This is a genomic window from Salipiger sp. PrR002, from assembly GCF_010500775.1.
GTDB lineage: Bacteria > Pseudomonadota > Alphaproteobacteria > Rhodobacterales > Rhodobacteraceae > Salipiger.
The window spans coordinates 110686-222850 of the sequence record NZ_JAAGOU010000006.1; the positions used below are offsets into that span (position 1 = coordinate 110686).

101 protein-coding genes, 1 tRNA gene and 2 pseudogenes (2 of these 104 running past the window's edge) are annotated in these 112165 nt (G+C 65.9%); 35 read left to right on the forward strand and 69 right to left on the reverse strand.

Features of this window, described 5'->3' with window-relative positions:
- Positions 1–49, forward strand: partial view of a cobyric acid synthase gene (locus G0A00_RS08310; RefSeq protein WP_164179665.1) — the end only. Its footprint begins 1397 nt before the window's first position; 49 of the gene's 1446 nt are visible here — the last part of the coding sequence; its start codon lies off the left edge, out of view; its stop codon occupies positions 47–49.
- 63 nt (positions 50–112) lie between these two features.
- On the opposite strand, the gene G0A00_RS08315 is transcribed toward G0A00_RS08310, so the two are convergent.
- The 4 genes from G0A00_RS08315 to G0A00_RS08330 form a co-directional block, all read right to left on the reverse strand.
- Positions 113–898, reverse strand: coding sequence for a xanthine dehydrogenase family protein subunit M (locus G0A00_RS08315; protein ID WP_164179667.1), 786 nt, complete (start codon positions 896–898; stop codon positions 113–115).
- Positions 899–1018: 120 nt separating this feature from the next.
- A complete protein-coding gene (locus tag G0A00_RS08320; protein WP_164179669.1) occupies positions 1019–3379 on the reverse strand; it encodes a xanthine dehydrogenase family protein molybdopterin-binding subunit in 2361 nt (786 codons plus the stop codon).
- 206 nt (positions 3380–3585) lie between these two features.
- The gene (locus G0A00_RS08325) at positions 3586–4071 is read right to left on the reverse strand and encodes a (2Fe-2S)-binding protein (RefSeq protein WP_066099813.1); all 486 of its coding nucleotides are present in this window, start codon (positions 4069–4071) and stop codon (positions 3586–3588) included.
- 58 nt (positions 4072–4129) lie between these two features.
- Positions 4130–4660: a CoxG family protein gene (locus G0A00_RS08330; protein ID WP_164179671.1), complete on the reverse strand. Its 531-nt coding sequence runs from the start codon at positions 4658–4660 to the stop codon at positions 4130–4132.
- A gap of 269 nt (positions 4661–4929) precedes the next feature.
- On the opposite strand from G0A00_RS08330, the gene G0A00_RS08335 reads away from it, so the two are divergent.
- Complete coding sequence (locus G0A00_RS08335) at positions 4930–5982, forward strand: Ldh family oxidoreductase (protein WP_164179672.1); 1053 nt, start codon at positions 4930–4932, stop codon at positions 5980–5982.
- Positions 5983–5996: 14 nt separating this feature from the next.
- Here G0A00_RS08335 and G0A00_RS08340 read toward each other — a convergent pair whose 3' ends face one another.
- On the reverse strand, positions 5997–6419 hold the full coding sequence (locus tag G0A00_RS08340) for a PaaI family thioesterase (protein ID WP_164179674.1): 423 nt from the start codon (positions 6417–6419) through the stop codon (positions 5997–5999).
- A 54-nt stretch (positions 6420–6473) separates the two neighbouring features.
- Between G0A00_RS08340 and G0A00_RS08345 the strand changes: the two genes are divergently transcribed.
- Both G0A00_RS08345 and G0A00_RS08350 read left to right on the forward strand, forming a co-directional pair.
- Positions 6474–7274, forward strand: a complete 801-nt coding sequence (locus G0A00_RS08345) for an enoyl-CoA hydratase (protein ID WP_255455338.1) — start codon at positions 6474–6476, stop codon at positions 7272–7274.
- A gap of 103 nt (positions 7275–7377) precedes the next feature.
- Positions 7378–7782, forward strand: a complete 405-nt coding sequence (locus G0A00_RS08350; RefSeq protein WP_164179678.1) for an excinuclease ABC subunit A — start codon at positions 7378–7380, stop codon at positions 7780–7782.
- A gap of 136 nt (positions 7783–7918) precedes the next feature.
- Here the strand turns inward: G0A00_RS08350 and uvrA are convergent, their stop codons facing one another.
- From uvrA to G0A00_RS08380, 6 genes are all read right to left on the reverse strand, one after another.
- Positions 7919–10807 (reverse strand): excinuclease ABC subunit UvrA, encoded by a 2889-nt coding sequence (gene uvrA / locus G0A00_RS08355; RefSeq protein ID WP_164179680.1) that lies wholly within the window; start codon positions 10805–10807, stop codon positions 7919–7921.
- Positions 10808–10993: 186 nt separating this feature from the next.
- Entirely contained in the window at positions 10994–12085 is a 1092-nt protein-coding gene (locus G0A00_RS08360; protein ID WP_164179683.1) for an ABC transporter ATP-binding protein, read from the reverse strand.
- 47 nt (positions 12086–12132) lie between these two features.
- A complete protein-coding gene (locus G0A00_RS08365) occupies positions 12133–13779 on the reverse strand; it encodes an alpha-amylase family glycosyl hydrolase (protein WP_164179685.1) in 1647 nt (548 codons plus the stop codon).
- A gap of 17 nt (positions 13780–13796) precedes the next feature.
- Entirely contained in the window at positions 13797–14936 is a 1140-nt protein-coding gene (locus G0A00_RS08370; protein WP_164179687.1) for a carbohydrate ABC transporter permease, read from the reverse strand.
- Positions 14937–14950: 14 nt separating this feature from the next.
- Positions 14951–15949, reverse strand: a complete 999-nt coding sequence (locus tag G0A00_RS08375; RefSeq protein ID WP_164179689.1) for a carbohydrate ABC transporter permease — start codon at positions 15947–15949, stop codon at positions 14951–14953.
- Between the two features lie 125 nt (positions 15950–16074).
- A complete protein-coding gene (locus tag G0A00_RS08380; RefSeq protein WP_235952936.1) occupies positions 16075–17451 on the reverse strand; it encodes an ABC transporter substrate-binding protein in 1377 nt (458 codons plus the stop codon).
- A gap of 271 nt (positions 17452–17722) precedes the next feature.
- Here G0A00_RS08380 and G0A00_RS08385 point away from each other — a divergent pair, with 271 nt between their 5' ends.
- From G0A00_RS08385 to G0A00_RS08435, 11 genes and pseudogenes are all read left to right on the forward strand, one after another.
- Positions 17723–18769 (forward strand): LacI family DNA-binding transcriptional regulator, encoded by a 1047-nt coding sequence (locus G0A00_RS08385; protein WP_164179691.1) that lies wholly within the window; start codon positions 17723–17725, stop codon positions 18767–18769.
- Positions 18770–18801: 32 nt separating this feature from the next.
- Positions 18802–20126, forward strand: a pseudogene (locus G0A00_RS08390) (GH1 family beta-glucosidase).
- Positions 20127–20174: 48 nt separating this feature from the next.
- Entirely contained in the window at positions 20175–21146 is a 972-nt protein-coding gene (locus tag G0A00_RS08395) for a glucokinase (protein WP_164179693.1), read from the forward strand.
- 108 nt (positions 21147–21254) lie between these two features.
- Positions 21255–23630 carry a glycogen/starch/alpha-glucan phosphorylase gene (locus tag G0A00_RS08400; protein ID WP_164179695.1) on the forward strand — a complete coding sequence of 792 codons (2376 nt, stop codon included), beginning with the start codon at positions 21255–21257 and terminating at the stop codon, positions 23628–23630.
- Between the two features lie 54 nt (positions 23631–23684).
- The gene (glgB, locus tag G0A00_RS08405; protein ID WP_164179697.1) at positions 23685–25880 is read left to right on the forward strand and encodes a 1,4-alpha-glucan branching protein GlgB; all 2196 of its coding nucleotides are present in this window, start codon (positions 23685–23687) and stop codon (positions 25878–25880) included.
- A gap of 61 nt (positions 25881–25941) precedes the next feature.
- Positions 25942–27204: a glucose-1-phosphate adenylyltransferase gene (glgC, locus tag G0A00_RS08410; protein WP_066099769.1), complete on the forward strand. Its 1263-nt coding sequence runs from the start codon at positions 25942–25944 to the stop codon at positions 27202–27204.
- Positions 27201–28622, forward strand: a complete 1422-nt coding sequence (glgA, locus tag G0A00_RS08415; RefSeq protein ID WP_164179699.1) for a glycogen synthase GlgA — start codon at positions 27201–27203, stop codon at positions 28620–28622. Before glgC ends, glgA begins: the two co-directional genes overlap by 4 nt.
- Complete coding sequence (gene glgX, locus G0A00_RS08420) at positions 28619–30676, forward strand: glycogen debranching protein GlgX (protein ID WP_164179701.1); 2058 nt, start codon at positions 28619–28621, stop codon at positions 30674–30676. Before glgA ends, glgX begins: the two co-directional genes overlap by 4 nt.
- Positions 30673–32541: a 4-alpha-glucanotransferase gene (locus G0A00_RS08425; protein WP_164179703.1), complete on the forward strand. Its 1869-nt coding sequence runs from the start codon at positions 30673–30675 to the stop codon at positions 32539–32541. The genes glgX and G0A00_RS08425 overlap by 4 nt, the downstream gene beginning before the upstream one ends.
- Entirely contained in the window at positions 32538–34175 is a 1638-nt protein-coding gene (locus G0A00_RS08430; protein WP_164179704.1) for an alpha-D-glucose phosphate-specific phosphoglucomutase, read from the forward strand. Before G0A00_RS08425 ends, G0A00_RS08430 begins: the two co-directional genes overlap by 4 nt.
- A 15-nt stretch (positions 34176–34190) precedes the next feature.
- Positions 34191–35081, forward strand: a complete 891-nt coding sequence (locus tag G0A00_RS08435) for a DMT family transporter (protein ID WP_164179707.1) — start codon at positions 34191–34193, stop codon at positions 35079–35081.
- A gap of 27 nt (positions 35082–35108) precedes the next feature.
- Here the strand turns inward: G0A00_RS08435 and G0A00_RS08440 are convergent, their stop codons facing one another.
- The gene (locus tag G0A00_RS08440; protein ID WP_164179709.1) at positions 35109–36296 is read right to left on the reverse strand and encodes a mechanosensitive ion channel family protein; all 1188 of its coding nucleotides are present in this window, start codon (positions 36294–36296) and stop codon (positions 35109–35111) included.
- Between the two features lie 247 nt (positions 36297–36543).
- Here G0A00_RS08440 and eno point away from each other — a divergent pair, with 247 nt between their 5' ends.
- Positions 36544–37821, forward strand: a complete 1278-nt coding sequence (gene eno / locus G0A00_RS08445) for a phosphopyruvate hydratase (RefSeq protein WP_164179711.1) — start codon at positions 36544–36546, stop codon at positions 37819–37821.
- Positions 37822–37993: 172 nt separating this feature from the next.
- Here the strand turns inward: eno and G0A00_RS08450 are convergent, their stop codons facing one another.
- Both G0A00_RS08450 and G0A00_RS08455 read right to left on the reverse strand, forming a co-directional pair.
- On the reverse strand, positions 37994–38416 hold the full coding sequence (locus G0A00_RS08450; protein WP_164179713.1) for a cell division protein ZapA: 423 nt from the start codon (positions 38414–38416) through the stop codon (positions 37994–37996).
- Positions 38416–38979, reverse strand: a complete 564-nt coding sequence (locus G0A00_RS08455; protein ID WP_164179715.1) for a hypothetical protein — start codon at positions 38977–38979, stop codon at positions 38416–38418. Before G0A00_RS08455 ends, G0A00_RS08450 begins: the two co-directional genes overlap by 1 nt.
- A 315-nt stretch (positions 38980–39294) precedes the next feature.
- Here G0A00_RS08455 and tkt point away from each other — a divergent pair, with 315 nt between their 5' ends.
- Complete coding sequence (gene tkt / locus G0A00_RS08460) at positions 39295–41313, forward strand: transketolase (RefSeq protein ID WP_164179717.1); 2019 nt, start codon at positions 39295–39297, stop codon at positions 41311–41313.
- A gap of 109 nt (positions 41314–41422) precedes the next feature.
- Here the strand turns inward: tkt and G0A00_RS08465 are convergent, their stop codons facing one another.
- Together G0A00_RS08465 and G0A00_RS08470 are read right to left on the reverse strand one after the other, a co-directional pair.
- Positions 41423–42043, reverse strand: a complete 621-nt coding sequence (locus tag G0A00_RS08465) for a hypothetical protein (RefSeq protein ID WP_164179720.1) — start codon at positions 42041–42043, stop codon at positions 41423–41425.
- 142 nt (positions 42044–42185) lie between these two features.
- Positions 42186–43154 (reverse strand): DUF808 domain-containing protein, encoded by a 969-nt coding sequence (locus G0A00_RS08470; RefSeq protein WP_164179722.1) that lies wholly within the window; start codon positions 43152–43154, stop codon positions 42186–42188.
- A 231-nt stretch (positions 43155–43385) separates the two neighbouring features.
- Between G0A00_RS08470 and gap the strand changes: the two genes are divergently transcribed.
- Positions 43386–44387, forward strand: coding sequence for a type I glyceraldehyde-3-phosphate dehydrogenase (gene gap, locus G0A00_RS08475; protein ID WP_066099729.1), 1002 nt, complete (start codon positions 43386–43388; stop codon positions 44385–44387).
- 118 nt (positions 44388–44505) lie between these two features.
- On the opposite strand, the gene G0A00_RS08480 is transcribed toward gap, so the two are convergent.
- From G0A00_RS08480 to G0A00_RS08500, 5 genes are all read right to left on the reverse strand, one after another.
- Complete coding sequence (locus tag G0A00_RS08480) at positions 44506–45057, reverse strand: NADPH-dependent FMN reductase (protein WP_164179724.1); 552 nt, start codon at positions 45055–45057, stop codon at positions 44506–44508.
- Between the two features lie 174 nt (positions 45058–45231).
- A complete protein-coding gene (locus G0A00_RS08485; protein ID WP_066099723.1) occupies positions 45232–46440 on the reverse strand; it encodes a beta-ketoacyl synthase in 1209 nt (402 codons plus the stop codon).
- Positions 46437–46697, reverse strand: a complete 261-nt coding sequence (locus G0A00_RS08490) for an acyl carrier protein (protein WP_066099719.1) — start codon at positions 46695–46697, stop codon at positions 46437–46439. The genes G0A00_RS08485 and G0A00_RS08490 overlap by 4 nt, the downstream gene beginning before the upstream one ends.
- Before the next feature lie 49 nt (positions 46698–46746).
- Positions 46747–47859 (reverse strand): UDP-3-O-(3-hydroxymyristoyl)glucosamine N-acyltransferase, encoded by a 1113-nt coding sequence (locus tag G0A00_RS08495; RefSeq protein ID WP_066099716.1) that lies wholly within the window; start codon positions 47857–47859, stop codon positions 46747–46749.
- Between the two features lie 30 nt (positions 47860–47889).
- Positions 47890–49425 (reverse strand): murein L,D-transpeptidase, encoded by a 1536-nt coding sequence (locus tag G0A00_RS08500; protein ID WP_235952937.1) that lies wholly within the window; start codon positions 49423–49425, stop codon positions 47890–47892.
- 438 nt (positions 49426–49863) lie between these two features.
- On the opposite strand from G0A00_RS08500, the gene G0A00_RS08505 reads away from it, so the two are divergent.
- Entirely contained in the window at positions 49864–50433 is a 570-nt protein-coding gene (locus G0A00_RS08505) for a DUF882 domain-containing protein (protein ID WP_164179726.1), read from the forward strand.
- A gap of 149 nt (positions 50434–50582) precedes the next feature.
- On the opposite strand, the gene G0A00_RS08510 is transcribed toward G0A00_RS08505, so the two are convergent.
- The gene (locus tag G0A00_RS08510; RefSeq protein WP_203595317.1) at positions 50583–51110 is read right to left on the reverse strand and encodes a holin family protein; all 528 of its coding nucleotides are present in this window, start codon (positions 51108–51110) and stop codon (positions 50583–50585) included.
- A complete protein-coding gene (locus G0A00_RS08515; RefSeq protein ID WP_164179730.1) occupies positions 51092–51721 on the reverse strand; it encodes a holin-associated N-acetylmuramidase in 630 nt (209 codons plus the stop codon). The genes G0A00_RS08510 and G0A00_RS08515 overlap by 19 nt, the downstream gene beginning before the upstream one ends.
- A 108-nt stretch (positions 51722–51829) precedes the next feature.
- Between G0A00_RS08515 and G0A00_RS08520 the strand changes: the two genes are divergently transcribed.
- Complete coding sequence (locus tag G0A00_RS08520) at positions 51830–52252, forward strand: cupin domain-containing protein (RefSeq protein WP_164179871.1); 423 nt, start codon at positions 51830–51832, stop codon at positions 52250–52252.
- Between the two features lie 87 nt (positions 52253–52339).
- On the opposite strand, the gene G0A00_RS08525 is transcribed toward G0A00_RS08520, so the two are convergent.
- The 4 genes from G0A00_RS08525 to zwf form a co-directional block, all read right to left on the reverse strand.
- Positions 52340–52993 (reverse strand): PRC-barrel domain-containing protein, encoded by a 654-nt coding sequence (locus G0A00_RS08525; RefSeq protein ID WP_164179732.1) that lies wholly within the window; start codon positions 52991–52993, stop codon positions 52340–52342.
- 110 nt (positions 52994–53103) lie between these two features.
- Positions 53104–54684 (reverse strand): glucose-6-phosphate isomerase, encoded by a 1581-nt coding sequence (pgi, locus tag G0A00_RS08530; RefSeq protein ID WP_164179734.1) that lies wholly within the window; start codon positions 54682–54684, stop codon positions 53104–53106.
- Between the two features lie 66 nt (positions 54685–54750).
- Positions 54751–55428, reverse strand: a complete 678-nt coding sequence (gene pgl / locus G0A00_RS08535; RefSeq protein ID WP_164179735.1) for a 6-phosphogluconolactonase — start codon at positions 55426–55428, stop codon at positions 54751–54753.
- On the reverse strand, positions 55425–56882 hold the full coding sequence (gene zwf, locus G0A00_RS08540) for a glucose-6-phosphate dehydrogenase (protein ID WP_164179736.1): 1458 nt from the start codon (positions 56880–56882) through the stop codon (positions 55425–55427). The genes pgl and zwf overlap by 4 nt, the downstream gene beginning before the upstream one ends.
- A gap of 227 nt (positions 56883–57109) precedes the next feature.
- On the opposite strand from zwf, the gene G0A00_RS08545 reads away from it, so the two are divergent.
- The 5 genes from G0A00_RS08545 (at position 57110) to G0A00_RS08565 (ending at position 61942) form a co-directional block, all read left to right on the forward strand.
- Complete coding sequence (locus G0A00_RS08545; protein WP_164179737.1) at positions 57110–58045, forward strand: nucleoside hydrolase; 936 nt, start codon at positions 57110–57112, stop codon at positions 58043–58045.
- Positions 58042–58491, forward strand: coding sequence for a GNAT family N-acetyltransferase (locus tag G0A00_RS08550; RefSeq protein WP_164179738.1), 450 nt, complete (start codon positions 58042–58044; stop codon positions 58489–58491). The genes G0A00_RS08545 and G0A00_RS08550 overlap by 4 nt, the downstream gene beginning before the upstream one ends.
- A gap of 167 nt (positions 58492–58658) precedes the next feature.
- Complete coding sequence (locus G0A00_RS08555; RefSeq protein ID WP_164179739.1) at positions 58659–60077, forward strand: YdiU family protein; 1419 nt, start codon at positions 58659–58661, stop codon at positions 60075–60077.
- A 147-nt stretch (positions 60078–60224) separates the two neighbouring features.
- Entirely contained in the window at positions 60225–60956 is a 732-nt protein-coding gene (locus tag G0A00_RS08560; RefSeq protein WP_164179740.1) for a DUF533 domain-containing protein, read from the forward strand.
- A gap of 17 nt (positions 60957–60973) precedes the next feature.
- Positions 60974–61942: a DMT family transporter gene (locus tag G0A00_RS08565; RefSeq protein ID WP_164179741.1), complete on the forward strand. Its 969-nt coding sequence runs from the start codon at positions 60974–60976 to the stop codon at positions 61940–61942.
- 77 nt (positions 61943–62019) lie between these two features.
- Here the strand turns inward: G0A00_RS08565 and G0A00_RS08570 are convergent, their stop codons facing one another.
- From G0A00_RS08570 to G0A00_RS08600, 7 genes are all read right to left on the reverse strand, one after another.
- Positions 62020–62736: an alanyl-tRNA editing protein gene (locus tag G0A00_RS08570; protein WP_164179743.1), complete on the reverse strand. Its 717-nt coding sequence runs from the start codon at positions 62734–62736 to the stop codon at positions 62020–62022.
- A gap of 9 nt (positions 62737–62745) precedes the next feature.
- The gene (locus tag G0A00_RS08575; protein WP_164179745.1) at positions 62746–65190 is read right to left on the reverse strand and encodes a DUF3772 domain-containing protein; all 2445 of its coding nucleotides are present in this window, start codon (positions 65188–65190) and stop codon (positions 62746–62748) included.
- The gene (locus G0A00_RS08580) at positions 65187–66221 is read right to left on the reverse strand and encodes a cysteine synthase A (protein ID WP_164179747.1); all 1035 of its coding nucleotides are present in this window, start codon (positions 66219–66221) and stop codon (positions 65187–65189) included. Before G0A00_RS08580 ends, G0A00_RS08575 begins: the two co-directional genes overlap by 4 nt.
- Before the next feature lie 59 nt (positions 66222–66280).
- A complete protein-coding gene (locus G0A00_RS08585; RefSeq protein WP_164179749.1) occupies positions 66281–67396 on the reverse strand; it encodes an NUDIX domain-containing protein in 1116 nt (371 codons plus the stop codon).
- A gap of 5 nt (positions 67397–67401) precedes the next feature.
- Positions 67402–67842, reverse strand: a complete 441-nt coding sequence (locus G0A00_RS08590) for a TrgA family protein (RefSeq protein ID WP_164179750.1) — start codon at positions 67840–67842, stop codon at positions 67402–67404.
- 123 nt (positions 67843–67965) lie between these two features.
- Positions 67966–69387, reverse strand: coding sequence for a deoxyribodipyrimidine photo-lyase (locus tag G0A00_RS08595; protein ID WP_164179752.1), 1422 nt, complete (start codon positions 69385–69387; stop codon positions 67966–67968).
- A 194-nt stretch (positions 69388–69581) separates the two neighbouring features.
- Positions 69582–70781, reverse strand: a complete 1200-nt coding sequence (locus tag G0A00_RS08600) for an aminotransferase class V-fold PLP-dependent enzyme (RefSeq protein ID WP_203595318.1) — start codon at positions 70779–70781, stop codon at positions 69582–69584.
- Between the two features lie 277 nt (positions 70782–71058).
- Between G0A00_RS08600 and G0A00_RS08605 the strand changes: the two genes are divergently transcribed.
- Both G0A00_RS08605 and G0A00_RS08610 read left to right on the forward strand, forming a co-directional pair.
- Positions 71059–71316: a YjhX family toxin gene (locus G0A00_RS08605; protein WP_066099669.1), complete on the forward strand. Its 258-nt coding sequence runs from the start codon at positions 71059–71061 to the stop codon at positions 71314–71316.
- A gap of 20 nt (positions 71317–71336) precedes the next feature.
- Positions 71337–71834: a GNAT family N-acetyltransferase gene (locus tag G0A00_RS08610; protein ID WP_164179754.1), complete on the forward strand. Its 498-nt coding sequence runs from the start codon at positions 71337–71339 to the stop codon at positions 71832–71834.
- A 90-nt stretch (positions 71835–71924) separates the two neighbouring features.
- Here G0A00_RS08610 and G0A00_RS08615 read toward each other — a convergent pair whose 3' ends face one another.
- From G0A00_RS08615 to G0A00_RS08625, 3 genes are all read right to left on the reverse strand, one after another.
- The gene (locus G0A00_RS08615; protein WP_066099663.1) at positions 71925–73586 is read right to left on the reverse strand and encodes a BCCT family transporter; all 1662 of its coding nucleotides are present in this window, start codon (positions 73584–73586) and stop codon (positions 71925–71927) included.
- 77 nt (positions 73587–73663) lie between these two features.
- Positions 73664–74077: a universal stress protein gene (locus tag G0A00_RS08620; protein WP_164179756.1), complete on the reverse strand. Its 414-nt coding sequence runs from the start codon at positions 74075–74077 to the stop codon at positions 73664–73666.
- Positions 74078–74389: 312 nt separating this feature from the next.
- Entirely contained in the window at positions 74390–74890 is a 501-nt protein-coding gene (locus tag G0A00_RS08625; RefSeq protein WP_164179758.1) for a DinB family protein, read from the reverse strand.
- A gap of 140 nt (positions 74891–75030) precedes the next feature.
- Between G0A00_RS08625 and G0A00_RS08630 the strand changes: the two genes are divergently transcribed.
- Together G0A00_RS08630 and G0A00_RS08635 are read left to right on the forward strand one after the other, a co-directional pair.
- Positions 75031–75107: transfer RNA gene (locus G0A00_RS08630), tRNA-Ile, on the forward strand.
- Between the two features lie 307 nt (positions 75108–75414).
- Entirely contained in the window at positions 75415–76506 is a 1092-nt protein-coding gene (locus G0A00_RS08635; RefSeq protein ID WP_164179760.1) for a cache domain-containing protein, read from the forward strand.
- 81 nt (positions 76507–76587) lie between these two features.
- Here the strand turns inward: G0A00_RS08635 and G0A00_RS08640 are convergent, their stop codons facing one another.
- The 9 genes from G0A00_RS08640 to G0A00_RS08680 form a co-directional block, all read right to left on the reverse strand.
- The gene (locus G0A00_RS08640; RefSeq protein WP_164179762.1) at positions 76588–77607 is read right to left on the reverse strand and encodes an LLM class flavin-dependent oxidoreductase; all 1020 of its coding nucleotides are present in this window, start codon (positions 77605–77607) and stop codon (positions 76588–76590) included.
- 110 nt (positions 77608–77717) lie between these two features.
- Positions 77718–78485: an SDR family NAD(P)-dependent oxidoreductase gene (locus tag G0A00_RS08645; protein WP_164179764.1), complete on the reverse strand. Its 768-nt coding sequence runs from the start codon at positions 78483–78485 to the stop codon at positions 77718–77720.
- Between the two features lie 81 nt (positions 78486–78566).
- Complete coding sequence (gene cobA, locus G0A00_RS08650) at positions 78567–79313, reverse strand: uroporphyrinogen-III C-methyltransferase (RefSeq protein ID WP_164179766.1); 747 nt, start codon at positions 79311–79313, stop codon at positions 78567–78569.
- A 534-nt stretch (positions 79314–79847) separates the two neighbouring features.
- Positions 79848–80447 carry a superoxide dismutase gene (locus G0A00_RS08655; protein ID WP_066099648.1) on the reverse strand — a complete coding sequence of 200 codons (600 nt, stop codon included), beginning with the start codon at positions 80445–80447 and terminating at the stop codon, positions 79848–79850.
- Positions 80448–80536: 89 nt separating this feature from the next.
- Positions 80537–81100 carry a hypothetical protein gene (locus G0A00_RS08660; RefSeq protein WP_164179768.1) on the reverse strand — a complete coding sequence of 188 codons (564 nt, stop codon included), beginning with the start codon at positions 81098–81100 and terminating at the stop codon, positions 80537–80539.
- A 74-nt stretch (positions 81101–81174) separates the two neighbouring features.
- Positions 81175–81759: a sarcosine oxidase subunit gamma gene (locus G0A00_RS08665; protein ID WP_235952938.1), complete on the reverse strand. Its 585-nt coding sequence runs from the start codon at positions 81757–81759 to the stop codon at positions 81175–81177.
- Positions 81752–84790 (reverse strand): sarcosine oxidase subunit alpha family protein, encoded by a 3039-nt coding sequence (locus G0A00_RS08670; RefSeq protein ID WP_164179770.1) that lies wholly within the window; start codon positions 84788–84790, stop codon positions 81752–81754. Before G0A00_RS08670 ends, G0A00_RS08665 begins: the two co-directional genes overlap by 8 nt.
- Before the next feature lie 67 nt (positions 84791–84857).
- The gene (locus tag G0A00_RS08675; protein ID WP_164179771.1) at positions 84858–85181 is read right to left on the reverse strand and encodes a sarcosine oxidase subunit delta; all 324 of its coding nucleotides are present in this window, start codon (positions 85179–85181) and stop codon (positions 84858–84860) included.
- Positions 85182–85286: 105 nt separating this feature from the next.
- Positions 85287–85628 carry a hypothetical protein gene (locus G0A00_RS08680; RefSeq protein ID WP_164179773.1) on the reverse strand — a complete coding sequence of 114 codons (342 nt, stop codon included), beginning with the start codon at positions 85626–85628 and terminating at the stop codon, positions 85287–85289.
- 263 nt (positions 85629–85891) lie between these two features.
- Between G0A00_RS08680 and G0A00_RS08685 the strand changes: the two genes are divergently transcribed.
- On the forward strand, positions 85892–86308 hold the full coding sequence (locus tag G0A00_RS08685; RefSeq protein WP_164179774.1) for a hypothetical protein: 417 nt from the start codon (positions 85892–85894) through the stop codon (positions 86306–86308).
- Positions 86309–86349: 41 nt separating this feature from the next.
- On the opposite strand, the gene G0A00_RS08690 is transcribed toward G0A00_RS08685, so the two are convergent.
- Complete coding sequence (locus G0A00_RS08690) at positions 86350–87594, reverse strand: sarcosine oxidase subunit beta family protein (protein ID WP_164179776.1); 1245 nt, start codon at positions 87592–87594, stop codon at positions 86350–86352.
- 176 nt (positions 87595–87770) lie between these two features.
- Between G0A00_RS08690 and ccmI the strand changes: the two genes are divergently transcribed.
- The 3 genes from ccmI to G0A00_RS08705 all read left to right on the forward strand — a co-directional run bounded on the left by ccmI (position 87771) and on the right by G0A00_RS08705 (position 89894).
- A complete protein-coding gene (ccmI, locus tag G0A00_RS08695; protein WP_164179778.1) occupies positions 87771–89024 on the forward strand; it encodes a c-type cytochrome biogenesis protein CcmI in 1254 nt (417 codons plus the stop codon).
- A gap of 152 nt (positions 89025–89176) precedes the next feature.
- Complete coding sequence (gene ruvX / locus G0A00_RS08700; RefSeq protein ID WP_164179780.1) at positions 89177–89650, forward strand: Holliday junction resolvase RuvX; 474 nt, start codon at positions 89177–89179, stop codon at positions 89648–89650.
- Between the two features lie 4 nt (positions 89651–89654).
- Complete coding sequence (locus G0A00_RS08705) at positions 89655–89894, forward strand: DUF1289 domain-containing protein (RefSeq protein WP_164179782.1); 240 nt, start codon at positions 89655–89657, stop codon at positions 89892–89894.
- On the opposite strand, the gene dusA is transcribed toward G0A00_RS08705, so the two are convergent.
- The 3 genes from dusA to G0A00_RS08720 form a co-directional block, all read right to left on the reverse strand.
- The gene (dusA, locus tag G0A00_RS08710; protein WP_164179784.1) at positions 89891–90910 is read right to left on the reverse strand and encodes a tRNA dihydrouridine(20/20a) synthase DusA; all 1020 of its coding nucleotides are present in this window, start codon (positions 90908–90910) and stop codon (positions 89891–89893) included. The genes G0A00_RS08705 and dusA overlap by 4 nt on opposite strands.
- A gap of 305 nt (positions 90911–91215) precedes the next feature.
- Complete coding sequence (locus G0A00_RS08715) at positions 91216–91755, reverse strand: hypothetical protein (RefSeq protein ID WP_164179786.1); 540 nt, start codon at positions 91753–91755, stop codon at positions 91216–91218.
- A gap of 300 nt (positions 91756–92055) precedes the next feature.
- Positions 92056–93144 carry a hypothetical protein gene (locus G0A00_RS08720; RefSeq protein WP_164179788.1) on the reverse strand — a complete coding sequence of 363 codons (1089 nt, stop codon included), beginning with the start codon at positions 93142–93144 and terminating at the stop codon, positions 92056–92058.
- Between the two features lie 431 nt (positions 93145–93575).
- Between G0A00_RS08720 and G0A00_RS08725 the strand changes: the two genes are divergently transcribed.
- Together G0A00_RS08725 and G0A00_RS08730 are read left to right on the forward strand one after the other, a co-directional pair.
- Positions 93576–95045: a NarK family nitrate/nitrite MFS transporter gene (locus tag G0A00_RS08725; protein ID WP_203595319.1), complete on the forward strand. Its 1470-nt coding sequence runs from the start codon at positions 93576–93578 to the stop codon at positions 95043–95045.
- A 58-nt stretch (positions 95046–95103) separates the two neighbouring features.
- The gene (locus G0A00_RS08730) at positions 95104–96834 is read left to right on the forward strand and encodes a bifunctional protein-serine/threonine kinase/phosphatase (protein WP_164179792.1); all 1731 of its coding nucleotides are present in this window, start codon (positions 95104–95106) and stop codon (positions 96832–96834) included.
- A gap of 123 nt (positions 96835–96957) precedes the next feature.
- On the opposite strand, the gene G0A00_RS08735 is transcribed toward G0A00_RS08730, so the two are convergent.
- The 19 genes and pseudogenes from G0A00_RS08735 to nifU all read right to left on the reverse strand — a co-directional run.
- Positions 96958–97800 carry an SIR2 family protein gene (locus G0A00_RS08735; RefSeq protein WP_235952939.1) on the reverse strand — a complete coding sequence of 281 codons (843 nt, stop codon included), beginning with the start codon at positions 97798–97800 and terminating at the stop codon, positions 96958–96960.
- A 3-nt stretch (positions 97801–97803) separates the two neighbouring features.
- Positions 97804–98022: a putative nitrogen fixation protein NifT gene (nifT, locus tag G0A00_RS08740; RefSeq protein ID WP_066099617.1), complete on the reverse strand. Its 219-nt coding sequence runs from the start codon at positions 98020–98022 to the stop codon at positions 97804–97806.
- Complete coding sequence (locus G0A00_RS08745; protein ID WP_066099615.1) at positions 98019–98363, reverse strand: nitrogen fixation protein NifZ; 345 nt, start codon at positions 98361–98363, stop codon at positions 98019–98021. The genes nifT and G0A00_RS08745 overlap by 4 nt, the downstream gene beginning before the upstream one ends.
- Complete coding sequence (locus G0A00_RS08750) at positions 98363–99106, reverse strand: 4Fe4S-binding leucine-rich repeat protein (RefSeq protein WP_164179794.1); 744 nt, start codon at positions 99104–99106, stop codon at positions 98363–98365. Before G0A00_RS08750 ends, G0A00_RS08745 begins: the two co-directional genes overlap by 1 nt.
- A gap of 2 nt (positions 99107–99108) precedes the next feature.
- Entirely contained in the window at positions 99109–99303 is a 195-nt protein-coding gene (locus G0A00_RS08755) for a 4Fe-4S binding protein (protein ID WP_066099609.1), read from the reverse strand.
- A gap of 68 nt (positions 99304–99371) precedes the next feature.
- Positions 99372–100850 carry a nitrogenase cofactor biosynthesis protein NifB gene (gene nifB / locus G0A00_RS08760; RefSeq protein WP_164179796.1) on the reverse strand — a complete coding sequence of 493 codons (1479 nt, stop codon included), beginning with the start codon at positions 100848–100850 and terminating at the stop codon, positions 99372–99374.
- Positions 100851–101102: 252 nt separating this feature from the next.
- Positions 101103–102809 carry a nif-specific transcriptional activator NifA gene (gene nifA, locus G0A00_RS08765; protein WP_164179878.1) on the reverse strand — a complete coding sequence of 569 codons (1707 nt, stop codon included), beginning with the start codon at positions 102807–102809 and terminating at the stop codon, positions 101103–101105.
- A gap of 362 nt (positions 102810–103171) precedes the next feature.
- Complete coding sequence (gene rpoN / locus G0A00_RS08770; protein WP_164179798.1) at positions 103172–104458, reverse strand: RNA polymerase factor sigma-54; 1287 nt, start codon at positions 104456–104458, stop codon at positions 103172–103174.
- Between the two features lie 137 nt (positions 104459–104595).
- A complete protein-coding gene (bfr, locus tag G0A00_RS08775; RefSeq protein ID WP_164179801.1) occupies positions 104596–105087 on the reverse strand; it encodes a bacterioferritin in 492 nt (163 codons plus the stop codon).
- Complete coding sequence (locus G0A00_RS08780; protein WP_066099598.1) at positions 105084–105332, reverse strand: hypothetical protein; 249 nt, start codon at positions 105330–105332, stop codon at positions 105084–105086. The genes bfr and G0A00_RS08780 overlap by 4 nt, the downstream gene beginning before the upstream one ends.
- Before the next feature lie 30 nt (positions 105333–105362).
- Positions 105363–106136: an ATP-binding cassette domain-containing protein gene (locus G0A00_RS08785; protein WP_164179803.1), complete on the reverse strand. Its 774-nt coding sequence runs from the start codon at positions 106134–106136 to the stop codon at positions 105363–105365.
- Complete coding sequence (gene modB, locus G0A00_RS08790) at positions 106133–106828, reverse strand: molybdate ABC transporter permease subunit (protein WP_066099593.1); 696 nt, start codon at positions 106826–106828, stop codon at positions 106133–106135. The genes G0A00_RS08785 and modB overlap by 4 nt, the downstream gene beginning before the upstream one ends.
- Positions 106825–107568, reverse strand: a complete 744-nt coding sequence (gene modA / locus G0A00_RS08795; protein WP_164179805.1) for a molybdate ABC transporter substrate-binding protein — start codon at positions 107566–107568, stop codon at positions 106825–106827. Before modA ends, modB begins: the two co-directional genes overlap by 4 nt.
- On the reverse strand, positions 107565–107912 hold the full coding sequence (nifW, locus tag G0A00_RS08800) for a nitrogenase stabilizing/protective protein NifW (RefSeq protein WP_164179807.1): 348 nt from the start codon (positions 107910–107912) through the stop codon (positions 107565–107567). Before nifW ends, modA begins: the two co-directional genes overlap by 4 nt.
- A gap of 45 nt (positions 107913–107957) precedes the next feature.
- Entirely contained in the window at positions 107958–108686 is a 729-nt protein-coding gene (gene cysE / locus G0A00_RS08805; RefSeq protein ID WP_157373881.1) for a serine O-acetyltransferase, read from the reverse strand.
- On the reverse strand, positions 108683–109855 hold the full coding sequence (gene nifV / locus G0A00_RS08810) for a homocitrate synthase (RefSeq protein WP_164179809.1): 1173 nt from the start codon (positions 109853–109855) through the stop codon (positions 108683–108685). The genes cysE and nifV overlap by 4 nt, the downstream gene beginning before the upstream one ends.
- Positions 109856–109865: 10 nt before the next feature.
- Positions 109866–111068 (reverse strand): cysteine desulfurase NifS, encoded by a 1203-nt coding sequence (nifS, locus tag G0A00_RS08815; RefSeq protein WP_164179811.1) that lies wholly within the window; start codon positions 111066–111068, stop codon positions 109866–109868.
- 12 nt (positions 111069–111080) lie between these two features.
- A complete protein-coding gene (locus G0A00_RS26850) occupies positions 111081–111647 on the reverse strand; it encodes a NifU family protein (protein WP_368667678.1) in 567 nt (188 codons plus the stop codon).
- A pseudogene (gene nifU, locus G0A00_RS26355) lies at positions 111630–112165 on the reverse strand (Fe-S cluster assembly protein NifU); its annotated part runs 52 nt beyond the window's last position; the annotation flags it as partial. The gene G0A00_RS26850 and the pseudogene nifU, both read right to left, overlap by 18 nt.

Here is a 112165-nt window from a genome sequence, read left to right on the forward strand (position 1 = left end):
TATGGAGCAGCATCTGGACGTGCCGGGCCTGCTGGCCCTCGCGCGCTAGCCCGCGCAACAGAAAACGCCCCCCGGTCTCCCGGAGGGCGCCAATCCGCAGCCGCGCAAAGGGTTACGCCTGCGCGACGGCCCGTTTGGTCAGCACGCCGATAAGATGCGCGCGGTAGGCCGCCGAGCCATGCAGGTCGGTCATCAGCCCCTCGGCTGGCACCGACAGCCCGTCGAGCGCCGCGGCCGAGAAATCGCCCGACAGCGCTGCTTCGGCCTCGGTCCAGCGGAACACGCCCTCTTCCGACGCGCCGGTCACCGCGACGCGCACGCCGTCCGCGAATTTCGCCACGAAGACCCCCACCAGTGCAAAGCGCGAGGCGGGCTGTTCGAACTTGATGTAGGCGGCCTTTTCCGGGATCGGGAATTTCACCGCGGTGATGATCTCGCCTTCGTCGAGCGCCGTGGTGAACATGCCCTGAAAATACTCATCCGCCGCGATCTCGCGCGCGTTGGTCACGATCGTCGCGCCCGAGGCCAGCGCCGCTGCCGGATAGCAGGCCGCCGGATCGTTGTTGGCAAGGCTGCCGCCCGCGGTGCCACGGTTGCGCACCGCCGGATCGCCGATATTGCCCGCCAGCGCCGCCAGCGCCGAGTAGCTCGAGGCCGCCTCGCGCGCCACGCTGGCGTGGCTGGCACCGCCGCCGACGGTCAGCACGCCGCCCTCGCTGGACACGCCCTTGATCTCTTCGATCCCGGTAAGGCTCACCAGCACCGAAGGCATGGCAAGCCGCTGTTTGAGCGAGGGGATTAGCGTCTGCCCGCCCCCCAGCGCCTGCGCCTCATCCTCGCCAAGCGCGGCCAGCGCGTCATCCAGCGTGCCGGGTTTCACAACGTCGAAGCTGTACATCGTCATCCTCCTGCGAAAAGGGTGCGGGCCCTGCCGCTATCCCTTTCATCTTTCGCCAAATACTCACGTCCCCCGGCGCGAGATGCAAGCACCTGCGCCGGGAAATAGCGCTGAAATCCCCTAGCCCTGCATTGCCTGCCACACACGATGCGGCGAAACGGGCATGTCGATATGCGCCACGTCATGTCCCGCATGGTTGAGCGCATCGAGCACCGCGTTGACCACCGCGGGCGGCGAGCCGATGGCCCCGGCCTCGCCGCAGCCCTTCACCCCAAGCGGGTTGTGGGTGCAGGGCGTGGCGCAGCTGTGGTCGACCATATAGAACGGCACATCCCCGGCGCGCGGCATGGCGTAATCCATGTAGCTGGCCGAGAGCAGCTGGCCGTCGGAATCGTAGACGCAGCTTTCCAGCAGCGCCTGACCGATGCCCTGCGCCAGTCCGCCATGCACCTGCCCCTCGACGATCATCGGGTTCACCACATTGCCGAAATCATCGGCGGCGGCAAAGCGTTCGATGGTGACCTTGCCGGTCTCGGGGTCGACCTCCACCTCGCAGGCATAGGCCCCCGCGGGATAGGTGAAATTGGCCGGATCATAGAAGGCGGTCTCTTCCAGCCCCGGCTCGATCTCGGTGAGCGGGTAGTTGTGCGGCACATAGGCGGCGAGGGTCACATCGCCCCAGGCCACCGATTTGTCGGTGCCCGCAACGGTGAACTGCCCGTCCTTCAGTTCGATGTCGCCCTCCGAAGCCTCCATCAGATGGGCCGCGATCTTCTTGGCCTTGTTGATGATCTTCTCGGTGGCGCAGACCATGGCCGAGCCGCAGACCGCCAAGGAGCGCGAGCCATAGGTGCCCATGCCGAAGGGGATCTTCGAGGTGTCGCCGTGGACGATGTCGATCATGCTCTCGTCGATGCCCAGCATGTCGGCCACCACCTGCGGGAAAGCGGTCTCATGCCCCTGCCCGTGGCTATGCGCGCCGACCATCACCGAAATCGAGCCGGTGGCATTCACCCGCACGGTGGCGGCATCGTAGAGCCCCGCCCGCGCGCCAAGCTGCCCAACAAGGTTCGACGGCGCGATGCCGCAAGCCTCGATGTAGCAATTGACCCCAAGGCCCCGCAGCTTGCCCTTCGCCTCGCTCTCGGCGCGGCGGGCGGCAAAGCCGGGGATGTCGATCATCGCTTCGAGCTTGTCCATGGTCGCCACATAGTCGCCGGTGTCATATTCCACCGCCACCGGGGTCGCATAGGGGAAGCTCTCGATGAAGTTCTGACGGCGCAGCTTGATCGGGTCCACGCCCAGCTCCCGCGCCGCCTTGTCCACCAGCCGCTCAAGCTGGAAGGTCGCCTCGGGGCGGCCCGCGCCGCGGTAGGCGTCGACCGGCACGGTGTTTGTAAAGACCGCCTTGACGTTCACCTGAATTGCCGGGGTCTTGTAGTTGCCCGCCATCAGCGTGCCGTGCAGCCATGTGGGCACCGAGCTGGAGAAGGTCGACAGATACGCCCCCATATTGGCCAGCGTGTCGGTGCGCAGCCCGATGAAGTTATTGTCCGCATCCAGCGCCAGTTCGATCTTGGTCACGTGATCGCGGCCATGGGCATCGGACATGAAGGCCTCGGAGCGGGTCGAGGTCCACTTGACGGGCCGGTTGATCTGCCGCGAGGCGAAGGTGACGAAGGCCTCCTCGGCGTAGTGGAAGATCTTCGTGCCAAAGCCGCCGCCGACATCAGGCGCGACCACGCGCAGCTTGTGCTCGGGAATGCCCAGCACAAAGGCCCCCATCAGCAGGCGGATCACATGCGGGTTCTGCGAGGTGGTGTAGAGCGTGCTTTCGTCATTGGCGCGGTTGTATTCGCCAAGCGCCACGCGCGGCTCCATCGGATTGGCGACCAGCCGGTTGTTGACCAGCTCCAGAGTGGTGACATGAGCGGCCTCCGCAAAGGCCTTGTCCACCGCCTCCTGATCCGAGCCGAACTGCCAGTCATAACACAGGTTGTCCGCCAGATCGTCGTGCACCAGGGCCGCACCGCTCTCCAGCGCCGCCTTCATGTCGACCACCGCCGGAAGATCTTCGATCTCCACCTCGATGGCCTCGGCGGCATCGCGCGCCTGATCGAGCGTGTCGGCGATCACCGCGCAGATCGGATCACCCACATGGCGCACCTTGCCCTGCGCCAGAACCGGATGCGCCGGTTCCTTCATCGGCTCGCCGTGCTTGTCGGTGACCTGCCAACCGCAGGGCAGCCCGCCGATGCCTTCGAAGTCCTTGCCGGTGAAGATGCGCACCACGCCGGGCATCGCCTCGGCGGCGCTGGTGTCGATCGAGGTGATCTTGCCATGCGCCACATCCGAGCGCAGGAAATGGCAGTAGGCCTGCCCATAGGTGTTGATGTCGTCGGTGTACTGACCGGCGCCGGTTAGAAAGCGCACGTCCTCGCGCCGCTTCTGCGCCGCGCCGATTCCATGATCCTTCGGCATGGGGTCTCCTCCCTGATATGCCGGCGGGCCTGCCCGCCTCGAATTCTCCACCCGGCGCGCTTTGCGACCGCCGGTCCTCCCGTCACCGATGGCGGTCTCCCCTCCGCCTCCGGTCCGTCAAAAGCGCCGCTCAGCGCCTTTCATTGTTCTGCAAATACGCACGGCCGAACGCCTCCACACGCCCCGCCGCTCTCATTTGCCCCGCATCACTCCGCCGCGATGCTGCTCACGTCCTGACCGCTGGCGGCCATGATCGCCTTGACGATGTTATGATAGCCGGTGCAGCGGCAGATATTGCCCTCGAGGTAATGCCGGATCTCGGCCTCGGAGGGTTTGGGGTTCTCCTGCAGCAGCGAGGCGGCGGCCATCACCATGCCCGGTGTGCAGAAGCCGCACTGCAGGCCGTGGTGGTCCTGAAACGCCTGCTGGATCACGTTGAGCGAGCCGTCGGCATTGGCCTGCCCTTCGATTGTGCCGACCTCGGCGCCGTCGCATTCGGCGGCGAAGATGGTGCAGCCCTTCACGTTCTCGCCGTTGACGTGGATCGTGCAGGCGCCGCATTGCGAGGTGTCGCAGCCCACATGGGTGCCCGTCAGATGCAGCTCGTCGCGCAGAAACTCGGTCATGAGCATATTGCCCCGGACCTCCTTGCTGACGGATTTGCCGTTCACCGTCATCGTTACCTTGGTCATACGTTCCCTCCCTGGGATGACTGTTCGGTTTTGGCTTGGTGTTACTCTGGCACGGGGATCAGCCCGAGACCATCCGCTTGAACCAGCCTTTTTTCTTACCCTCTTCGGCGGCTTCGCCTTCGGCCTCGGGTGCCGCTTCGGCGTCTGCCGGGCCTTCGACCGCGTCCTGCAGATTGGTGAAGAACTGGTCGGCCATCTTCTTGGCGAAACCGTCGATGATCCGGCTGCCGAGCTGCGCCAGCTTGCCGCCGACCTTGGCGTCCACCGCGTAGGTCAGCTCGGTGCCCTCTTCGACCTCTTTGAAGCTGACATCGGCGCCGCCCTTGGCAAAGCCCGCCGCGCCGCCTTTGCCCTCGCCCGAGAGCGTCAGGCTTTCGGGCTCGTTCATGTTGGACAGGGTGACCGTGCCCTTGAAGGTCGCCTTCACCGGGCCGACCTTTTGCACCACGGTGGCCTGATAGCCCTCTTCGGGCGTGCCGGTCAGTTCGGTGCAGCCCGGCACGCAGGCCTTCAGCACCTCAGGGCTCAGGATCGCCGCCCAGACCACCTCTCGCGGGGCCTTGATCACGCGGGAATCGCTCATCTCCATGGCTCAAATCCTTCTTCGAGTGCGCCCAGCCTATCAGGCCATGATCGGGCGCATATTAGACCAATGGCTTATGCGCCGCACCGCGCGCGGGCAGCAGAGCCTTCAGGGTCAGAGGATTGCGCCGATGGCGGCGCTTCGCAACCCCTCCTGCGCGTGGGGCCTTGGCGTAACCCATGCGGCAGCGCAGAAAATCCGCGCCGCGGGGCCCCGCAGGGCGGTTGCGGGAACCCGCCGTTGACCAAAGGGCAAAGGCGCAGGACAACAGGGCCATGAGCCAGACATTTGACCGCACCGCCCTTTACACCCTCGCCCGCAGCCTGCTGGAACAGGGCGGTCTGCCCGCCGACAAGGCCGCCACCGTGGCCGAGCTTTTGATCCAGACCGATGAGATCGGGGTCACCACCCATGGCATCTCGATGGTGTCCTACTACCTGCCCGAGCTTGCCAAGGACCTGATGACCAAGGAAGGCAGCCATGAGGTGCTGGCCGACAATAAGGTCACGCTGCTTTGGGATGGCAATTACCTGCCGGGCCACTGGGTGATGCGCCACGCGCTCGACACTTGCATGGCGCGCGCTGCCGAGTATGGCATGGCCGCCATGGCGATCCGCCGCAGCCATCACATCGGCTGTCTGTCGGCCCTGACCCGGATCGCCGCCGAGAAGGGCTATGTGTGCTACATCGCCACCTCGGATCCCTCGGGCGAATGGGTGGCGCCCTATGGCGGCTGCGAGCCGCTGCTCACCCCGAATCCATGGGCGGTGGGCTATCCGGGCCGCGATCATCCGGTGCTGATCGACACCTGCGCCTCGATCACCACGCTGTCGAAGGTGCGCGAGCACATCAACTCTGGCACCGAGTTCGCGCATCCGTGGATGCTGGATGGCGCCGGTAGTGCCACCACCGATCCCACGGTGATCAACCAGAGCCCCAAGGGCTCGATCCTGCCGGTGGGCGGGGCGGATCATGGCCACAAGGGCTTCGCCATGGGGCTGATGGTCGAGATGCTGACGCAGGCGCTTGCAGGGCATGGCCGGGTCGAGGCGCCGACGCGCTGGGGCGCGAATGTCTTCCTGCAGGTGATCGACCCCGAGGCCTTCGGCGGGCGCGAGGCTTTTGTGGCGCAGGTCGAGCATCTCAATGAGGCCTGCCGCAACAGCCGCCCGATCGACCCTGCGCGCCCGGTGCGCATCCCCGGCGATCGCGCCGCCAGCGCCGCCGCGCGCGCCCGCACAGAGGGCGTCACCCTGCCCGGCGAAGTCCTCACCCGCATCCGCGCCTGCGCCGCCGAGGCTGGGCTCGCCTTCCCCGAACCGCTCTAAGGCTGCGCGGAGCCCTAGCGGCGCGGCGGAATGGCATAGGTCAGCGAGGCATGGGCGACCGCCTCGCGTGAGCCTTCGCTGTAGAGCAACACATCGGTCACGCTCAGGCTGCGCCCGAGCTTCAGCAGCCGCGCCTCGGCCAGCAGGTCGCAGCCGGAGGCAGGCTTGCGCATGAAGTCGATCGAGCAATGGGTGGTGACGGTCAACGCCTGCCGCCCAATGCGTGCCAGGGTCGCCACATAGGCCGCCACATCCGCCAAAGCGAACATCGACGGGCCGGAGACGGTGCCGCCGGGGCGCAGATGCTGATCGCCGGTGATCAGCCGCATCACCAGCAGGTCCTCATCCATCCGGTCGATGCCGAACATCCCCTCGACCTGCGGAAAAACCTCCGACAGATAGCCCTTCATCTCCGGTATGGTGAACTGCAGCGTCATGCGACCTCCCGCCTCTTTCGCCCCTCATCTCCGCTGGCTAGGCTGCCCGCGAGGATGGAGGAGGACAAGATGGCAATTCTCGAACGTCACGACACTGGGCCGGTGGCGCATCTGCGGCTGAACGCGCCCGAGCGGCTGAACCCGCTGTCGGATGCCATGCTGGCCGCGCTGCAGGAACAGATCGACGTGCTGGGGCAAGACAGGACGATCCGCGCCGTGGTGATCTCGGGCGCGGGCAAGGTGTTCTGCGCCGGGCATGACCTGCGCGAGATGCAGGCCGGGCGGCAGGCCGAGGACAGGGGCGCGGGTTATTTCGCCGATCTCTTCGCCCGCTGCGCCAAGGTGATGACCGGCCTCACCCGCCTGCCCCAGCCGGTGATCGCGCAGGTCCACGGCATCGCCGCTGCCGCCGGATGCCAGCTGGTGGCGAGCTGCGACATGGCGGTGGCGGCAGAGGACGCGCGGTTTGCGGTCAACGGAGTGAACATCGGTCTTTTCTGTTCGACGCCGATGGTGGCGCTGACCCGCAACCTGCCGCGCAAACAGGCCTTCGAGATGCTGACCACGGGCCGCTTTATCCATGCCGACGAGGCGCAGGCCATGGGGCTGATCAACCGCGGGGTCCCCGCCGAAGACCTCGCTGCCGCGACGCTCAATCTGGCACAGACCGTGGCCGAAAAACTGCCGACGGCGGTGAAGATCGGCAAACAGGCGTTCTATGCGCAGGCCGAGCTGCCGCTCGAAGAGGCCTATGCGTTCGCCGGACAAGTGATGGTGGAGAACATGCTCGAACGCGACACCAGCGAAGGCATCTCCGCCTTTCTGGACAAGCGAAAGCCCGATTGGAGCGCCTGAGCCGCTGGCGGAAACCCGCTGATATTTGCATGTGTTACGGAACCGCTGCGGCGGGGGACTGCGTTCTCTGCGTATAACTCCGCACCACGTACAGGAGAGCATGATGTTGCGTACCCTCACTTTCGCGGCCCTGTCGGCCGCCGCTCTGGCCACCCCGATGGCCGCCACCGCCGCGCCCAAGGGCTGCCCGCCGGGCCTTGCCAAGAAGAACGCGGCCTGCATGCCGCCGGGCCAGTACAAAAAGCAGGCGCCGGTGCGTCACGAGCACGACCGCGATCACTACGACCACGACCGCTATGACGATCGCGACCACGACCGCGTGCGCTACCGCCGCTTCGACCGGGGTGACCGTATCGACCGCGATTACGTGGTGATCCGCGATCCGCGCCGCTACGATCTTGACCCGCGCCGCACCTATTACAACGTCGATGACTACATCTACCGCGTCGATCCCGACACCGGCGCCGTGCTCGACATCATCGGCGGTCTCGCGCAGCTGGCGCGCTGAAAAGCGCCGGGGGCGCTGCCCCCGGACCCCCGGGATATTTTGATCTAGACGAAAGAAGGACCGGCGCTGCCACAAGCGCCGGTCCTTCTTCTCTTTGCAAATACGCATGGCACGACCGCGCAGCCGCGCCGCGCAGCTATTCCGCGGCGACCTTGCCGGTGCGCAGCATCGGCTTGAGATACTGGCCGGTGTGCGAGCGCCCGACCTCGGCCACATCCTCGGGGGTGCCGGTCGCGACGATCTCGCCGCCGCCATCGCCGCCCTCGGGGCCGATGTCGATGATGTGGTCGGCGGTCTTGATGACGTCGAGATTGTGCTCGATCACCACCACCGTATTGCCCTGCTCCACCAGTTCGTGCAGCACTTCCAAGAGCTTGCGCACATCTTCGAAATGCAGGCCCGTGGTCGGCTCGTCGAGAATATAGAGCGTGCGCCCGGTCGAGCGTTTCGCCAGTTCCTTCGAGAGTTTCACCCGTTGCGCCTCGCCGCCCGAGAGCGTCGTCGCCTGCTGGCCGACTTTCACGTAGCTGAGGCCGACGCGCATCAGCGCGTCCATCTTCTCGCGGATCGAGGGCACCGACTGGAAGAACTCCTGCGCCTCTTCCACAGTCATATCAAGGACATCCGCGATGCTCTTGCCCTTGAACTTGATCTCCAGCGTCTCGCGGTTGTAGCGCTGACCCTTGCAGGTCTCGCATTCGACGTAGACGTCGGGCAGGAAGTGCATCTCGATCTTGATGACGCCATCGCCCTGACAGGCCTCGCAGCGCCCGCCCTTGACGTTGAAGCTGAACCGCCCCGGCTTGTAGCCGCGCGCCTTGGCCTCGGGGAGCCCGGCGAACCAGTCGCGGATCGGGGTGAATGCGCCGGTATAGGTGGCCGGGTTCGAGCGCGGGGTACGTCCGATCGGGCGCTGGTCGATGTCGATGACCTTGTCGAGATACTCAAAGCCCTTGATCGTCTCGCAGGGCGACGGGGTTTCGCGCGCGCCGTTGAGCCGCATGGCGGCATTCTTGTAGAGCGTCTCGATGGTCAGCGTGGATTTCCCGCCGCCCGACACGCCAGTGACGCAGACGAATTTGCCCAGCGGAAATTCGGCGTCGATGCCCTTGAGGTTGTTGCCGGTGGCTTTCACCACTTTCAGCATCTTGCCGTTGCCCTTGCGCCGTTCGGTCGGCACGGCGATCTCGCGCGTGCCGGCGAGATACTGGCCGGTGAGGCTGGCGGGATCATCGGCGATCATCGGCGGCGTGCCGTGGCTGACCACATTGCCGCCGTGCACCCCGGCGCCGGGGCCGATGTCGAAGACATAGTCGGCCTGCCGGATCATATCCTCGTCATGCTCGACCACGATCACCGTATTGCCCTGATCGCGCAAAGATTTCAGCGTGCCGATGAGCCGGTCATTGTCGCGCTGGTGCAGCCCGATCGAGGGCTCGTCGAGCACGTAGAGCACGCCCGTCAGCCCCGAGCCGATCTGCGAGGCCAGTCGGATACGCTGGCTCTCGCCGCCCGACAGCGTGCCCGCGGCGCGCGACATGGTGAGATAGTCGAGGCCGACGTTGTTGAGGAAACCAAGCCGCTCACGGATCTCCTTGAGGATGGCGCGGGCGATCTCGTTCTTCTGGCCCGAGAGCGCGGCGGGCACGGTCTCGATCCACTCATGTGCCTCGCGGATCGACTTCTCGACCACATGGCCGATGTGCAGCAGATTGTCCTGCCCGGCTTTGGCGTCGCCGATCTTCACCGCCAACGCCTCGGGGCGCAGACGGTAGCCGCCGCAGCTGCCGCAGGGCCGGTTGTTCTGATAACGCTCGAACTCCTCGCGCACCCAAGCGCTGTCGGTCTCGCGGTAGCGGCGCTGCATATTGGGGATCACGCCCTCGAAGGCGCGGGTCACTTGGTAGACGCGCCCGCCCTCGTCGTAGCGGAAGGGGATCTCTTCCTTGCCCGAGCCGCGCAGAAACACCTCCTGCACCTTCTTGGGCAGATCCTTCCAGCGGGCGTTCTTGTCGAAGCCATAGTGCTTGGCGATCGACTCGATGGTCTGCAGGAAATAGGGCGACTTGCCCTTGCGCCACGGCGCGATGGCCCCGTCGGCGACCTTCAGCGTGATGTCGGGCACCACGAGGTTTTCGTCGAAGAACAGCTCCACCCCAAGCCCGTCGCAATCGGGACAGGCGCCCACGGGGGCGTTGAAGGAAAACAGCCGCGGCTCGATCTCGGAGATGGTGAAGCCGCTGACCGGGCAAGAGAAATTCTCGGAGAAGGTGATCCGCTCGGCCTCGCCCTCGCCATCGCGCGGCGCGGTTTCCAGCACGGCAATGCCAGAGGCCAGATCGAGCGCGGTGCGGAAACTGTCGGCAAGCCGCGTCTCCAGCCCCTCGCGCACGACGATGCGGTCGACCACCACGTCGATGTCGTGGCGGAATTTCTTGTCGAGGGTCGGCGGCTCGTCAAGCTCGTAGAACTCACCATCCACCTTGACCCGCTGGAAGCCCTGCTTGCGCAGCTCGAGGAATTCCTTGCGGTACTCGCCTTTGCGGTCGCGGATGATCGGCGCCAGCAGGTAGCCGCGGGTGCCCTCCTCCAGCGCCATGACGCGGTCGACCATATCCTGCACCTGCTGCGCCTCGATGGGCAGGCCGGTGGCAGGGCTGTAGGGCGTGCCGACGCGGGCAAACAGCAGGCGCAGGTAGTCGTAGATCTCGGTGACCGTGCCGACCGTCGAGCGCGGGTTCTTCGAGGTGGTTTTCTGCTCGATGGAGATCGCCGGCGAGAGGCCCGCGATATGATCGACATCGGGCTTTTCCATCATGTCGAGGAACTGCCGCGCGTAGGCCGACAGGCTCTCGACATAGCGCCTCTGGCCCTCGGCATAGATCGTGTCGAAGGCCAGCGAGGACTTGCCCGAGCCCGACAGCCCGGTGATCACCACCAGCTCGTCGCGGGGGATGTCCACGTCGATGTTCTTGAGGTTGTGCTCGCGCGCGCCGCGAACTTCGATCTGCTTGAGCTCTGGCATGAAGACCCTCGGGAAAGGAACGCCTCTACACATAGGGGAAACCAGCCGGATCGCAATGCTCAAAAGAGAACTTTTGCGGAACACGAGGGGCGTTCCGGCGCCATTTCAGTGTAAATCAGCCTAGCCCAGTGCAAAACAACTCTCTTCGAAGAGAGTTGCAAAAGCCTTGAGAGGCTTTTGCCCTGCTCAGCGATAGAGCAGCGAGACGCCATCCGAGAAAAGATGCACCTTCGCAGGCTCCGCCGTGAGCGCCACGTCGCTGCCGCGCAGCCCTTTGTGGATGCCCGGAAGCTTGGCGATCACCGCTTCCTTGGCGCCCTCGGAGGGCTCGAAATGCAGCAGCGTCACCTCGCCGAGCGCCTCGGTCAGCGCCACCCTGCCCCGGAAGATCGCCGCGCCTTCGGCAATGGTGAAATCCTCTGGCCGGATGCCGACGTTGACCTTCAGCCCCATGTCGGCGTCGGTGGTGGGCACGTCCGACAGCGCGGTGCCGCCCGCCTGCAGCGCCACGGTGGTGCGCGGGCCGGTGCCGGTGACCTCGCCCGCCAGCATGTTCATCGCCGGAGAGCCGATGAACTGTGCCACGAACTCGCTGTTCGGGGTCTCGTAAAGCTCCAGCGGCGAGCCGACCTGCGCCACGCCCTTATTGGCCAGCACCACGATACGGTCGGCCAGCGTCATCGCCTCGACCTGATCATGGGTGACATAGATCATCGTGCGGTCGGGCATCGCCTCTTTCAGCTGGGCGATCTCGATGCGGGTGGCGACGCGCAGCGCAGCGTCGAGGTTCGAGAGCGGCTCGTCGAAGAGATAGACCTTGGGGTCGCGCACGATGGCCCGGCCAATGGCGACACGCTGCCGCTGCCCGCCCGAGAGCGCCTTGGGCAGACGGTCGAGGTAGGGCTCCAGCTGCAGCATCTTGGCGGCGCGCTCGACCGAGGCGGCGATCTCTTCCTTGCTCTTCTTGGCGATCTGCAGGGCGAAGGACATGTTGTCGCGCACGGTCATGTGGGGATAGAGCGCGTAGCTCTGGAAGACCATGGCGATACCGCGCTGCGCGGGCGGCACATCGTTGACCAGCTGTCCGTCGATCTCCAGCGTGCCGCCGGTGATCTTTTCGAGCCCGGCGATCATCCGCAGCAGGGTGGACTTGCCGCAGCCCGACGGACCGACAAAGACGATCAGCTCGCCCGCCGTGATGTCGAGGTTGATGTCCTTCAGCACTTCGACGGTGCCGCCGTAGGTCTTGCCGACACTGGCCAGTTTAAGATCCGCCATGGTCTTCGCCTCCCCTTATCCTCGTTGCCTGCCCATCTGCGTGCCCATCACTTGCGCAGCGCAAGCGCGGGCTGCCACGGCCCGAGATGGAACTTGCCGTCGGGCGCCGTGCCGGTAGAGCCCAGTTCGACCCCCACCTGCTGCCACTTGCCCGCAGGCGCGTCGATCGCGGCGGGAGCGGCACCGATGTTGAAGGCGCAGAACAACTCTTCTTCATCGTTGATGCGGTGGAAGCTGAGCACGCTGCCCTGCGCCTTGATGTCGGTGATCTCGCCCTTGCGCAGCGCCGAATGGGCGTGGCGGAAGGCGATGGCGCGGCGGTAGTGATGCAGGATCGCCGCCGGATCCTTCTCCTGATCCTCGACGGTCATGCGCAGATGCTCGTGGCTCACCGGCAGCCACGGCTGGCCGGTGGTGAAGCCGCCGTGATGGGCGTTCGGCTCCCAGACCATCGGCGTGCGGCAGCCATCCCGGCCCTTGAACGCGGGCCAGAAACGGATGCCATAGGGATCCTGCAGATCCTCGAAGGCCAGCACCGCTTCGGGCAGCGCCAGTTCCTCGCCCTGATAGATGCAGGCCGAGCCGCGCAGACACATCATCAGCGTGGTATAGGCCCGCGCGCCGCCGTCGCCGATGCCCCAGCGCGTTACATGGCGCACCACGTCATGGTTCGAGAAGGCCCAGCAGGCCCAGCCGTCGCTGGCCACCTCATGCACCTTGTCCATCACATCCTTGACGTAGGCGGCCGAGGGCGGCTTGTCGGAAAGCAGCTCGAAGGCATAGGACATCTGCAGGTGCTCATTGCCCGAAGTGTATTCGCCGAGCACTTCCAGACCGCGCAGATCCTCGCCGATCTCGCCCACGGCGGCGGCGTTGTAGCGGTCCATCAGCTTGCGCAGCTTGGCCAGAAACTCGAGGTTCTCGGGCTGGGTCTTGTCGTAGAGATGTTCCTGCCACGTGTAGGGGTTCACCGCCGGAGCGGTGATCGGGTTGCGCCGCTCGGGGGCCAGCGCGGGGTTGTCACGCAGCTCCTTGTCGTGGGTGTAGAAATTCACCGTATCAAGGCGGAAGCCGTTGACCCCCCGGTCGAGCCAGAACTGCGCGGTTTCAAGCAGCGTCTGCTGCACCTCGGGCTCGTGGAAGTTGAGATCGGGCTGCGAGGTCAGGAAGTTATGCAGGTAGTACTGGCAGCGCACCGTGTCCCATTGCCATGCCGAGCCGCCGAAGATCGACAGCCAGTTGTTGGGCGGCGTGCCATCGGGCTTTGCATCAGCCCAGACGTACCAATTGGCGCGCGGGTTGTCGCGCGAGCTACGGCTTTCCTCAAACCACGGGTGCTGGTCCGAGCTGTGCGACATGACGAGGTCGATCAGCACTTTCAGGCCAAGCTGATGCGCCGTCTCGATCAGCGTGTCGAAATCCGCGAGGCTGCCGAACATCGGATCAACGTCGCAGTAATCGCTGACGTCATAGCCGAAATCCTTCATCGGCGAGCGGAAGAACGGCGAGATCCACACCGCGTCCACCCCCATCGAGGCGATATGCGGCAGGCGGCGCGAGATCCCCAGCAGGTCGCCAACACCATCGCCGTTGCTGTCCTGAAAGCTGCGCGGGTAGACCTGATAGATCACCGCGCCGCGCCACCAGTCGCGGTCTTCGGTCGAGGGCACAGGGAGGGTTGTCTTATTGCTCATGACTCAGGGACTTTCGATCACTTGACGGAACCGGCCAGCAGGCCGCGCACCAGATATTTCTGCATCGCGAAGAAGACGAGCAAGGGCACCACGATCGACACGAAGGCCGAGGTGGCGAGGATTTCCCACTGCCCGCCACGCGAGCCCATGAGGTTTACCAGCCGCGCGGTCAAGACCAGCCGGTCGTCATCGGTGCCGAGGAAAACCAGCGCCACGAGCAGATCGTTCCACGTCCAGAGAAACTGGAAGATGGCAAAACTGGCCAGCGCCGGGAACGACAGCGGCAGCACGATCTTGGTGAAGATCTGGAAGTCCGACGCACCGTCGACACGGGCGTTCTCGATGATGTCTTTCGGCAGGCCCACCATGTAGTTGCGCAGCAGGTAAATGGCGAGCGGCAGGCCAAAGCCGGTGTGCGCCAGCCAGACCCCAAGGTAGCCTTTGCCGATGCCAATGCTGTTGTGCAGTTGCAGAAGCGGGATCAGCGCCAGTTGCAGCGGCACCACCAAAAGCGCCACCACCGCCGCCACCAGCAGCGCGCGGCCCGGAAACTCCATCCACGCCAGCGCGTAGGCGGCGAAGGCCGCGACCAAAATGGGGATCACCGTCGCCGGGATCGCCACCGTCAGCGTGTTGAGGAACGCCTGCCCCACGCCCGCCCCGGCGGTGGTGCCAAAGAGCACGTTTTCGTAGTTCTCGAGCGTGAACTCCGGCGGCGTGGTGGCGGTGCTGAAGACGCGCGGCAACCGCTCTCCTTCAAAGCTCTGCGGGCTGCTGAGGCGGAAGGCGCCCGAGCTTTCGACCGTCAGCTGCCAGCCGTCCTTGAGATCGACCGTCGTGTCCGGCTCATAGGCCTCGGGCTCGCGCGAGGAGGTGCCCCATGCCGACAGCGTGGTTTCCGCCGTGCCGAAGAGATTGCCGTCGATGACGTAAAGATCGCCCTCCTGCGCCTCGTCTCCCTCGATCCGGATCGCCGGAAGCTGGCCCTTCTGCGCCGAGAAGGCCGACCACCAGCCCGAATTGCTGATCTGCTCGGCGGTGCGGAAGGACGACACCAACAGCCCCACCGTGGGGAAAAGCCACAGCGCCACCAGCAGCGCCACCGAGATATGCACCGCCCATGTGAGGTGGGATTTCTGGCCCGCGATATTCTCCATCTCTTCGCCCTCCCTCAGCGCATCTCGCGGCGCGCGTTGATCACGTTCCAGACGAGGATCGGCGAGACCAGCAGCATGATGACCATGGCCGAAGCCGATCCGACGCCCCAGTCGAAGGCGCGGAACAGCTTGTCGTACATGTAGTTGGCCAGAACCTGCGTCTGCCACTGGCCGTTGGTCATGGCGAGCACGATGTCGAAGATCTTCAGCACCACCAGCGTGATCGTCGTCCAGACCACTACGATGGTCGAGCGGATCTGCGGCACCTTGATCTTGAAGAAGATCTGGAACGGGTTCGCGCCGTCGACAATCGCCGCCTCCACCGTCTCTTCGGGAATGCCGCGCAGCGCCGCGCCGAGGATCACCATGGCAAAGCCGGTCTGGATCCAGATCAGCACCACCATCAGCAGGAAATTGTTCCACGGGGTGATGGTCAGCCATGTCTGCGGCGCGCCGCCGAGCCAGACCCAGACGGCGTTGAGGATGCCGATCTGCTCCTGCCCGATGGGGCGGAAATCATAGACCAGTTTCCAGATCACCGAGGCGCCCACGAAAGAGATCGCCATCGGCATGAAGATCAGCGATTTGGCGATATTGCCCCAGCGGATGCGGTCGGTGAGCTGCGCCGCCAAGAGCCCGAAGGCAGTTGACGCGGCAGGCACCACCACCAGCCAGAGCATGTTGTTGCGGATCGCCTCCCAGAATTTCGGCTCGCGCATCATCTGCTCGTAGTTGGCGAGGCCGACGAACGCGCCGCCCTGATTGCGGTCGGTGAGCGACAGCCAGAAGGTCGCCACCACCGGATAGGCCAGATAGAGGCCAAGCGCGAAGAGCGCCGGGAAGAGGAAGAGCCACGGCCGGATCATCTCGGCGCGGCGGATGTTGCGCCCGATGTTGGGGCCGCGCGCCGGGAACAGCACCTTGTCGAGAAGCTGGTTGGACAGCCAGAAATAGGCGATGCAGCCGCCGAGCCCGATCACGATGGTCAGCACGGCCTGAAGTGCCGGATGCATGGTCTCTCCCCCCGTTCAGCCTTGGTCAGTCACTTGAGTTGCCTCCGGGACCCGCAAATCTCTTCGAAGAGATCTGCAACTTCCTTCGATGGAAGTTGCGCGCGGGCCCCGGCGCGTCTTGGGCCTTACTTCGCGGCGTCCCAGCTGTTCTGGATCGCCCCAGCCACATCCTCGGCGGATTTGCCGCCCACGTAATCGACCATCCCGGTCCAGAAGCTGCCCGCGCCCACCGCGCCCGGCATCAGGTCGGACGCGTCAAAGCGGAAGGTCGTGGCATCAAGAAGAATCTCGCCCATCTTCTTCAGCGTCGGCGTGCCGTAGATCTCGGGATCGGTTTCCTTAAAGGGGGTCAGGAAGCCGGACTGCGCCATCCAGATCTCATGTGCGATCGGGGTCTGCAGGAACTCGATGAAGGCGCGCGAGGCGTCGCTGTCCTTGGTGATGAAAGCGAGCGTCCCGGCGCCCAGAACCGGCTGTCCGAGGTCCTTGCCCTCATAGGCGGGCATGTAGAAGAAATCCGCATCCACCCCCATCTGCGTGCCTTCGGGGAAGAAGGTCGGGATGAAGCTGGCCTGATGGTGCAGGTAGCACTGCGGCGGCGAGGCAAAGAGGCCATTGGGGCTTTCGCGGAAATCGGTGGTGGCCACCGCGCCGGTGCCGCCCGCGACGAAATCATTGTTCTTGGCGAACCAGCCGAATTCTTCGATGGCCTCGATCACCTTGGGATCGTCGAAGGGAATCTCGTTGCTGACCCATTGGTCGTAGACCTCGGGCGGCTGCACCCGCAGCATCATATCCTCGACCCAGTCGGTCGCGGGCCAGCCGGTCGCCCCGCCAGAGCCCAGCCCGATGCACCATGGCGTCTCGCCCTCTTCGGCGATCTGCTCGGTCAGCGCTTTCAGGTCTTCGAGCGTTTCGGGCACTTCATAGCCCGCGTCCTCGAAGTTTTCGGGCACGTAGAAGACCAGAGACTTCACGTCGATCTTATAGGGGAACGCATAGAGCGCCTCCTCGCCGTCCGGCCCTTCGTAGGACCCAAGGCTCACCCAGCTGTCGCCAGCGGCGTAATTCTCGCGCAGCCATTCGGCGGTCTCGTCGCCAAGCGGCTCGACAAAGCCCTTCTTGACCAGATCGGCGATCAGCCCCGGCTGCGGCAGGATCGCGATGTTGGGCGGGCTTCCCGCCTCGGTGTCGATGACGATCTGCTGCTCATAGGTCTCCGACGAGGCATAGCTGACCGTCGCGCCCGTGGCTTCCTCGAAATAGGCCAGCACGGTTTCGACCAGCGCCTGATCGTCGCCGCGCCACGGTCCGAAGATGCTGAGCGTCTGCCCCGAGAGATCATGCTCGGCGCCGAAACTGTCGAGGCTCTCCCAGTTGAAATCACCCTCGCCCGGCGTGAACACCAGTTCCGCCTGTGCCGTGCCAGCGCAGAGCGCCAGCGCCGCAACGGATCCAAGAATGGCGCGCGTGCCCGATTGCTTCGTCATGCCAATGGTCATGTCGTCAGAGTCCTCCCGTCATGTCGCGGCCTCCCGTGCCGCGTGAAATTCCCAGTGTCAGCGCAATTTGAGGTAAAAATCCCCCAAAGCGGTTTGAGATTGCCGAAGCGTCCCGCGTTTGCCCCCCGTTTGTCAATCACGCAATCCGCTGCCGCGGTGTTAATTTTATGCTGCACTGCAGCTAAAAAAGGCAGTTTTGAAAAGGTCTTTCCGTGACCCTGCTTTTGGCGATAATGTCGATGATTACCGAAGCGCTTTGGAAGACCTCGCGATGAACCTCAAGCAACTGGCCGCGCACCTCAATCTGTCGCAGACCACGGTGAGTCGCGCGCTCAACGGCTACCCCGAGGTCAGCGAGCAGACCCGCAAACGCGTGGCGGAAGCGGCGCAGGCCCTGAACTATGCCCCGAACGCCAGAGCCAAAGGGCTGGCGACGGGACGGGCCATGGCCATCGGCCATGTGATCCCGATCTCGACCCAGCACCAGATGATGAACCCGGTGTTCGGTGACTTCATAGCTGGCGCATCCGAGGAATACGTCAAGGCCGGGTATGACATGACGCTCTCTGTCACCGGCGATCGCGACGAGGAAGAGAACTACCGGCGGCTCAAGGCCAAGGGCAATGTGGACGGCATCATCGTGCACGGCCCGTCGATGCACGACGGGCGGATCCCCTTTCTGCGCAAGCTCGGGTTGCCCTTCGTGGTGCATGGCCGCGCCTCAGAGCTCGAGACCGCCTACAGCTGGGTCGATATGAACAACACCCACGCTTTCCAGCGCGCGACGAATTTCCTGCTCGACCTCGGCCACCGCAGGATCGGGCTGATCAACGGGCTTGAGTTCATGGACTTCGCCTATCGCCGCAGGCTTGGCTTCGAGCAGGCGCTGACGGCGCGCGGCGTTGCGCCCGATCCGGCACTTCTGGCGAGCGGCGAGATGACCGAGAGCTACGGCTTCGAGGCGGCGCAGCGCCTGCTCGCCCTGCCCGAACCGCCCACCGCGCTGCTCACCTCCTCGGTGATCGCCGCCATCGGCATCCGCCGGGCGATCCACGCCGCCGGGCTGGAAATGGGGCGCGACGTTTCGGTGATCACCCATGACGACGATCTCAGCTTCCTGCGCAACGGGCCTGATCTGCCGATCTTCACCGCCACACGCTCGTCGGTCTATGAGGCCGGGCGCATCGCCGCCGCGATGTTGCTGGCGCATATCGAAGACCCCATCCTTCCGGCGCAATCGCGCCTGCTCGAGGCGCAGCTGATCATCGGCGGGTCCACCGGCCCAGTTCCCTCATCGGCCCCCGCATCGGCCAACTGACCCCCAATCGCCCAACCCCACAAGGACAGGCCATGCAGTTTACCCGCAAGGATTTCCCCGAAGACTTCCTCTTCGGTGTCGCCACCTCGAGCTATCAGATCGAGGGTCATGCCTTCGGCGGTGCCGGGCGCACCCATTGGGATGATTACGCCGCCACGCCGGGCAATGTGGTCCGAGCCGAACATGGCGGGCGGGCCTGCGATCATTATCACCGCTATGAGCAGGACCTCGATCTGGTGCAGGCGGCGGGGCTTGATGCCTACCGCTTTTCCACCAGCTGGGCGCGGGTGCTGCCCGAGGGGCGCGGCACCCCCAATCCCGAGGGCCTCGATTTTTATGACCGGCTCACCGACGCGATGCTCGAGCGCGGCATCAAACCCTGTGCCACGCTCTATCACTGGGAGCTGCCCTCGCCGCTCGCTGACCTCGGCGGCTGGCGCAACCGCGATATCGCGGGCTGGTTCGGCGATTTCACCGAAGTGCTGATGAAGCGCATCGGCGACCGGATGTATTCCGTCGCGCCGATCAACGAGCCGTGGTGCGTGGCGTGGCTGTCGCATTTCATGGGGCTTCACGCGCCGGGGCTGCGCGATATTCGCGCCACGGCCCGCGCCATGCACCACGTGCTGCTCGCCCATGGCCGCGCCATCGATGTGATGCGGGGCCTCGGCATGAGCAACCTTGGCGGCGTCTTCAACATGGAGTGGGCCACCGCCGCGGACGACACCGATGACGCCCGACATGCGGCGGCGCTTTACGATGGCATCTACAACCGCTGGTTCGTCGGCGGGGTCTTCAAAGGGGCCTACCCCGAGATCGTGCTCGACGGGCTCGAGCCGCATCTGCCGCAGAACTGGCAGGACGATTTCCCGACCATCACCCAGCCGCTCGACTGGTGCGGGCTGAACTATTACACCCGCAAGGTGATCGCGCCCGACCCCGGCCCGTGGCCCTCGCTCACCGAGGTCGAGGGGCCGCTGCCCAAGACCTTCATGGACTGGGAGATTTACCCGCAGGGTCTGTCGCAGCACCTCATCCGTCTGGCGCAGGAATACACCGGCGATATGCCGCTTTATGTCACCGAAAATGGCATGGCCGCGCCCGACCCGCTGGTGGATGGCGGCGTCGACGATCAGGACCGCATCGCCTATATCGACGATCATCTTGCCGAGGTCCGCCGCGCTATCGACGCGGGCGCGCCGGTGAAGGGGCATTTCGTCTGGTCCCTGCTCGACAATTACGAATGGAGCCTTGGCTACAAAAACGCTTCGGGCTGGTGCATGTGGACTTCGAGACGCTTGAACGCACGCCCAAAGCCTCTTACCACGCGCTGGCGAGAGCGCTAACGACGGGATGAGCCGTAACGGCACGGACCAAGGGCGCGGCGAAACGGAGTGAGGGCATCATGAGCAGCAGCGGCACAGCAGTTCTGGCGGACATCGGCGGCACCAACACGCGCGTCGCGCTCAGCGAAGGCGGCAGGCTGATCGAAGGCTCGGTCAAACGCTACCGCAACGCCGAGAACGACGGCATTGGCGCCGTGCTCAAGCATTACCTCGCAGAAATCGGCGCGCAGCCTCAGGCGGCCTGCGTTGCCGTGGCCGGGCCGGTGCGCGACGGGGCTGGGCGGCTGACCAACATCGATTGGGAGATTGATCGCCCCACGCTTGCCGAGGCCACCGGTGCCAGCGTGATCTCGGTGCTCAACGATCTGCAGGCGCAGGGCCATGCGCTGGGGCATATCGCGGACGACTGCCTGACCCCGATCCTGACCGGCCAGACCGCCAGCCCGCAGGCCGCGCGTCTGGTGGTCGGCATCGGCACCGGGATGAACGCCGCGCCCGTCTACCGGCTTGGCGACCGCACGCTGGTGCCGCCGTCCGAGGCCGGGCACACGGCGATCCCCGTGCAGACCGAGGCCGAGATGCGCCTGCTGCGCTTCATCGAGCGCAAACACGAAGGCCCCGGCGTCGAGCACATCCTGTCGGGCCGCGGCTTCGAGCGTGTCTATGCGTGGCTCTGCGACGAGGATGGCGAGGGCGAGCCGCTGGAGGCGCAGCAGATCATGGAGGCCGTACAGGCCGGCACCGACGCGCGCGCCCTGCGCGCCATCGACGCCTTTGTGGGGATGATGGGCCGGGTCTGCAGCAACCTTGCGCTCACCACCCTGCCCTTCGGCGGCATCTATCTGATCGGCGGTGTCGCGCGGCACTTCGGCCCCTATCTGACCACCGGCGCCTTTGAAGAGGCTTTTGTGGATCGCGGGCGCTTCAAGGAGTTCATGCATCAGTTTCCGGTCAGCCTTGTGACCGACGATTATGCGGCGCTCACGGGATGTGCCTGTCACTTGAGCGAATTGCCGGAATTCTCGGCGTGATGCGCAAGAAGGTCGCCTTTTCACAATAAAGTCTGTTCATCAATCGAGCGAACGCCCTAGGTCGACCGGCGCAACCCTTCGTCTTTTCCAAAGCGAGTGAGCCTTTCCATGACCACCACTGCCTCCCTGCGTGAGTCCGTCCTCCAACACCTGCGCTATTCTTTCGGCAAGGATCCCGAGCACGCGATCCTCGAAGATTGGCGCATGGCTTTGAGCTATGCGGTGCGGGACCGGATCACCGACGCGTGGATCGATGCCACGCATAAGACCTATGAGGCAGGTGCCAAGCGGGTGTATTACCTGTCGATGGAGTTCCTGATCGGGCGGCTGATCGAGGATGGCATCGTCAACCTCGAACTGGTGGACGAGGCCAAGGCGGTGCTGCAGGAGTTCGGCAAGGACTATGCCGCCGTGCTAGCAGACGAGCCCGACGCGGCGCTCGGCAATGGCGGCCTTGGGCGTCTGGCGGCCTGTTTCCTCGAAAGCCTGTCGACGCTTGGCTGTCCGGCCCACGGCTATGGCATCCGTTATGAGCATGGCCTCTTCCGCCAAAGCTTCGTTGATGGGCGGCAGGTCGAGCAGCCGGAGCTTTGGCTCGAACAGCGCCACGCGTGGGAGTTCGAACGCCCCGAAGTGCGCTATCGCATCGGCTTTGGCGGTCATGTGGACACGCGCGGTGAAACCGTGCGCTGGCACCCGTCCGAAGTGGTGGATGCCGAGGCCTATGACACGCCCATCGTCGGCTGGAAGGGCCGCTGGGCCAACACGCTGCGCCTGTGGTCGGGCCGCGCGATCCATCCGTTCGATCTCGACCGGTTCAACCACGGCGACTTTGCCGGGGCCGCCCAGCCCGAGGCGCTGGCGCGCACCATCAGCCGCGTGCTCTATCCCGACGACACCACGGTCGAGGGCAAGGAACTGCGCCTCAAGCAGGAGTATTTCCTCACCGCCGCCGCGTTGCGCGACATCCTGCGCCGCTTCGACAACCAGTTCGGCGACTTGCGCAAGCTGCCCTCGAAAGTGGCCATCCAGCTCAACGACACCCACCCGGCCATCGCTGGGCCGGAACTGGTGCGCGTGCTGCATGACGAGCGCGGCCTGTCGTTCGAGGAGTCGATGGAGATCGCCAAGGGCTGCCTGAGCTACACCAACCACACGCTTTTGCCCGAGGCGCTGGAGACATGGGACGAGGCGCTCTTTGGCCGCCTGCTGCCGCGCCATATCCAGCTGATCGACCAGATCGACAGCACCCATGCCAAGCAGAACCCCTCGCGCCTCAACTCCATGCGCGCCGACCATCAGGTGAAGATGGGGCCGCTCAGCTTTGTCATGGCGCATCATGTGAACGGCGTCTCGGCGCTGCACACCGAGCTGATGAAGACCACCGTCTTCGAGGAACTGCACAACCTGCACCCCGAGCGCATCGTCAACGAGACCAATGGCGTCACCCCGCGGCGCTGGCTGCTGTCGTGCAACCCGCGGCTGGCGGGCCTGATCACCGAGACCATCGGCGAGGATTGGGTCGATGATCTGGAGCAGTTGCAAAAGCTGGAGCCCTCGATCGAGGATGCCGCTTGGCTCGACCGCTACACGCAGGTCAAGCGCGACAATAAGGCGGAACTTTCGAACTGGATGGGCCAGACCTACGGCCTGCATGTGGATCCCGAGATGCTGTTCGACGTGCAGATCAAGCGCCTGCACGAATACAAGCGCCAGCATCTCAATATCCTCGAGACCATCGCCCATTGGGCCGAGATCCGCGACAACCCCAACGCCGATTGGACGCCGCGCCTGAAACTGTTCGGCGGCAAGGCGGCACCGGGGTATTTCTTCGCCAAGGACATCATCCGGCTGATCAATGACGCGGCCACAGTGATCAACAGCGATCCCGTCACCGCGCCTTTCCTCAAGATCGCCTTCCTGCCGAACTACAACGTCAGCCTCGCAGAGCGGATGATCCCCGCCGCAGACCTGTCGGAACAGATCTCGACCGCGGGCAAGGAGGCGTCGGGCACCGGCAACATGAAGTTCGCCCTCAACGGCGCGCCCACCGTCGGCACGCTGGATGGCGCCAACGTCGAGATCCGCGAACACGTGGGGGCCGAGAATTTCTTCCTCTTTGGCATGACCGCCGAGGAAGTGATGGAGCGCCGCAAGATCGAGGGCCACGCGCGCAAGGCAATCGACGCCGATCCGCGCCTGAAACGCGCGTTGGACCTCATCCGCGAGGGTCGGTTCTCGCCCGGCGAGCCCGAACGCTACCACGGCATCACCAGCAACCTCGAAGGCGCCGACTACTTCCTCGTCTGCTCGGATTTCACCGACTACTGGCGGGCGCAGCGCGAGGTGGATGTGGCGTTCAAGGACACGCGGGCTTGGGCGCATATGGCGGCGCTCAACACCGCGCGCTCGGGCTGGTTCTCGTCCGATCGGACGATCCGCGGCTACATGGGGGACATCTGGGGCGCGACAAGTCTTCTTTGAGACAACGTGTCTTAGATCATTGCCAGCGCTTGCGAAGCAGCTACAGTCACCTCCATGACCAGCGCTTCGCATCCCCCCGACTCCGCGCTGCTGCGCCTGCTTCGCGGGCAGCATGACGATCCCTTTGCCGTGCTCGGCCCACATGAGGTGGACGGGGCGAGGTATGTGACAGCCTATGATCCCGGCGCCGACAGCATGTGGGCCGTGGTCAAAGGCGTCAGCCACCCGCTCCTGCCCACCGATGTGCCCGGCTTCTTCCGCGGCGCGGTGCCCGGCGATCTGCCCTACCGGCTGCGCGGCGAAGGCCATGGCGACGAGGGGCCGTTCTCTTTCGAGAAGGAAGACCCCTATCGCTTCGGCCCGGTGCTGGGCGAGATCGACGAATACCTGCTGGGCGAAGGCAGCCACCTGCGGCTGTGGGAAGCACTTGGCGCGCATGTGATGGAACATGATGGCATCCAAGGCACGCATTTCGCGGTCTGGGCCCCCAATGCCAAACGCGTTTCGGTGGTGGGCGATTTCAACTGGTGGGACGGGCTGCGCCATCCGATGCGGCGCCGCGGGGCCACTGGCGTGTGGGAGATTTTCCTGCCCGAGATTGGCGATGGCGCCTTCTACCGCTACGAAATCGTCGGCCCCGACGGCACCGTGCAGCCGCGCAAGGCCGATCCCATCGGCTTCGGCTCCGAGCATCCGCCCGCCAATGCCTCGATCGTGCGCGACATCTCGGGCTACGGCTGGTCCGACGGCGACTGGATCGAAACCCGCGCCGAGGCACACAAGCGCAGCGCGCCGATCTCGATCTACGAGGTGCATCTGGGCTCGTGGCGGCGCAAGGACTGGGGGCGTCCGATCTCTTACATCGAGGCGGCGCAGGAGCTGGTGGATTACGTCGCCGAGATGGGCTTCACCCATATCGAACTGATGCCGGTCAGCGAGTACCCCTTCGATGGTTCATGGGGGTATCAGCCCATCGGCATGTTCGCGCCGACCATCCGCCACGGGCTGCCGCATGAGTTCCGCGATCTGGTCAACGCCGCGCACCGCGCCGGGATCGGCGTGATCCTCGACTGGGTGCCCGGACACTTCCCGACCGATGCGCATGGGCTTGGCCGGTTCGACGGCACCGCGCTTTATGAGCATGCCGACCCCAAGGAAGGCTTCCACCACGACTGGAACACGCTGATCTACAACTACGGGCGCGCCGAGGTGTCGAACTACCTCACCGCCAACGCGCTCTACTGGCTCGACGAGTATCACGCCGACGGGCTGCGCGTGGATGCCGTGGCCTCGATGCTCTACCGTGACTATTCGCGCCCGGCCGGTGAATGGGTGCCCAACAAGGACGGCGGGCGCGAGAATTACGAAGCCATCGCCATGCTCCGCCGGATGAACACGGAAACCTACGGCCAGCACCCCGGCATCCTCACCGTCGCCGAAGAGAGCACCGCTTATCCGGGCGTCTCCTCGCCAGTCGATCAGGGCGGGCTGGGCTTTGGGTTCAAGTGGAACATGGGCTGGATGAACGACACGCTCGAATACATCCACAAAGACCCGATCTACCGCAGTCATCACCACCACCAGATGACCTTCGGTCTGGTCTATGCGTTCTCGGAAAACTTCATCCTGCCGATCAGCCACGACGAGGTGGTGCACGGCAAGGGCTCGATGCTGGGCAAGATGCCGGGCAACGGCTGGGAGAAATTTGCCAACCTGCGCGCCTACTATGGCTTCATGTGGGGCCATCCGGGCAAGAAGCTGCTGTTCATGGGACAGGAGTTCGCGCAGGCGCACGAATGGAACCATGACGCCGAGATCGACTGGCCCTGCCTTGGCGATCCGCAGCACGCGGGGATGCAGCGGCTGGTGCGCGATCTCAACCACCTCTACCGCGACACGCCCGCGCTGCACGCCAAGGACTGCGAGCCCGAGGGCTTCGCTTGGATCGCGGGCGGCGACACCGGCAATTCGGTGCTGTCGTGGATCCGCCGCGGACGCGCCGACGAGCCCGAGGTGGCGGTGATCTGCAACTTCAGCAACGCCGAGCAGCAGGCCTATCGCATCGGCCTGCCCGACACCGGCGTCTGGCGCGAGGCGCTCAACACCGACGCAGAAATTTACGGAGGCGGCAACCGCGGCAATTTCGGCCGTGTCGTCGCCGATGACGAGCCCAGCCATGGCTATCCCGCCTCGGCCGAGCTGTTCCTGCCGCCGCTTTCGGCGATCTTCCTCGTGCGCGAGGAAACTTGAAGATTTCATACCCCTGTCACGGCCATCGCCGAGACATTGCATTCAACTGAGGAGGAGATTGATGCCCCGACGGTCTCAGAGGCTCGCCAGCCGCAGTATGGCGTTCGTCCTCGCGGGCGGACGCGGATCGCGCCTGCATGAGCTGACGAATTTTCGAGTGAAACCAGCCGTCTATTTTGGCGGCAAGGCGCGGATCATTGATTTCGCGCTGTCCAATGCGCTCAATTCCGGCATCCGAAAGATCGCGCTCGCGACGCAGTACAAGTCGCACAGCCTGATCCGCCACTGCCAGCGCGGCTGGAACTTCTTCCGCGCCGAGCGCAATGAGTTTCTCGACATCCTGCCCGCCTCGCAGCGGTACAACGAACAGACGTGGTATCGCGGCACGGTCGACGCGGTGGCGCAGAACATCGACATCATCGACAGCTACGACATCGACCATATCGTCATCCTCGCGGGCGACCACATCTACAAGATGGACTACGAGGAGATGCTGCAGCAGCACGTCGACAGTCAGGCCGAGGTGACGGTGGGCTGTCTGACCGTGGACCGCAATGAGGCCAGCGCCTTTGGTTGTATGGCGGTGAACGAGAGCGACCGGATCACCTCGTTTCTGGAAAAGCCGAAAGACCCGCCGGGCCTGCCCGACGATCCCGAAAAGACGCTGGTCAGCATGGGGATCTATGTCTTCAGCTGGAAATACCTGCGCGGCAAGCTGATGGAGGATCTGGGCTCGGAAAGCTCGACCCATGATTTCGGCAACGACATGATCCCCGAGATCGTCGCCTCGGGCGGCGCGCAGGCGCATCGCTTCGAGGACAGCTGCGTGCGCAACGCGGGCAAGCCCGCCTATTGGCGCGACGTGGGCACCATCGACGCCTTCTGGCGCGCCAACATCGACCTGACCAACTTTGACCCGGATCTCGACCTCTGGGACACCGACTGGCCGGTCTGGACCTACGCCGAGGTTCTGCCCCCCGCCAAGTTCATCCACGACGAGGAAGACCGGCGCGGATCGGCGGTCAGTTCGCTGATCGCGGGCGGCTGCATCGTCTCGGGCACCGAGATCCGCGAGTCGCTTCTGTTCACGAACGTGCACACGAATTCATATGCTTCGCTCGAACAGGTGGTGCTTTTGCCCAATGTTTACGTCTCGAGGCATGCACGGCTGAGCAAGGCGGTGGTCAATCGTGGGGTGCATATTCCCGAAGGGCTTGTGGTCGGCGAAGATCCAGAGGAAGACGCTAAGTGGTTCCGTGTTACCGCTTCGGGGGTGACACTGATCACGCAAGGAATGCTCGACCGAAGGGAAGCCGCAAAATGACTCGTGTCCTGTCTGTCGCCTCGGAATGTGTGCCGCTGATCAAGACCGGAGGGCTCGCCGATGTGGTCGGCGCCCTGCCCGCGGCGCTTGCAGTTCACGGGGTCGACATGCGGGTGCTGATCCCCGGCTATCCTCAGGTGATGGCCAAGCTGCCGACGCAGGAGGCGGTGGCCGATTACGACGATCTCTTTGGAGGTCCGGCGCGGGTGCTGAAGGCACCGCTGGGGGATCAGATCCTCTATGTGCTCGAAGCCCCGCATCTCTATGACCGCGACGGCGGGCCCTATATGGACAAGGGCGGCAACGACTGGCGCGACAACCCCGAACGCTTTGCCGCGCTCAGTTCGGTCGCGGCGATGATCGGTGCCGACGGCATCGACGAGTGGCGTCCCGAAGTGCTCCATTGTCACGATTGGCAGGCCGGTTTCGCCCCGCTCTACCTGCGCGAGCTTGGCGCGGCGGGCCGGGTCGCCACGCTGATGACCATCCACAACATCGCCTTCCAAGGCATGGCCTCGGCGGCGCGCATCGGCACGCTCGGCCTGCCACGCACCGGCTTTCACCAGCGCGGCTATGAGTTCTGGGACAGCGTGTCGGCGCTCAAGGCCGGGCTGGTCTATGCCGACAAGCTGTCGACCGTCTCGCCCACTTATGCGGGCGAGTTGATGACCAAGGAATTCGGCATGGGGCTCGACGGCGTGCTGCGCGAGCGGCAGGCGGATCTGGTCGGCATCCTCAACGGCATCGACGAGACGATCTGGACCCCGCCCTATAAGACCATCGCGCAGAAGGCCAAGCACAAGGCCGCGCTGCGCAAGGAGCTTGGCCTGCCCGACAATTGGCCCGGTCCGCTCTGCGTGGTGATCTCGCGGCTGACCGAGCAGAAGGGGCTCGACATCCTGCTGCAAGCCCTGCCCGCACTGCTCGATCGCGGTGGCCAGCTGGCGCTTTTGGGCTCGGGCAATCCGGGGCTTGAAGAGGCGTTCCAGCGCAAGGCGCAGAAGCACCCCGGCGTGGCGGTGCACATCGGCTATGACGAGGGGCTGGCGCAGCGCCTTATCGCGGGCGGCGATGCGATCCTCGTGCCGTCGCGCTTCGAGCCCTGCGGCCTGACCCAGCTTTACGGGCTGCGCTACGGCACGCTGCCGCTGGTGGCGCTCACCGGCGGTCTGGCGGACACGGTGATCAACGCATCGCCTGCTGGATTGGCAGCGGGATGTGCCACAGGCGTACAATTCCACCCGGTGACCGCACAGGCACTGGCCCAAGCGCTGATGAAGCTTATAACTCTGTACCAGGACAAGGAAACCTGGACCCGCATGATGACCAACGCCATGGCCTCGCCAGTCAGCTGGACCCATTCCGCCGCAAAATACGCGGCGCTCTATCAGGATATGGTGAAGGCCAAGAGCCCATGAGCGATCCGGTGATCCTTGCGGGGAGTGCCACCCCGCTGGGCGCGACGTTCGACGGTGACGGCGTTAATTTCGCGATCTTCTCGGCGCATGCCGAATCCGTCACCCTGTGTCTGTTCGATGCGGAGGGCAATGAGACCCACCGCCTGCCCCTGCCCGAGCGCGACGGCGATGTCTGGCACGGGCGCGTGCCCGGCCTCACACCGGGACAGCAATATGGCTACCGCGTCGACGGGCCGTTCCAGCCCAAACAGGGCCACCGCTTCAATCCGCACAAGCTGCTGCTCGATCCCTACGCCCGGCGCATCACCGGCCATCCGGTCTGGAATGACGCGCTGAACGGCGGCACCGAAAGCCGCAACACCATCGACAGCGCGCCCTATATGCCCAAAGGCGTGGTCGAGGATCCCAGCTTTGACTGGGGCGGCCATAGCTCCCCCGAGACCCGCCTTGCCAAAAGCGTGATCTATGAGGCGCATGTGAAGGGCCTCACCCAGCAGTTCCCCGGCGCAGAGCCTGCGGGAAAATTTCTCGGCATCGCGTCGGACCCGGTGCTCGAGCATCTCACCAGCCTTGGCATCACCGCGATCGAACTGCTGCCGGTGCAGGCGTTCCTCAACGACCGCTTTCTGGTGGAAAAGGGCCTCAAGAACTACTGGGGCTACCAGACCCTCGGATTTTTCGCCCCGGACCCGCGCTATCTCGAACAGGGCGCGCTTTGGGAGTTCCAGCATATGGTCGCCCGGCTGCATGCCGCCGGGATCGAGGTTATCCTCGACGTGGTCTACAACCACACCTGCGAAGGCGATGAGTTCGGCCCCACGCTGTCGTTCCGCGGTCTCGACAACCTCAGCTATTACCGTCTGCCCGAGGACCGGCGCCACTACATCAACGACACCGGCACCGGCAATACGCTCAACCTCGATCACCCGATGGTGCTGCGCATGGTGATGGACAGCCTGCGCTATTGGGCCGACACCATGGGCGTCGACGGCTTCCGCTTTGACCTTTGCTCCACGCTGGGGCGCACACCCACCGGCTTTGACCGCAACTCCGCCTTCTTCAAGGCGCTGCGGCAGGACCCTATTCTGGCCAGCAAGAAACTCATCGCCGAGCCTTGGGACATCGGGCCGGGTGGCTATCAGCTTGGTGCCTACCCGCCGCCCTTCAGCGAGTGGAACGACCAGTACCGCGACGGCGTGCGCCGTTTCTGGCGCGGCGATCTGGGGCATGTGCCGGTGATGGCCGACCGGATCACCGGCTCGGCGGGGCTGTTCGACCATTCCGGGCGCAATGCCACCGCCTCGGTGAACCTGCTGACCGCCCACGACGGCTTCACTCTGATGGACACCGTCTCTTACAACGAAAAGCACAACGAGGCGAACGGCGAGCACAACCGCGACGGCCATGGCGAGAATTACTCGGACAATATGGGCGTCGAAGGGCCGACCGAGGATGCGGCGATCCTCGCGGCGCGGGCCCAGCGGCGGCGCAACATGATGGCGACGCTGCTGCTCAGCCAAGGCACGCCGATGATCCTTGCCGGTGACGAGATCGGCAACTCGCAGGGCGGCAACAACAACGCCTATGCGCAGGACAATGAGACCGGCTGGATCACTTGGGGCGAAAAGGATGACGAGTTCCTCGCCTTCACCCGCAAGCTGATCGCCTTCCGCAAGGCGCATCCGATCGTGCGGCAACGGCGCTATCTGCACTCCATTCCCCGCCGCGTCGATGGTGTGCCCGATCTCTTCTGGTGGCGCCCGGACGGGCAGGAGATGGGCCGCGCTGACTGGACCAACGGGCATCTGCATGTGCTCTGCGCCGAGTTTCGCATGGCCTCGGGCACGCCGCTCTACAAACAGCGCGAAGAGGCGATCTATCTTGCCTTCAACGCAGGCGACGCGGTGGATCTGACCCTGCCCGATCCGGGCGAGGATTTCCTCTGGGTGCGCCATCTCGACACCGCGGATCCCACCGCCGACCCCGCGACGGTCTCGGGGACGGTGACGCTCGCGGCAAACTCCGTGCTGGCACTGGTGGAGGAGCCGCGATGAGCGATCTCGACGCGCGCGCCGAAGCCGCTGGCATCCTTGGCGAGTACCGCGACCTCTATGGGACATGGCACGACACCCCGCCCGAGACCAAAGCCGCGCTGCTGGCGGCGATGGGTCAGGACGCCGATGCGAGCCCGCACAGCCGGACCTTGCCGCGCTGGCACGTCTGCGCCCATGCCGAGCCGCCCAGCCTTGGCGTGCGCGGCCCGTGGCAGATCACGCTGGAGGACGGTCGCGGTTTCGAAGGTGAAGGCCGCCTGCCCGCGCTGCCCATGGGGCGGCATCGTCTGGACGCGGCGGAAGAGGTCTGCTGGCTGCTGAGCGCGCCGCCACGCCTGCCGCTGCCCGAGCGGGACTGGGGGCTGATGGTGCCGCTGGCCTGCCTGCGTCCGGCGGATCAGGGCGGCATCGGCAGCTTCGCGGATCTGGCCGTGGTGGCCGAAGGGGCCGCTGCGCAGGGCGCGGGATTTCTTGGGATCAATCCCATCCACGCCGGGTTTCACGTGGCCGACCCCGGCGGCTTCAGCCCCTACACCCCCTCGCACCGTCGCCGCCTCGCGCCGCTCTACCTGCCCACCGGCAGCGCCGCCGCGCCCGGCCCGATCGTCGATTTTGCGCAGGAAACCCCTGCCCGCCTCGCCGAGCTCGAGGCGCAGTTTCGCGCCGCGCCGCCGGGAGCCGCCTTTGACGCATGGCTTCGGCACGAGGGTGAGGAGTTGCAGCAATTCGCGCTCCATCAGGCGCTGTCGGAAAAGCTTGGCGCCTATTGGGACGCATGGGATCCGGCCTATCAGGATCCGGCCAGCCCGCAGGTGGCTCAGGCCGCGCGCGAGTTGCACGAGCGGGTGCGGTTCCATGCGTGGCTGCAATATGCCGCCGAAGGGGCCGTCACCGACGCGCAGCGCCGCGCCAAAGCCGCGGGCATGGCGCATGGGCTCTATCTTGATCTCGCCGTGGGCACCCATCCGCATGGCGCCGAGACATGGACCGACCGCGCCAATTTCGCCACCGGAGCCAGCCTTGGCGCGCCGCCCGACGCCTTTGCGCCGCAGGGCCAGAACTGGCGGCTTGCCCCGTTCAACCCGGTGGTGCTGGAAGCCACCGGCTTCGAGGCGCTTGCGCTCACCCTGCGCCAGCAGCTGCGGTTCTCGGGCATGCTGCGCATTGACCATATCATCGGCTTCGAGCGCGCCTATTGGGTGCCCGACGAGGAAGGTCTGCCCGGCGCCTATGTGAAGATGCCGCGCGAGGCGATGTTTGCCGTGGCGCGGATCGAGGCGGCGCGGGCCAACGCGGTGATCATCGGTGAGGACCTCGGGGTGATCCCCGACGGGCTGCACCATGCGATGGACGAAAGCGGCCTGCTGGGCTGCCGCCTTGCCTGTTTCGAGCATGCGGGCGACCCGCCCGCTTTCAAGCGCCCCGAAGACTACGACGAGGCGGTGATCGCCAGTTTCACCACCCACGACCTGCCCACGTGGAAAGGCTGGCGCGCCGGGCGCGAGATCGACACACGGGTCGAGATCGGCCTCACCCCGCCAGACCATGCCAATGGCATGCGCGACTGGCGCGGGCGCGAGATCGCCGGTTTCGACTGGCTCTCGGGCCAGTTCCGCGGCGACCTGCCGCCCGAAGCGCCCGAAGCGATGTTCCACGTCCTTGCCGCCACCAAGGCGCGTCTCGTCGCCGTGCAGGTCGAGGACGTTCTGGACAGCGATGTCCAACCCAATCTTCCGGGCACCGTCTCGGAATACCCAAACTGGCGCCAGCGCCTGCCTCTGGGGCCGCAAGCGATTGCAGACACCCCGGTTCTTGCCAATGCCGGTCGGATCATGGAAGCATCCGGCCGAAGGAGAAAGTCATGACGCACAGCATCCGCACCGTCCCTACCGAGCCGATCGAGGGCCAAAAGCCGGGCACCTCCGGCCTGCGCAAGAAGACCCCGGTCTTTCAGGGGCACCACTACCTCGAGAATTTCATCCAGAGCATCTGGGACGGCATCGGCGGCGTCGAAGGCAAGACATTGGTGCTGGGCGGTGACGGACGCCACTTCAACTCTCAGGCGGCGCAGGTGGTGCTGCGCATGGCCGCGGCCAGCGGCGCCAAGAAGGTGATCGTCGGCGAGCGCGCGCTGCTCTCGACCCCCGCCGCCTCGAACCTCATCCGCAAGCGCGGTGCCGATGGCGGCATCATCCTGTCGGCCAGCCACAACCCCGGCGGACCCGAGGGCGATTTCGGCGTGAAATACAACGCCGCCAACGGCGGCCCGGCCCCGGAAAGCATCACCGACAAGATCTTTGAGGCCACCAAGACCATCAAAGAATTCAAGATCCTCGACAGTCAGGACGTGGGCCTTGCAGGCACCGGCATGGTGATGCTGGGCGATATGGAGATCGAGATCGTCGATCCCGTCGCCGACTACGCCGAGCTGATGAAAGAGATTTTCGATTTCGACGCGATCCACGCGCTGTTCCGTTCGGGCTTCACCATGCGGTTCGACGCGATGCACGCGGTCACCGGCCCCTACGCGCGGATGATCCTCGAAGGCGAGCTTGGCGCCGGTCCCGGCACGGTGATCAACGCGATCCCGCTGCCCGATTTCGGCCAAGGCCACCCCGATCCCAACCCGATCTGGGCCAAGCCGCTGATGGACGAGATGATGGGCGATCACGCGCCCGACTTCGGCGCCGCCTCGGATGGCGACGGCGACCGCAACATGATCGTCGGCAAGCATTGCTATGTGACCCCGTCGGACAGCCTTGCGGTGCTCGCCGCCAACGCCACGCTGGTTCCGGCCTATGCCGAGGGCCTGAAGGGCGTTGCCCGTTCCATGCCCACCTCCGGCGCGGTGGACCGCGTGGCTGAGGGGCTTGGCATCGACTGTTACGCCACGCCCACCGGCTGGAAGTTCTTCGGCAATCTGCTCGACGCGGGCCGCGCCACGCTCTGCGGCGAGGAAAGCGCGGGCACTGGCTCGGACCACGTGCGCGAGAAGGATGGCCTTTGGGCGGTGCTCTTTTGGCTCAACGTGCTGGCCAAGAAGCAATGCTCGGTCGCCGAACTGATGGATGCCCATTGGAAGGAGTATGGCCGCAACTACTATTCGCGCCACGATTACGAGGGCGTCGACAGCGATGCGGCGAACGGGCTGATGGACCACGTGCGCGAACAGCTTGGCGTGCTGCCGGGCAATGAGGTCGCGGGGATGAAGGTCACCTCCGCCGAAGAGTTCGCCTATGACGATCCGGTCGACGGCTCGCGCGCCGAAAAGCAGGGCCTGCAGATCGGTTTCGAGGGCGGCTCGCGTCTTGTGCTGCGCCTGTCGGGCACCGGCACCGAGGGCGCCACGCTGCGTGTCTACCTCGAGAAGGTCGAGACCGATGCGGCGAAATTCGCGCTTGATCCGCAGGTGGCGCTGGCTCCGGTGATCTCCGCCGCCGAGGCCATCGCCGGGATCAAGACCCGCACCGGGCGCGACGCGCCTGACGTGATCACCTGACCGAAAGGCAGTAAAATGGATACCCTTCGCGCCATCGGCATGATGGTGCTTGGCATGGCGTTGCTGGCTCTCAGCGACGCCTTTATCAAGCTGTCGACCCTGCAGGCGCCCGCAGGTCAGGTGATGATCGCGCTCGGGCTTGGCGGCTGCCTCGTCTTCCTGATCCTTGCCCGGCTCAAGCGGATGCCGCTGCGCCGCGCCGATGCGCTGCATCCCAAGGTGCTGCTGCGCAACGTCTTCGAGATGATCGGCGGGCTCGGCATGATCGTCGGCCTGTCGCATATCCCGCTGTCGGTGATGGCGGCGATCATGCAGACCGCCCCGCTGGCGGTGACGCTTGGGGCCGCGCTGTTCCTTGGTGAGACCGTCGGCTGGCGGCGCTGGTCGGCGATCGCCGTGGGGCTGGTGGGCATGCTGATGGTGATCCGCCCCTTCGGCGCGGCCTTCTCCGGCTGGGAGATTTTCGCGGTGGTCGGCGTCATCGGGCTTGCGGCGCGCGATCTCGTCACCCGCACGCTGCCCGTGGCGATCCCCTCGGTGGTGGTCTCGGCATGGGGCATGGCCTCGATCGCGCCGGTGGGGCTGGTGCTGCTGCTGGTCTCGGGCGAGGCGCCGGTCTTTGCGCCAAGCGCGCTGGTCCCGATCCTCGCCGCCGTCGCGGTGACCGCGGGCGGCTATCTCGCCGTCACCACCGCCATGCGGCTCGCCGAGGTCGCGGCGGTCTCGCCCTTCCGCTACACGCGGCTGATTTTCACCGCCAGCCTTGGCATGCTGATCTTTGGCGAGCGGCCCGACGGCTGGACCTATGCCGGTGCCGCGCTGATCCTCTGCGCCGGGCTCTACACTTTCGTGCGCGAGCACCGTCTGGCACGGGCCAAAGAGCGTGACGTGAACCGGGGGCTCTGACGCCTCCGGTTCGCGCCGCGCGGCACCTCAGCCGCCGATCACCTCGACGCTGGGGTGCATATCCGTCTCTGGCCGATCCACCGACACCGTCTCGCGGGTGCGCGGCAGGGCCTCGGGCATGTCGCGCTGGATCCACGTGATCAGCTTCTCACGGATCTCGCAGCGCAGGTCATAGGTGCGCGGCGCGTTGCGGGCCGAGGCCAGGATGCGGATCTCCATCACCCGCTCGCGGAAGTCATTCACCTGCAAGTGGCACACGTTGCCATCCCAAAGCTCGCTCTCGCGGCAGATCTCGTTCATCTTCGCGCGGATGCGGTCGATATCGGCGCAATGATCGAGATAGAGCAGCACCCCGCCAATCAGCGAGGCCCCGTCCCGCGTCCAGTTCTGGAACGGCTGCTCGATGAAATAGCTCAGGGGCACGATCAGCCGCCGCCAGTCCCAGATCTTGATCACCACGTAAGTGCCGGTGATCTCCTCGATCCAGCCCCATTCGCCCTCGACGATCACCGCGTCGTCGATGCGGATCGGCTGGGTGATCGCCAGCTGGATCCCCGCGATCAGGTTCTTCAGCACCGGCTGGAAGGCAAAGCCGACGACGATACCCGCCGCCCCCGCCGAAGCGAGCAGCGAGACGCCCCATTGCCGCACGCCCGGAAAGGTCATCAGGATCGCCGAGACGGCAACGATGATGATCAGCCAGCCCGCCAGCCGCATGAGAATCCGGCTCTGCGTCACATGTTTGCGCGCCAGCGTGTTGTCCTCGGCGTCGAGCGAGAACTTGCGCAGATGCACCGTGGTCCAGATGTAAAGCGCGGTGTGGATCACCCAAGCCACCAGCACCATGAAGGCGATCAGCAGCGCATGCTGCGGCAGGTTTCGCCATTCCTCGTTCATCGGTGCCACAGCCACGCCGATGGCCAGAAAGGCCACCACCAGCCCCATGCGCAGCGGCCTGCGGGTGCGCGACACAAGGCTGCGCCAGAACAGATCGCGTTTCGCCACTGCCTTGGTCAGCGCCCAGAACACCAGCCGATAGGCCGAGACGCCGACGAGAAACGCCAGCGCGATCACCACCGTCGGCATCACCCAATGCGGCAGCACCGGGATGATCGCCTCGACCGTGTCGGTAAAATCCGCCACCTGCTGTTCGAGCTGATCAAGGTCCGAGATCTCTGCAACCTGCTGCCCGATCTCGCTGATTTCTTCATCCATGCATGTATTTCCGCGCCCCGCCGTCCTCCCCTCGGCGCTGCCCTGCGGCCTTTCCTGCTGTTTGCTCTTTTCGCGGTTGCAGCAAAACTTAGGGGGTTTTCGCTGCAGGGCAAAACCCTGCGCGCCGCGCCGCCGCATTGTTAGCGCAACCCAATAGAAACAGGCGCTGTTAGCGTTAGCACAATTGTTTACTTCTTCGCCGCCCCTGTTATAGCTCGTCGCGAACCCATTCCTTTGCGAGGGACCCATGAGCATCATCATCGACATTCACGCGCGCGAAATCCTCGACAGCCGCGGCAATCCCACCGTCGAAGTCGACGTCACACTCGAAGACGGCACCATGGGCCGCGCCGCCGTGCCCTCGGGCGCCTCGACCGGCGTGCACGAAGCCGTGGAAAAGCGCGACGGCGACAAATCCCGCTACATGGGCAAAGGCGTGCTCGAAGCGGTCGAAGCGGTGAACGGCGAAATCGCCGAGACCATCGTCGGCTTTGACGCCACCGAGCAGCAGGCTATCGACATGGCGATGATCGAGCTCGATGGCACCGACAACAAGGGCCGCCTCGGCGCCAACGCCATCCTCGGCGTGTCGCTGGCGGTGGCCAAGGCGGCGGCGGAATTCACCGGCCAGCCGCTCTATCGCTACGTCGGCGGCACCGCGGCCCGCGTCCTGCCGGTGCCGATGATGAACATCATCAACGGCGGCGAGCATGCCGACAACCCGATCGACATTCAGGAATTCATGATCATGCCGGTCTCGGCGACCAGCATCCGCGAAGCTGTGCGCATGGGATCCGAGGTCTTCCACACGCTGAAGAAAGAGCTGTCGGCGGCGGGCATGTCCACCGGTCTCGGCGATGAAGGCGGCTTCGCCCCCGAGCTTGGCTCGACGCGCGAGGCGCTCGACTTCATTCTCAAGTCGATCGAAAAGGCCGGCTACAAACCCGGCGAGGACATCTACCTCGCGCTCGACGCCGCCTCGACCGAATACTTCAAGGACGGCAAATACGAGATGAAGGGCGAAGGCCTCTCGCTCACCCCGGCCGAGAACGTCGATTACCTCGCCGCGCTCTGCGACGACTACCCGATCATCTCGATCGAAGACGGCTGCGCCGAGGATGACTGGGACGGCTGGAAGCTGCTGACCGAGAAGCTCGGCGACAAGATCCAGCTGGTCGGCGACGATCTCTTCGTCACCAACCCCGAGCGTCTCGCCATGGGCATCGAAAAGGGCGTGGCCAACTCCATGCTGGTGAAGGTCAACCAGATCGGCTCGCTGTCCGAGACGCTGAAGGCCGTCGATATGGCCCACCGCGCGCGCTACACCAACGTGATGTCGCACCGCTCGGGCGAAACCGAGGACGCCACCATCGCCGATCTCGCTGTGGCCACCAACTGCGGGCAGATCAAGACCGGCTCGCTGGCCCGCTCCGACCGGCTCGCGAAATACAACCAGCTGATCCGTATCGAGGAAATGCTCGACGAAGCGGCGGAATACGCCGGCGCCTCGATCCTCAAGCGCTGAGCGTTTCAGGCACCAAAAGATAAGGGCGGGAAATTTTCCCGCCCTTTCTCGTAGGCCGCTCCAAAACGCGGACCCGCACGCCGCGCTATCGGCAACCGGGCCCGAACCCCCAGCCCTTCTTCTCTTTAAAAATACGCAAATCCCGCCCCATCCAAGGGCGCGGCGGCAGGGGTCATTCCCCTGCCTTCTCCTCGACCTCGGCGGCCAGCGCCTCGGCGCGGGCGGCAAGCTCGGCCATGGCTTCGGTCACCCCCTGCGGGATCACCGGCACCTCGACGCGCTGCGGCTCGGGCGGCGGCGCATCGCGCAGTGCACGCACCTCGGAGGACATGGCGGCGAGCCGGTCCTCGGCCTCGCGCAGCCGCGCCTCGGTTTCGGTCAGCCGGTCTTCGAGTCCGGCGGTCTTGTCGGCCAGCATCAGCCCCGACATCAACAGCATGCGCCCCTCGGGCATCCGCCCGATCTGGCTGACCAGAACCTGCGCCTCGGTGTCGAGCATGCGCGCGGCGGTCTGCAGATATTGTTCTTCGCCTTGCTGGCAAGCCACTTCGAAGCTGCGCCCGCCGATGATGATTTCGACCTCGATCTGCGACATCACTGCTCCTCCGCTTCGCTCTGCGTCTCGCCCTGAGGCTCGCTGGCGGCACCGGCCAGCAGCGGCTCCAGCCCGGCGATCAGCGCTTTGGCCTCGCTGACCTCGGTGGCGCGCGCGGCGCGCAGCGCCTCAAGCTCGGCAAGCATGGCCTGATTGATCAGATGCGGCTCGCCGACACCTGCTTCGAGCGCCCCGCGCATCTCCTGCTGCGACGCCAGAAGCGCGGCATTGGCCTGACGCAGGCGCTGCAGATCCTCGTCGAGCGCCGCCATGGCGCCGCGCTGCGCGTCGATCTGCGCCGCCAGTGGGTCGGAGTCCGCGTCCTTGTCAGCGGGCGCCTCAAGCGGCGGGTTTTCGATCTGCGCATGCAGCGCGCGCACCCGCTCCTCGAGTTGGGCATTGGCCATGCGCTCATCGTCCAGCGCCTTGCGCAACGCCTCGATCTCATCGCTCTCGCCGCCCTGCGCGGCGGCGCCCGGCGCCGTGCCCAGAATCTCGACGCCGGTCGAGATACGGTCGAGTGCGCGGGTGATCCGTGAGTGCAACTCGTCGATCTGGGTCATCCTGCGTCCCTTGTTTCCTTGGTCTTGCTTCCCGCCTTTGCGCGGGTTTGGTCCGTCCGATGCTGCTTCGGCCAGTGCCGGGCCGACCGGCGGCCTCGGCGCGAAATATACCATCGAGACGGGAAAGGCGAATCAATGCAAGCGGGTTTCGTAAAAGGATAGCAAGCGTGCCGGGAAAATGCGCGCCATATGTTCCAAGGCCTTACGGCCCGCGCTTCATCCTGCGCATCACCGGATTTCCCCGCAATACTTGAACTTATCGGCCACGCTGCTATTGAGCGCGCTGACAGGCTTCCGGCAAGAGGACAAAGCCCCGTGGATATCGACGCACTCCGAGCCAACAACCCCGAGCACTGGACCCGCGCCTGCGCCATTCGCGCGCTGACGCTCGATGCAGTGACCGCCGCCAACTCCGGCCACTCCGGCATGCCCATCGGCATGGCAGACGTTGCGACCGTGCTCTATTCGAAGCATCTCAAGTTCGATGCGGCCAACCCCAAATGGCCCGACCGCGACCGGTTCATCCTGTCGGCGGGCCATGGCTCGATGCTGCTTTACTCGCTGCTCTATCTCACCGGCGATCAGCAGATCACCCTCGATGAGGTGAAGAACTTCCGCCAGTGGGGCGCCCGCACCGCAGGCCACCCCGAGAACTTCCACGCCGACGCCATCGAGACCACCACCGGTCCGCTCGGTCAGGGCATCGCCACCGCCGTCGGCTTCGCCATGGGCGAAGAGATCCTGCGCGCGCGCTTTGGCAAGAAGGTCGTGGATCACCACACCTATGTCATCGCCGGCGACGGCTGCCTGATGGAAGGGGTGAGCCAGGAAGCGATCACCCTCGCCGGCCGCTACGGCCTCGGCAAGCTGATCGTCTTCTGGGACAACAACGGCATCACCATCGACGGCAAGGTCGAGCTTTCGGACAAGACCGATCAGCCGGGCCGTTTCCGCTCGGCGGGCTGGGAAGTCATCGAGATCGACGGCCATGACCCCGAAGCGATCGACGCGGCCATCGTGGCGGCGAAGAAGAGCGCGCAGCCGACGATGATCGCCTGCAAGACCCACATCGCCCTCGGCCACGCCGCGCAGGACACCTCGAAGGGTCACGGCGCGCTGACCAACGGCGAGCAGAACGACGCGGCCAAGAAGGTCTGGGGCTGGACCACCGGCCCGTTCGAAGTGCCCGCAGAGGTCAAATCGTGGTGGGAAGAGGTCGGCAGCCGCGGCGCCGCCGAGCGTGCTGAATGGGAAACCCGTCTGGGTGGCCTGTCGGACAGCCGCCAGAAAGAGTTCGCCCGCCAGCAGGACGGCGACGCGCCGAAGAAGCTGTCGGCCGTGATCCGCGCGCTGAAAAAGCAGATCACCGAGGAAGGCCCGAAGGTCGCCACCCGCAAGAGCTCGGAAATGGTGCTCGAGGTGGTCAACCCGATCATGCCCGAAACCGTCGGCGGCTCGGCGGACCTCACCGGCTCGAACAACACCAAGACCGGCGATCTGGGCGTTTTCGACGTCGAGAGCCGCAAGGGCCGCTACGTCTATTGGGGCATCCGTGAGCACGGCATGGCCTCGGCGATGAACGGCATGGCGCTGCACGGCGGCCTGCGCCCCTATGGCGGCACCTTCATGGCGTTCACCGACTACGCCCGCCCCGCGATGCGCCTTGCCGCGCTGATGCAGATCCCGACGGTCTTCGTGATGACCCACGATTCCATCGGTCTGGGCGAAGACGGCCCGACGCACCAGCCGATCGAGCATCTGGCGATCAGCCGCGCGACGCCGAACACGCTGGTGTTCCGCCCGGCCGACACCGTCGAGACCGCCGAGGCTTGGGAAATCGCGCTGACGCAGAAGACCACGCCCTCGGTGCTGTCGCTGACCCGTCAGAACCTGCCGACCGTGCGCCGCGAGCACAAGACGAACAACCTCACCTCGAAGGGCGCCTATGTGCTCGCCGATGCCGAGGGCAAGCGTCAGGTGATCCTCATCGCCACCGGCTCTGAGGTCGAGATCGCTCTGGCCGCGCGCGACGCGCTGCAGGCCGAGGGCATCGGCACCCGCGTCGTCTCCATGCCCTGTATGGAGCTCTTTGCGCAGCAGGATGAGGCCTATCGCAAGCGCGTGCTGCCCGCCGGCCCCGTGCGCGTCGGCATCGAGGCGGCAACCCGTCTGGGTGGCTGGGACCGCTGGCTGCTCGGCGAGCGTGGCCGCGAGGCCAAGCAGGCGTTCGTGGGCATGGACAGCTTTGGTGCCTCGGCCCCGGCAGAGGTGCTTTACGAGAAGTTCGGCATCACCGCGGAGAACGTGGTCGAGAAGGCCAAGGGTCTGCTCTGATAAGTGGCGCGTGAGGGGGCGCTGCCCCCTCGCCCTGCGGGCTCACCCCCGGCGTATTTTTGAAGAGAAGAAGTTTGAAGGGCGCCTCTTTTGGGGCGCCCTTTTTCCGTCAGAAGGCCGCGAGGCAGATTGTTTCATGCAGGCAGCGCAGCTCGAGCCGGGGGGTGATCTGGCGCGGGGCGATGTCGCCATTGACGCAGCTGGCAGAGATCGAGAGCGCCGCGCTGCCCGGCAGCGGCGCGCCGGGGCCGAAGCTGAAACTCTCTTCGAGCGCGGCGCAGGCCTTACCCTCCGGCGCGCTGCGGCAGGCATCGGGCAGGCTGTCGAACCAGCCCGCGCATTGGCGTATCACCGCGGTGACGTCGAAGCTCTGCAGCCGGGCGATGCCATCCACATAATGGCGGCCGACCGGGAAATTCTGTTGGGCTGTGCCGGTGGGCCCGGCGATGCGCAGCTGCGCGATGCCCGCGTCGCAGCGGGCGGTGGCGGTCCAATCCTGGGTGAGCGCCTCTTGCAGCGCCGCGCTGCCGGGTTGCCGCAGCACTGCGCCTGCCTCACTGTCCGCGCCGATGCAGACCCATGCCGTCGCCGCGTCCGCCGGGGGCACCAGCATCACGTAGCTGCGGTCGGTGAGAAAGGACTCGTCGATCAGCGGGCTCTGCGCAGGCAAAGCCGTCGGGAGTGCTGCGCAGAGCAGCGCTTGCAGCGTGAGACGCGGGTGAACAGCCATGCAAGGCCTCCGGGCAGTTCCGGGGGAGATCCCCGGGGGAGTTCCGGGGAGACGCGGCGCGGATCGTTTCCCCTGCGCCGCGCTCAGCCTAGCACGCCCATCCCGCCGCAGGCAGCGCTGCGGCGGGCGCTTGGGGTGGCGATCAGTGCTGTGCCTGCTTTTTGCTCCCGAAGAGCGGCATCACCAGCTTGGTGACGATCGGCACGAGGATGATCCCCCAGATCACCCCAAGGATGCCGTCGCAAACCGCCGTCACGATCCAGAGCGCCGCGGGCTGCAGATCTTCGGAGACCTTATGCGCCGCGCCCTCGGCGATATGGTGGATGGTTTCCTCGGGCATATGCCAGCCCATTTCGGCCAGCGAGTGCACTAGGATCGAGCCGCCGACCCAGAGCATCGCCACGGTGCCCACGGTCGAGAGCAGCCACATCACCACCGGCATCGCCTTGACGATGCCGCGCCCCAGCGCGCGCGTGGCGCCGAGGCGGCCGACGCGGGTCAGCCACAGGCCGATGTCGTCCATCTTCACGATCAGCGCCACGGCGCCATAGACCACCGCCGTAATGCCGACGCCGACGAGACCGAGCGCCACCGCCTTGATCCAGATCTCGGTGACCTCGATGGCCGAGAGCGAGATGGTCATGATCTCTGCCGACAGAATGAAGTCGGTCTTGATCGCGCCCTTCACCTTCTGCTCTTCGAGATGCACCGGATCGCCCTTGGCCGCCTGTTTCTCGGGCCCGCTCGCCTCATGGCCGGGTTTGAGCACATGCAGCACCTTCTCGGCGCCCTCGAAGCAGAGGAACGAGCCGCCCGCGATCAGCAGCGGCGGGATCATCCACGGCGCGAAGGTCGAGAGCAGCAGCGCCAGCGGTAGCAGGATCACCACCTTGTTGAACACCGATCCGCGCGCGATGCGCCAGATGATCGGCAGTTCCCGCTTGGCTTCGAAGCCATGCAGGTATTTCGGCGTCACCGCCGCGTCGTCGATCACCACCCCGGCGGCCTTGGAGCCGGCCTTGGCGGCGCTGGCCGAAATGTCATCGACCGAGGCCGCGGCGATCTTGGCGATTCCCGCCACATCGTCGAGGAGCGCGAGAAGTCCGCTCATGTCCGTCTCCGTTCTGTTTCGCCGCAAGGTAAGGCGACGGGCGCGATGCGCAAGGGCACAAGCTGCCGTCGCGGCACTGCCTAAGGTTATACGCTATCAGTGACTCATGTTAGCGCCCGCAGCATGGTTTATCGCTAACATATTGCAATATTTGTATTTTTCGCGTTGCCGCCACGGTGTGCGCCTGTATACGAAATGGCAAGTTCCGCCATATGACCAGGAGACCAATCCATGACCGTGACCGTCGGGATCAACGGATTTGGCCGTATCGGCCGCTGCACGCTCGCCCATATCGCCGAGAGCGCGCGCAACGACGTGCAGGTGGTGAAGATCAACGCCACCGGCCCGATCGAGACCGCCGCGCACCTGCTGCGCTATGACAGCGTGCATGGCCGTTTCGCCGGCGACGTGCGGGTCAGCGGCTCGACCATGGACCTCGGCCGCGGGCCGATGGAGGTGATGTCGACCTACGATATGACCGAGCTCGACTGGACCGGCTGCGATGTCGTTCTGGAGTGCACCGGCAATTTCAACGATGGCGAGAAAGCCGTGCAGCACATCCATCAGGGTGCGCGCTCGGTGCTGATCTCGGCGCCCGCGAAGAATGTGCAGAAGACCATCGTCTACGGCGTCAACCACCGCGAGCTGGAGAAAGGTCACACGATGATCTCCAACGGCTCGTGCACCACCAACGCGCTGGCGCCGCTGGCCAAAGTGCTGGACGAGGCGATCGGAATCGAGAGCGGCATCATGACGACGATCCACTCTTACACCGGTGACCAGCCGACGCTGGACCGCCGCCACAAGGACCTCTACCGCGCCCGCGCCGCCGCCATGGCGATGATCCCCACCTCCACCGGCGCCGCCAAGGCGCTTGGCGAGGTTCTGCCGAACCTGCGTGGCAAACTCGACGGTTCGTCGATCCGCGTGCCGACGCCGAACGTCTCGGCGGTGGATCTCACTTTCCAGGCGGGCAAGGATGTGACCGTGGCGGATGTGAACGAGATCATCCGCGAGGCGGCTGGCGGTCGCATGGGCTCGGTTCTGGCCTATGACCCCGAGCCCAAGGTGTCGGTCGATTTCAACCACACCACGCACAGCTCGATCTTTGCGCCGGACCAGACCAAGGTCATTGGCCGCACCGTGCGCGTGCTGGCATGGTACGACAACGAATGGGGCTTCTCGGCGCGTATGGCCGATGTCGCCGCGGAACTGGGGCGCACGCTGCACTGATCTGGGCGCTGATCCCAGACCGTTTCGGCTAAATCCGAAATACCGCTATTTCCGAAATACCAAAGGGCGGCCCTGCGCGGGGCCGCCCTTTTCTGTGCCGGTGCGTCGAGCGCCGCGTTCAGAGGTGCTTTTCGATCAGCTCCGCAAAGGCGCTCATGATCGTTCCAAGGAATTTCTTGGTGTCCTCGTTCTGCACCTCGCCGTCTTCCGAGATCAGCTTCATGATGTTGCCGATATAGGCCTCGGGCTGCTGCAGCGGGTACATGTTCAGAAACACCATGGACTGGCGCAGCTGGTGGTTGGCGCCAAATCCGCCGGGGCCGCCCGGCGAGCCGGTGACCACAGCCGTCGGTTTGCCATCCCAGATGCTGTCACCATAGGGGCGCGAGCCCACATCCAGCGCGTTCTTCACCGCCGCAGGCAGGCCGCGGTTGTATTCAGGCGTGACAAACAGCACCGCTTCGGCGGATTTCATCTGGCTGCGGAAGCGGCCCCACGGCTCGGGCGGCGTGCCCTCGTCGAGGTCAGGGTTGTAGAGCGGCAGATCGCCGATCTCCACGAAGTCGAACTCAAGCCCTTCCGGCGCGACCTCGGTCAGCGCCTTGGCGAGTTTGCGATTATAAGAGCCCTCGCGCAGAGAGCCCACGATGACGGCAACTTTTCTGGACATGACGATCTCCTTTCCTTGCCTTCGCCCTTAGATATGGGGCGTGGGCTGGAGAGGAGGAGGCCGATTTGCGCACCGGATCTGCGCAGGAATGCGCGGAACGGGAGTGGAGAGAGCGGCGAGAGAGCGGCCGGAGAGCGGCGGGCACAGACCTGCCCGCCGCGCCGTCTCATTGGATCACACCTTGCGCAGCGCCAGCACCGCGTTCAGCCCGCCAAAGGCGAAAGCGTTCGACAGAACCACCGAAACATCCGCCTCGCGGGCCTCATTGGGCACCACATCGAGCGCGCATTCCGCGTCGAACTCCTCGTGTCCGATCGTCGGGGCGATCACCCCGTCGCGCAGTGCCATGATGCAGGCCAGCAGTTCGACCGCGCCGGTGCCGCCGATGCAGTGGCCGTGCATGGATTTGGTCGAAGAGATCATCAGCCGGTCCGCCTGCGGCCCCATGGCATCGGCCACGGCGGCGCATTCGGTCTTGTCGTTGGCGGCGGTGCCGGTGCCATGGGCGTTGATATAGCCCACCTCGTCGCGGTCGATCTTGCCGTCGCGCAGCGCGCCAGAGATCGCCCGTGCCGCGCCCTGTTTCGAAGGCATGACGATGTCGGCGGCATCCGAGGTCATGGCAAAGCCCACCACCTCGGCAAGGATATCCGCGCCGCGCGCCTTGGCGTGATCATAGTCCTCGAAGACATAGACCCCCGCGCCCTCGCCCTGCACCATGCCGTTGCGGTTGGCCGAGAACGGGCGGCAGGCGTCTTTCGACATCACCCGCAGGCCTTCCCACGCTTTCACCCCGCCAAAGCAGAGCATGGATTCCGACCCGCCGGTGATCATCGCCGGGCACGCCCCCGAGCGCACCATCTGGAAGGCAAGCCCCATGGCGTGGTTGGAACTGGCGCAGGCGGTGGCGACGGTGAAGGTCGGGCCGCGCAGGTTGAACTCCATGCTGACATGGCTGGCGGCAGCGTTGTTCATCAGCTTGGGCACGACAAAGGGGTGAACGCGGTTCTTCCCCTCCTCATAGACCGAGCGGTAATTCTCGTCCTGTGTGGTCAGACCGCCGCCCGAGGTGCCCAGTACAACGCCCGAGCGGTCGGCCATGTCGCCATGAAACTCCAGCCCCGACTGCGCAATGGCCTCACGCGCCGCGATCAGCGCGAACTGCGTGAAGCGGTCGTAAAGCGCAAGCTGCTGGCGGTTGAAGGTCTCTTCAGGCTCGTAGCCCTTGATCTGGCCGCCGATGCGAATGGCCAGACGCTCGACGTCCCGAAATTCCAGTTCCCCGATGCCACAGCGCCCCTCGCGCATGGCCTCGAATGTCGCAGGCACGCCGCGCCCCAGCGCGTTGATCGTGCCTGCGCCCGTAATGACGACCCGTTTCACGCGGTCTGCTCGGCCACCAGCTTTTCGATGCCCTCGACGATGCTCGCCACCGTGGAGATGTCGAAATCGCTTTTTTCGGGCTCATTGGCGTTGAACGGGACCGAGATGTCGAAGGCTTCCTCAATGGCGAAGATGCTTTCCACCAGCCCGAGGCTGTCGATCCCCAGATCTTCGAGGGTGCTGTCCATCGTCACATCCGATGGCTCCAGAACAGCCTGTTCGGCGATGATCTCGATGACCTTGTCTTTTACACTCATGGTGCGGCGCTCCCCTTCTCGTCGTCGCAGCTTCGGCGTCGGTCTCGGCTTACTCACTCCCGGTGAGCTTGGAAACAGCTTTCTTGAGATCGGCAACTTCGCGGAAGAGGCGTGGCAAACGGCGCAGACCTTTGTAGGTTTCGACGTGGGTTTCCATCTTCATCGCCGGGTAGCCCAGCATCACGCGGCCCGCCGGAATGTTCGACAGAACCTTGGTGCCGCCGCCGGTGATCACGTTGTCGCCGATGAAGATATTGTCCGAAACGCCGGTCTGCCCGGCCAGCACGACGTTATTGCCGATCTTGGTCGATCCGGCGATGCCGCAGCAGCCGCAGATCAGCGTGTTGTCACCCACCACCACGTTGTGGCCGATCATCACGAGGCTGTCGATCTTGGTGCCATTGCCGATGCGCGTGTCGCGCACCGAGCCGCGGTCGATGCTGGCGTTGGCCCCGACCTCGCAGTCGTCACCGATGGTCACAGCGCCGAGCGAATGGATCCGTGCCCATTGCTGCGCGACCTGCGTGCCCTCCTCGCCAAGGCTGGCGCGGGCCTTCTCGACCCCCGACACCTCGGGGGTGACATAGCTGAAACCGTCGCCGCCGATGGAACAGTTGAACTGCGCGAAGAAGCGTTTGCCGATGGTGCAGCGCGCGCCGATCCGCACGCCCGAGTGGATCACCGCCTCTTCGCCGATGGTGGCATCTTCGCCGATGAAGACCTGCGGGCCGATGATCGAACGCGCGCCGATCTTGGCGTAGGCGCCGATGACCGCGAGCGGGCCGACCGAGACGCCCTCGCCCAGCTGTGCCGTGGGGTCGATAATCGCGCTCGGGTGGATGCCCTCGCCATAGCCGTTGCCCCGGTCGAGCATGGCCGACAGCCCCGACAGCGCGTGGCGCGGCCGCGGCGCGAGGATCGCGGCCTCAAGGCCCATGCCCTGCCAGTCGGCGCCCTCCCAGAGCATGGCGGCGCGTGCCTTGCCCTCGCCCAAGGTTGCGGCGAACTCGGGCTTCATGGCCAGCGCCAGCTGGTCGGGTCCGGCCGAGGCGGGCTCGGCGACCGAAGTGACAAGAATGGTGCCGTCGCCCGCGGCCTCAAGGCCAAGCGCGGCGGCGATATCAGCGATGCTGTGGCTCTGAACGGTGCTGTCTAGGGACATGGGGTCCTCCGGGATGGTCTCCCAGAGGATTTAACTCGGCCCGCCTGCCAGTACCACCCCTGCGGCGCTCAGCGCCTCCCAAATCCGCGCATCACGGCCATAGACATCCTCGCGGTATTCCATCTCGCCCTTCACCGTGGTGAAGGCGGTGCGATAGATCAGATGCACCGGCACCGGCTGGTCGAGATTGACGCGCTGTTCGCGCCCGGTGGCCAGCTTCGACTGGAAGAACCCCTGCGGATCGGCGGTCTGCCGCGCCAAAAGCGCATAGGCGAAGTCATGCGGATCGCTGAGCCGGACGCAGCCATGCGAGAAGGTCCGCGTGGTGCGATCGAACAGCGACTTCGACGGCGTGTCGTGCAGATAGATGTTGTATTTGTTGGGGAACATGAACTTCACCGTCCCCAGCGCGTTGCGCGGCCCCGGCGGCTGGCGCATGGAGAACGGAAAGCTCGACGCGCTGTATTGCGAAAAGCCGTTGGCGCGGTTCACCTGCCGGCCCTGCCGGTCGGTGATCTCCAGATGGCCCGCGGCACCGGGATTGCGGCGCAGCAGCGGCAGGTATTCGTTCACCACGATCGAGCGCGGCACATACCACGACGGGTTGATCACCATGTGGTTCATCTCGTCCGAGAATTCCGGCGTGCGGCGGTCGCTCTCTTGCGAGCCGACCACGGCGCGGGTCTCGAAGGTAACCTTGCCGTCGTCGATGATCTTGGCGTGGAAATCGGTGAGGTTCACGGTGATGTGGCGCTTGCCCAGCCCGCCGGGCAGGTTCATCCAGCGCTCGCGCTCCATGGCCACAAGCACCTGCTCGAGCCGCTGCTCGGCGCTGATGTTGAGCTGGCTGAGCGTGCTGGACCCGGCGATGCCGTCCACCGCCAGACCGTGGTGGGTCTGGAACTCTTTTACCGCGCTGGTAAGCGCGCCATCGTAAGAGGCCGAGAGCGTCGGCTCGAGATAGCCCATGGCGATCAGCCGGTCGCGCAGCACGACCACATCGCCGCCGCTCTGCCCCGGCTCGAGCTTGGCGGTGCGCACCACCGGCCCCCAGCCGCCGCCTGCGACGGTCTGTTCGAGGCGCATCTTGGCGCGCATCAGCCGGGCGTATTCATCCGACGACGGCGCAAGATGCTGCAGCACCTGATGCGGATCGCTGGCGGCCAGCACTTCGAGCAGGATCTTCGGATCGCGCCGCGGCGCCTCGCGCTTGATGCCCGGATCGGTCTGGTTCGGGGTCAGGATGCCGCTCTGCAAGTCAGAGGCAAACTGCAGGAAGGTGCGGCTCAGTTCGACCTCGAGTTCGCCGCGGGCCCGCTCGCCCTCGACGTGACGCAAGCGGCGAATGAGCCCGTCGAGATCATAGCGGCGCGCTGGCAGCCCATGCGCCTGCGCGGTGCCCAACGCCTCGATCAGTGCCGCGCGGCGCAGCGCCGCCGTGTCGTCGGGGCCGGTCCAGATGGGGGCAAAATCGCGCGAGCGATAGAAGGCCGCCATACCCGAATCTTTCGACAGATTCTCGGCCACGGCCTGCCGGTAGGCGGTCAGGCCAAGCGCGGATGTCATGGTCTGCGCGCCCGCAGCCGGCGGCTGGAAGGCAAAAAGCGCCCCTGTCAGCGCCAACACTGCGAGGCTGCGTCCACTCCGGAAACTCTGCATCATGACCATGACTACCCGATAATTTTATCATTCATCTCTGGTGCCGATTTTCCGGTGCGGGGCCTGGGGTTGTCCACACACAATCGCGCAAGAAACACGAGTTTTCGGCACCTGATACGTCAATGCATCGCGTGGCGGCAGGTTCCTGCTTTGCACAAGTCAGGCATTCCACACGTGCGCAAGATTTCGCCGATTTCCGCGTGGGAACCACTATACACGGGAAAACATCCTTCATCCATTAATCCCCATGTGCCATAAAAGCCGCACATCTGGGGGAAAGATGGTAGGTCCGCCCAACGAGGCGGAACAAACAGGCACAGCGACTAAACGGGACAGGCGCTTCACATGACAAACAAGACTGCAAGCTGCATTTCGCGGCGTGGCCTCATTGGCGCGTTCGCGGCAACCGTCGTCACGGCAGCACCGACTTACGCGAGCGCGGCGGGTTTCCTTCGGGGTGCAGGTGATGTCCGGAGACTCCGGGCGTACTCCTCGCGCACTGGCGAAACACTCAACATGATCTACTGGATCGAAGGGGAATATATCCCCGATGCGCTGAAAGAGATTTCCTACTTCATGCGCGACTGGCGGACCAACGATGTGAAACACATCGATCCGCGCACCATCGACATCATGACGGCAGCCCATAACCTTATGGACGTGAGCGAGCCTTACATGCTGATCTCGGGCTACCGCTGCCCGAAGACCAACGCGATGCTGCGGGCCCGATCCTCGGGCGTGGCGAAAAACTCGCGTCACCTCAAGGGCGAAGCGGCCGACCTGCGGCTCAACTCGCGCTCGGTGAATCAGATGGCGCGTGCGGCCTCGGCCTGCGCTGCAGGCGGCGTTGGACGCTACACCAGCTCGAACTTCGTCCATATGGACTGCGGCCCGGTGCGCAGCTGGGGCAGCTGATCACGCTGCGAGCGCAAAACACGTCTTTATGTGACACGGGCGCCCCATTGGGGCGCCTTTGTTCGTTTTGGCGGGGCTGCATTTTCGGGGCTCTGCCCCCGCCGCGCGGGGCGCGGCTCCCCCGGGATATTTGTATCTAGACGAAGGGACTAAATGCCTTGCCCGCGCAGCGCGCGCCATTCTGCCAGCGCGGCGTTGTCGGTGTCGGCGGTCTCGGGCGTCTTATCGGCGGGCGGCGGCGCGCTGGCGGCAGCCATGCCAGCGATAATCTGGCGCGGCAGATCCTGCCCTTTGGCCTGATGGCGCGCCCCGAAATAGAAGCTCACCACCGCGGCCAACAGCCACCAGAGCGGCTCGGGCACCAGCGCAAGGCCGGTCATGCGCGCGGCAAACCACTCCGGCGCGGCCATGGCGCTGGCCAGAAGCGCCAGCGTGCCGAAGGCCATGGCGGGACGCGGCAGGCGGTTCACCCCGTCGATCACCCGGTCAAAGCGCGTCGCGGGCGCGCGGGCGAACTCCTGCGCGAATTGCGCGAGAGCTGCCTCGCTGAGCCCGGCACGGCGGCTGGCCTCGGCCTCGGCGTTGACCCGGAACACCTCGGCGGTGTCGCGGATCACATTGCCGCCGCTGCCGAAAAGCAGCTGAAACATCCGGTCGATCATCCTGTCGCCCCCCATGCTGCGGTGCGCGCCTCGAACTGCGCCTGCGTGAGGTGGAAGCGCGGCGAGATGAACCCTTCGGCGCGGCGGATCCAGCCCCCTTTGCCGCCTGCCCGGCTGCGCGCGAATTTGCGGCTCGCGGGGCGGCGGTCGGCCAGCGCGAAATAATAATTCCGGCGCGCGATACCATAGGCGTCGGCGAGATGCTCCGGCGCCTCGGAGGCCGCGCGCGCCGCCGCCGCCTCGGTCTGCGGGCCGATCACCCCGTCGACACTCACGCTCTGGCCCATATCGCACAAAAGCCGCTGCAACAGCTTCACCGCCCCGCCGCCCGCGTTGACATACATGTCGAAGACCGAAGGTTGCAGCAACGCCGGAAGCCGCGAAATGCCGGGGCCGTGGAAATAGTGCCGCAAAAAGATCTCTGTGGCGTCCGAGGGCTGCAGCTGCCGCACATCCTGCCCGTCGATATCGCCATCGCCGTCCATATCGCGCCCCAGCTGCCGCAGTGTGCCCAAGGTGACGCCATATTTCGTCGCGCCGCCGGGATCGGCGGGATCGTTCACATAGCCGCCCTCGCGGGCGACGATGTCTTCGGCCATGCGGCGGACCTCTGTGTCGTCGCTCATCTCACTGCTCCTGCTGCGTGCCTCTGGGCTTTTTCCCGAGCCCATGGTTTGCCACAAAGCGTAAACAGCCGATCAGCGCAGCGAACGGAGGATGCCGTGACCCAGACCATGACCGCCGAAGAGATCATCGCGCTCCTAGAGCTTTCGCCGCATCCCGAGGGCGGGCATTATCGCCAGACGTGGATCGCCGAGGGAGAGGGTGAGGCGCGTCCGGCGGGCACCTGCATCTATTTTCTGCTGAAGGCCGGAGAGCGCAGTCATTGGCACCGGGTGGATGCCGCAGAGATCTGGCACTACTACGCGGGTGCACCGCTGGAGCTGTCGATGGCCGCCAGCGATGCCGGTCCGCGGCAGGATCATCTGCTGGGCCCGGATCTCGCCGCTGGCGCGCGCCCGCAGCTCATCGTGCCGCAGGGCCATTGGCAGGCCGCGCGCAGCTTGGGGGATTGGACATTGGTGGGCTGCACTGTCTCGCCCGCGTTTCGCTTCGAGGGGTTCGAACTTGCCGCTCCGGGGTTCGACATTCGCTGACCGTCCGCTGACGATACGCGCATGAAAAAGGCCGGGGCGCTCTGCCCCGGCCTTTCCGTGCCTTAGAGATTCTTTGGCGAGAACGCCTTAGTTCATCGGGCCTTCGTCGATGTCTTCAAGGCTCTCCAGCTCTTCCGAGGTCATGTTGGTGACCACCGAGTAGGAACCGTCGTCGATCGGAACGAACTTGGCGTTGTCGATCTCAAGCAGCACGTGCTTGTCGCCGATGTCGAGGAAACCGCCAACCTCGGCCACGATGCCACGGAACGAGCCGTCGGCGTTGAGAACGATGTCTTCGATCTCGCCCACGTTGTCCCATTCTTCCGAGACGGCGTCATAGGTCATCGACTCGTCCCAGTCGGTGGCTTCGCCGTCCGCGTCGATGGCGTAGACGGTGCCGCCGGTGATGTCGCGGGTGCGGATCAGGCCATCGGAGTCGGCGCCGAACGGGCCGTCAACGGCTTGGGCCATCTCGTTGCCCATCTCGCTGGCTTCCTGCTTCATCTCGTCGCCAGCTTCGGCCATCGCATCGCCGGCCTCTTCCATGGCCTGCTCGCCTTCGGCGACAGCTTCCTTGGTTTCGTTTTCGATCGCCTCGCCGGTGTTCTCCATCGCCTGCTCGGCGTTCTGGACGGCGGCGTCGGCGTTGTCCTTCGCGGCGTCCATGTTGTGGTTGTCCGCATAAGCAGCGGTACCCGCAGTGAGGGCGATGAGGGCGGCAGTGGTGGTAAGACGTTTCATGGTGGCTCCTCCTTCATGTGTCGTCATCTTGTCTGCCACCACAACACACGGGGCCCGGCAGTGTTCCTGCCGGGCCCCAGAATTAATTACTTATTATCTATGGAACTTTTTCAGACATTCCGCTGCGCGAATGCGACGAGTTGGCGGGTCGAGCCGTCCTTTTCGTCGGCGCTGGCCTGCCCCGAAACGATCGGGCCGAGCGCCGTTGCCAGCTCTTTGCCCAGTTCCACGCCCCATTGATCGTAGGAGTTGATATCGAGGATCACCCCCTCGACAAACACCCGATGCTCATAGAGCGCGACGATCATGCCAAGGGTGCGCGGATCGAGCTGCTGGTACATCAGCGTGGTCGAGGGACGGTTGCCGGGGAACACCCGGTGCTTGGCCTGACGCTCCAGTTCCGCGCCCTCGAATTTGCCTGCGACCTTGCTCCGCGCCTCGTCGAGATCACGGCCGCGCATCAGCGCCTCGGACTGCGCGAGGCAATTGGCCAGCAGCAGCTCGTGGTGATGGCGCAGGTTCGGCTCATGGCCGCGCGCGCCCACCATGAACTCGCAGGGGATCACCCGCGTGCCCTGGTGGATCAACTGGTAGAAGGCGTGCTGACCGTTGGTGCCGGGCTCACCCCAGACCACCGGGCCGCTGTCAAAGGCCAGCGTCTCGCCATCCATCGCCACCGACTTGCCGTTGCTCTCCATCTCGAGCTGCTGAAGGTAAGCGGGCAGCCGCGCGAGACGGTTCTCATAGGGCAGCACGGCGCGGGTGGCATGGCCCAGCACCTGATTGTGCCACATGCCCACCAGCGCCAGCAGCACCGGCATATTGGCCTCGAGCGGGGCGCTGCGGAAGTGATCGTCCATCGCCTGCCCGCCCTCGAGGAAGGCGCGGAAGTTTTCGGGGCCCACGGCGATCATCATGGAAAGGCCGATCGGGCCCCACATGGAATAGCGTCCGCCGACCCAATCCTCGAAGCCAAAGACGCGCGACGCCGGGATGCCCCATTCGCCCGCCTTCTCGGCGCTCGAAGACAGAGCCACGAATTTGCCCTCGGTCGACACGCCCTTCGCCTCGAGCCAGTCCCAAGCGGTGCGCGCGTTGGTCATGGTCTCGATGGTGGTGAAGGTCTTGGACGCGATGATAAAGAGCGTGCTCTCGGGCTGGCATTGCGCCAGCGCGTCGGCGATATCGGCGCCATCGACGTTCGAAACGAAATGGCAGCGCGGGCCGTCGTGGTAGGGCGCGAGCGCGATGGTCCCCATCTTCGGCCCAAGATCAGAGCCGCCGATGCCGATGTTCACCACATCGGTGATCGCCGAGCCGCGCACGTCCTTGGCCAGCGCCTCCATGCGCGACAGCGTGTCCAGCACCTCGGGCATGACGTCAGTGCCGTCCACCTCGACCGGCGAGCCCGAGAGGTTGCGCAGCGCGGTGTGCAGAACCGCCCTGCCCTCGGTCTCGTTGATTTTGGCACCGCCGAACATCGCCTCGCGCCGCGACGCGACATTGGCATTCTGCGCCACCGCCAGAAGCGCGGCCAGCACCTCATCGTCGATCTGCGTCTTGGAGTAGTCGAAGAGCATGCCCTCGGCCTCGACCGAGAAGGTCTGCGCCCGGTCAGCATCTTCGGTAAAGAGCGCATCGATCCGGCGGCCGTCACGTGCTGCCGCGAGGCGTTTCAGGTCATCCCACATAAAGGTTCTTCCCGTGTTGATCCGTGGCCCAGAAGGCGGGGCCCAAAACTGCGCCCAGAGTTAGCGTCACTCGGCCCAGTGTACCACTGCCTGATCGAGCACCGCATTGATCGGCGCCTCTTCGGCCGGCAGGCCCTTGGCCTTTTCGAGGGCCGCGCGTTTTTCGGCGCCATAAATGAGCACATGTTTGCTAAGCGCGCCGTCGAGCACGGGCGCGGTCAGCGTGATGCGCGGCTCGGGCGCACCGGGCGCGCGCATGGGCAGCAGCACCGGTGCCTTGGGCGACAGCGCTTCTGCAAGCTTGTCGGCTCCGGGGAAGATCGAAGCCGTATGCAGATCGGCCCCCATCCCCAGCAGCACCACGCCAAGCGGCAGCGCGGCCTCGATCGCCTCGGCCAGCTCGGCAAGCCTTTCCTCTGGCGTCTCGGCCTCGGCGTAGAGCGGCAGCAAAGTCGCCGCCGCCGCCTTGCCGGTAAGAAGCCGCTCGCGCAGCAGGCGCGTGTTCGACCGCTCGGAGGTCTCGGGCACCCAGCGTTCGTCGCCCAGCAGCACGTCCACACGGTCCCAGTCGAGCGAGGTGGCGCTCAGCGCGTCAAAGATCGGCCCCGGCGAGGTGCCGCCGGGCACCGCCAGCGACACCCGCTTGGAATGATCCAGCTGCGCGCGCAGTTCTCCGGCGATCATATTGGCCAGATCAATGGCCAGCATCTCGCGGTCGGGGTATTCTCGGAATTCGTAGGTCATGTCTTGATCGCCCGCCAGCGGCGGCCGTCCTTGTTGATCAGGAAGGCCGCGTCATCCGGCCCGGTGCTGCCCGCGTCATAGGGTTTGGGGTGATCGCCGCGGCGCTCCCAGCCCTCGATCAGCGGATCGGTCCACGCCCAAGCGGCCTCGACCTCGTCGCCGCGCATGAACAGCGTCTGGTTGCCGCGGATCACATCCATGATCAGCCGCTCGTAGGCGTCGGGCGCATCCTCGGCATCCGGCCCCAGCGCATCGGCAAAGGACATATCCAGCGGCACATCCACCAGACGCATGCCGCCCGGACCCGGCTCTTTGATGGTGACGCCAAGCGTCATGCCCTCGTTCGGCTGCAGGCGGATCGACAGCATGTTGCGATGCCGCCCCGCGTCCATGCCAAAGATCGAATGCGGCGCGTCCTTGAACACCACGGCAATCTCAGACGCCTGCGCCGCCAGCCGCTTGCCGGTCCGCAGATAAAAAGGCGTGTTCGCCCACCGCCAGTTCGAGATATAGCACTTCATCGCGATGAAGCTCTCGGTCTTCGAGGCGGGGTTCTCCACGTCTTCGCGGTAAGAGCTCATCTCGCCATCCGATGTATACTGACCGCGCACGATGCTCTCGGGGTCCACCGGATCGAGCGCGCGGATCACTTTGAGCTTCTCGTCGCGCACGGCGTCGGGCTCGAACCGCGCGGGCGGCTCCATGGCGATCAGGCACAGAAGCTGCATCAGGTGGTTCTGCACCATATCGCGCATGGCGCCCGACTTGTCGTAATAGCTGCCGCGACCGGCCACGCCGACGGTCTCGGCCACGGTGATCTGGATGTGATCGACGTATTGCGCGTTCCACAGCGGCTCGAACAGCATATTGCCGAAACGCACGGCCATCAGGTTCTGCACCGTCTCTTTGCCGAGGTAATGGTCGATGCGGTAGATCTGCGTCTCGTGGAAGTGCCGCGCCAGTTCCTCGTTGAGCGCGCGGGCGCTTTCGAGATCGTGGCCAAAGGGCTTCTCGACGACGATCCGAACGGCGGGGTTGGTCAGCCCGTGGCTGCGCAGCCCCTCTGCCAGATCACCAAAGAGGCTCGGCCCCACCGAGAAATAGAAGGCGCGCACGATGTCCTCGTCGTCGCGCAGCGCGGATTTGAGCTCGTCCCAGCCGCCCTCACCGCGGGCGTCCACGGCCACATAGTTGAGCAGGCCAAGGAACTCCTCCAGCGGGGCATCGTCGCATTTGGCCTTGCTGAATTCGCGGATCGCCTCGCGCACCATGTCGCGGAACTCGTCCACGCTGATCTCCGAGCGCGCGGCACCGATCACCCGCGAGCCAGCAGGCATCTGCCCCGAGCAATAGCGGCGGAACAGGCCGGGCAGGATCTTGCGCCGGGCCAGATCGCCGGTGCCCCCAAAAATGACCAGGTCGAACGGATCGACGGGAATAACGCGGGAAACCATCTCGGGCTGACTCCGATTCTTGTATCTGTGGCGGTTAGCGCTAACTGCGTCCTCCCTACCCCATTGCTGCCGCCGAGTCTAACATCCTGCGACCACACGGCAATGGTCGCGGCAAGATTAACCGCAGCGGGTAACCAGCCGGTGACCGATTGCCGAAAGCCGACAGTCCGCTTGAACCGGACCCGCCCCCGTGCGACGCAAGGACACCAGAAAGTTACGGGCAGAACATGGCACGACGCATCATCATAGACACCGATCCGGGACAGGACGACGCGATTGCCATCCTGCTGGCACTGGCCTCACCCGAGCTTGAGGTTCTGGGGCTGACCGCGGTCGCCGGAAACGTGCCGCTGGCGCTGACCTCGCGCAATGCACGCATGGTGCTGGAACTCGCCGGGCGCACCGATGTGCCGGTCTTTGCGGGCTGCGACGCGCCGCTCTTGCGCCCGCTGGTCACCGCCGAACATGTGCACGGCAAAACCGGCCTCGACGGCCCAGTGCTGCCCGAGCCGCAGATGGCGCTGCAAGATGCCCATGCGGTGGATTTCATCATCGAGACGCTGCGCCGCGAGCCTGCAGGCAGCGTCACCCTCTGCCCGCTGGGACCGCTGACCAATATCGCCACCGCCTTCCGCCGCGCGCCGGACATCATCCCGCGTGTGCAGGAGATCGTGCTCATGGGCGGCGCCTATTTCGAGGTCGGCAACATCAGCCCCGCCGCCGAGTTCAACATCTTCGTCGATCCCGAAGCCGCCGCCGAGGTGTTTGGCGCGGGTGTGCCGCTGGTGGTCATGCCGCTCGACGTCACCCATAAGGCGCTGGTCACCCCCGCCCGCAACGAGGCGTTCCGCGCCTTGGGCAGCAAAGTCGGCACGGCGGTCGCCGAGATGACCGATTTCTTCGAGCGCTTCGATCTGGAGAAATACGGATCGCACGGCGCGCCGCTGCATGATCCCTGCGTCACCGCCTATCTGCTGGCGCCCGGCATCTTCTCGGGGCGGCACATCAACGTCGAGATCGAGACCACATCGGAACTGACCCGCGGCATGACCGTCGCCGACTGGTGGCGGGTCTCTGATCGCGCGCCCAATGCCACTTTCATCGGCGATCTCGATGCCGATGCCTTTTTCACCCTGCTGACCGAAAGACTGGCCAACCTATGAAATCCCTGCATCTTGCCGGCCCCGACGACCTCGAGCGGCTGCTGCCCATGGTGGCCAGTTTTCAGACCGAACGCGCCGGGCAGCAGCCCGACGAAGAGCATCTTTCCGCCGCGCTGACGCCGCTGCTGGAAGGCGCGCCGCAGGGCGCGATCTGGCTGATCGGGCCGCGCAAGGCACCGGTGGGCTATGTGGTGGCGTCCTTCGGCTGGTCGGTGCAAAGCGGCGGGCTGACCGCAACGCTCGACCAGATCTACGTGCGCCCCGCGGTGCGCCGCCGCGGTATGGGCAGCGAGGCGCTGTTCCAACTGACCCAAGCGCTGCGTCAGGGCGGGGTCACGGCGCTGCAGATGGAAGTCTCGGCGAGCGACGAGCCCCTGCTGCGCTTCTGCCGCCGCGCCCGGCTGCAGGACCGGGACGGCGCGATGCTCATGCGCTGCGCGCTCTGAGGGCTGGGGCAAAGGACTGGGGCTGAGGGGCGCTGCCCCTCTTGGCCTGCGGCCAATTCACCCCGGCGTATTTTGAAAGAGAAGAAGACCCGGTGGCTTGGCTGGGCGTGCGGCATTGCAGGGCGCGGGGGCTTTTCGTTCGCCCCGCGCGGCCTTATCTCTGGGGCATGACCCTTAGCATCCCCTTCGACAACAGCTACGCCCGCCTGCCCGAGGGCTTTTACGCCCGGCTCGAGCCGGCGCGCGTCGCCGCGCCCGAACTTATCGCCTTCAACAGCAGCCTCGCCCAGGATCTTGGCATCAGCGGCGAAGACGATCCCCTGCTCGCCGCGATCTTTGCCGGCAACACCCTGCCCGGCGGCGCCGAGCCACTGGCGCAGATCTATGCTGGGCATCAGTTCGGCGGCTTCTCGCCGCAGCTCGGCGATGGCCGCGCACTGCTGCTGGGCGAGGTCGTGGATCGCAGCGGCACCCGCCGCGACATCCAGCTCAAGGGATCAGGCCCCACGCCCTTTTCCCGGCGCGGCGACGGGCGCGCGGCGCTGGGACCGGTGCTGCGCGAATATGTGGTCTCGGAAGCGATGCATGCGCTTGGCGTGCCCACCACCCGCGCCCTTGCCGCCGTGCGCAGCGGCGAGCAGGTCTACCGCGAGACTGTGCTGCCGGGCGCGGTGCTCACCCGCGTCGCCGCCAGCCACATCCGCGTCGGCACATTCCAACTGTTCGCCTCGCGGCAGCAATACGATCAGCTGCAGCAGCTTTTCGACTACACCCGCGACCGGCACTACCCCGAGGCCGAGACCCCCGGCGCGCTTCTGGCGGCGGTCTGCGCGCGGCAGGCCGAACTGGTGGCGCAATGGATGTCGCTGGGGTTCATCCATGGCGTCATGAACACCGACAATTGCACGCTCTCGGGCGAGACCATCGACTATGGTCCCTGCGCCTTCATGGATCACTATGATCCAAACACCGTCTATTCCTCGATCGACCGCTATGGCCGCTATGCCTATCAGGCGCAGGCGGATGTGATCGTGTGGAACATGGCGCAGCTGGCGACGGCGCTGGTGCCGCTGGTGCAGGATCAGCAGGCGGCGGTCGATGAGTTCACCACCATCGTCAACGGCATGCCCAACCTCATTCGCGCCGCCTGGCTGCGCCGCTTCGGCGCCAAGCTCGGGATTGCCGATGCGCAGGCCGGGGACGCGCCACTGATCGCCGATCTGCTGGGGATGATGCAGGCGGGCGGCTCTGATTTCACCAATACCTTCCGGGCGCTCGCCCGCGGCTCGGCGCGCGACGAGATCACCGACCGCAGCGCCTATGACCTCTGGCACGCCCGCTGGCAGGAACGCATCGCCGCGGCGGACGCCCCCGAAGCGCTCATGCAGCGCAGCAACCCAGGCATCATCCCGCGCAACCACCGGATCGAGCAGATGATCGCCGCCGCGCTCGAAGGCGACGACCGGCCCTTCCACCACCTGAACGCGGTGCTCGCACGCCCCTATGAGGACCAGCCGGAGGCCGAGGAGCTACGCCGCCCGCCCGCGCCGTCGGAAGTGGTGCAGGCGACCTTCTGCGGCACCTGAGCCGCTTCGGCGTCATTTCGCCAAAACCGGCTCGGGCCCGCGCCGCTGCTCTTTAAGCCGAGGTTTTCTCTTCACCCCTGCTGGTGCTTCCGGCAAGCTGCCCTAGGGTCACTGACGTGAGTTGACCACAACCAAGGGAGAGAGAAGATGAGCCTCATGGGCACACTGGCGAAGATCGCCGTCGGATACGCCGCTGCGCGCGGGGTCGACCGTCTCTCGGGCGAACAGGGGCTCGGGCCGCTGATCGGCGGCAAGGCGCAATTGCCCGGCTCGGAGCCCGGCACCAACCTGCAGGCGCAGATGGGCAAGATGCTCGGCGGCAGCGGCAACCCGCTGGGTGCCATCGTCGAGCAGTTGCAAAAGAGCGGTCTGGGCAATCTGCCGGGGATGGATCAGGCCGGCCAGGCGGCAAGCTCTGGCCTTGCGGGGATGCTCGCCGCCATGGCCAAGGCCGCCAATATGGGCGGCAAGAACCTCGGCTCGATGCTCGACCAGATGAGCACGGCGCAGGCTGCCCCCGAGGCCGAAACCGCCGCCGGGCTGATGCTGCGGGCGATGATCCAGGCGGCCAAGGCCGACGGCGACATCGACAAGGCCGAGCAGGCCAAGCTGATGGACACGCTCGGCGAGGATGCCAGCGCCGAGGATATTGCCTTCCTCAAGGCGCAGCTTGCGGCAAAGGTCGACCCCGAGGCGCTGGCCAAGGACACGCCGGACGCGCAAAAGACGCAGGTCTATTCGGCCTCGCTGATGACCATCACGGTGGACACGCAGAAAGAGGCGGAGTATCTGGATCGCCTCGCCAAGGCGATGGGCCTGCCTGAGACCGCAGTCAACGCGCTGCATATGCAGATGGGCCTGCAGCCGCTCTACACCTGACTTACCCGAAGGCCCGCATGCAAAGACCGCCGCACTATGGCCTGGGGCTCGCCGCCCTGGGTGCTCTCGTCCTGACCCCCGACACGCTGCTCATGCGGCTGTCGCAGATGGACGGGCTGGCGATGCTGGTCTGGCGCGCGCTGGCGCTCGGCACGGTGTTCTGGGCGATCTTCCTGCTCACCAGCCGCGCGCCGCGCAATCTTGGCCTGCTGCTGACCCGGCCCGGGCTGACGGTGATCGCCTGCCAGAGCGCCAATGCCGCGCTCTTCTCGCTCGGCATCTCCATGGCGCCGGTGGCCGTGGTGCTCTTGGCGGTGGCGACCATGCCGGTCTGCGCGGCGCTGCTGTCGCGGCTGCTTTATGGCGAGCCGACGCGGCGATCCACATGGATCACCATGGCGGCGGTGCTGCTCGGCATCGCGCTGGCGGTCAGCGGCAAGGGCGGCACGGGCCATGGCACCACCGAGGCCAGCAACACGCTGGTCGGCGCGCTCTGCGGGCTGGGTGTGGCGCTGACCCTCGGGCTCAGCTTCGTCACCCTGCGTCATGCGCCGCGCCTGCCGCTGCTGCCGGCGATGGGCAGTGGCGCGCTGATCTCGGGGCTCTGCGGGCTGGTGCTGATCGCGCCGGGCGCACTGACCGAGGGCCACGCGCTGCCGATCCTTGCCACCGGCCTCCTGATCCTGCCGATCTCGTTCTTCTGCCTCAGCTCGGCCTCGCGCCACACGGCGGCGGCCAACGTCAGCCTGCTGATGCTGCTCGAGACGGTGCTGGGCCCGGTCTGGGTCTGGGCCTTCCTGCCCGAGAGCCCGAGCCCGCGGATGCTGCTTGGCGGCGCCATCGTGGTGGCCAGCCTCGCGCTCTACATCCTCAGCACGCGCCGCCGCCCGGTTTCGGCTTCTTCTCTTGCCAAATACGCCGGGGGTGAGGCGCCCCGCGCCGAGGGGGCAGAGCCCCCTGCTCGCCCGCCAGCCGCGCGCCCCTAAGGGGTCGCGACCGGCGCTCTCACAGGCCTCTCTCTCAGGCCCCTCTCACAGGCCCGCGCACACCTCCGAACAGCGCGTCACTCGACCAGCAGGTTGACCCGGCGGTTCTGCTTGCCCTTGTTCTCGATCTTGCCGAGACGGATTTCCCCGATCTCGCCGGTGCGCGCCACATGGGTGCCGCCGCAGGGCTGCAGGTCGATCTGCTCGTCGCCTTCGCCGATCCGCACCAGCCGCACATGGCCCGCGCCGCGCGGCGGCTGCACGCTCATGGTCTTCACCAGCTCGGGGTTGGCGTCGAGCTGCGCTTCGGTGATCCAGTCTTCGCTCACCGGCAGATCGGCGGCGACAAAGGCGTTGAGCTGCGCTTCCAGCGCCTCGCGGTCCTCGGGCGGTTCGGGCATGAGGAAATCCAGCCGTCCCTTGCCCGCGCCGATCTGGCCGCCGGTGACCGGCAGCGGCAGCGCCACCGACAGAAGATGCAGCGCGGTGTGCACGCGCATGTGCCGGTGCCGACGCTCCCAATCGAGGTACTGGGTGACATGCGCGCCGACCATCGGCAGCGGCTTGGGCTCGGCGGGAACCAGAATGATCGCACCGTCCTCGCCCTTCACCGCCGTGGCGATCTCGATCTCGCCGCCGGGCCAGCTGAGCCGCCCGCTGTCGCCGGGCTGGCCGCCGCCGGTGGCGTAGAACAACGAGGCATCGAGGATGATCCCGCCCTCATCGGTCAGGCCGATCACTTCGCCCGGCGCCTCGCGGCGGTAGGCATCTTCAAGGAACAGACGCTCGGTCAACTCTCTCTCCTAGGCATCATCCGGCCCGGCGGTCGGGAAGTCTTCGTCCCGATGCTCGGCCGTGGTCTCTGTATCGCTGTCGCGCGGCACCTGTTTGTCGCCGCTCTTGCCTGCCACGTCCGCCTGCGGCGGCACCGCATTGCTGCGCAGCGCCTCGGGGTTGCGCAGCCAGATGTCGCGCTGCGCGAAGGGAATCTCGATCTCTTCTTCGGCAAAGCGGCGGGCGATCTCGTGGTTGAAGTCCGACAGGATGTTCAGCTTCTGGTTCACGTCGCGCACGATGGCGCGGATCTCGAACTCCAGCGAATCCGCGCCAAACCGCGCGAAGACCACCGAGGGTTCGGGGTTCAGCAGCACCATATCGTGCTGGCGCACGATGCGCAGCAAGATGTCCTGCACCTTGCGCGTGTCGGTGCCATAGGCCACGCCCACCGAGGCAAAGACCCGCCCGATGACGTTGCCGCGGGTGAAGTTGGTCACCGTGCCCGAGATGAAATCCGAGTTCGGCACTATCACATCGGTGCGGTCAAAGGTCTCGATCCGTGTGGCGCGCACCGAGATGTCTTTGACGATGCCCATATTGGGGCCGACCTCGATCCAGTCGCCTTGGCTGATGGGCCGTTCGATCAGCAGGATGATGCCCGACACGAAGTTCTGCACGATGTTCTGCAGGCCGAAACCGATGCCGACCGACAGCGCCGAAATGACATAGCCAAGCGCGGTGAGGTTGATGCCCGCCGCGGTGATCGCCAGCAGCGCCGCCAGCATCACGCCAGCGTAGCCGAGCCCCGAAACCACCGCATTTTGCCCGCCGATGTCGAGCCGGGTCTTGGGCAGGATCGAGCTGCGCAGCCCGCTCTGCAGCAGCCGCGTGACGCTATAGCCCACGGCAAAGACCAGCAGCATGGTCAGGAAGCTGGTTGGAGAGATGCGTGTATCGCCCAGCAGGAAGCCTTCCTGAAAGCGCGCCCAAAGCTCTGTCAGATCGGCGATCCGCGCGCCCCAGATCAGCGCCAGCACGGGCAGCGCCAGCAGGATGATCACAAAGCCCGCCAGCACCGTGACGAGGCTGTCGTTGGGATCCTTACGGGTGATCAGCGCATAGAGATCGCGCACGAAACGCTGCAGCACCAGCACCAGCGCCAGCAGCGACAGCGTCTGCACCGCCGGGAACACCATGCCTTGGCCAACGCGGTGATAGCCGATTGCCGCAAGGATCGGGCCGGCGACGGAAAGGAAGATCGCGCCGCGACCGATCAGCCGGGCGATCTGCATGCGGAAGGTCGAGCCTTCCAGCAGCGTGCCCTCGCCGTCCGTGTCTTCGCTATCCTCTTCGCTCAGCCCCGACAGGATAAGCCCCAGCCGGAACAGCATCAGCGCCGACAAAAGCAGCAGCGGGAAGTCGAGAACCGCGATGGTTTCTTCGCTGAAGTCGTAAAGCTGGGCCAGAGTCTCGCCCATGCCGCGCAGCACGAAGAGCACAGCCAGCACAGACGAGTAGAGCCACGCCTCGGTGCGCTGCCAGCTGGGCAGCGGCATGGTGGCGATCGAGTCGTCGCTGTTGAAGCTCTGATCGGCCAGCCAGCGGATATAGAGCAGCACCATCCCCCAGATCGGCACGCTGATCAGGATGACGTTGAGGTTCTCGCCCGGCAGCCCCGAGATCTCGGCGGCCACCACCAGCAGGATCAGCCCCGCGAACGGCACGATGATCGAGCCCAGCGAGGCGACGAAGCGCCAGACGCCGGTGCCCCGCCGGGTGCGGCGGCGCAGCATTTCCTCGAGCTTGGTGATCCAGCGCGGTCCGCGCAGCAGCAGCAGGATCGACAGCCCCACCACAAGCACGATCACCGGCAGGTTCTCGCGGGCGGTGGCCCGGATCGTCTCGGAGGCAAGGTTGTCGCGCACGCCCTGCACCACCGATGCGCCCGCGCCCATGACCTCGCTGAACGCAGGCCCCCAGAGCTGCGGATTGAGCGGTGACGGTCCAAGCGTCAGCAGCCGGTTGGTCTGCAATTCCCGGATATTGCCGTCGATTTCGCTGATCAGACCATTGGCCTGCGTATAGGCCTCTTGCGCGCGGCGCCCCGGCGCCTGCGCCTGCGACAGCTGATCGTTCAGATCCGCGCGGCGCTGCGCAATGTCCTCGGCTTCACTCTCGCCTTCGGCCGGGGGCGGCCCCAGCGTTTCAAGCTGCGACTGAAGCGTGTCGATCCGGCCCGCGTTGGTGCTTTCCGCCTGCAGGAAACTGTCGCGCCAGCCAGCGATCTCGCGGCGCAGATCTTCGTATTCCTTGACCGTCGCCTCGCCGCCGTCGATCAGCGTGTCGGCTTTCTCGACGGTGCTCAGCCATTCTTTGTAGTCGATGTCAGACTGCGCCTGCGCGACCGTGACGGTCGCGCAGAGCAGCAGCATGGCAATCGCGGCGAGGCCGCGCCGGATCAGGGCAGTCATACGTCCTCGAAGACACCCGGGATCGACGCCGGCGAGCGGTCGAGCCAGCCGGGAACCGGCAGATCGCGCGAGCGAAGGAAGCCCGGGTTGAACAGTTTCGACTGATAGCGGGTGCCATAGTCGCACAGCACCGTGACGATCGTGTGGCCCGGACCCATCTCCTTGGCCATGCGGATGGCCCCGGCGACGTTGATGCCCGACGAGCCGCCCACGCAGAGCCCTTCTTCGGCCAGCAGATCAAACACCACCGGCAGCGCCTCGGCGTCGGGGATCTGATAGGCGAAATCGGGGGTGAACCCTTCAAGGTTGGCGGTGATACGGCCCTGCCCGATGCCCTCGGTGATCGAGTCGCCCTCGGATTTCAGCTCGCCAGTGGTGTAATAACTGTAGAGCGCCGCGCCCATCGGATCGGCCAGCCCCACCTTCACGCCCTTGGGCTGCAGCGCCATGCCGGTGCCGGCCAGCGTGCCGCCCGAACCCACGGCGCAGATGAAGCCGTCGACCTTGCCGCCGGTCTGCTCCCAGATCTCGGGGCCGGTGGTTTCCACATGCGACAGCCGGTTGGCCACATTGTCGAACTGGTTGGCCCAGATCGCGCCGTGCTTCTCGGTCTTGGCCAGCTCTTCCGCCAGACGGCCCGAATAGCGCACATAGTTGTTGGGGTTGCGGTAAGGCGCCGCCGGAACCTGCACCAGTTCGGCACCGGCCAGACGGATCATGTCCTTCTTTTCCTGCGACTGGGTCTCGGGAATCACGATCACCGTGCGGAAGCCCATCGAAGCGCCGACAAGCGCGAGGCCGATGCCGGTGTTGCCCGCGGTGCCCTCGACGATGGTGCCGCCGGGCTCGAGCAGCCCCTTCTCCATCGCGTCCTTGATAATGAACAGCGCCGCGCGGTCCTTCACCGACTGGCCGGGGTTCATGAATTCGGCCTTGGCGAGGATCTCGCAGCCCGTCATCTCGCTGGCTTTCCGCAGCCGGATCAGCGGCGTATTGCCAACCGCTTGTGCAAGATCTTGTGCCACGCGCATGGGTATCTCCCCTTGGTCTAACCGTTGGAGCACAGGTGTAGGGCGTGAGGGGGGTGAACTCAAGCCGCCGCGCGGAGCCTTTCACGCTGACGTGCCAGCCACAGCAGCATCATCGCCAGCGGCCCGGCGTTCACCTCGCCGCTTTCCACCAGCGCCATGGCGTCGTCAAAGGGCAGCACATGGCTGCGGATGTCTTCGTTCTCGCTGTCGAGACCGCCCAGACCGCCGCCGTGCTCGCCCAGATCGCACAGCCCGAGGAAGCAATGAAAGAACTCGCTGGTATAGCCCGGCGAGGCATAGACCCGCACCATCGGCTCCAGCGACCCCAGATGCAGCCCCGCCTCCTCGACCGCCTCGCGCCGGGCACAATCCTCGGGGCTTTCGCCCGCATCGACGAGCCCCGCCACCGGCTCGAGAATCCAAGGATGGCGATCCTCGCGCAGGATCGGGCCATAGCGCATCTGTTCGATCAGCAGCACCAGATCGCGCTCGGGGTCATAGGGCAGCACCAGCGCGGCGTCATAAGCCACAAAGCCCTCGCGCTGGATCACATCCGACATCGCGCCGTCAAAGCGCTCGTGCTGCAGGGAAAACTGCCGCATCCGGAAGAACCCATCATGCGCAGAACTGTCCGAGACAATGCGCACCGCATGCTCGCGCGTCCGGTCAGAGCGCAGCACACAGGGGGTCTCGCGGTCCGCGAGCGCCCGCGACCATGCGCGCGCGGCAAGATAGGGACGGATCGCCCGGACCATGGCGGCGGGCCGCTGGCCAAAGCCCCGCATGATCTCCCGCGCGATCTCGCACGCCAAGTCCCCCTGCGCACGCGCCCAAGTCTCGGCGTCAAAGCGCCGCTGGCCCTCAGCGCCTTCCGGCGACACAGGCGCCCGAACGGATTCCTGCACCTGCGGCACGTCGACCGGCACAAAATCGCCCTCCGACCAGCCGGTGAAATAGCACAGCCGCTCCAGATCCTGCGCCCCGCCGTCCGTCACCAGAACGCCCGCCGCGCTCTCGCCCTGCGCCATGCGCAGGCGGGTCAGCGTGTCAGCGCCGCCCGCAGGCGCCAGCACTGCGTGATCGGGCAGCACCGCGGGCACCAGCACCGGAGCCCGGCCAAGAACGATCTCCAGCAGCGGCGGATGGGCCAGCGTGCCGGTCAGGAACATCGTCATCGCGCTTATCTCCAGTTGCGTGCGGCAAACTCCGTGATCATGCCCGCAACGATTGCCCCCGCGAGCATGAGCAGGATGAACCCGCCATCGAGCAGAAGCGCGCCGAAGTCCAGAGTAAGTTGAAATACGGCGGCAAAAGCCTCCATCGCGCCGTCGTAACGATGCCGCATCGACAGGCGCAGCATCTCATAGCCCGCCTGCAAGAGCAGTCCGCAGGCCACCAGCGCCGCCGCCGAGGTCAGCCCGGCCGAGATGCCATTGGCATAGCCGCGGGCGCCGCGCGACCCCAGAAGCTTCCACCCAAGCACCAGCCCAAGCGCCACATTCACCCAGCGAAAATTTCCGAAGTCCTGTTTCTGATCGAGTATCTGGATCAGATAGCCCGACGCGAAATAGGCCAGTGCCGCAAGGCATAGGGCGCCAACAAGGCGCGACGCAGTGGTCATGAAGAGCCCCCCGGAAACGCGTAAGTAAAAATACCACGCCAGCTAACCCCGCTCTCCCGATGGATGCAAGATAGGCAGGGAACTTCCGTGGGGGCCGTTGCCGTTGCGCCGCGCGCGCCGGTATCAGAAATCGCGCTCTTCATAGGCGGTCAGCGCCGCCTGCCGCCCCTCAGCGGCGCTCACCACCGGCTTTGGATAGCCGTCCTTGGGCGACAGGTCCCAGCTGCGCGGCACCGCCTCGAAGTAATCCAATGCGTCCTGCGGCGGCTGGCTCTGGCCCTCGGCGATCCAGCGGCGGCGGTAGGCGCCTTTGGGGTCGAATTTCTCGGCTTGGGTCTCGGGGTTGAAGACGCGGAAATAGGGCGCCGCATCGGGACCGCAGCCCGCCACCCATTGCCAGCCCATGGCGTTCGAGGCCGGATCCCAATCCACGAGGCAATCGTCGAACCACGCCATGCCGATGCGCCAATGCACCATCATGTGTTTCGTCAGGTAGCTCGCGACGATCATCCGCGCGCGGTTGTGCATATAGCCCGTGACATACATCTCGCGCAGCGCCGCGTCGACGACCTCCATGCCGGTGCGCGCCTGCTCCCACGCCCGCACTTCTTTCAGACGGCGGTCTTCCTTCCAGGGAAAGGCCTTCCATTCCTCGCGCCAGTTGTCCTCGAGCATATGCGGCGTGTGCCACATCAGATGATAGGCAAACTCGCGCCACGCCAGTTCGGCGAGAAATTTTCCCGCGCCCGCTTTGCCGTCCGCCTGCGCCCGCAGCCCCGCGTGCCAGCAGCGCGCCGGGCTGATCTCGCCAAGGCTGAGATATTCCGACATGCGCGAGGTGCCGTCGACATCGAGCCGGTCGCGCATCTCGCCATACTCCCCGACCCCATCGCGGATGAACGCCCCGAGCCGGGCCTGCGCCGCCGCCTCTCCGGGCTTCACATGTTTGGCGAGCACCTCGGCGCCCCGGTTCATCGCCGCGCCGAGCTGCCAGTCCTTCAGCGCCTCGCTCTCCGGCCAGTCCGCTGGCGCAGGCAGATGCGAAGGTTCCGGCAAGGGCGCGGGCACCTCGCGCTCTTTTACTGCCCGCCAGAACGGGCTGTAGACCTTGTAATACCCGCCCTGCTTGGTCTCCACGGTCCATGGCTCGAACATCACATGCCCGGCAAAGCTGCGCGCGTCGATCCCGTCTTCCTTCAGCGCCGATTTGATGTCGGCGTCGCGCTCTACCGAGGCCGGGTCATAGGCGCGCTGCCAATAGACCGCGCCCGCCCCGGTCTCGCGCACCAGCGCCGGGATCACCTCGCGCGCAGGCCCCGCGCGCAGGATCAGCCTTGAGCCTTTCTCCTCCAGCGCGCTCATGTATACCGCCAGCCCCTGCTCCAGCCGCCATTTCGGCGCCGCGCCAAGCGCCTCGACCGTGCTGTCCCGCACGAACACCGGGATCACCGGCCCGCCGCGCTCCACGGCGGCACAAAGCGCCGCGTGGTCGGACAGCCGCAGATCGCGCCGGATCCACACCAATGTCGGGGACTGCTCACTCATCGCTCACCTCCTGCTCGTGCCGCAAGCTGGCCCGCAAGCGCAGGCGGTCAAGCACAGACGGCACAAGCCCTTTCATCTTTCCAAAAATACTCATGCACCGCGCCCCAACAGGGCGCGGCGCTCGGCAGAGGCCCGCCCCCACCTTTCATTGTTCCTTAAATACGCAGTCCGCCACCCCGCGGATCACCGGCCCCTCAAAGAACCTCATCCAGCGCCGCGATCAGCTTCGCGATCTCCGCCTCCGAGGTGTAATGGGTGAACGACAGCCGCAGCACGCCCTTCTCGGGGTCCACACCCTGCGCCTGCAGCGCCCGCACCGCGTAGAAATCGCCGCCCCCTGCCATGATGCCGCGCGCCGCCAGCGCCTCGTTCAGTTCGGCGGCGGGACGCGCGTGTTCCAGCGCCACGGTGGGCGCGCGGCGCTCGGCGTCCGACGGCCCCAGCAGGCGCACGGAATTGCGGCCCGAGAGATAGTCGAGCAAAGGCGCGGTCAGCGCCACTTCCTGCGAGCGCATCATGTCCGCCACGCCGCGCGCATCGGTGCCGTGATGGGCGGCCTGCGCGTCGATGTAATCGGCCATCCCGGCGCAGGCGGCGATCTGCGCATGGTCCGGCCCGGCGGGCGTGAAACGCTTGTAGAGGGTGCCCGCGTTGAAGAAATGCCCTTGGTTCGGCAGCGCCTCGCCAAGCGCGCGGCGGATCACCATAAGACCCTGATGCGGCCCATAGGTCTTATAGGCGGAGAAAAGGTAAATATCCGCCCCCAGCGCGCCCACATCGGGAAAACCATGCGGCGCATAGCTCACCCCATCGACGCAGGCATAGGCCCCGGCGGCGTGGATCATCGCGCAGATCTCACCCACCGGGTTGATCTCGCCCACCACGTTCGAGCAATGCGGGAAGCACACCAGCCGTACCTTCTCGTCGAGCAGATCGGCCAGCGCCGCCGGGTCGAGATGGCCGGTCTCGGGATCCATCCGCCACTCGCGCACCTCGATCCCCTCTTCCGCCAGCCGCCGCCACGGGCCGGAGTTTGCCTCATGGTCCTGATCGGTGACGATGATCGCCTCACCGGGCTTGAGGTACCGGCGAAAGGCGTTGGCCAGCACGAATGTGTTGGCGCTGGTCGAGGGGCCAAAGCTCAATTCCTCGGTCTCCACGCCCAGAAGCGCCGCCATACGGCTGCGCGCCTCATCCATCTCGGCGCCCCCGGCCTCGGCGGGCGCATAGGGGCCATAGGGCTGCATCTTGCGCTGGCGGTAAAAGCGCGTCAGCCGGTCGATCACCGCACCGCAGGTGTAAGACCCGCCCGCGTTCTCGAAGAAGGCGAGATCCCGCAGCGAGGGCTCGGCAAAGGCGGGGAACTGGGCACGGGTGAAATCGACGTCAAGCATCAGGCGCTCCTTGCAATTTGCGCAAATTCTCCCGCACCAAAGCCGCGCCGCGCGGCAGGGTCAAGGTGGTGACGCGGCGGCACAGGTGCTTGCGGCGCGGCCCCTGCGCGCTTATCTTCGTCTCAGCACCGCCGATCGTGGCGGCCGCAATGGAGAGTGGATGCTCGAGCTTGTCTGAATAGGCTCCCGCGCAATGGCGCCGGAGCCGCTGAAAACCCCGCAGAACCGGGTCCCTTCGGGGACCTGAGTTATCGCGTTTTTCATTCAGGCAAACATCATGAATATCTCGAAACACGAAAACCGTGTGCTGCACGTGCTGGCACAGGGTGGCCGCATCTCGCACGAACGTTGCGGCAGCCGCATCACCGACATCACCTGCATCACCACCGACGGGATGATCCTGTCGTCCTGCTCGCTGGAGATTTTCCAGCGACTTCGACGCAAACGCCTGGTCGCTTCGAAGGGCGGCGGCGCGTATCGTATCTCCGAGCGCGGGCGGCGGCTGGTCGCAGCCCGCCCCGACAACCGAGTTTAGGCACGTTCAGGGAGGCAGACATGCAGATCAGACCGGAACGACCGGAAGAGGCCGAGGCGATCTCGGCCCTCACCACCCACGCCTTTGCCACCGCCCCGCATGCGGATGGCACCGAGGCGCAGATCGTCGAAGGGCTGCGCGCCGCAAGCGCGCTGACCCTCTCGCTGGTCGCCGATGAGGGCGGCACCCTTCTGGGCCATGTGGCCGTCTCGCCGGTGCAGGTGGACGGGCATTGGGGCTGGCAAGGGCTGGGGCCGATCTCGGTGCTGCCCGAGCGGCAGGGCACCGGCATTGGCGCGGCGCTCATGCATGCGGCGGTGGAGCAACTGCGGGCCTCTGGCGCGCATGGCATCGTGCTGGTGGGCGATCCGGCCTTTTACACCCGCTTCGGCTTTCGTGCGGCACCGGGGATCGCGCTGACGGGCATCCCGCCCGAAGCGATCCTTGCCCTGCCGTTCCACGAGGCCATGCCCGAGGGCGCGCTGCGGTTTCACGTGGCCTTTGGCCTCGAATACTGAGCCCACGGCGTTTCAGACATCGCAGCGCGAAAACCAAACGCGGGCCCCGAGGGGCCCGCGCTTTTCTTTCCAGAGGTCAGACCCGTCAGGTCAGCCGCGCGGCTCGGCGCGCAGGCCGCGCCAGATCGCAAGACACATGATCAGCAGCACGATGGTGAACGGCAGACCGGTCGAGATGACCATCGACTGCAGCGACGACAGGCCGCCCGCCGAAAGCAGCAGCACGATCGCCACCGCGCCCTCGAAGACCGCCCAGAACACACGCTGCGGAACCGGTGCGTCGACCTTGCCGCCTGCGGTGATCGTGTCGATCACCAGCGAGCCGGAGTCAGACGAGGTGACGAAGAACACGATCACCAGCACCACCGCGATCACCGAGGTGATCGACGACATCGGCAGCCCCTCCAGCATCGCAAAGAGCGAGAGCGGCGGGTTGTAGCTGTCGATCACATTGGCTTTCACCATGCTGTTGGCCGGATCGCTCAGCACTTGGTCAATCGCCACGCCGCCAAACACCGCCATCCACAGCACGCAGACGAGGCTCGGGATGATCAGCACGCAGATCACGAACTCACGCACGGTGCGGCCACGGCTGACGCGGGCGATGAACATGCCCACGAACGGCGACCAGCTGATCCACCACGCCCAGTAGAACGAGGTCCAGCCCTGCACGAAGTCGGTGTCTTCACGGCCAACCGGGTTCGACAGCGGCACGAGGTCCACCAGATAGGCGCCGAGCCCGCTGAAGAAATCCGAGAAGATCATCATCGTCGGGCCGACCGCCAGCACGAAGACCAGCAGCAGCGCCGCAAGGCCCATGTTGATCTCGGACAGGACCTTCACCCCGCCGTCGAGGCCGCGGACCACCGAGACCAGCGCGATCGCGGTGATCCCCGAGATGATCAGCACTTGCATCGTCGAGCCGATCGGAACGCCGAACACATGGTTGAGGCCCGCGTTCACCTGCTGCGCGCCAAAGCCCAGCGAGGTGGCGAGGCCGAAGAGCGTGGCAAAGACCGCAAGGATGTCGATGATATGGCCCCACCAGCCCCAGACACGTTCGCCCAGCAGCGGGTAGAAGGCCGAGCGCACGGTCAGCGGCAGGCCCTTGTTGTAGGAAAACAGCGCCAGCGCCAGCGCCATCACCGCGTAGATCGCCCAAGGGTGCAGACCCCAGTGAAAGATCGTCGCCGCAAGGCCCATGGTCTTGGCCGCCTCGACGTTCTCGGGGATCAGGTTGCCATCTGCGTCAAAGGGCGACGGCACGCCGAGCGGCGAGCTGACCGCCATGTGGTAGACCGGCTCGAGCACGCCGAAGAACATGAGGCCAATGCCCATGCCGGCGGCGAAAAGCATCGCGAACCAACCCGCGTAGCCGTAATCGGGCGTCGCTTCGGCCCCGCCGAGACGCACCTTGCCCATCGGCGAGACGATGAGCACGAGGCAGAAGATGACAAAGATGTTCGCCGCGCCAAGGAAGAACCAATCGAAGGTCTTCGTGGCAAAAGAGAACAGCCAGCTGAACACCGCGCCCGCCTGTTCCGGCAGCGCGAGCGTGTAGAACACGAAGGCCACGACCACCGCACCCGAGATGAGGAACACCGGGTTGTGGATGTCGAGGCCGAACGGGCCGATTGTGGTTTCGATATTGTCCTGACCGATTTCATAGTCGGTCTGGATGATGTCCGACGCGCCTTCCGGCGCGGGGATACCCAGATCCTCGGTGTCTTCCGTGGAGTTGTTGTCGCTCACGTGTGGACCCTCCTTATTGTGTTGTCTTGTTGTGTGGTTCTTGGCGGTGTGCCTGTGTCATGAGCCTGAGAGGTGGCTCAGCGCACCACCATGACCGAGACTTTTGCGCGGGATGCCACCGTGCCGCCGTTGGACGGCCAGAAGTGGTCGGCGATGCCGGGGATATGGCTGGCCATCACCACGAGGTCGGCATCGGTGTCGAGGACCGCCTTCACCAGCGCCGGATCAAGGTCCACCGCCGGATCATGGGTGATCACCGGAAACGACTCCGCCTCGACCCCGGCCGCGAGAGCCTTGGCCTTGGCGAAAACGGCGAGTTTTTCGCCATATTCTTCCGGTGTGTGCGCGATCGACGAGGGGGTCGACGCGCTGACCCCGACATAGATCAGCTTGGCTCCGTAATGCGCGGCCAGATCCCCCGCCACGTCCAGAGCCTTCTGCAGCCGATCCGCATGGGTCAAATCGACCGGCACCATGATGCGTTTGAACATGGGTCCCTCCGTCTTTCACGGCCCCTGTGAGGGCCTGCGTGCCTGTTTCAGCAAGGCGTGACAGGGGCGCTGAGCCTCTGATCCCGCCTGCCCCTCTGTCACCCGCCGCGGCGGCCTATGCCCGCGCCAGCCTTGGGCAATTGCCGTTGGCGCGGGGCCGGAGCGGCCCGGCGGACCCCCGGCGCGCCATCAGCTAGCGCACGGAGACGTGAGGTAAAGGTTACATTTATTTTAGCTGCGGACCAAGCTTAGCCTGCCCTAGCGTCAGCGCGGCGGCTTTTCCCGCCCCTCTCGCTCCGCCCTGAGGCGGGATCACTCCGAAGGCATCAGAAACAGATCGCTGACCCAGCCCGCGCCGCCCGCGGCGGTGACCATCGCATGGATCTGCCCACGGTGATGCGTCTGGTGGTTGAACATATGCGCGATGCACAGCGCTTTCGGTTGTTGCTGCTCGCGCCCGCTCGCCCCCGACCACCAGCGCAAATCGCCCGCCAGATCCGCGCTGCCGAGGCCGTCCGCCCAGCCCAGCATATGCGCATCCAATTTCTGCCGCTCTGAAGACCATTCAGCCAACCCATCGGTCAGCGCCACGCTGTCGGCAATGCCTCCCTCGGGCCGCGCGATGTCCGAAAGACGACTGAGCCACATGCGATCGGCCCAGAGAAGGTGGTTGGCGGTGGCCAGAATGGAGCCAAAGAACGCGCCCCTCTGCGCCGTCAGATCCTGCGGCGGCAGCAAGGCAAGCTCCGCCTGCATCAACCGGTTCTGCCAGTCGTTATAGCGCGCAAGGCGCTGCACATCCGCTTGGTCCATCCGCTCTCTCCTGCTGGGCTGAAGCGCCGCATCCGGGCGGAAGTTAAGACCACCAAGGTCACAGCCGCAACTTATGCGCGTCCGGATCGGCAGAACCCCACTTGACCGGACCTGCGGGGATGCTAGTGAGGCGGGACGGTGGGCCTGTAGCTCAATTGGTTAGAGCAGGGCGCTCATAACGCCTTGGTTGCGGGTTCAAGTCCTGCCGGGCCTACCAAAACCGCCATATTCGGCGATCTCTCCCCTTGAACATTCCCTTGAACCCTCCCCCGAGCCTTGCTCTGACGTCCGGCCCCTGCCCTTCATGGCCAAACGGCTTGCTGCGGCCCTCCGCTTTCCAAGCGCCGGGTCGACAATCCATGCCACCAGCATGTGATTTGACCAATTTGCGCCACAGTTAGATCAAAGTTTCTCCGCTTAGTTAACCTAAATGATTCATTAACCACTGAGCAGATGCCCACTCCGGGCACCAAGAGCCTGAGGGCAAGGTCGCAAGAAACTATAAGTGATAAGGGGTAAACCTCATGCCAGACCGTCTTGATCGCCACCCGAAACTCGCCACCTCTTTTGTGGGTGTCATGTCTTTCGTCGTGATCGCGGCCACTGCCGCTGCCATCTTTGGCATCCGCTGGCAGGCAGAGGATTACGAGGTGCGTCTGCAGCGCGAACTGGGGCTGCGCAGCGCGCAGGCTCTCTCGCAGACCTTCAACAAGGCGATCGAACGGGAATGGGACTCGCTGCGCGCCGTCGCCGCCCGGACCGCCGACGCCTCCACCGAGGAAATGCAGGACTTCGCCGACGCCGTCATTCAAGCCGGTGGTCAGGTCGCCTGGGTCGGCTTCGCCTCGCCCGAAGGAATGATCATCGCAGGCTCTCGCGGCGAGCGTGTCGGTGATGCGGTGGATCAATGGAATTGGTTCCAGTCCGGCTTCAGCGGCGAGACCGTGGGCACCGCATGGACCAAAAAGCAAGGCGACGAAAGCGGCGAGCGTTTCATCAACCTGTCGATGCCGGTCACCGATGAGAACGGCGACACCAAGGCCGTGGTCGTCTACCGTCTGCGCATCTCTTGGGTCGCTGACTATATGGCCGATGCGGCCAGCAACCTCGCCGTCGGCGCGCTCATCCGCGACCGCAAGGGGCAGACCATCGTCGACACCCGCGGCGACGACCATACCGAAGAACTGCCGCCGCGCGTCGAAGGCATGATCCTCGCAGGCCGTCCCGACGCCGACCGCACCGCCCTGCAGCGCACCGACGCGGGCCATCTTTACGCCGTGCTGCCCAGCTTCACCAACGCGTCGATGCCGGGCTTTGGCTGGACGCTGATCGTCGATGTGCATGAGGACAGCTTTGCCGAGGCCCTGCCCGACTTCATGCGCGGCGTGAACATTCTGATCGCGGCGGTCGCCCTTGGCACCCTGCTCTGCGCCGCGCTGCTGTTCCGCCACCTCACGCGCCCGTTCCAGCGCCTGATCCAGACCGCCACCGCGCTCGCCGATGGTCAGGTCGTCTATCCTCGCGAAGAGCAGACCACCCGCGAGAGCATGCTTCTGTCGGCGGTGCTGGCGCGGCTCCAGACGCAAATCCAATCACTGCGGGCCACGACCCGCTAAAGGTTGACCCGCACCATAAAAAAAGGCCCGCAGCGGGAATGCTGCGGGCCTTTTCCTTTGCGGATTCCGGAAAGGGCTGGCTCAGGCGGAGGCCGCCGCCTTGGGCGCTGCACCCTGCCCGAGCACGTCCGCGGCGATTTCAAAGCTCTTCAGCCGCGCCGCGGGATCGTGGATCATCCCGGTCAGGATCATCTCATCGGGCTGGTACCGCGCGATCAGCGCCTCAAGCTGCTCCGCGACCGCCGCACGATCGCCAACCGCAGAGATCCGCAGCGCCGAATTGGCCGCCGCAAGGTAGCGCGGATCGGTCGCCGCCTCGATATCGTCGAGCGGGCGCGGCAGCTTGCCGGGGCGTCCGGTGCGCAGGTTGATGAAGGCCTGCTGCTGCGAGCTTTTCAGCCGCAGCGCCTCCTCGGTGGTGTCCGCCGCCCAGACGTTGGCCGCCAGCATGAAATGCGGCTCCTGCGTCACCCCCGGCTGGAACCGGCTGCGGTAGACGTCGATCGCCTGCTCCAGCGCGTCGGGCGCGAAATGCGAGGCAAAGGCGTAAGGCAGCCCGAGATGCGCCGCCAGCTGCGCGCCAAAGAGCGACGAGCCGAGGATCCACACCGGCACATGCGTGCCCTCGCCGGGCACCGCGCGCACCGGCTGATGCGGCTCGGCGGGTTGGAACAGGCCAAGCAGTTCGACCACATCTTCGGGGAAGCGATCGGCGCTCTGCGCCATATTCCGGCGCAGCGCCATGGCGGTGGTCTGATCCGAGCCCGGCGCGCGCCCGAGACCAAGGTCGATACGCCCGGGAAACAGCGTCTCCAGCGTGCCGAACTGTTCGGCGATGACCAGCGGCGCATGGTTGGGCAGCATGATGCCGCCCGCGCCGACGCGAATGGTCTTGGTCGCCGCAGCCACCTGTCCGATCACCAGCGAGGTCGCCGCCGAGGCGATGCCGGGCATATTGTGATGCTCGGCCAGCCAATAGCGCGCGTAGCCCCAGGCCTCGGCGTGCTTTGCCAGCTCGAGCGTGTTCTGCAGTGCCTGCGCCGTCGTGCCGCCTTCGGGCACCGGCGAAAGGTCGAGCAGGCTGTAGGGAATGCGGGTCATGGAGAGCCTCTTTATCGTGTCGACCCACGATATAGGTGCCACACGCCCGCACCGTCACCCTGCACAGGCGCACACAGCGCGCCCGAACCTGTGCACCCGCACAAACCGCCTCAGCGCGCCGCCATGCGGATCGCACCGTCGAGGCGGATCACCTCGCCGTTCAGCATCGGGTTCTCGACGATATGCTGCACCAGCGCGGCATATTCCGCCGGATCGCCAAGCCGCGCCGGGAACGGCACCTGCTGGCCAAGGCTGTCCTGCACCTCCTGCGGCAGCCCCTGCATCATCGGCGTCAGGAAGAGCCCCGGCGCGATGGCGCAGACGCGAATACCGGTCGGGGCCAGATCGCGCGCCATGGGCAGCGTCATGCCGACCACGCCGCCCTTGGAAGCGGCATAGGCCACCTGCCCGACCTGCCCCTCATAGGCGGCGACAGAAGCGGTGTTGACAATGACGCCTCGGTTGCCGTCCTTATCCAGCGGCGCGTTCTGCGCCATCAGCGCCGCCGCCTGCGAGGCGACGTTGAACGTGCCGGTGAGGTTGATGGCGATGGTTTTGGCAAAGAGCGCCGGATCATGCGCCGCGCCGCGCGAGACGGTCTTGGCCCCCGGCGCGATCCCGGCGCAGCTGACCGCCACATGCAGCGCGCCATGCGCCGCGGCGACCTGCGACAGCGCGGCGGCGACGCTCTCGGGGTCGGTCACATCGGTCTCGATAAAGCTGCCGCCGATGTCGCCCGCCGTCACCGGCCCGCGCTCGCCATCCTTGTCCAGCAGCACCACTTTGGCGCCAAGCCCCGCGAGCCGCACCGCCGTCGCCGCGCCAAGCCCCGAAGCGCCGCCCGACACCACAGCCACGACATTTTCGTCGATCTGCATGAAATCCTCCAGTTTCTCCTCGGGCGCGAGATGACCGCAGCCAAGGGCCCGCGTCCAGCGCGCGGGCGGAGGGACGTTGCGTCAGCCCTCGCGCGTGGCCGCTTCGATCACCGGGCTGCCAAGCGCGCCATAAAGGATCATCACCACGGCGCGGCTCGGCGCTTCCTTCAGCGTCTCGCCCAGTTCTGCCACGGTCGAGGCGACCATGCGCTGCCCGGCCTTGCTGACGTTCTCGGCCATCAGCGTCGGCGTCTCGGGCGGCAGCCCTGCCGCGATCAGCCGTTCTGCCAGCTTCGAGAAGGTCCGCCGCCCCATGTAGACGCAGGTGACTGCCTCGGGATCGGCGAGCGCGGCGAGGTTCATTTCCTCGGGCAGCGCGCCGGTGACGTCATGGCCGGTGACAAACTGCAGCCGCCGCGCGGTAAGCCGCCGGGTGAGCGGCATGGACGCCGCCGCCGCCGCCGCCGAGGCCGAGGTCACGCCCGGCACCACCTCGAAGGGAATGCCCGCCTCGGTCACTGCGGCGATCTCTTCCTCGAGCCGTCCGAAAATGCCCGCGTCGCCCGATTTCAGCCGCACCACATGCTGGCCCGACAGCGCATGTTCGACCAGCAGCGCGCTGACGTATTCCTGCTTTGGCGAGGGGCAGCCCGCGCGCTTGCCCACGGCGACCATTTCGGTGTCCGCGCCGCACAGATCGATGATCGGACCGGAGGCGAGATCGTCATAGAGCACGGCATCGGCGGCCTGCAGGCATTTCAGCGCCCGCACGGTCAGCAGATCGGGGTCTCCGGGACCGGAAGAAACGAAACTGACAAAGCCGGACATGGGGCCTCCGTGAGCGGAATGAGCGGTGCGCCCTCTGCTACGCCGCGGAAGGGAGCGGTGCAAGCTGGGTGCTGCGCCAACGTGCCCGGAATCAAGGCGAAGCCGCCGGGCGAGCGCCGGCCCGTCCCGGCGGGCTGGCGCTTTGGTAGGTTCCACAAGGCGACACGGTCATCCGGGTTTGGCCTACATAAAGCGCCCTAGCCGCAGCTTGCGGCGCCACCCCACGGGCCAGCGCTCACCCGGCGGCCTCCGGCCCGTCCGGGCACCTTCCCAGCCGGAGCAAGGCGCGCAGCGCCGCCGGCCAGCGGCAGACCGCCCCCCGGGCGGCCGCTTCTATGACATTACCGCGCGCTCGGCCGTTCAGCGGTGCGGCACGATAAAGCGCTGCCCCTCAAGCGCCGCAAGCGGCAGCCCGCGGTCGGCCTCTGACCTCTGTTCCGCCTGTAAGACGACTCGCGGCTCCCCCAGCACCACAAAGAAAACGCCCCGCACCTTGCGGTACGGGGCATCAAATCTCGACCTGTGGTCAGGAAATCAGAGGCGCGAGGCCACGTTTTCCCAGTTCACGAGGTTGTCGAGGAAGTTCGCCAGATAGGCCGGACGCTTGTTGCGGAAGTCGATGTAGTAGGAGTGCTCCCACACGTCGCAGCCAAGCAGCGCGGTCTGGCCGAAGCACAGCGGGTTCACGCCGTTCTCGGTCTTGGTGATCTTCAGGCCACCGTCGGTGTCTTTCACCAGCCACGCCCAGCCCGAGCCGAACTGGCCTGCGCCAGCGGCCGAGAAGTCTTCCTTGAACTTGTCGAAGGTGCCGAAGGACTCGGTGATCGCCTTTTCCAGCTCACCCGGAAGCGCGTTCTCGCCCGGGCCCATCATTTCCCAGAACTGGGTGTGGTTCCAGTGCTGCGACGCGTTGTTGAACAGGCCGGACTGGGCGACAGCGCCGGACTCGTAGGTGCCCTTGACGATCTCTTCCAGCGACTTGTCCGCCCACTCGGTGCCGTCGATCAGCTTGTTCAGCGTGGTGACGTAGGTGTTGTGGTGGATGTCGTGGTGATACTCCAGCGTCTCCTTGGACATACCCTTGGAGGCCAGCGCGTCGTGGGCATAGGGAAGGTCGGGAAGTTCAAAGGACATATGCGTTTCCTTTCGCCTGTCTGTGAGTTTGAGTGTATTCCTAGACCTGCTACACGCGAGGTCAAGCTAAGTTCCGTGTACCATTGCACTCAGGGCTGTGCGGCAAGCTCGTTCAGCGGTGCGCCTTCGCAGATGCCACTGGCCTGAAAGACCCGGTCAAATCCCGCCGGGATCGCGGTGACGACAACCTCTCCACTGCGCTTGTCGAACCCTGCGCGGTAGAGCATTCGCCGCGTCTGCTGCGCCCCCGATCCGACCGGATAATCCCATGTAAAGCTGATCCTGCGCGTGCTGTCGCTGGCCACTTTGCCCAGCACCGGCAGGCCGAAATTATAGCTCAGCGCGATTGGGTCCGAGATGATCACGCGGCCAGTTTCGGGATCATGGGCGATGAACAGCACGGGCGGAATCCAGCGCTGACTGTAGGGCACATGAATGCGGCACAAATATCCGATCGCCCCCGCAGGCACGACCAACGGTATTTCGTCCGCCGCCGGTGCGGCCAACGCGCGATCCTGCCGTGCGGCGGGGGCTCCGCCCGCCCAAAGCGTCTGAGCGCTCAGCGCAACCGGCCCCGCAAGCGCGCCGATCTGCGCCGCCACACGAAGGTGGCGCAGGGCGATGCGGGCGATGGCATGCGCTTGAAACCTCATCCGATCGCCCTTCTCCCTTGCGCTACGTCTGCCGACGCTACGGGTGCCGGGCCAAAGGTGCAATGAGCTTCGCCCTAGAAATATTCGAAATCCGGGCCATTTTTCGCCGCGCCGGACAGCAGCCGAAAGACATAATCGGCCACCGAGCGAAAGGCGAAGATCTGCGCCTCCTCGTCCGAGACCAGCCAGATCGCGGCAGCCGCCTGCGAAAGCCGGGTGCGGCGCAGCGCCCCGACCGGGAACGCGGCGGGCGCCATATTGCTGGGCGTGAGCCGCGCCAGCGTCTCGCGCAGGCAGCCGCCGGTCAGGCTCAGCCGCACCCGCATGTCCGACACGTCGAGCACCAGCGCATGCGCCCCGGCGTCATCCAGCTCGGCCTGCAGCCGCCGCGCCGCTTCAGCGGCTTCGCCATGCGGCAGCAGCAACAGCAGCTCATCGGGCGACATCCACAGCAGCCCGCGCTCCGCCGTGCCCGAGACCTGCCAGCGCCCCGGCAGCGCGCAGCCCGCCAGCGCCTCGACCGGGCCGGCAAAGGCCGGATGATCGAACGCGCCGCGCAGCGAAACCATGCCGCAGGGCCCCATCTCGCGCAGGGTGATCGCGCCTTCGGCCACGGCGCCCATCAGCGGGCTCATCGGCTCCATGGTGATCTCAGACATCGTTCCTTGCCCCCTCGGCATCGTAAAAGACCGGGCTGACGATCCGCGCTTTCAGCGTGGTCTTGGCCTCGTCTGCGGGATCATAGTCATCGGTGGTGAAGGTCAGCTCCTCGCCCATCCGCTGCGGTCCGCCGCGCACCAGCGCCATGGCGATCCCCTTGCCCAGCGTCGGCGAGAAATAAGAGGACGTCACCCGCCCCTCGGTGTTGCGCTGGCCGTTGGCGTTCTTGCCCGCCGCGATGGCGAGCGCGCCCGTGGGCAGCACACCGCCGTCGTCCATCTCGAGCCCGACCAGTTTCCAGCGGGTCTGATCGGCCATATGAACCCGCTCCTGCGCGCGCTTGCCGAGGAAGTCTTCTTTCTTCTTCGAGATCGCCCAGCCAAGGTTCAGGTCCTGCGGGATCACCGTTCCGTCGGTCTCGTCGCCGATCATGATGAAGCCCTTCTCGGCGCGCATCACATGCAGCGCCTCGGTGCCATAGGGCGTGACGTCCCATTCCGCGCCAAGCTCCAGCAAACGCCCCCAGAATGCCCGCCCGAGGCTCGCCGGAACCGCCACCTCATAGCTCAGCTCCCCAGAAAAGGAGATGCGGAACACCCGCGCCGGGAAGCCGCCGAGCGTGCCTTCGGCAAAGCTCATGAAAGGCAGCGCCTCTTTGCTGAGGTCCATGCCGCCGAGCTTTTCGAGAAGGCGCCGCGCCTGCGGGCCGACCACGGCGACCTGCGCGTAGGCCTCGGTTATATTGGCGGTGTAGACTTGCCAGTCAAACCATTCACATTGCAGCCAATCTTCCATATGGGCATGCACGTGGTCGGCGCCGCCCGTCGTGGTGTGGCAGAGCCAAGTGTCCTCGGCCAGCCGGACCACAACGCCGTCATCCATCAAAAAGCCGTTCTCGGTGCACATCAGCCCATAGCGGCACTTGCCCACCGGCAGCGTGCTCATCATGTTGGTGTAGAGCATGTCGAGGAATTTGCCCGCATCCGGCCCTTTGACGACAATCTTGCCCAGCGTGGATGCATCCAGCAGCCCAAGGCTTTGACGTGTCGCAAGAATCTCGCGATTGACCGCCATCTCGGTGGTCTCGCCCGGACGCTTGTAACAATAGGGCCGCCGCCATTGGCCTACCGGCTCGAAGGTCGCGCCATTGGCCTCATGCCACGCATCCATCGGCGTGCGGCGCAGCGGCTGGAACAACTCGTCCCGCGCCTCGCCGGTGATCGCGCCAAAAGAGATTGGCGTGTAAGGCGGGCGGAACGTGGTGGTGCCGACCTGAGGAATGGCCTCATCCAATGCATCAGAAAGCACTGCAAGACCATTGATATTGCTAAGTTTACCCTGATCTGTCGCCATGCCGAGCGTGGTGTAGCGCTTGGCGTGTTCGACACTCTCATAGCCCTCGCGGGCGGCAAGCTGCAGGTCCGATACTTTCACGTCGTTCTGATAGTCGAGGAAGGCCTTCATGCGCAGATCGGGCGTCGCCTTGCTGGGCATGATCCATGTGGCCAGAAGCGGGGTCTCGCCAAGGTCCTCGCCGGTTGCAGCGCTACCTTTCGCCTCTTCACGCCCCACTTCAAGAGCGGCTTTTAGACCCGCCTTATCAGCGCCTTGCAGGACATAATTGAGCCTCATTTCACCATCAGCCGCGCCCGCCGCAATCAGGTTTCCCGTACCATCGGCACCGCTGGCGGCCCGCACGGGATCGGGTCTGAAGAAAGCGCCATCCTCGTCCCATCGCAGCTTGCCGCCGCAATGCGACCAGAGATGCACCACCGGAGACCAGCCGCCCGACATGGCAAGCGCATCGCAGGGAATATCCTCGAGCACATTGCCGGTGCCATCGGCAAGACAGCTGTGCACCGTCGCCACCCGCGCCCCGCCCGTGACTTTTGCCACCGCGCGTCCGGGATCGACGCGCACGCCGCGCTCGCGCACCAGTTCCATCAACTTGCCGCCGCCCATGGGCCGCGCGTCGAGCACCCGCTCGACGATCACACCGGCGTCCACCAGCGTCAGCGCGGTGCGATAGGCGTCGTCATTGTTGGTGACGATCACCACCTTCTCGCCGGGCGTGACGCCATAGTTGACCACATAGTCACGCATCGCCGAAGCCAGCATCACCCCCGGCACGTCATTGCCCGCAAAGCTCAGCGGCCGCTCGATCGCGCCGGTGGCGGTGATGATGCGCTTGGCGCGGATCCGCCAGAGCCGGTGACGCGGACCCGCCGCGCCCGGCGCGTGATCGGTGAGCCGCTCGTAGCCGAGCACATAGCCATGATCCTGCACCGCCGCGCCCATGCAGCGCGCGACGCGGCGCAGGTTCGGCAGTGCATCAAGCTCGGCCAGAGTCGCCTCGACCCACGCCTCGGGCGTCATGCCGTCGATCATCCCGCCATCGACCGGCGCACGCCCGCCCCAATGCGGCGATTGTTCGATCAGCAGCACCTCGGCCCCGGCCCGCGCGGCGGTCTTGGCGGCCTGCAGCCCCGCGATGCCGCCGCCGACCACCAGCACGTCGGTGTGAACATGGAAATGCTCGTACCCATCGGCGTCGCGGCTTTCCGGATGCGGCGCCTTGCCGAGCCCGGCGGCGCGGCGGATGACCGGCTCGTAGAGATGCTTCCAGAAGGCGCGCGGCCAGAGGAAGGTCTTGTAGTAGAACCCCGCGGGCAGAAAGCGCGAGAGCGCCGCGTTCACCGCGCCGATGTCATACTCGAGGCTGGGCCAGCGGTTCTGGCTTTCGGCGGTGAGCCCGTCAAAGACCTCGGTGGTCGTGGCGCGCTGGTTCGGCTCGAAACGCGGGCCGGTGCCAAGCCCGACCAGCGCGTTCGGCTCTTCCGCCCCCGAAGCGATGACCCCGCGCGGGCGGTGATATTTGAAGCTGCGCCCCATCAGCAGCCGGTCGTTGGCGATAAGCGCCGAGGCCAGCGTGTCGCCGGGATAGGCACTCATCGATGTGCCGTCGAAGGTGAAGCGGATGCTCTTGGAGCGGTCGATGAAACGACCGCCCTTGGCCAGACGGGTGCTCATGTGCGGTGCCTCGCTGTCTGGAATGCGCCGGAGCCTCCGGCGGGAGTATTTGCCGAAAGGTGAAAGCTCATGCGGGCACCTGCCAGTCCGGGTGGCGGGCACGGATCCGCGCGAGGATTTCTTCGGGCGGTTCGGGGGCGCGGGCGCTGTAGGTGCCGTAGACCTCCATCGTCACACTGTCGCGCGCCGCAAGGAACCATTTGCCGCAGCCATAGGCGTGGCGCCAGCGTTCCAGCACTGGGCCTTTCGCCGCGTGGCGGTTGAAGAGATAGGCCTCAAAGTCGGCATCGGAACTGCCGGGGCCCTCGCGCCGCAGATGCGCCTCGCCTCCGGGCGCGAGTTCGATCTCTGCAGCCTCGAGGCCGCAGCAGGGACAGGTGAGGATCAGCATGCGACCTCTCCTTTGCTTGGGGAAGACAGGAAACTGGCACGGCACCGCCAGCCCGCCAGAGCGGCGGGGGCGGGAAATTGGTGGATCGGAGAAGGCGCGGTGCCGTCAGTCCGCAGCGGCGGGCGGCTCGGCGATGTCCTGAAGCGTGCCGCTTTCGCCTTCGACCGCTTCCACCGCTTCGACGAGGCTTTGGCTGTCGGCACTGGCGGCGCTGCTGCTTTGGTCGCCAGCGCCCGTCTCTGGCCCGGCCCCAAAGAGCGCCCAGAGGACAACCGCGATGACCACGAGCGCCACGCCCAGAAGCAGGGAGAGCAGCGCCACGAGGCCACTGCGCGCCGATGAGCGGCTCTTGCGGGGCGCGTCCCGGCCAGTTGCGCGGCCTGTTGCGCGATCTGCGGCGCGGGCCTCTGCCGCGGGTGTGTCATGCGGCGTGGCGTGGCCTGCCATGGGCGCTCTCCTTGGGTGCTGCGTTGCGTGGCCGCAACGCGCAGCCGGGCGGTTCTGTTCCGCTGCAATGCGGCAATGATCCATTTTCCGCTCATCGTGCGGGCACCTCCCCCCTGCGCGCGCCTGATTTGCGGGCGTACAGGCTGAATACACGCGGAATTCAGCGCTGCGTTGCGCTTGGTCAATGATTGGCCACCTCCCCGACCTACCGTGAGGAAACGCCGGCCCGAACCGGAAGACAAGAAGCCACGCAAGGAGGCCCCATGAGCAGACTTCTGACACTGACCCTGACCAGCCATCGCGGTCGCCGCTACCCGGTCGAGCTTTTCACCGCCGACACCGCCTTCGCCGACGAAGGTGCGGTGTATCTGTTGATGCGCCTGCCCGAGGGGCGCGCCGTGCAGGCGCAGATCCTCTATGTGGGCGACGCCGAGGCGCTTGGCGCGCAGCTCGAAGCCGACAGGCGCGAGAACGGTCCGTGGTCCCGCGCCGCCGAAATGGGGTTCGACACGGTGGGTGCCGTGGCGCTGTCGCGCCCCGAGGACCGGCAGATGATCGCCCGCGAGTTCATCGACAGCTGGCACCCGCCCTGCAACGCGGGCCAAGGCGCGCAGACCGGGCTGATGGGGCTGGCCGCGCCCCTGCCCGTCACCCTGCCGCGCAGCGCGCTCGGCCGCTGAGGCGCGGGCAGCAGCGCCTCCAAAGCGGGTCGTGGCGGCGCTCAATGGGCCACCCCCGCCGCCACGCTTTCGTCGATGAACCGGCCTTCGCGGAACCGGTCCAGCCCGAACTCGGCGGTGAGCGATGAGTGCCCTTTGGCCATCAGTTCGGCAAAGCCCCAGCCCGAGCCGGGGATCGCCTTGAAGCCGCCGGTGCCCCAGCCGCAATTGAGGAAGCAATTCTCCAGCGGTGTCTTCGACAGGATCGGCGAGCGGTCGCCGGTCACATCGACGATCCCGCCCCATTGCCGCAGCATCTTGAGACGGCTGATCATCGGGAAGGTCTCGGTGAGCGCCCGCACGGTTTCCTCGATGTGCTGGAAGCTGCCGCGCTGGGTATAGTTGACGAAACCGTCGGTGCCGCCGCCGATGACCATCTCGCCCTTGTCCGACTGGCTCATATAGCCATGCACCGTGTTGGCCATGACCACCACATCCATGCAGGGTTTGATCGGCTCGGAGACCAGCGCCTGCAGCGCCACCGACTCGATCGGCAACCGGAAGCCCGCCTTGTCGGCCAGCACGCCGGAATGGCCCGCCACCACGATGCCAAGTTTGTCGCAGTCGATCTCGCCGCGGGTTGTGCTGACGCCCTGCACCTTGCCGCCCTCCGAGCGGATGCCGGTCACTTCGCAGTTCTGCACGATGTCCATGCCCATGTCCGAGCAGGCCCGCGCATAGCCCCAGGCCACCGCATCGTGGCGGGCGGTGCCGCCGCGCGCCTGCCAGAGCGCGCCCAGCACCGGATAGCGCGGCCCGTCGATGTTCATGATCGGGCACAGGCGCTTCACCTCGCGCGGGCCGATCATCTCGGTCTCGATGTTCTGCAGCCGGTTGGCGTGCACGGTGCGCTGATAGCCGCGCAACTCGTGCTCGGTCTGCGCCAGCATCATCACGCCGCGTGGGCTGAACATCACGTTGTAATTGAGGTCCTGACTGAGCCCCTCATACAGCGAGCGGGCCTTCTCATAGATCGCCGCCGAAGGGTCCTGCAGGTAGTTCGAGCGGATGATCGTGGTGTTGCGCCCGGTGTTGCCGCCGCCAAGCCAGCCCTTCTCGAGGATCGCCACATCGGTGATGCCGAAATTCTTGCCGAGGTAGTAGGCGGTGGCCAGACCATGCCCGCCCGCCCCGATGATCACCACGCTGTAGCGGCGCTTCGGATCGGGCTTGCGCCAGGCGCGGGCCCAGCCGGTGTGGTAGCGGGCGGCCTCACGGGCGATGGCAAATACCGAATAGCGTTTCATGGGTCTCGAATCCGCTTTGTGAAAAAAACACGTGCTGGTGCAATTCCTGCACGCGGCGGCGCGCGGTGCAACCGCCTGTCTTGCCGTGCGGTGAACACGCGGCAAAGAGCAGCAGGGCTTTGCCCTTTTTTCCCGGCGCGCGGGCATATACATGGAGGGCAGAAGGAGAGCTTGGGATGATGATTTTCTGGATCGTGACCGGCCTTGCGGTGCTTGCCGTGGCCGCCCCGATGGTGGTGGCCCTGCTGCGCGCGCGCCGCGAGATCACCGGGGCCGAGGCCTCCGACCTGCAGGTCTACCGCGACCAGCTTTCCGAGATCGACCGCGACCGCGCCCGGGGCACCGTCGGCGAGGCCGAGGCCGAGCGGCTGCGCACCGAAGTGTCGCGCCGCATTCTCGCCGCCGACAGCCGCGCCCATCAGGCCGATGCCACGCCCGCCAGCGGCGGCGCACGCGGGCCGCGCCGGGTGAGTGCCGCGCTGCTGCTGCTCGCGCTGATCGGAGGCAGCTATGCGCTCTATCTGACGCTCGGCGCGCCCGGTTATGGCGATCTGACGCTGCGCGGCCGTATCGCCGCGGCGCAGGAGATGCGCGAGACCCGCCCCTCGCAACAGGAGGCCGAAGCCGCCCTGCCCGCCAGCCCACCCAGCGACGCGCCCGCGGAATATGCCCAACTCGTCACCCGCCTGCGCGGCGCGGTTGAAGAGCGCCCGGACGATCTGCAGGGCCAGATGCTGCTCGCCCGCTCCGAGGCGGCGCTTGGCAATTACGCCGCCGCCTATGCGGCGCAGCGCCGGGTGATCGACCTCAAGGCCGATGCTGCCGGTGCCGAAGACTATGCCGATCTGGCGGATATGATGGTTCTGGCCGCAGGTGGCTACGTCTCGCCCGAGGCCGAAAAAGTCCTCGATCAGGTCATGCAGCGCGATCCCGAAAACGGCGTGGCGCGCTACTACGGCGGGCTGATGATGGCCCAGACCGGCCGCCCCGACAGCGCCTTCCGCATCTGGGACAATCTGCTGCGCGACAGCGACGCCGGCTCGCCTTGGGTGCCCGCCATCGCCGAGCAGATGCCGCAGATGGCGCAGCGCGCCGGGATCAACGACTACACCCTGCCGCAGATGGCCAGCGCAGATCTTCCTGGTGCGCTTCCGGGCCCGACTACAGAAGACATGCAGGCGGCCTCCGAGATGTCCGACGGCGACCGTCAGGCGATGATCGAGGGGATGGTCGACAATCTCTCGCAGCGTCTGGCCGATCAGGGCGGCAGCCCCGAGGAATGGGCCCGCCTGCTCACCGCGCTCGGTGTGCTCGGCCAGACCGACCGCGCGAAATCCATCTGGGACGAAGCGAAGCAGGTCTTCGCCACCCGCCCGGAGGCGCTCGCCACGGTGCGCCAAGGCGCGGCCCGCGCCGGTCTCACCGACTGACGGCCCGGCGGTCCATTCGTCGCTGCGCCCTTCTTCTCTTTCCAAACACGCCGGGGTGAATTGGCCGACAGGCCAAGAGGGGCAGCGCCCCTCCCTTCCCTCACCGCCCGCGCTGGCCTAAACAGCGCGAAACCACCACAGGACGCCCCGAGATGATCCACGAAGACATCGCCGATTTCGCCGCCGCCCTGCCGCCGATGCGGGCCATTGCCGGGCTCGACCTGGGCACCAAGACCATCGGCGTCGCGCTCTCGGACCGGCTGCTGTCGGTCGCCACCCCGGTGGAGACGATCAAGCGCAAGAAATTCACCCTCGACGCCGAGGCGCTGCTAAAGATCGTCCGGGATCGCGAGGTCGGCGGCATCATCCTCGGGCTGCCGCGCAATATGGACGGCTCCGAAGGCCCGCGTGCGCAATCGACCCGCGCCTTCGCGCGCAACCTGTCCAACCTCTGGGATGGGCCGATCAGCTTCTGGGACGAGCGCCTGTCGACCGTCGCCGCCGAACGCGCGCTGCTCGAGGCCGACACCTCGCGCAAGAAGCGGGCCGAACTGATCGACCATGTGGCGGCGAGCTTCATCCTGCAGGGCGCGCTGGATCGGCTGCGCCATCTGCGCGAGGCCTGAGCCGATGACCGGCGGCGCGCCCATCGACGATGGCCCCATAGAAAGCCCCTGCATCAATATCTGCGTGGTGCATCGCGCGGCCGGGCTCTGCACCGGCTGTTTGCGCACGCTCGACGAGATCGCGGGCTGGGGCGGCTACACGCCGCAGGAACGCCGCGCCATCATGGACGCGCTGCCCGAGCGCAAGGCGCTGCTGCGCCAGCGCCGGGGCGGCCGCGCCGGACGCCGCAGCGGCGAGGCTTAGGCGGCGGCGTCGCGCATCCGGCCCTGCGCCTCTTGGATCACCTCAAGGCCAGCGCCCTCGCGCGTCGACTTTTCGGACAACACCTGCCGCCATTTGCGCGCGCCGGGACGCCCCGCGTAGAGCCCCAGCATGTGCCGTGTGATCTGGTGCAGCTTCCCGCCCGACGCGATATGGCGCTCGATATAGGGCAGCATGGCGGCCACCGCCGCATCCGGCGATACCGTCTCCACATCCCGGCCATAGATGCGCGCATCCGCCTCGGCCAGCAGGTCCCACGGCTGGTGATAGGCCGTCCGGCCAATCATCACCCCATCGAGGCCGCGCGCCAGATGCGCCTCGGCCTCCTCGAGGCTCTGCACCCCGCCGTTGATCGAGACATGGAGCTGCGGGAAGGCCGCCTTCATCTCATGCACCAACTCGTAATCGAGCGGCGGGATATCGCGGTTCTCCTTGGGGCTGAGCCCTTGCAGCCACGCCTTGCGCGCGTGAATGGTCACCCGCGCGCAGCCCGCTGCCGCGATCTTTTCGAGAAACTCGGGCAGCACCTCGCGCGGCTCCTGCTCGTCGACACCGATGCGACATTTCACCGTCACCTCGACGTCCACCGCCTCGCGCATGGCCGCGACACAGTCGGCGACCAGCTGCGGGTGTTTCATCAGCACCGCGCCAAAGGTGCCCGACTGCACCCGGTCCGAGGGGCAGCCGCAGTTGAGGTTGATCTCGTCATAGCCCGCCTCGGCGCCCAGCTTGGCCGCCTGCGCAAGCTCTTCGGGGTCCGAGCCGCCAAGCTGCAGCGCCACAGGATGCTCCGACGGATCATAGGTGAGCAGATGCAACGCCCCGCCACGCACCAGCGCGGGCGACGTGACCATCTCGGTATAAAGCAGGCTTTCGCGCGACAGGATGCGGTGCAGGTACCGGCAGTGCCGGTCGGTCCAGTCCATCATGGGTGCCACGCTCAACCGCGCGGCCCTGTGAAGGTCCGATACCCATTGTTTTTCTGACTTTGCCGTCATCAGTCGCAAACCTGTTTCCGCTCATTTGGGGGGCCTTTTGCCCTCGTTTTCGGGGCTGGTGCAACAAATTGTTGCACCATAGCCGAATTGTCGCGCCGCGCGCCGGAGCCACGCCCTTTTCGCCGCGCAGGCGCGCCCTCCGCCCGGCCAGCCGAGACAAGATATCGAACCCCAGCATATTTTCCCGGACGGAGACCCGAGTGGGTACCATCTTGGGGCGCCAGAAGAAAGGCGGCGCCCAAGGCACGCGGGGCAGCCACGGCAATTTCGCTGCCTTCAAGGAGAAATCGGGCAAGCGCCGGACGTCAGTGCGTTGGCAGCATCAGGTGGGCGTAGGGCGTGCCCGGCCACATGACCCAAGGCTGACCTGCGTCCTTTGGAACGTCCGTCGGGTAGCTCTCCAAGAGCGGCTGAGCACCCGAGCCGAGCAGCATGACATGAGGGCCGGTGACGACCCAGTTGTTGTCTGCCGTCTCGCCTTCGGCATAGGGGTCGGTGTTGCTTGCGCCCTCGTCGCCCAGCAACATGTAGACGAACCCAAGCGTGTCGGGCGGGTCTTCATTCTTCATCCAAGACTGGAGGAAACTCATCGCCCCTCCGTCTGCGCACATCGGGTTGGTGCCGGGATACATGCAGGTCCATCCATTGGTGCCTTCGCGAAGCACCTGCATCTCACCGCTTTCTGTCGGGCTCAGCAGCGTCGAGTTCTGGAGCACCGCCGGCGGCGCAACGCCATCGAGCCGGTCCATCAGGCTTTCCGCGGTCTCCTCGGTCGTCTGGCCGAGCGCCGAAGACGCAAGCAGGATGAAGGCTCCTGCGGTCGCGTAAAGTTTCGGGCAAGTCATGGTAGCGTCCTCCTCCTCAGGTTCACGCTATCGCCGCCCGGGCATCAACCGCGCGACGGCGGTAGTGGCGCCACTATACGCCTATGCACCTGAGCGGACAAAACTTTCCTTCTGCATCTCTTGCTTGTAAAAGTCCCGCATCGAAGCGCTCATAGGTTGTCGCGACATGGGTCTCTGACGGGCAGGATTGGCCCCGAGGGAGAGCATCACATCGGCTCTTCCCCTCGTGTTCCCACAGTTCCCTCATGTTCCCAAATCAGGTCAGCAACGATCGGCGGCGCGGCCTGATAAGCTGAAACCTTACAGGATGGCCCGCGCAATCCGGAGCATTTGCAGAAGCTCGTATTCGGAATCCTCCAGCTCGACGATCTGACCATTCAGCACCGAATAATTCCTGCCCGCATCAAGCCGCGGCAGGCGGTACAGGTCGATCAATTCATCCTGCGTCAGGGCAGCCGTCGGCGCGATCCTCGGGCCATCCGACAGGTCTCTGACCTGTGCCAGTTGGTTCACCAGAAGCAGCGACTTGTAGTCGTCGTGATCGAGAAGAACGGGCATGCCGTCGATCAGCGCATAGCGCTTGCCCTGAGGCGCGGGGTCGAGGTCAAACAGCGTCGCGATTTGATCCGACTGCAGCAGCAGATACTCGGGATCGGGATCGACATTGATGTCGGAGTCGAGCCAGTCGTTCCGGCGCTCGATCCAGAGATCGTCATATCTTTCGCGGTCATAGGACGCCCAGTCTTGGTAGCTCACGCCATCCTTGGCCAGACCGGGCGGCACGCAGGGGGGATCCTTTTTGGCAAGGCCCGGGGGGCAATTGCTGTAGGTGATAAGCTCGTCTTCGGGGATGTCGGACACAAGCAATTGCGGCGTCGCCAAAGCCAGCGCCGTCGCCCCAAGGATGCGGGTCATGTCACGTCCGGCAGGTGCCGGTGTCGAGATAAGGCGGCTCACCCCCTCTTCACGCTCTGACTGGGTGAAGACCCTGCGGCCATCCGCACCTTTGCCGTTGCCGTTTGACGCCTGTTTTGCACCGTTGCCTTTCGCCCCTGCCTTGGGCCCGACAGCGTGTTCAGGTTTGCCGTTTCCGGCCTGAGCATTTCCGGCCTGAGCGTTTCCTTTGCCCGGCTTGGCCGAGCCATTGCTGGACTGCGCGTTGCCCTTGCCGGGAGTGCCCTTGCCGCTGTTGCCATGGCCCTTCTTGATCAGCTTCTTTCCATTGCCGCTGTTGCCCTTGTTGCCGTTGCCGTTGTTGCCCTTGGCAAGCCAGAGCTTCTCGGCCCCGGCCGGACCCACACTATCGCGAACGCCATGCACTGGAGCGGCTGAGAGGGATGTCGAGGATAGGGCCAGCGCCAAAGCGCTGCCGATAAGAAACTTACTCATGTCAAACGCCTTTCATTTGGTCGGTCAACGCGACAGGCAGGCAAGCCGTTCCCTGCCGCCGCGTGCCACCAGACCCGCGGGGCGCTCTTTTATCTCGAAGGTTCCGACGGCGGGCGGCCCCCAAGGCAGCGAGAGCAAAGCGTTGCTCGGTCCGACGTTCCTTCCCCCAAATCATTCATAAAGCCCTGTGGGCGTGCTCATGCGCCCCTATCTCCTTGGTCCCCAGAGCGACGTTTCAGGGCCTCGCTGGTTCAGAGACTCGGGACGCCGCAGCCCGCACTCCGAGGGTGCACTTGATGCGACTATTCTATAGACGGTGCCTGCGGTCTGATCGGGAATTCCCGGCGCATTCTGCACCTGCACAATCAGGGAGCTTCGCTGCTACGCCAGCGCAGCGCACACTCGAAGCGCGCCATCAGCGGGAGCCCATGATGACCAGCGAGACGTTCAACCTCCTCTCCTTCACCGGCAAGATGCGTATCCTGCACCTGACGTGGTTCGCCTTCTTTCTCACCTTCGTGGTGTGGTTCAACCTTGCACCAATGCTGCAGGCGATCCGCACCAGCCTCGGCCTCGACCAGGCGCAGGTGACGACGCTGCTGGTGCTGAACGTGGCGCTGACCATCCCGGCGCGCATCGTGATCGGCATGCTGACAGACCTCTATGGACCGCGGCGGGTCTACTCGGGGCTGCTCATCGCCTGTTCGATCCCATGTTTCGTCTTTGCCGTGGCCGACAATTTCACCCAGTTGGCGCTGGCACGCTTCGCGCTCGGCTTCATCGGGGCGGGCTTCGTCATCGGCATCCGCATGGTCTCGGAATGGTTCCCCGCGGAAGAGCTTGGCACCGCCGAGGGCATTTACGGCGGCTGGGGCAACTTTGGCTCGGCGGCGGCGGCCTTCACCCTGCCGACCATCGCGCTCTGGTTTGGCGGCGAGAATGGCTGGCGGTGGGCGATCGCCCTCACCGGGCTGATGTCGCTGATCTACGGCTTCATCTATTACGCCTCGGTGCAGGACGTGCCGAAGGGCTCAAAATACTTCCGTCCCAAGAACGCCACCGCGATGGAGGTTACCTCGAAGGGTGATCTTCTGTTCCTACTGGTGATGAAGGTGCCGCTCTACATCGCGCTCGGCGCGCTGGCCTGGCGCCTGCGCAACGTGGCGATCTTCACCACGGCCACCATGTATATCGTCTGGTTGGGGCTGCTGCTGCTCTACGCCTACGATTCCATGCTGGCGGTGCGCGCCAACCGCCGCGTGCTGACCGAGGAAGTGCCTGCCTTCCAGCGCTATAGCTTCAAGCAGGTGGCAATCCTCAACATCCTCTATTTCGCCACCTTCGGATCGGAGCTTGCGGTGGTGTCCATGCTGCCGCTGTTCTTTGCCGACACATTCGGGCTGTCGCCGGTGGTGGCGGGCATGGTGGCCTCGGCCTATGCCTTCATGAACCTGATGTCGCGGCCCGGCGGCGGCTGGATCTCCGACCGCTTCGGGCGCAAGCCGACGCTGCTGATCCTCACCGCGGGTCTTGCGGTCGGCTATGCCGCAATGGGGATCATCGGCTCTGCCTGGCCGGTCTGGCTGGCGGTGGTGGTGGCCATGGCCTGCTCGTTCTTCGTGCAGGCGGGTGAAGGCGCGGTCTTTGCCGTCGTGCCGCTGATCAAGCGCTCGCTCACCGGGCAGATCGCCGGGATGACCGGCGCCTACGGCAATGTAGGCGCGGTGATCTACCTGATCGTCTACTCGGTGGTCGATGCCTCGACCTTCTTCTTCGTCATCGCGGGGACCGCGGTACTTGGGTTCGTCGCGCTGCTCTTCCTCGAGGAACCCTCGGGCGAGATCGCCGAGGTTGACGAGGACGGCACCGTCACCATGATCAACGTGGGGCTCAAGGCCTGAGCCCACGAACACTGGTGCGCGTATGGACGAACCCGCAAATCTTTTCCCGAAGCGGGCAATGAAGGCCGTGCTCGGCGGATGGAGCAGCGCCGGGGTCAAGCCAAGGAATGACGACGCCATCTCCGGCAGGATCCCCGAAAGCGCGTGGGAGCTTCACACCAAGGGCGCGGTCGCCTGCATCGCAGATGGTATCTCGACCGGGCGCAACTCGGACAAGGCGGCGCAGATCTCGGTGATCCAGTTCGCGCGAGACTACTACTCGGCACCGGAAAGCTGGCCGGTGCGCGACTGCGCCGGGCGTTTGCTGACCGCGCTCAACACGTGGTTCCACGCGCAGAACCGCAGCGGCTCGCCCGAGGCCGAGGGGCAGGTCACCACCTTTACCGCGGTGATCGCCCGCTCGCAGACCCTGCATGTGGTTCATATCGGCGATACCCGGGCGCTGCGCCTGCGCTCGGGGCGGCTGCGATGTCTGACCGAGGACCATTCGGCCCGTTTCATGGGCGAGCACGAGGCGCTGACCCGTGCGCTGGGGATCGAGACCGATATCCGCGTCGACTACCTCTCGGAGCAGATGCAGGCGGGCGATCTCTACCTGCTGACCAGCGACGGCCTGCATGCAGTGCTGAGCGAGGCGCGTATGGCCGAGCTGCTGGCCGCAAGCCCGCTCGAGACACAGGGGGATCTCGAAGCCGCAGCGCGCGGGCTCTGTCAGGCGGCGCTGGACGCGGGAAGCGACGATAACGTCAGTTGCATGATGCTCCGGGTGTTGGACCTGCCGTCCGAGAGCTTGACCGAGGCACACAGCCGCCTGACCGCTCAGGTCATCCCGCCGCGGCTGGCGCCGGGCAACCGCATCGACGGCTGGGAGGTGATCGAGGTTCTGCATGCCTCGACCCGCAGCAATGTCTACCTCGTGCGCCGCGCGGGTGAGGATGGGCGCTTTGTGCTCAAGGCACCTTCGAAGGGGCTTGAGGACACCTTGCAGTACCTCGACGGTTTCACCCTCGAGCAATGGGTGGGTCCTCGGATCGACAATCCGCAGGTGATGAAGATCCGCCCGCATGAGGACAGCCGGTTCCTCTACTATGTCGCAGAGCATGTGGAAGGTCAGACCCTGCGCCAGTGGATGGTGCAGCACCCCACGCCAAGCGTCGCCATGATCCTGCCGCTGCTCGGATCGCTCGCCTCCGCGCTGCGCGCCTTCCATCGCATGGGCATGGTGCATCGCGATCTGAAACCCGAGAACGTCATCCTCGGTGCTGATGGGCGCGCAAGGATCATCGACTTTGGATCGGTACAGGTCTCGGGATTTCGCGAGCTTGCCCGCGGCGGCGTCGAGGACATGCCCGAAGGCTCGCTCAACTATATTGCCCCCGAAGTGCTGCTCGGACAGGCGGCCTCGCCGAGGTCCGATCTCTATGCATTGGGGGTGATCGCATGGGAGATGCTGGCAGGCGACGTTCCGGTCGATCTCGAGACACGCGGCAAGCTGCCGACGCGCGCCGAGGACTGGGCCCTGCCGCAGATCTCGGACAAGCGGCCCGACCTGCCCGAAGGCGCGCAAGCCATTCTGGCGCGTGTCCTGTCTGTCGCCCCCAAGGGGCGGCCTCAGGCCATGTCGGAGTTTCTTGCCGAACTACAGTCTCTGGCCAAGGGCCATGGGGCCGGAAGACCCGAGTTCGTGCCATTGCTGCAGCGGGGATCGGTCACCTTCTGGCGGGGCTGGGCGCTTGCCAGCACCGGGCTGGCGCTGCTGCTTCTGGTGTTGCTACTCGGCGGCTCTTGAGACCCCTTGCTGCAGCAGTGCGGTCTCACACTGGCAAGCGTTTCGAGCCTCGGAGCCTCGGGGCCTCAACCCCGGGTCAAGGCAAGCAAAATTGCGCTAAACTGAGCAAAGGTCGGGCGCTGTTCAGCCCTCGGGCACCGACAGCGCCTCGGCCACCGCTTCGGCGGGCAGATCGAGCCATGTGGCACCCATCTCCTCGACAAAGCGCGCCTCCATGCGGGTCAGCGGGCCGGGGGTGACGATCACATGCCCCTGCCCCGAGCGCTTGGCGATCTGCCGGGCGAAGATGCGCAGCATCTGATCGTCGAAGCGGCAGCCGAGGAACAGGAACGGCGTGCCGGTGCGGCGGCGCTGCACCTCCTCGGGGATCGGGCGCTGGATGTCGATCTCGGTCAGCACCTCGACGTAATCGCTGTCGGAGATCAGCATCGAGCCGCCCTTGCGCGCCAGCCCGTGCGGCTTGTAGATCAAGGTCTTCCACGCGGGATCGGCGGCTTCGACCTCGGCGCCGGTGTTGTCATAGGCGCGGGTGAAGATGTCGATCCATTCGCCATTGCGGCTGACGCCCTGCACCAGCCCCCAATCTTCGGTGCCTTGGCTTGCGGCATCAAAGGCGCGCAGCAGCCCGTCGTCATACCACGTGTCCACCACCATCGAGGGGCGCACCCGCGCCAGCCAGTCGTGCACCGGGTTGGGGCCGGGGGTATCCCCGGCAAAGGCGTCCTGCACCAGCTTGTCGAGCGTGGCGCGGAACTTGCGGCTCTCGACATATTGCGCCACCGACCACAGGTTGCCCTGCGCCCGGCGCGGTGCGCGCACCTGCGCCTCGATCTGCGCGCAGAGCGCAGCCGGAGAGCTTGGCGCGCTGCCGCCCGAGAGCGCCGAGACCTCGGGGCCGAGATAGGCGATGCGGCGTCCGGCGGCGACCTCGATCATCGCCTGTTCAAGCTGGTCATAGGGCGACATGGCTCACTCCTCCTCGGCGGTGGTCAGACGGCGCGCGTCCACGGTGATCGGCAGGCGCGGCGGCTCGTCAAAGGCGGGCATGGCAAAAACCCAGCCGTTCGACAGCCGGGCCCAGCCGCCCCAGAGCCCCTCGTTCTCGGTCTCGACGACCATTTCCTCGAGGTCCTTCTTGGGCACATAGGCCTCGAGCCCCTTCGGCGTTTCGCGGATGATGACCTTCATTCTGCCGCCTCCCTGCTGGTGCGTGTGACGATGTGGGATTGCAGCGCGCTTGGGTCGTCCACCCGGCGCGACGCGTCCGGGTCGGCCGCAATAAGCTCACGCTCGCGCATCCCGACGATGCTGCCGCGCCCGACGAAATCGACCGCGTAGATATAGAACTGCTGGAGGAACACGCCGATGTCGCGCACGTAGCCCTCGTCGCCCTTGCGCACCACGGTCTCGCCGATCTCGACCCCGGCCATGGTGCCATCGTTCTTGACGTTCTTTTTCGAGATCACCTTGTCGCCCGGCTCGAAGGCCGGGTCGCGGTAGACCTCGATCTCGCGGTCATCGGTAGACATCAGGCATTCTCCTTCAGCTGAGCGAGCCGCGCGCGGGCGGTCTCGCGGATGATTTCCTCTGGATCGTCGAGCAGCGCCTCGGCCTCGGCGGTGGTGCCATTCTCGGCGACCATGTGGCGTACCCGCATGTCCGCGTCCCCGACAAAGGGCGCCGGGCAGCGCGCCGCCGCCTCGCGGCGCACCAGCGGGTCGGGATCAAGCCGCAGCCGGTCGAGCCAGCCCTCGCCGATGCGCCGCGCGACGATGCGGCGGATCTCGGGATCGTCATCGCCGAGCATCACCGGCAGCATTCCCGGCGCGGCGCGGCGTGCGACGATGCTGCGCACGTAGCTGTCGGCGTCATCGGCCATCGCCACCAGCGCATCCACGTCGAGCCGATGCGCCACGGCGATGCGCACCCGCCGGTCGGGATCATGCACCCGCCGCGCCGCCTGCACGCTGGGCAGGCGCAGGATCGCCATGGCCCGCACCCCCGCATCCGGGTCCGACAGCATCCGCGGCAGGCGAAAGACCGAGGCCACCCTTGCGGCATTCATCCGCACCTCGAAGTAAGGGTGCGTCAGGCATTCGTCGGCCAGATCGCGGTTGAGCAGAAAGAACCGCTCGATCCGCTTGGCGTAACGGTCCTGCAGGCAGGACCAGCCCAGCCCGCAGCGCCCCGGTGCCAGCCGGGCACGAAACCGGCAGTCCGTGCAGTCGAGCGGCGCGCCCTGCCAGTCGAGAGGCTCTGGTCCATCGGGCATGCTCAGGCCGGCACGCAGGTTTCCGGCACCGGGCAGATCTCGGCGCATTGCGGGATATCGTAGTGCCCCTTGCACTCGGTGCAGAGGTCGGCGTCGATGATGTAGGTATCATCCTCGAAGCGGATCGCGGCATTGGGGCATTCAAACTCGCAGGCACCACAGACGGTGCAATTGCTCTGGACGATGGTCAGGGCCATGGCGTGCTCACTCCTGATGCGAACGGCTGACGGAGGGCGCGGGCTGCGCCCTCCGGGGGAACTTGCGGTCAGGCGATTTCAGCGGCGGGAAGCCCCGCCTTGGCGCGGTAGACCGCCGAGACCGCGGTCTCGATATACTCATAGGCGTAGTCCTGAATGGCCTCGATCCCGGCGGCTTCGAGGTCTTCACGCGGGCAGTCGCCGATCTTGGCCACGAGGATCGTGTCGATCCCCTCCAGCGTCTTGATCACCAGATCGAGCTTGTCCTCCTCGCCGTAGCCGCCGACGCAGTAATTGTCGCAGCGCCGGTGGGTGACAAAGCGCACGCCTTCCGCATCCACCTCGAAGATCTGGAACTCGGTGGCATGGCCGAAGTGCTGGTTGATCCGCCCGCCGCCCTTGGTGGCCACCGCTATCAGCATCGCACCGGCATCGCCCGCCACCGCGGCCTGCGTCTCGGCCTTGGCTTCCTCGGCGGCGGCGCGGCGCTCGCCGCGCTCTTCGGCGACCCACTCTTTGTAGGCCTCGCGCTTCGAGGGATCATAGGTCACCTCGTCGGGCACCAGATCCATGGTGAACTCCTGCCCGCGGTCCTCGCCCAGCAAGCCCACCGCATCGGCGCGGCACTGGCGGCAGTGCTTCATCAGATTGGCCCCGCCCGCGCAGGCGTCCTGCAGCTTCTTCAGCTCGGCGGCGGTCGGCCCGCGCTGGCCTTCGAGGCCAAAGACCGTGCCATGCTCGGGGGCCGAGATCAGCGGCATGATGTTGTGCAGGAAGGCACCGCGCTTCTTTACCTCCTTGTTCACCTCAAGAAGATGCTCGTCGTTGATGCCGGGGATCATCACCGAGTTGACCTTCACGAGGATGCCGCGCTCGTGCAGCATGTCGAGGCTCTGCATCTGCCGCTCGTGCAGGATTTGACTGGCCTCGAGCCCGGTGCGGCGCTTGTGGTCCCAGAAAATCCACGGGTAGATCTTCGTGCCGACCTCGGGGTCGATCATGTTGATCGTCAGCGTCACATGGTCGATGTTCATGTCGAGCAGATCATCCACGTGATCGGGCAGCGCCAGACCGTTGGTCGAGAGGCACAGCTTGATGTCGGGCAGTTGCTCATGGACCAGCCGGAACGTCTCGCGGGTCTTCTTCCAATCGTAGGCGCTGTCGCCCGGTCCGGCGATGCCAAGCACCGAAAGCTGCGGGATCTCATTGGCGACAGCGATCACCTTGCGCGCGGCTTTTTCCGGCGTCAGCCGTTCCGAGACCACGCCGGGGCGGGATTCATTGGCGCAGTCGTACTTGCGGTTGCAGTAGTTGCACTGGATGTTGCAGGCGGGCGCCACGGCCACATGCATGCGCGCGAAGTAGTGATGCGCCTCTTCCGAATAGCACGGGTGATCCTTCACCTTTTCCCAAGTGGCCGGGTCCATATCCTCGGGCGCATCGGAGGAGCCACAGGCCGAGGAGGAGCAGCCTTCGGATTCCATCGCCTTGGTGAGCGTATCCTTGGAGCCGACCGAGAGGTCGCCGATCGAAATGACATTGGACATGCGCGCGTTTCCTTCATGCTGGAGGTTCGGAGCGTTTCCCTGTCCATCAGCAAGCGCCGTGCCAAACGCCGGGGCCTTGGGTTTTGCGACATTCCGGCGGGCGATTGTCGCGCCGGATGTCGCTAAGGGCACAAAGCCTGCAACATCCCGAGCGCCGTGGCCCTACAAACGCGCGTGGCTAAACTGGGATTGCTGAACGCAAACGGCCCGATCCGTTTCGGACCGGGCCGCCTTAGGCGCGCTTGGGAGGGATCAGATCTTGCGCACCTCGATGCCGTGTTTCTGCAGCGCGTAAGCCACCTGCCGCGGTGTCATACCCAAGAGACGCGCGGCCTTGGCCTGCACCCAGCCCGCCTCTTCCATCGCCGCGATCAGATCCTCGCGGGCGGTGTTGGCGGTCTTGCGGCGCGGATACCCCAGCGTGTCGTCGGGGCTGCTGGCCATGGGCGGCGCGGGCGGCGGCGGCGGTGTGCGCCGCACGGTGGGCGTCACCACCCGCCCCACACCAAGCCCGCCAATCGGCGAGGCCGCGCCCTCTTGCAGCCGCGACAGTTCCGACGACAGGCAGGTGCCCTGCTGGCAGGCCAGTTCCTGCCCGAGCACCACCACGCCATCCGACAGCGCCGCAGCCCGGTTCACGCAGTTCTCCAGCTCACGCACGTTGCCGGGGAAGCTGCATTTGCAGATCGTCTCGAAGGCATCGGGCGCGAACACCACGCTGGTGCCGTTCATCTGGTTGAACCGATCGAGGAACAGCTGCGCCAGTGGGCGGATGTCGCTCTTACGGTCGCGCAGGGGCGGTAGCACGATGGGCACGACGCAGATGCGGAAATAAAGATCGGCGCGGAAACTGCCCTCGGCGACGCTGCGCTCGAGATCCTTGTTGGTGGCGGCGACGATGCGCGTGTCGACCTTGATCGTCTTGGTCCCGCCGACCCGTTCGAACTCGCCCTCCTGCAGAACCCGCAGAAGCTTGGTCTGGAACGCGGGCGAGATCTCTCCGATCTCGTCAAGGAACAGCGTGCCCTTGTCGGCCAGTTCGAACCGCCCTTTCTTCAGCGCGCCGGCGCTGGTGAACGCGCCCTTCTCATGGCCGAAAAGCTCTGACTCCAGCAGCGTTTCCGACAGCGCCGCGCAGTTCACCCGCACGAAAGGCCCGCGCGCCCGGTCCGAGGCGGTGTGCACGGCGCGAGCGAACAGCTCTTTGCCGGTGCCGCTTTCGCCGCGCAGAAGCACCGGAGCACGGGTTCCAGCCACCCGTTTCACCTGCGCGATCACATCGGCAATGGCCGGGCTGTCGCCGACGATGCCGTCGATATTGACCGGCGGACGCTGCCGGGTCCGGCCGTCGGTGACGCTTTGCAGCATGCGCCGCGTGTCGGTCAGCGCGCGCTCGCGGTCGCGGGCGATGCGGCGGCGGAAGCGCAGCGCCTGTTCGAGCAGCGAGGCCACCATCGTCATCACCCGCACATCCAGATCCGACGCGCCGGTGAGGTCGCTGTCATGGCTGCGGAAGGCACAGAGCACCCCCAGCACGAACTGGCTGCGCTCGGGGTCGCGCAGTGGCACGGCCACCAAGGTCTGCCCGCAGTCCCGCAGCCGCGTGGGCACCGCGTCCGGCCCGTATTCATCGGCCAGATCGAAAGAGACCAGCGTCACCCCCGAGCGGAACACCATCTGCACCACTTTGTCCGGGATCACCTCTGCGATCGGCATGCTCTCGTCATGCACGAAGGCGGTGGCGGCGATATGATAGGGGTTCACCGTGCCGGGGGGCGGCGCGCTGCCGGGCTCTGCCAGCAAGGCCAGAACCCCGTGTCGCAGGTCGAGAAACGATGAAAGAACATTTAAAATTTCCGGCACCACGTCGATCGGATCGGGTGCCGTTGCAAAAGACTTGGCGATCTCGAAGACCGCATCGAGCGCGTGCCGCTCGGCCGCACCACGGCCTGCAGGCATGTGTGTCGCCTCGGAATTTCTTGGGTCGTGCGTGGTCGTAGAGATCATGTCGAGCCCTCTCCTGAAGTGACGTCCTCCCAGATGTCGTCTTCAACGGGCGCATATCGAGGCTCCTCTCCCCGGCGTCCGTTCGAGCACTCTATCAACTGCAAGGGGAATGAGACGCGCTTTCGCACGGCAGCGGCCACAGGATACCTCTCACCCACGCCGCAGCCCGCCCGATGCCCAAGCTTGCAGCAGCCGCGCGCGGTTTCCGCCAGAAAATCGCAGATCAAAGCGGTTCGGGTCATCAATAGGTCACATCTCACGGATACCCGACAGAATCACTGCACACCTACTCGGCCCCCTCTACTCCGCCACCCCTACTCGGCAACTGCGGCACGCCGCCTCTGGTAAGACGAGGCGAGCCCCAGCATGGAGCGATATTTGGCCACGGTGCGCCGGGCGATGCGCAGACCCGCCCGCTCGGCAAGCTCGACAATCGCGTCATCCGAGAGCGGCTGCGTCTTGTCCTCATTGCGCACGGTGGTTTCGACAAAGCAAAGCGCGCTGTCGCGGGAGACGGCGGGCGCCCCCGCCATGGACGAGACGGCGCGCGAGAAGAACGCCTTCAGCGGCAGCGCATGTGTCGGGGTCTGGATCATCCGCCCCGAGATGGCGCGCGAGACCGTCGAGGCGTGAAGCCCAAGCTCTCCGGCCACGTCTTCGAGGGTCAGTGGCACCAGATCCTCAGCCGCGCCACGATCAAGGAAGGCGGCCTGTTTGGCGACAAGCACGGCGGCGGTGCGCAGCAAGGTGTCACCGCGCCGTTCCAGCGCCAGCGCCAGTGCCCGCGCCTCCGACAGCGCCTTGCGGTTGGCGCGGCGAGCCTCGGCGGTGTCGCCCTCGACGCCGCGCTCTTCCTGAACGGTGATCTTCGGAGTGGTGGCGCGGTTGAGCTCGACCGTCCAGCCGTCTTCGCCGCGGGTGGCAAGGATATCGGGCGGGAAGACCGGCACCGCGACATGATCGAAGGCCAGCCCCGGCTTGGGGTCGAGCCCCTTGAGCTGTGACAGGATGTCGGGCACATCCGCGGGCTCGCAGTCGCACAGCACCGCAAGCTCGGCGATGCGCCCCTCGCCGACCAGATCGAGATTGGCCAGCAGCGTCTCGACCTCCCAGGTCAGCAGGTCCGCCTCGCGCGCCTGGATCAGCAGGCATTCCGCAAGGTTGCGGGCAAACAGCCCCGCCGGTTCGATCCCCTGCAGCGCGCGCAGCACCTGCTCGGCGCGGAGGCTGGGCACCCCGGCCTGCAGCGCCACGGCCTCGACCGGCTGCCCCAGCCAGCCCGTGGGCTCCAGCGCCTCGGCAAAGCGCAGCGCGATCATCCGGTCCTGCGGCGCCGGGAAGGCCAGTTCGATCTGCCCCACCACATGCGACATCAGGCTTGGCCGGTCCGCTGCCAACGCCGCCACCGCGTCGAAATCATCGCCGCCGCGCGCGACAAAGGCCGCGGGCGGACGATAAGAGACATAGGGGTTGGTCTCGGCGCGCTCGGCCAGATGCTCCGAGAGGTCCTCGGACGCCATGCCGAGGATCGACAGGGAGTGCAGCATCTGCCCCCCCATCTGCATGGTCTGCCGTGTCGAAAGCGTCTGGACCAGTTCCATGGCTAGATTCCTATCACGCTGAGGTTGCAGACGCGGCGACTTGGCGCCGCGCATACCCCGGAAGCATCGCCGCTGCGCCTTTGCGCGCCGCCCAAGATGGCAGACGCCTAAGCCCGCGACGAAGCTCCGATGCCATCTCAGCCCTCCGGCACGCTGTTCGACGGCTCGGCGTTGAGCTGCGCGTAATTCGCATCGCCAATGCTGCCCAGCAGCTCGAGCTGGGTTTCGAGGTAGTCGATATGCCCCTCCTCGTCGGTCATCAGCTCTTCGAAGAGGTTCTTGCTGACGTAATCGCCTTCGGCCTCGCAGAGCTCGCGGGCTTCCTTGTAGAGCGCGCGTGCGCCGTATTCGGCCTCGAGATCGGCCTCGAGCGTCTCCTTCGGGGTCTCGCCGATGCGCAGCGGGTCGAGCACCTGCAGGTTCGGATGACCTTCGAGAAAGATGATCCGGTCGATCAGCTTGTCTGCATGGCCCATCTCTTCGATGCTTTCCTCGCGCGACTTGGCGGCCATCTTCTGCAGCCCCCAATCGGCCTGCAGCCGGTAATGCAGCCAATACTGGTTGACCGCCGTCAACTCGGAGCGCAGCGCCTTGTTGAGATAATCGATGACCTTTGCATTGCCCTTCATAATGTACCTTCCCTGATTGCGGTTTTCGTCTCTGTGGTTTCATCCGAGCCGTAGCCCAGCTTGTGGCGGAAGCGCTGCGCCTCGGTGTTGACCAGCCGGCAGCAGCGTCCGCATTCCATGCGCCGCCCGGCGCGGTGAAAGACCCGGCCCGGGGTGATCACCGTCCACGGGTCCTCGTGGAGCATCTCGCGCACGACCGCCTGCACCGCGCGTTGATCGAGGCAGGTGCAGGAACATAGGATCATCGTCGCCCCCCTCGGCGCTGCGCTTTGCCCTCAGCCGCCGGTCGCCAGACCCGCGCGCCCCCCAGTCCCCACCGACGCCAACCGCAGCGGCACCAGATCATGCACCGCGCCCGCCACCGGCACCGGGGCGACCTCGGCCCGCCCATCGCAAAGCGTGATGACCTTGCTGCACATGCGGCGCACCTCTTGCGGGGCGTGGCTGATGAAGATCATCGGCACCTGCGTGCGCGCCTGCACCTCGGCGATCAGATCGAGCGTGCGCGCCTTCAGCGCCGGGTCGAGCGCCGAGACCGGCTCGTCGAGGAGCAGCAATTCCGGCTCGGCCATCAGCGCCCGCGCGATCGCCGCGCGCTGCCGCTCGCCCCCCGACAGCCGACCGGGCCGGGCGCGCAGCAGCGGGCGAAGCTCCAGCGCGTCGATCACCTCATCCCAAAACCCCGTGCCGACGTTGCTGGCGCCATAGGCAAGGTTCTTGGCGACGCTCATATGCGGAAACAGCACGCCATCCTGGAACACCACGCCAATGCCGCGCCGCGCGGGCGCGACCGACAGGCCCGTCGCCGCATCGAAAAGGCTGCGTCCGTTGAGGCTGATGTAGCCGCCCGAGGGCCGGATGTGCCCGGCGAGACAGGAGAACAGCGTCGATTTGCCCGCGCCCGAGCGCCCGATCAGCCCGGTCACGCCGCGCGCTTCGAGCAGCAGATCAACGTCGAGCAGAAAGTCGCCCTGCCGGTGTTTGAGGCTGATCTCGATCAGCCCCGGACGGGCGTGCCGCCGCCTGCGGTGCGAGGATCCCATGATCATGCCCGTGCCTCCTGTTGCCATGTGAGCCGCCGCGATACCGCCTCGGATGCCAGCAGCGCCGCCCCCGCAAGTGCCAGCGACAGCAGGCAGAGCCGGGTCGCGGCGGCCTCTCCGCCGGGGCTTTGGGTGACGGTGAACAGCGCCAGCGGCAGAGTCTGGGTGCGGCCCGGAATATTGCCCGCAAGGGTGATGGTCGCGCCGAACTCCCCGACCGCGCGGGCAAAGGCCAGCGTCAGCCCGGTCAGGATCCCCGGCGCCATCAGCGGCAGGGTGACCGTGGCGAAGATTTTCACCTCCGACGCGCCGAGCGAGCGCGCCGCGCGGGCAAAGCGCGGGTCGAGCGCCTCGGCGGACTGGCGGATGGCGCGCACCATCAGCGGAAAGCCCACCACGGCGCAGGCGATCACCACGGCGCTTTCGGAAAAGGCGATGCGGAGACCGAACCATTGCTCCAGCGGCGCGCCGATGGGGCCGCGACGCCCCAGCGCCAGCAGCAGCAGATAGCCCAGCACCACCGGCGGCAGCACCAGCGGCAGATGCACCAGCGCGTTCAGCGCCGCATGGCCGGGAAAGCGCCGCGTGCCCAGCAGCCAGCCAAGGCCCACCGCCAACGGCAGCGACCACAGCACCGCGCGCGCCGAGGCCGAGAGCGACAGCAGCAGCGCCGCCTGTTCTGCGGGCTCGAGCATCATGTGCCGCCCTCCAATGCGATGAAGCCATGTTCGGCCAGCACCCCCGCCGCCTCGGCACTGCCAAGGTAGCTGCGCAGCGCCGCGCCGCCTTCTGCGTCCTCGCCCTGCGCCAGCGGCGCCACGAGGTAGCGAATGGGCGGGTGGCTGTCTTCGGGGATGTCCCAGACCACCTGCACCCCCGGCTGACCGGCGGCGTCCGAGGCGTAGACCAGCCCCAGCGCCGCATCGCCCGAGGCCACCGCCGCGACGGTGGCGAGCGTGTTGCGCGTCGGCACGAAGGCCGGAGCGATCCTGTCCCAGACCTTCAGCGTCTCGAGCGCGGCCTTGCCGTAGCTGCCCACCGGGGCGGTCTCGGGATCGGCCATGACGAAATTCTCACCGGCAAGCCGCGCGCCGATCTCCTCGGGGGCAAGCGGGGCTGCCCCGGCGGGCGCGATCAACACGAAGCGGTTGGACATCAGCACCGAGACCTCCGCCTCCGCCACCAGCCCGCGCTCGATGAGATAGGCCATCCACTTGGGGTTGGCGGAGACGAAGATATCCGCCGGCGCGCCCTGCTCGATCTGCCGCGCCAGCATCCCCGAGGCACCGTAGCTGGTGGTCGCCGCGATGCCGCTTTCCTGCAGCGCCGCATCCAGCGCGCGGCTGGTCGAGGCCGCGGCCAGCACCATCGGATCGGCCGCCGCCAGCGCCGGAACGCAGGTGGCCAGCACCGCAAGGAGGCGCGCCGCGCGGATCATTGCGCGCCCAGCTTGAGCGTATCGAGGCCGACGAAGCGCGCCTTCATCTTCGCCTCTTCGTCGCGGAACACCTTGAAGACCTTTTCCTTCAGCGGCGTGCTTTCGAGGAAGTCGGCATAGGCCTGCTTGAGCAGCCCGCGCGCCTCTAGGAACACCTCTTCCTCGGTCAGCCCGTCAAAGCTGGCGTCGCGCAGATAGCCGCCAAAGCGCTTCATGATGTGCAGCCGCGAGACGTTGACCACCTCCTGCTCGAAGGGCAGCAGCAGATAGGTAAAGATATCCTCCGCCGAAGACAGTTTGCCGATGTGGTCCAGAACGCCGGTCTCTTCGAAATCCTTGGGCATGGTCTCTCTCCTTGTTGCTTGGTTGCGTGGCTTGGTTGGGTGAAATCAGTTCGGCCTCTCGGTGGGCACATCTTGCAGGCGCCCGTCCGGGGCGTGGCAGCGGGCCTCATGGTGCTGAAGATCGCGGTCGCGCGCGGCGAGCCGTGCCTCAAGAAAGGCGACACGGTCCGCGAGCCCGGCCAGCGAGCGGCCCACGGGATCGGGGATCAGGTGATGATTGAGATCGACGCGATAGGGATCGGCGCTGGGACGCGGCGCGCTGCGCACGATGCGCGCGGGAATGCCGACCACCGTCGCGCCGGGCGGCACCGCTTCGACGACCACCGAATTGGCCCCGACACGGGCCCCGGCGGCAACGGTGATCGGCCCGAGGATCTTGGCCCCCGCGCCCACCATCACCCCGTCGCCAAGCGTCGGATGGCGCTTGCCCGGAGACCACGACACGCCGCCCAGCGTGACCCCGTGATAAAGCGTCACGTCGCGGCCCACTTCGGCGGTCTCGCCGATCACCACGCCCGCGCCATGGTCGATGAAGAACCCCGGCCCGATCTGCGCGCCGGGATGGATATCGATGCCGGTGACGGCGCGCGCCGCGTAGGACAGCAGCCGCGCCCAGAAGCGCCAGCCGCGCCGCCACAGCCCATGCGCCAGTCGATGCGCCACCGTGGCGTGCAGGCCGGGATAGGTGAGCGCGGTTTCCAGCTTGCCGCGCGCTGCCGGATCGCGCTGCCGGATGGCGGCGAAATCGGCGCTGATCAGGCGGCGCAGGCTCATGACGCCTGCCCCGCATCCGGCACCAGCGCCAGCCCCGAGACGCGCGCCACCATGCGGCGCAGGTCCTCGGGCGTGGCGGGCCGTTTGAACCGTTGCGCATGGGCGCGCAGATGCGGCTTCAGCGCCAGCGCGATACCGTCCGTCGCAGGCAAGCCCGCCGCGCTCAGCGCCGCGCGCAGCCCCGCCAGACCCGAGTGCTTGCCGATGACAATCTGCCGCTCGCGGCCAAAGCGCGAGGGCGCGCAGCGCGGGTCCTCATAGGTGTCGGGGCTCTTGAGGATGGCGTCCACATGGATCCCCGCCTCATGGGCGAAGACCAGATCGCCGGTGATCGGCTTGGCCACCGGCAGCGCCCGCCCCGAGGCGCGCGCCACCACCGCCGAAAGCGCGGGCAGCGCGGTCAGGTCGATGCCGGTGCCGATGCCGTTCGCCTCCAGCGCCGCGCCGACCTCTTCCAGCGCGGCATTGCCCGCCCGCTCGCCAAGGCCGTTCACGGTGACCGACAGGAACGGCGCGCCCGCGTGATAGGCCATCATGGTGTTGGCGGTGGCCATGCCGAAATCATTATGCGCGTGCATCTCGATCGGCAGCGTGATGCGCTCGGCCAGCGCCGCCACCAGCCGGTAGGCGCCCATCGGATCGAGCAGCCCCAGCGTGTCGGCGATGCGGAAGCGCACCGCCCCTGCCGCCGCCGCCACCTCGGCGAGCCGCACGAGGAACTCGGGATCGGTGCGGCTGGCATCTTCGGCCCCGACCGAGACCACATGCCCGCGATCCACGGCACAGAACACCAGCGCGGCGGTCTCGGCCAGCAGCCAGTCGGGGCTGCGGCCCAGCTTGCCATTAAGCTGCATCTTCGATGTGGGGACGGCGAAATGCACCCGCCGCACCCCGGTCTTCATCGCCATGTCCAGATCGCTCATCCGCAGGCGGCACCAGGCCACCGGCTCGGCGCGGGTCAGCTCCGCCGCCAGCACCCGCATGTCGGCCACCTCGTCCCAGCCCATCGCCGGGATGCCCAGCTCGATCTCGGCGACCCCGGCGCGGTCGAGCGCACGGGCGATGTCGCGTTTCTCGGACAGGGTGAAGGCGACGCCGGCGGTCTGCTCGCCATCGCGCAGGGTGGTGTCGCAGATCGCGACCTGTGGCTGAGAGGAGAGGAAGGACATGGCAAGCACCTCAGGCGTATTCGGGGTTGAAACCGTCGGGCTTGGCGCCCGCTTCGGACCAGAAGGGCGACATGGTGCGCAGCCCGGCGATGATCTCGGGCATCACCTGCAGCACATGATCGATCTCGGCCTCGGTAGTCTCGCGGCTGAGCGAGAAGCGGATCGCCCCATGCGCAGCGGTAAAGGGAATGTCCATCGCGCGCAGTACATGGCTCGGCTCCAGCGAGCCGGAGGTGCAGGCCGACCCCGACGAGGCGGCAATCCCGGCGGCGTTGAGCTTGAGCAGGATCGCCTCGCCCTCGATATACTCGAACGCCACGGTGGCGGTGTTGGGCAGCCGGTCGTGCGGATCGCCGGTGACGAAGCAATGGCCGATGCTCTCGATGAGCCCGGTCTCGAGCTTGTCGCGCAGCGCCGCCATGCGCGCGCCATCCTCGGCCATGGTCTGCAGCGTCATCTCTGCCGCATGGCCAAGCCCGATGATCGCCGGGGCATTCTCGGTTCCGGCACGGCGCCCGCGTTCCTGATGCCCGCCGCGCAGCAACGGACGGAACCGCGTGCCCTTGCGCAGGTAGAGCGCGCCCAGCCCTTTCGGCCCGTGGAACTTGTGCGACGAGAGCGAGAGCATGTCGATCTCGGTGCTCTTGAGGTCGATCGGCACCTTGCCGACCGCCTGCACCGCATCGGTGTGAAACAGCGCGCCGACCTCATGCGCCAGATCCGCCAGACCATCGACGGGGAAAATCGTGCCGGTCTCATTGTTCGCCCACATGAAGCTGACGATGGCGGTCTTCTCCGACAGCGCCTCGCGGTAGGCGTCGATCTCGAGACGGCCGAGCTTGTCCACGGGGATGCGGTGCACCACCACGCCCTCGTGCTTTTCCAGCCAATCACAGAGCGACAAGATCGCCGGATGCTCGACGGTCGAGGTGATCACCTCGTTGCGCCCCGGCATCACCTGCAGCGCCGAGCGGATCGCGGTGTTGTTGGACTCGGTGCCGCCCGAGGTGAAGATGATCTCATGATCGAACTCGGCCCCAATCAGGGCCTGCAGCGACTTGCGCGCCTTGCGCAGGGCGCCGCCAACCTCTGAGCCGAAGGCATGGATCGACGAGGCGTTGCCGAACTGCTCGGAGAAATAGGGCAGCATCTTCGCGACGGTCTCGGGAAAGACGCGGGTGGTGGCGTTGTTGTCGAGGTAAACGGGTTCCATCGTGCGGCCTCCTCAGGTCTTGGCGACGGGCATGACGCGCACGGGGCGGCCAAGTGCCTCGGAAAGTTTCATCTGGATGCCGCCCAGCGTCTGCGACGCCAGCTGGCACCCCGAACAGGCGCCGGTGAGATGCACGAGGACCAGCGAGCCCTCCATGTCCACCATCTCGACGTCGCCGCCGTCGCGGCGGAAGATCGGGCGCAGTTCCTCGATGATCTTGGCGCAGATGATCGCCTCCTTGGCGGGGCTGAGCCCCGAGGGAGCCACTGGGGCAACTGGTGGGGCCACTGCGGCGGCGGGCGTGGGCGCGGCCGGACGCGGCATCTGTTCGGCGGCGGCATCGCGCGTGGCCGAGATCACCGCGCCATTGGGCATGGCGATCTGGGACGGCGCGGCGGTCTGCACGGGTTCAATTTGCACAGGTTCAATCTGTACGGGGGCCGATGGCTGCGGCGGTGCCTTGGGTGTCGGCGGCTGGTCGGGGATCACAAAACCCTGCGCCTTCTTCTTCGGCGCCGGAGCGGGCGCCGCGCCGAACACGAAGGCTTCGGAGGCGGCGATCACCCCTTCGGCCACCATCGCGGCATTTGTGTCGGCGAGCAGTTCCTCGAGCGGTTCGCGGCAGGAGCTGCAGCCGCCGCCCGCCTTGGTGTAGAAGGTCACCATCTCGGGCGAGGTCAGCTTGTTGGTGCGGATCGCGCGCTCGATCATCCCGGCGTCGACGCCGAAGCATTTGCAGATCAGCGCGCCCTCTTCGTGGTCATCCTCGTCCAGCGCCTCGCCGGTATAGGCGGCGACGGCGGCGTGCAGCGCCTCTTGGCCCATGACCGAACAATGCATCTTCTCGGGCGGCAGACCGTCGAGGAAATCGGCGATGTCCTGATTGGTCAGCCGCCGCGCCTCGGTGATCGTCTTGCCGATGATCAGTTCGGTGAGCGCCGAGGACGAGGCGATGGCCGAGCCGCAGCCGAAGGTCTGGAACTTGGCGTCTTCGATCACATCGGTTTCGGGGTTCACCTTGAGCATGAGCTTCAGCGCGTCACCGCAGGACAGCGAGCCCACTTCCCCCACCGCGTTGGCGTCAAGCAAAGCGCCAG

Bases quoted from the DNA above. Each gene is read 5' to 3' on its own strand.
- G0A00_RS08315 (WP_164179667.1), bottom strand. From the start codon at position 898: ATGTACAGCTTCGACGTTGTGAAACCCGGCACGCTGGATGACGCGCTG.
- G0A00_RS08320 (WP_164179669.1), bottom strand. From the start codon at position 3,379: ATGCCGAAGGATCATGGAATCGGCGCGGCGCAGAAGCGGCGCGAGGAC.
- G0A00_RS08325 (WP_066099813.1), bottom strand. From the start codon at position 4,071: ATGACCAAGGTAACGATGACGGTGAACGGCAAATCCGTCAGCAAGGAG.
- G0A00_RS08330 (WP_164179671.1), bottom strand. From the start codon at position 4,660: ATGGAGATGAGCGATTCCCGCGTGATCAAGGCCCCGCGAGAGGTGGTC.
- G0A00_RS08335 (WP_164179672.1), top strand. From the start codon at position 4,930: ATGAGCCAGACATTTGACCGCACCGCCCTTTACACCCTCGCCCGCAGC.
- G0A00_RS08340 (WP_164179674.1), bottom strand. From the start codon at position 6,419: ATGACGCTGCAGTTCACCATACCGGAGATGAAGGGCTATCTGTCGGAG.
- G0A00_RS08345 (WP_255455338.1), top strand. From the start codon at position 6,474: ATGGAGGAGGACAAGATGGCAATTCTCGAACGTCACGACACTGGGCCG.
- G0A00_RS08350 (WP_164179678.1), top strand. From the start codon at position 7,378: ATGTTGCGTACCCTCACTTTCGCGGCCCTGTCGGCCGCCGCTCTGGCC.
- uvrA (WP_164179680.1), bottom strand. From the start codon at position 10,807: ATGCCAGAGCTCAAGCAGATCGAAGTTCGCGGCGCGCGCGAGCACAAC.
- G0A00_RS08360 (WP_164179683.1), bottom strand. From the start codon at position 12,085: ATGGCGGATCTTAAACTGGCCAGTGTCGGCAAGACCTACGGCGGCACC.
- G0A00_RS08365 (WP_164179685.1), bottom strand. From the start codon at position 13,779: ATGAGCAATAAGACAACCCTCCCTGTGCCCTCGACCGAAGACCGCGAC.
- G0A00_RS08370 (WP_164179687.1), bottom strand. From the start codon at position 14,936: ATGGAGAATATCGCGGGCCAGAAATCCCACCTCACATGGGCGGTGCAT.
- G0A00_RS08375 (WP_164179689.1), bottom strand. From the start codon at position 15,949: ATGCATCCGGCACTTCAGGCCGTGCTGACCATCGTGATCGGGCTCGGC.
- G0A00_RS08380 (WP_235952936.1), bottom strand. From the start codon at position 17,451: ATGACCATTGGCATGACGAAGCAATCGGGCACGCGCGCCATTCTTGGA.
- G0A00_RS08385 (WP_164179691.1), top strand. From the start codon at position 17,723: ATGAACCTCAAGCAACTGGCCGCGCACCTCAATCTGTCGCAGACCACG.
- G0A00_RS08395 (WP_164179693.1), top strand. From the start codon at position 20,175: ATGAGCAGCAGCGGCACAGCAGTTCTGGCGGACATCGGCGGCACCAAC.
- G0A00_RS08400 (WP_164179695.1), top strand. From the start codon at position 21,255: ATGACCACCACTGCCTCCCTGCGTGAGTCCGTCCTCCAACACCTGCGC.
- glgB (WP_164179697.1), top strand. From the start codon at position 23,685: ATGACCAGCGCTTCGCATCCCCCCGACTCCGCGCTGCTGCGCCTGCTT.
- glgC (WP_066099769.1), top strand. From the start codon at position 25,942: ATGCCCCGACGGTCTCAGAGGCTCGCCAGCCGCAGTATGGCGTTCGTC.
- glgA (WP_164179699.1), top strand. From the start codon at position 27,201: ATGACTCGTGTCCTGTCTGTCGCCTCGGAATGTGTGCCGCTGATCAAG.
- glgX (WP_164179701.1), top strand. From the start codon at position 28,619: ATGAGCGATCCGGTGATCCTTGCGGGGAGTGCCACCCCGCTGGGCGCG.
- G0A00_RS08425 (WP_164179703.1), top strand. From the start codon at position 30,673: ATGAGCGATCTCGACGCGCGCGCCGAAGCCGCTGGCATCCTTGGCGAG.
- G0A00_RS08430 (WP_164179704.1), top strand. From the start codon at position 32,538: ATGACGCACAGCATCCGCACCGTCCCTACCGAGCCGATCGAGGGCCAA.
- G0A00_RS08435 (WP_164179707.1), top strand. From the start codon at position 34,191: ATGGATACCCTTCGCGCCATCGGCATGATGGTGCTTGGCATGGCGTTG.
- G0A00_RS08440 (WP_164179709.1), bottom strand. From the start codon at position 36,296: ATGGATGAAGAAATCAGCGAGATCGGGCAGCAGGTTGCAGAGATCTCG.
- eno (WP_164179711.1), top strand. From the start codon at position 36,544: ATGAGCATCATCATCGACATTCACGCGCGCGAAATCCTCGACAGCCGC.
- G0A00_RS08450 (WP_164179713.1), bottom strand. From the start codon at position 38,416: ATGTCGCAGATCGAGGTCGAAATCATCATCGGCGGGCGCAGCTTCGAA.
- G0A00_RS08455 (WP_164179715.1), bottom strand. From the start codon at position 38,979: ATGACCCAGATCGACGAGTTGCACTCACGGATCACCCGCGCACTCGAC.
- G0A00_RS08465 (WP_164179720.1), bottom strand. From the start codon at position 42,043: ATGGCTGTTCACCCGCGTCTCACGCTGCAAGCGCTGCTCTGCGCAGCA.
- G0A00_RS08470 (WP_164179722.1), bottom strand. From the start codon at position 43,154: ATGAGCGGACTTCTCGCGCTCCTCGACGATGTGGCGGGAATCGCCAAG.
- gap (WP_066099729.1), top strand. From the start codon at position 43,386: ATGACCGTGACCGTCGGGATCAACGGATTTGGCCGTATCGGCCGCTGC.
- G0A00_RS08480 (WP_164179724.1), bottom strand. From the start codon at position 45,057: ATGTCCAGAAAAGTTGCCGTCATCGTGGGCTCTCTGCGCGAGGGCTCT.
- G0A00_RS08490 (WP_066099719.1), bottom strand. From the start codon at position 46,697: ATGAGTGTAAAAGACAAGGTCATCGAGATCATCGCCGAACAGGCTGTT.
- G0A00_RS08495 (WP_066099716.1), bottom strand. From the start codon at position 47,859: ATGTCCCTAGACAGCACCGTTCAGAGCCACAGCATCGCTGATATCGCC.
- G0A00_RS08500 (WP_235952937.1), bottom strand. From the start codon at position 49,425: ATGACATCCGCGCTTGGCCTGACCGCCTACCGGCAGGCCGTGGCCGAG.
- G0A00_RS08505 (WP_164179726.1), top strand. From the start codon at position 49,864: ATGACAAACAAGACTGCAAGCTGCATTTCGCGGCGTGGCCTCATTGGC.
- G0A00_RS08510 (WP_203595317.1), bottom strand. From the start codon at position 51,110: ATGGGGGGCGACAGGATGATCGACCGGATGTTTCAGCTGCTTTTCGGC.
- G0A00_RS08515 (WP_164179730.1), bottom strand. From the start codon at position 51,721: ATGAGCGACGACACAGAGGTCCGCCGCATGGCCGAAGACATCGTCGCC.
- G0A00_RS08520 (WP_164179871.1), top strand. From the start codon at position 51,830: ATGACCGCCGAAGAGATCATCGCGCTCCTAGAGCTTTCGCCGCATCCC.
- G0A00_RS08525 (WP_164179732.1), bottom strand. From the start codon at position 52,993: ATGAAACGTCTTACCACCACTGCCGCCCTCATCGCCCTCACTGCGGGT.
- pgi (WP_164179734.1), bottom strand. From the start codon at position 54,684: ATGTGGGATGACCTGAAACGCCTCGCGGCAGCACGTGACGGCCGCCGG.
- pgl (WP_164179735.1), bottom strand. From the start codon at position 55,428: ATGACCTACGAATTCCGAGAATACCCCGACCGCGAGATGCTGGCCATT.
- zwf (WP_164179736.1), bottom strand. From the start codon at position 56,882: ATGGTTTCCCGCGTTATTCCCGTCGATCCGTTCGACCTGGTCATTTTT.
- G0A00_RS08545 (WP_164179737.1), top strand. From the start codon at position 57,110: ATGGCACGACGCATCATCATAGACACCGATCCGGGACAGGACGACGCG.
- G0A00_RS08550 (WP_164179738.1), top strand. From the start codon at position 58,042: ATGAAATCCCTGCATCTTGCCGGCCCCGACGACCTCGAGCGGCTGCTG.
- G0A00_RS08555 (WP_164179739.1), top strand. From the start codon at position 58,659: ATGACCCTTAGCATCCCCTTCGACAACAGCTACGCCCGCCTGCCCGAG.
- G0A00_RS08560 (WP_164179740.1), top strand. From the start codon at position 60,225: ATGAGCCTCATGGGCACACTGGCGAAGATCGCCGTCGGATACGCCGCT.
- G0A00_RS08565 (WP_164179741.1), top strand. From the start codon at position 60,974: ATGCAAAGACCGCCGCACTATGGCCTGGGGCTCGCCGCCCTGGGTGCT.
- G0A00_RS08575 (WP_164179745.1), bottom strand. From the start codon at position 65,190: ATGACTGCCCTGATCCGGCGCGGCCTCGCCGCGATTGCCATGCTGCTG.
- G0A00_RS08580 (WP_164179747.1), bottom strand. From the start codon at position 66,221: ATGCGCGTGGCACAAGATCTTGCACAAGCGGTTGGCAATACGCCGCTG.
- G0A00_RS08585 (WP_164179749.1), bottom strand. From the start codon at position 67,396: ATGACGATGTTCCTGACCGGCACGCTGGCCCATCCGCCGCTGCTGGAG.
- G0A00_RS08590 (WP_164179750.1), bottom strand. From the start codon at position 67,842: ATGACCACTGCGTCGCGCCTTGTTGGCGCCCTATGCCTTGCGGCACTG.
- G0A00_RS08595 (WP_164179752.1), bottom strand. From the start codon at position 69,387: ATGAGTGAGCAGTCCCCGACATTGGTGTGGATCCGGCGCGATCTGCGG.
- G0A00_RS08600 (WP_203595318.1), bottom strand. From the start codon at position 70,781: ATGCTTGACGTCGATTTCACCCGTGCCCAGTTCCCCGCCTTTGCCGAG.
- G0A00_RS08605 (WP_066099669.1), top strand. From the start codon at position 71,059: ATGAATATCTCGAAACACGAAAACCGTGTGCTGCACGTGCTGGCACAG.
- G0A00_RS08610 (WP_164179754.1), top strand. From the start codon at position 71,337: ATGCAGATCAGACCGGAACGACCGGAAGAGGCCGAGGCGATCTCGGCC.
- G0A00_RS08620 (WP_164179756.1), bottom strand. From the start codon at position 74,077: ATGTTCAAACGCATCATGGTGCCGGTCGATTTGACCCATGCGGATCGG.
- G0A00_RS08625 (WP_164179758.1), bottom strand. From the start codon at position 74,890: ATGGACCAAGCGGATGTGCAGCGCCTTGCGCGCTATAACGACTGGCAG.
- G0A00_RS08635 (WP_164179760.1), top strand. From the start codon at position 75,415: ATGCCAGACCGTCTTGATCGCCACCCGAAACTCGCCACCTCTTTTGTG.
- G0A00_RS08640 (WP_164179762.1), bottom strand. From the start codon at position 77,607: ATGACCCGCATTCCCTACAGCCTGCTCGACCTTTCGCCGGTGCCCGAA.
- G0A00_RS08645 (WP_164179764.1), bottom strand. From the start codon at position 78,485: ATGCAGATCGACGAAAATGTCGTGGCTGTGGTGTCGGGCGGCGCTTCG.
- cobA (WP_164179766.1), bottom strand. From the start codon at position 79,313: ATGTCCGGCTTTGTCAGTTTCGTTTCTTCCGGTCCCGGAGACCCCGAT.
- G0A00_RS08655 (WP_066099648.1), bottom strand. From the start codon at position 80,447: ATGTCCTTTGAACTTCCCGACCTTCCCTATGCCCACGACGCGCTGGCC.
- G0A00_RS08660 (WP_164179768.1), bottom strand. From the start codon at position 81,100: ATGAGGTTTCAAGCGCATGCCATCGCCCGCATCGCCCTGCGCCACCTT.
- G0A00_RS08665 (WP_235952938.1), bottom strand. From the start codon at position 81,759: ATGTCTGAGATCACCATGGAGCCGATGAGCCCGCTGATGGGCGCCGTG.
- G0A00_RS08670 (WP_164179770.1), bottom strand. From the start codon at position 84,790: ATGAGCACCCGTCTGGCCAAGGGCGGTCGTTTCATCGACCGCTCCAAG.
- G0A00_RS08675 (WP_164179771.1), bottom strand. From the start codon at position 85,181: ATGCTGATCCTCACCTGTCCCTGCTGCGGCCTCGAGGCTGCAGAGATC.
- G0A00_RS08680 (WP_164179773.1), bottom strand. From the start codon at position 85,628: ATGGCAGGCCACGCCACGCCGCATGACACACCCGCGGCAGAGGCCCGC.
- G0A00_RS08685 (WP_164179774.1), top strand. From the start codon at position 85,892: ATGAGCAGACTTCTGACACTGACCCTGACCAGCCATCGCGGTCGCCGC.
- G0A00_RS08690 (WP_164179776.1), bottom strand. From the start codon at position 87,594: ATGAAACGCTATTCGGTATTTGCCATCGCCCGTGAGGCCGCCCGCTAC.
- ccmI (WP_164179778.1), top strand. From the start codon at position 87,771: ATGATGATTTTCTGGATCGTGACCGGCCTTGCGGTGCTTGCCGTGGCC.
- ruvX (WP_164179780.1), top strand. From the start codon at position 89,177: ATGATCCACGAAGACATCGCCGATTTCGCCGCCGCCCTGCCGCCGATG.
- G0A00_RS08705 (WP_164179782.1), top strand. From the start codon at position 89,655: ATGACCGGCGGCGCGCCCATCGACGATGGCCCCATAGAAAGCCCCTGC.
- dusA (WP_164179784.1), bottom strand. From the start codon at position 90,910: ATGACGGCAAAGTCAGAAAAACAATGGGTATCGGACCTTCACAGGGCC.
- G0A00_RS08715 (WP_164179786.1), bottom strand. From the start codon at position 91,755: ATGACTTGCCCGAAACTTTACGCGACCGCAGGAGCCTTCATCCTGCTT.
- G0A00_RS08720 (WP_164179788.1), bottom strand. From the start codon at position 93,144: ATGAGTAAGTTTCTTATCGGCAGCGCTTTGGCGCTGGCCCTATCCTCG.
- G0A00_RS08725 (WP_203595319.1), top strand. From the start codon at position 93,576: ATGACCAGCGAGACGTTCAACCTCCTCTCCTTCACCGGCAAGATGCGT.
- G0A00_RS08730 (WP_164179792.1), top strand. From the start codon at position 95,104: ATGAAGGCCGTGCTCGGCGGATGGAGCAGCGCCGGGGTCAAGCCAAGG.
- G0A00_RS08735 (WP_235952939.1), bottom strand. From the start codon at position 97,800: ATGTCGCCCTATGACCAGCTTGAACAGGCGATGATCGAGGTCGCCGCC.
- nifT (WP_066099617.1), bottom strand. From the start codon at position 98,022: ATGAAGGTCATCATCCGCGAAACGCCGAAGGGGCTCGAGGCCTATGTG.
- G0A00_RS08745 (WP_066099615.1), bottom strand. From the start codon at position 98,363: ATGTCTACCGATGACCGCGAGATCGAGGTCTACCGCGACCCGGCCTTC.
- G0A00_RS08750 (WP_164179794.1), bottom strand. From the start codon at position 99,106: ATGCCCGATGGACCAGAGCCTCTCGACTGGCAGGGCGCGCCGCTCGAC.
- G0A00_RS08755 (WP_066099609.1), bottom strand. From the start codon at position 99,303: ATGGCCCTGACCATCGTCCAGAGCAATTGCACCGTCTGTGGTGCCTGC.
- nifB (WP_164179796.1), bottom strand. From the start codon at position 100,850: ATGTCCAATGTCATTTCGATCGGCGACCTCTCGGTCGGCTCCAAGGAT.
- nifA (WP_164179878.1), bottom strand. From the start codon at position 102,809: ATGCCTGCAGGCCGTGGTGCGGCCGAGCGGCACGCGCTCGATGCGGTC.
- rpoN (WP_164179798.1), bottom strand. From the start codon at position 104,458: ATGGAACTGGTCCAGACGCTTTCGACACGGCAGACCATGCAGATGGGG.
- bfr (WP_164179801.1), bottom strand. From the start codon at position 105,087: ATGAAGGGCAATGCAAAGGTCATCGATTATCTCAACAAGGCGCTGCGC.
- G0A00_RS08780 (WP_066099598.1), bottom strand. From the start codon at position 105,332: ATGATCCTATGTTCCTGCACCTGCCTCGATCAACGCGCGGTGCAGGCG.
- G0A00_RS08785 (WP_164179803.1), bottom strand. From the start codon at position 106,136: ATGATCATGGGATCCTCGCACCGCAGGCGGCGGCACGCCCGTCCGGGG.
- modB (WP_066099593.1), bottom strand. From the start codon at position 106,828: ATGATGCTCGAGCCCGCAGAACAGGCGGCGCTGCTGCTGTCGCTCTCG.
- modA (WP_164179805.1), bottom strand. From the start codon at position 107,568: ATGATCCGCGCGGCGCGCCTCCTTGCGGTGCTGGCCACCTGCGTTCCG.
- nifW (WP_164179807.1), bottom strand. From the start codon at position 107,912: ATGCCCAAGGATTTCGAAGAGACCGGCGTTCTGGACCACATCGGCAAA.
- cysE (WP_157373881.1), bottom strand. From the start codon at position 108,686: ATGAGCCTGCGCCGCCTGATCAGCGCCGATTTCGCCGCCATCCGGCAG.
- nifV (WP_164179809.1), bottom strand. From the start codon at position 109,855: ATGTCCTTCCTCTCCTCTCAGCCACAGGTCGCGATCTGCGACACCACC.
- nifS (WP_164179811.1), bottom strand. From the start codon at position 111,068: ATGGAACCCGTTTACCTCGACAACAACGCCACCACCCGCGTCTTTCCC.
- G0A00_RS26850 (WP_368667678.1), bottom strand. From the start codon at position 111,647: ATGGTGGCCGAAGGGGTGATCGCCGCCTCCGAAGCCTTCGTGTTCGGC.